Here is a 114274-nt window from a genome sequence, read left to right as displayed (position 1 = left end):
GAACGGGGTGCGCGACTCCGCCAACGCCTCGATCACGCCGGGCATCAGCCGGTACCGCCCCTCGGCCCGCTGGTACGGGTCGGTGTTCGTGCCGAGCGCCACCGGGTGGCGGTCCCAGGACGGCTTGCCGAGCTCACGACGCAGCACGTCGGCGACGTTCGTCTTGACCACGATCTGCTGGTCGAAGTCGGCGCCGCCGTCGAACTCCAGGTACGTGTGGGTCGGGCGGGCGAAGCAGTACACGCAGGCGTGGCTGCACCCGCGGTACGGGTTGATCGTCCAGCCGTACGTCCCCGAGCCGTCCGCGCTCGGCACCCGGTTCAGGGCGCTCTTCGCCAGGACCTCGTGGAAGGTCACCCCGGCGAACTCGGGCGTCGTGACGCTCCGGACGAACCCGCTGTTCGATTCCATCCCGGGCAGCGCGTCGCTCTGCTCGGCATCGATCGCCTGTCCACTCCACCGCATGCCGTCATTCGAACACACGTTCGAACGGACCGCAAGCCGGAACGGTCCGGTGTAGGCCTCAGTGGTGCAGGCCGAGCACCTTCGCGGTGCGCTCGAGCGTGGCGTCCGCCAGCTCCGGGTCGTCGCCGAGGTCCTGACCGTAGGTCGGCACCATCGCGCGGACGTCGTCCTGCCAGGCGTCCCACCGGTCCGGGAAGCACCGGCGCAGCATCGTGAGCATGATCGGCACGGCCGTCGAGGCGCCCGGCGACGCTCCGAGCAGCCCCGCGATCGAACCGTCGGCTGCGGTGATGACCTCGGTGCCGAACTGCAGCACACCGCCCTTGTCCTTGTCGGGCTTGATCACCTGGACGCGCTGCCCGGCGGTGATCCGGTGCCAGTGCTCGGGCTCGGCGCTCGGCATGAAGTCGCGGAGCGCCTCGAATTTCGTGTGCTTCGACGCGAGGAGCTGGCCGACCAGGTAGCGGACCAGGTCGAAGTTCGAGAACGCGACGCTCAGCATCGGGCGGAGGTTGTGCGGCCGGATCGAGCGGAACAGGTCGAGGACCGAGCCCTGCTTCAGGAACTTCGGGCTGAACCCGGCGTACGGCCCGAACATCAGCGACGAACCACCGTCGACGATGCGGGTGTCGAGGTGCGGCACCGACATCGGCGGGGCACCGACACTGGCCTTGCCGTAGACCTTGGCGGAGTGCTTCTGCACCACCTCGGGGTCGTCGGTGCGCAGGAACTCGCCCGACACCGGGAAGCCGCCGTAGCCGCGGATCTCCGGGATGCCGGACTTCTGCAGCAGGTGCAGGGCTCCGCCGCCGGCACCGACGAAGACGAACTTCGCGGCGATGCGCTGCGTCGACCGACCGATCTCGTTGCGGACGTTGAGCACCCAGCCCTCGGACACCTTCGAGCGGGTCAGGTTGGTGACCTGGTGCGAGGGCTCGAACTCGACACCGTCGATCTCGAGCTGGTCGAAGAGCTGGCGGGTGAGCGACCCGAAGTCGACGTCCGAGCCGGCCGCCGAGTACGTCGCCGCGATCGGCTGGTCCTTCCTGCGGCCGGGGATCAGCGCCGGCGCCCACTTCCGGATCTGCGCCGGGTCGTCCGAGAACTCGATGCCCGCGAAGAGCGGGTGGTCACGCATGGCCTCGTACCGGGCACGCATGTAGGCGACGTTGGCCTCGCCCCACACGAAGGAGATGTGCGGCGTGGGGTTGATGAAGTTCGACGGCTCCGGCAGCACGCCGGTCTCGACCAGGTGCGCCCAGAACTGCCGCGAGACCTGGAACTGCTCGTTGACCGTGACGGCCTTCGCGATGTCGACACGGCCGTCCGGCAGTTCCGGCGTGTAGTTCAGCTCGCACAGTGCAGAATGCCCGGTACCCGCGTTGTTCCAGGGGTTCGAGGACTCCTGCGCAACCGTGCCGAGCCGCTCGTACACGCGGATCTTCCAGCTGGGCTCGAGCTTGTGGATGATGGCCCCGAGCGTGGCACTCATGATGCCTCCGCCGATCAGGACGACGTCGATGGGATCCACCTGCTGCTCTGCCACCCGTCGATCCTACCGGCGGCATCCGACAGACGGACAGGAGGCCCGTGGCGGTGTCGCCACGGGCCTCCTGTCCGTCTGCTGGTCGCGCTCGGCGCGCTACGCGTCGACGGAGCGGCGCGCGACGATCGTCTCGGCGATCTGCACCGCGTTGAGCGCGGCACCCTTCCGCAGGTTGTCGTTGCTGACGAACAGGACGAGACCGCGTCCCTCGGGCGCGGACTGGTCGGCGCGGATGCGGCCGACGAACGCCGGGTCCTGGCCGGCGGCCTGCAGCGGCGTCGGGACGTCGGAGAGCTCGACTCCGGGTGCGCTCGACAGGATCTCGGTCGCACGCTCGGGCGACAGCGGACGCTCGAACTCGGCGTGCACCGAGATGGAGTGGCCGGTGAACACGGGGACGCGCACGCACGTGCCGGCGACGAGCAGGTCGGGGAGCTCGAGGATCTTCCGGCTCTCGTTCCGGAGCTTCTTCTCCTCGTCGGTCTCGCCCAGGCCGTCCTCGACGAGGCTGCCAGCGAGCGGCACGACGTCGAAGGCGATCGGGCGGACGTACTTGACCGGCTCGGGGAACGTCACGGCGGATCCGTCGTGCGTCAGCGCAGCGGTGTCCTGCTCGAGCGCGGCCTTCGCCTGGCCCAGGAGCTCCTCGACCCCGGCGAGCCCGGAACCCGAGACCGCCTGGTAGGTCGTCGCGACCAGGCGGCGGAGCCCGGACTCGGTGTCGAGCACCTTGAGCACCGGCATGATCGCCATGGTCGTGCAGTTCGGGTTCGCGATGATCCCCTTCGGCGCCTGGTCGATGGCGTGCGGGTTCACCTCGCTCACGACGAGCGGGACGTCGGGGTCCATGCGCCAGGCGCTCGAGTTGTCGACGACGAGCGCTCCGGCAGCGGCGAACTTCGGCGCGAGGGCCCGCGAGGCGGTGGCCCCGGCGGAGAACAGCGCGATGTCGATGCCGGACGGGTCGGCGAGCTCGGAGTCCTCGACCACGATCTGCTCGCCCCGGAACGGCAGCGTCGTGCCGGCGGAACGGGCGCTCGCGAAGAAGCGGACCCGGTCGGCCGGGAACGCGCGCTCTTCGAGCAGGCGACGCATCACGGCGCCGACCTGGCCGGTGGCGCCGACGACGGCGACGGTGAGGGTGCTCATGCGGTGCTCCTGGTGGTTCAGCGGATCAACGGGTCGGCGGGCGTCAGCGGCCGGTGCCGGCGTAGACGACTGCCTCGGCATCGGCATCGAGGCCGAACGCGCTGTGCACGACGCGCATCGCCTCGTTCAGGGTGTCGGCGCGGGTCACGACCGAGATGCGGATCTCGGACGTGGAGATCATCTCGATGTTGATCGACGCGTCGTGCAGGGCGCGGAAGAGCTGCGCCGAGACACCGGCGTTCGTGCGCATCCCGGCTCCGACCAGGGCGAGCTTGCCGATCTGGTCGTCGTACTGGATGCTCTCGTAGCCGATGTCGGCCTTCGCGACCTCGAGCGCCGTGAGCACGGTCTGGCCCTGGTCCTTCGGCAGGGTGAACGAGATGTCCGTCCGCCCGGTCGACGCCGCCGACACGTTCTGGACGATCATGTCGATGTTCGCCCCGGCGCGCGCGACGTTCGTGAAGATCTCGGCGGCCTTGCCCGGCTGGTCCGGGACCCCCACGACGGTGATCTTGCCCTCGGAGAGGTCTCCGGCGATCCCGGTGATGATCGGTTCTTCCACGGTTTCCCCCTCGGCAGGGTTGTAGACGATGGTGCCCTCGTTGTTGTTGAACGAGGACCGGACGTGCAGGGTGACGCCGTGCCGCCGGGCGTACTCGACGGCGCGGATGTACAGGACCTTGGCACCCGAGGCTGCGAGCTCGAGCATCTCTTCGCTGGTGACGCGGTCGACCTTGCGGGCCTTCGGCACGACGCGGGGGTCGGCGGTGAAGATGCCGTCGACGTCGGTGTAGATCTCGCAGACGTCGGCGTCGAGTGCTGCGGCGAGGGCGACGGCCGTGGTGTCCGAACCACCGCGGCCGAGCGTGGTGATCTCGCCCGTGGTGCGGTTGAAGCCCTGGAACCCGGCGACGATCGCGACGTGGCCGGAGTCGAGCGCCTCACGCACGCGCTTCGGGGTGACGTCGACGATGCGGGCCTTGCCGTGCTGGGCGTCGGTGAGCATGCCGGCCTGGCTGCCGGTGTAGGAGGACGCTTCGACCCCGAGGCTCTTGATCGCCATCGCGAGCAGCGCCATCGAGATGCGCTCCCCCGCGGTCAGCAGCATGTCGAGCTCACGGCCGGCGGGGATCGGCGTGACCGAGTGCGCCAGGTCGACGAGTTCGTCGGTGGTGTCGCCCATCGCCGACACCGCCACGACCACGTCGTTGCCGGCCTTCTTCGTCTCGACGATCCGCTTCGCCACGCGCTTGATGCTCTCGGCGTCCGCGACGGATGAACCACCGAACTTCTGCACGATCAAGGCCACTGGCTGGTACTCCCGGGGACGGCGACACCGCGAGGTCACGCGGTCTCACAATGGTAGTCGGTGTTTCGGGGATGTTGCGTGCGAGCGGGCCGCACGCAAGGATCCTGCGTGGGGGTCAGCCCCCGACGACGCGGCGACCCTCGAAGGCACGACCGAGCGTGACCTCGTCGGCGTACTCCAGGTCGCCGCCGACCGGCAACCCCGACGCGAGCCGTGTGGTGCGGATGCCCATCGGGACGAGCAGCCGGCTGAGGTAGGTCGCCGTCGCCTCGCCCTCGAGGTTGGGGTCGGTCGCGATGATGACCTCGGCCACGGTGCCGTCGGCCAGGCGCGTCATGAGCTGCTGGATGCGGAGGTCGTCCGGTCCGATGCCGTCGATCGGGCTGATCGCCCCGCCGAGCACGTGGTACAGCCCACGGAACTCCCGGGTGCGCTCGATCGCCGCGACGTCCTTCGCTTCTTCCACCACGCAGATCGTGGCCGGCGAGCGGCGGGGGTCACGGCAGATGCTGCACTGGACGTTCTCGGTGACGTTGCCGCAGATCTCGCAGAAGCGGACCCGCTCCTTGACGTCGGCGAGCAGCTCGGACAGCCGGCTCGGGTCGAACGACTCGGTCTGCAGGATGTGGAAGGCGATGCGCTGCGCCGACTTCGGGCCGATGCCGGGCAGTCGGCCGAACTCGTCGATGAGGTCCTGGACGATCCCGTCGTACATCAGGCACCGTCCTGGTGGAGAGCGGTCTCCTCGATGAACTGGGCGTTGAGGATCTCACGCACGACGGCCTCGCCGTACCGGCCGGCGACCGGGGCACGGCGCGCGGGCGGTGCGGTGCGCGCGGGAGCGGCGGCGGGCTGGGCCGCGCGCTGCGGTGCGGCCTGCTGCGCCGGGGCCGCCGGCGCCGCGACTGCGGGCGCTGCGGTTGCGGGCGCGGAGCCGCGTCCGATCCCAGGGTCGGGGAACGGTGCTCCGTCGTCGTACGGTTCGTCGTCGAGCGGGTAGTCGTCGACCGGTACGCCCGGCACGACAGGACCGCCGGGAGGCACGACTCCGGCTCCGGACGCCGCCTGCGGACCCGGGGCGGTCGGCTGGTCGGGCTGCCCGGCCGTGGCACCGGCCGGTCGCGCGGGTGCGGCCGACGGTGCCGGCTCGGTCGGCTGGGGCGTGCTCGTCTCGGCGGGGGCGACCGGCGCGGACGCCGGCACGGTGCCGAAGGGTGCTGCCCAGCTGGGCTCGACGGACTCCGGGACGGCGTCGACGGTGGGGTCGCTGGCCGGGATCGTCGCGACCGCCCAGTCCGTCACCGGTGCACCGGAGGGAGCGGGGGTCGGCTCGGCCGGTGCCTGGTCGCGCTGCGGTGCGGACGCGGTCGACGCTGCCTTCGGCTCCGGCGCTGCCTTCGGCGCCGGGTCTGCCGTCGACCGGGGTGTTGCCGACGCGACCTTCGGCTCCGTGGCAGGGGCGGCCGTCGGCGTCGGGACGGCAGCGGACGCCGGCGCCTCCGGTGCTGCAGGTTCCGATGCCGGTGCCGGTGCCGGTGCCGCGGTCGGGGCGGCGGCGGGCACCTGCGCAGCGGGCGCCGGACGCTTCGCAGGCGCGGCCTGCTGTGCCGGAGCCGACTGCTGCTGCTGCTGCTGCTGCTGCTGCTGGGGACGCTGCTGCTGTCCGGGCCCGCGGGCGACGAACTTCACGCGGAGCCCGAGGACGTCCACGATGGCGGCACGGAGCAGTTCGCTGACGCTGGCCGAGGGGTCGGACATCTCCTTGAACGAGGCGACGTCCTGCTGGCTCGGGAACGTCAGCGTCAGCACGTCGTCGCGGAGCGCGGTGACCTGCGCCGTGACGACCACCGACCACGCCGAACGCTTGGCGTGCTGCACGTGCTCGACGATCTGCGGCCAGGAGTCGCGCATCTGCTGGAAGCCGACGGCACCGACGGTCCGGACGGCGGGCTCGTCACCGATCGTCGTGCCCTGACCGGTGGACGACGGACTGACCGGCTCGGCCGCGGGCTTCGCGGGCGAGGGCTCGGGCTTCGCGGGCTCGGGCTTCGCGGGCTCGGTCGAGGTCTGCGCGGGCGCTCCAGGAGTGCTCGGAGCGACCGCTGCCCACGACGCTGCGGCGTCACGAGCCACGGCTCCGGAGCCGGCCTGCGGCGCGACGGGCTGCTCGACGGGACGCTCGGTCGTCGTGCGAGCCGCTGCCGGAGCGGGCGTCGGGGCGAGGGAGGGAGCAGGAGCTGCGGGAGCCGCGGCCGTCGGCTGCTCACGACGGGGTGCAGCGGCGACTGCGGGAGCGGACTGCTCGCCGGCGCCGGCCTGGTGTCCACCGGCGTCGCCCACACCGACACGACGTTCCAGCCGCTCCACCCGGGCGAGGGCCCCGCGCTGGGTGTCGTCGGCCTCGGGCACGAGCATCCGGGCCGTCATGAGTTCGAGGTGCAACCGGGGCGAGGTCGCGCCGGTCATCTCGGTGAGCGCCCGGTTCGCGATGTCGGCGGAACGGGAGAGCCCCGTCGCGCCGAAGACCCCGGCCTGGCGGCTCATGGTGTCGAGCTCTTCCGGTGAGACCCCGCGCAGGACGGCAGCGGCGCTCTCGTTGGTCGCCGCGACGACGATCAGGTCGCGCAGGCGCTCGAGCAGGTCCTCGACGAAGCGGCGGGGGTCCTGTCCGGTCTGCACGACACGGTCGATCGCGGCGAACGCGGACGCCGGGTCGGCGACGGCCAGGGCGTCGACGACGTCGTCGAGCAGGGCGGCGTCGGTGTAACCGAGCAGGGCCACGGCACGCTCGTAGGCGATCGCACCGTCTTCGCTGCCGGCCATCAGCTGGTCGAGCAGCGACAGGGTGTCACGGACGGATCCGCCGCCGGCACGCACCACCAGGGGCAGGACGCCGGGGGCCACCGACACGGACTCCTGCGTGCAGAGCTGCTCGATGTACTCGAGCATGACCGCGGGCGGGACGAGCCGGAACGGGTAGTGGTGGGTGCGCGACCGGATGGTGCCGATGACCTTCTCGGGCTCGGTCGTCGCGAAGATGAACTTGACGTGCTCCGGCGGTTCCTCGACCAGCTTGAGCAGCGCGTTGAACCCCTGCGGCGTCACCATGTGCGCTTCGTCGAGGATGAAGATCTTGTAGCGGTCGCGAGCCGGGGCGAACACGGCCCGGTCGCGCAGGTCACGCGCGTCGTCGACACCGTTGTGGCTCGCGGCGTCGATCTCGATGACGTCGAGCGAGCCGCTGCCGTCGCGGGCGAGTTCCACGCAGCTCGGGCAGACACCGCAGGGGGTGTCGGTCGGGCCCTCGGCGCAGTTCAGGCAGCGCGCGAGGATGCGGGCCGAGGTCGTCTTCCCGCAACCACGCGGGCCGCTGAACAGGTAGGCGTGGTTGACGCGGTTCATGCGGAGCGCCGTGCGGAGCGGGTCGGTGACCTGCGACTGCCCGATCAGCTCGGCGAAGTTCTCGGGCCGGTAACGGCGATACAGGGCGGTGACCACGCGACAAGGGTAGCCGTCACGACCGACAACCCGCGTGCCCGTCCACAGGTCGTCCCACCGGGCCGGATGACCCGCCGGCGGTGGGCCGAGCGCCCGGACGGCACCGCGCCTCCCGTCCGTCTGGTCGACGGGCGGGAGGCGCGGTGTGTGACGCTGGTGCGGACTCAGCCGCGGGTGCGGCGACGGAACCCGCCGGCGAGGCGGGAGAGCCCCAGCAGCAGGAACCCGAGGGCCACCAGGCCCGCCGCGGTGCCGGCGATCGGGACGACGTCCGCGCCGGTCCAGGCGAGGTCACCGTTGCCGTTGCCGGAGCCACCGGTCCCGGTGCCCGAGCCGTTCGCGGAGCCACCGTCGGTGCCGATGCCGGTCCCGGTGCCGGTTCCGGAACCACCGCCGGTCCCCGGCGTGCCGGGCAGACCGGGCGCACCCGGCGTTCCGGGGGTGCCGGGCGTTCCGGGCGTCCCCGGGTTCCCGGGCGTGCCCGGCTCCTCCGGGTCCACCGCGTCGTCCATCACCATGACGCGGAGCATCTGCGCCTGCGAGGTGAACCCGCCGACCGACTGGGTGACTCGCAGCACGTGGCCGCCGACGGGCAGCCCCACCATGACCCACCACGTGCCGTCCTCGTCGGCCGTCGTGGCGACCGCGTCGCGGCCCATCGGCTGCACGGTGACCGTCGCGCCGGGCTCGGCGGTGCCCGTCACCATCAGGTCGTGGTCACCGTCCTCGTCCGCCATGTACTGCGAGCCCGGCGTCGGCGAGGTGACCGCGAGCGGCTCCAGGGTGTCGACCACGACCGGCACCCGGGGCGCCGTCGAGGTCGTGCCGTTCACCGACTGGGTGGCACCGATCGTCCACTCACCCTCGGGCACGCGATCGAACACGACGCTCCACGCGCCCTCGTCGTCGGCGGTGGTGGTGCGGACCTGCCCGGTGGACAGGGTCACCGTCACCGCGGCGCCCGGGGTGGCCTGACCGGTCACCGTGAACGAGCCGGTGTCGCCGAAGCCGTCCGCCGGGATCAGCTGCCCGGGGTCGGGGCTCGTGATGACGATGCCCGTCTCCTGCGCGGCCACGACCGTGACGTCGACCGTCACCGGGTCGGAGGTCCGACCGCCGACCGTCTCCGTCACCGACACCGTGTGGTCCCCGACGGGGACCCCACCGATCGTGACCGTCCACGAGCCGTCGTCGCCGGCGGTCGTCGTGGCGGTCCGGCCGTCGACGTCGACCGTGACGGTCGCACCGGGCTCGGCGGTGCCGCTCACCGGGACCGAGGTCGTCGACCCCGTGGTCGGGAACGCCTGGCCGTCGGTCGGGCTCGAGATGACGACCGGCGTCGCGGCCGTCACGGTGAAGCCGACCTGGGGAGCGTCGGTGGTGGCACCGTCGACCGTCTGGCTGGCGGCGACCGTGTGCGATCCCTCGGCGACGTCCGGCACCGTCACGGACCACGCACCGTCGTCGTCCGCGGTCGTGGTGACCGCGGTGCCGTCGTCGATGCGGACCGAGACGGCGGCGTTCGGTGCGGAGGTACCGGTCACGCGGACGTCGGTCGAACCGCCGAGCACGCGGACGTCGGCGCCGTCGGCCGGGCTGGTCACGACGATCGCGTCCGCAGCGGCGACCACGACGGTCACGTCGCGCTCGATCGCATCGGACGTCGTGCCGTTCACGACCTGGGTGACGACGAGCGTGTGCTCGCCCGCCGGCACGTCGACGAGGGCGGTCTCCCACCGTCCGTCGGTGCCGACACGGACCACGACCGGGTCGGCGTCGTCGAGGACGACGCGGACCGTCGCACCGGGCTGGCCCACGCCGCCGACCGGGACGGTCGCGGTGGGGTCGGTGCTCGGCACGGTGAACGTGGTGTCGTCCGCCGGGGCGGTGACCGTCAGCGCGGCACCGGGTGCCACGGTGAAGGTGCTGCCCACCGCTGCGGACGTCGAGCCGTCCACCGTCTGGGTCGCACGGATCGTGTGCTCACCGACGGCGGTGTCCGGCAGTTCGACGCTCCAGGTGCCGGCGTCGGTCGCGGTCACGGTCCGGGCGTCGCCGCCGTCGATCGTGACGCGGACCTCGGCACCGGGCTCGGCGGCCCCCGCGGCGGTGAGGGTCGCGACCGAGTCGCGCTGGGCGACCCGGATCGTGGTCCCGTCCGCCGGGGTGGCGATCGTGATCGGGTCGGCGACGAGGACGCGGACGTCCACCGTCACCGGCGCGGACTCGGTGTCGCCGATGCGCTGCGTGACACTGACGGTCGTGGTGCCGGCCGGCACCCCGGGGACCGAGACGCTCCACGCGCCCTCGTCGTCCGCGGTGGTCGACTCGGTGCGACCGTCGCCCAGGTCGACCACGATGGTCGCGCCCGGCTCGGCGGTGCCGGCGACGTCGACCGTCGTCGTGCCGTCGCCGTCGGCGACCGTGTACTCCTGGTCGGCCGTCGGCTCCGTGATGACGACGGGTGCGCCAGCCTCGATCTCGAACGTCGTCTCGACCGGGGTGGTCGAGGTCGAGCCGTCCACGGTCTGCGTCACCTCGACGGCGTGCTCGCCGACACCGAGGTCCGGCACGTCGACGCTCCACGAGCCGTCGTCACCGGCGGTGACCTCGACGGGGTCGCGGTCGTCGACGGTGACCGTCACCGTGGCGCCGGGCTGGGCGTCACCGGCGACCGTCACGGTCGTCGTCGCGTCGCCGTCGGCCACCGTGATGGGGTCGTCGCCGGGCTCACGGATGACCAGGGCCGCAGCGGCGACCACGGACACCGGTCGTTCGACCGCCGCGCTCGTGGTGCCGTTCACGGCCTGCGTGACCGAGGCCGTGAACGAGCCGGTCGGCACGTCCTCGACCGTGGTCGCCCAGCGGCCGTCCTCGTCCACGGTCGCCGTGGCGCTCCCGCCGTCGCCGAGGTCGACCGTGACGGTCGCGCCCGGCTCACCGGTGCCGGCGAAGTCGACCCCGGTGGTGGCGTCGTCGTCCGCCACCGTGACGGTGGTGGCACCCCGCGGCGTGGACACGACGAGCGGGGCTCCGGCACGGACCGACACCGCGGCCGTCACCGGCGTCGAGGTCTGCCCGCCGACGACCTGCGTCGCGGTGACGCGGTGGTCGCCGACCGGGACGTCCTGGAAGGTGGTCTCCCACCGGCCGTCCTCGTCCGCGGTCACCGTCTCGGCCTCGCCGGTCGAGAGCCGGACCGTCACCTCGGCGTCGGGCTGCGCCCGACCGGTCACCTCGACGTCGGCGGTGCCGGACGTGTCGGCGACCGTCAGGACGTCGCCGTCCTCCGGGGTCACGATGGCGAGCGCGGTTCCGGCCCGCACCGTGACGGTCTGGTCCGGACTGGAGGCGGTGGTCCCGCCGACCGTCTGGCTGGCGGTGAGCGTCGGGGTGCCGACACCGACCCCACCGAACGTGACCGTCCAGTCGCCGTCCGCGTCCGCGGTGGTGGTCGCCTCGTCGTCGCCGAGTCGCACCGTCACCGGCGCGCCCGGCTCCGCCGAACCCGTGACCACGACGTCGCGCGTGGCGTCGGCGTCCGGCACGAGGAGGACCACGTCGGTCCCCGGTGCGGTGATCGTGACCGCTTCGGCGGCCTCGATCGTGACGGCGCGCTCGACCGGGTCGGAGGTGCGCGGGTCGGAGACGGTGCCGGCCAGGGTCTGGGTGACCGTGACCTGGTGCACGTCGACGCCGAGGTCGGGGAACGTGACCGACCACGTGCCGTCGGCACCGATCGTCGTCTCCCGGTCGTCGGACCCGGCGAGGGTCGCCGTGACCGTGGCGCCGGGCTGGCCGGTGCCGGTGACCGTGACGTCGCGCTCGACACCGGGGCCGGCGACCGTGATCGGGTCCGTGTCCGGACCGGTGATCGTCAGCGCGTTGGCCGTGACGACCTCGAAGGTGATCGGGACGGCGCTCGTCACGACGTCCTCCACCTCCTGGCTGGCCGACGCCGTGTAGACGCCGGTCGGGGCGAGACCGGTCGCGTCGACCGCCCACCGCCCGTCGTCGTCAGCCGTGGTGGTGAACCGGGTGCCGGGTCCGACCGAGACGGTCACCGCGGCACCGGGCTCGGCCGTGCCGGTGATCCGGACGGTCGCGGTGGCGTCGGCGTCGACCACGACGAAGCGTGCGCCGCTCGCCGGGGTGTCGATGACGATGGCGTTGCCGGGGATCACGGTGAAGTCACGCGTGACCACCGGGCCGTCGGTGCCGTTCACGGTCTGCACGGCCTCGACGGTGTGCTCGCCGATGCCGAGCTGCGTGGTCGGGAGCTCCCAGTTGCCGGCCGTGTCCGTGACGACCTTGACGGAGTCGCCCTCGTCGATCGTGACGGCGACGGTCGCGCCGGGCTCCGCGGTGCCGCGGACGACCACGTTGGCCTGCCCGCCGGTGCCGGCGGGGACCTGCTGGGCGTCACCCGGTGCCACGATGACGAGCTCGTCGCCGGCCCCGACCGCGAAGTCACGGTCGACCGGTGCCGAGGTCGCACCGTCGACGGTCTGGGTGACCGTCGCGGTGTGGTCGCCGGTGCCGACGTCGGTGAGGACCACCGACCAGGCACCCTGCGGGTCCGCCGTCGTGGACACCGCGTCGCCGTCGTCCAGGACGACCTCGAGGCGGGCGCCGGGCTGCGCGGTGCCCCGCACGGTGACGTCGACGACGGAGTCGTCGGTGGCGACCGTGACGGTGGCGTCCTGCGCCGGAGCGGTGACGGCGAGCGGGGCGCCCGCCTGCACCGTGACGACCTGGCGGACGGCCGGCGAGGTGGTCCCGCCGACGGTCTGCGTCGCTGAGATCGTGTACCGACCGACCGGGACGTCGGTGACGGTCAGCGTCCACGTGCCGTCGTCGTCGGCCGTCGTGGTGGCGGTCAGCCCGTCGCCGAGCGAGACCCGCACCTCGGCGCCGGCCTCGGCCGTGCCGGCCAGGTCGAGGTCGGTGGTGGTGTCGACGTCGAGGACGGTGACCACGTCGCCGTCCTCGGGCGAGGTGATCGCGAGCGGGTCGCCCGCCTCGACGGTGAAGGTGGTCTCGACCGGGCCGGACGTGGTGCCGTCGACGCTCTGACGCGCCGTGACGGTGCGCTCCCCGACCGGGACGTCGGCGAAGGTCGTCGTCCAGGCGCCGTCCTCGTCGGCGGTGACCGCGGCGGCGAAGGAACCACCGATGCCGACGGTGACCCGGGCGTTCGGGGCGGCCGAGCCGGACACCGTCACCGGGGTGGTCGAGCTCTCGTCGGCGACGGTGATGGTGCTGCCGTCGGCGGGCTCGTCGATGGTGAGCGCGGGGGCCGCCGTCACGGTGAAGTCCCGGGTGACCGGGGCGCTCGTGGTGCCGCCGACGGTCTGGGTGACCTCGGCCGAGTACTCCCCGGCCGGGACGTCCGTGACGCTCGTCGACCAGGTGCCGTCGGCGTTCGCGCGGGTGGTGGCGGTCAGGCCGTCACCGAGGTCGACGTCCACGCGGGCACCGGCCTGTGCGCTGCCGGAGAACGGGACGGACCGGGTGTCGCCGGCGAGCGGGAAGTCCTGGTCCGCCGTGGGGGTGTCGACGGTCAGGCCGGCCGCGGCCACGACCCGGAAGGACCGGGTCACGGGTGCCGAGGTCGTGTCGCCGACCGTCTGCGTGGCGCTCGCCGTCTGCTCGCCGACCGGGACCTCGGGGACGGTGATGCTCCAGGCGCCGGCGTCGTCGGCCGTGCCCGTCGCGGTCACGCCGCCGCCCAGGTCGACGCTGATGCGCGCGTTCGCCGTCGCGGTGCCCGTCAGGGTGACGGGGGCGGTCTCCCCCGTCGTGGTGAAGGTCTGACCGGCCGTGGGCGTGGTGATCGTCAGGGCTCGCTGGGCGACGACGGAGAAGTCCTGCGTCGCGGTGCCGGCCGCGGTGCCGCCGACCGTCTGGGTCGCGGTCGCGGTGTACGAACCGGTGGGGACGTCGGGGATGGTCGTCGTCCAGGTCCCGTCGGCAGCGACGGTCGCGGTGCCGGTCCGGTCCCCGCCGAGGCTGACGGCCACGGAGGCGCCGGGCTCGCCGGCCCCGCTCACGACGACGCTGCGGGTCGAGGTCGCCGATGGCACGGTGAACTGCTGTCCGGCCGTGGGCGCCGTGATGGTCGGGGCCGCGAAGGCCGTGGCACGCACGGTCGAGGTGGCGAGGTCCACGGTGGCGACGTTCACCCCGGGGAGCACGGAGAGCCGCAGGGCGTGCACGCTCCGCGATCCGGTGTCGAACCCGCGGGGGTCGCGGAAGCCCGTGGTGTCCTGCGCGTTCACGGTGAGGTCGACGACCTGACGGAGCAGCAGCACGACGGGGCTCAGCAGGGTGGAGACGGCCGAGGTCGTCGCCGTGAGCGTCGTGCCGAGGTTCGTCAGGGCCGTGCCCGTCACCAGGGGACGCACGATGGTCTGCAGTGCCGGGATGACGACGGTGTTGACCGCCGGGGCGAGCAGGGTGCCGAGCACGTTCAGGCCGAGGGGCCCGCCCGTCGCCGTCACCGTGGCTGTGGCGGGCGACGTGCCGGCGAGGGCGCCGAGCGTGGTGTCCGCCCGGAGGGCCAGTGCGGTGAGCGGGATGCCCGCGAGGTTGACGTTCGCGGTGACGTTCACCCGCACGGCGGTCGAGTTGATCGTGTTGACGACCGCGGTCTGCAGTGCGGTCGGCAGCTGCGTGCCGAGGATCGTCGTGATGCTCCGGTTGATCGAGCTCACGGCAGCCTCGGTCAGCACCGACGTGTTCGCCGGCTGACCGTTCAGCGTGGTGAGCCGGTCGAGGTCGACGGTGATCGCGCCGGTCGACGGGGTGATCGTCACCGCACCGTCCGTGAGCGGCTGCTGCAGCACCCGGGTCAGGGTGTCGTCGAGGTTCAGGTCGACGGTCGCGGTGACGGTCGTGCCGTTGAGGTTCACGAGTCCGAGGCTCGTCGTGCGGAGGAGCCGCTGCAGCTCGCTCGTCAGCGCCGTGGTCGTGCCGGACAGCGCCCCGTCCGCCCCGACCGCGGAGTTCACCGTGCCCGAGAAGGTGCGCAGGTCGTTCCGGAGCGCCGTGCTGAGTCCGGCGACCGCGGGGCTCGTCAGGTTCAGGTCCGCGCCGGCGATCCGGTAGTCCGTCGTCGTCCCGACCGTGGTGCCGCGCGTCGCCTGGATCCGGGACGCCAGCGCCCCGACCCGCAGCTGTGCGTTCGACAGCACCCTGGTGTCGGCGCCGACGCGTGAGAACAGCGGGTTGAGGTCCACCGTCGCAGCGCCGGTGCCGGACCCGGTGCCGACCCCGATGCCGCCGTCGTTCGTCAGGAGCCCCGACGAGGCGGTCGCGCCCGTGGCCGAGGTCGTGGCGTACTGGCCGTCGACACCGAGGGTCAGGATGCCGTTCGGGCCGAGCAGGTCGATGTCGTTGCCGAGGTCGACCCCCACGGCGTTGAGCGCCGTCAGGTTGAGCGGCTGATTCGTGGTGCCGCCGCCGGAGCTCGCCCCACGCGCGGAGTACGCGCCGCCGAGCTGGGCGACCGCGTCGGCGTTGACGATGCCGGAGCCGCTGAGCAGCAGCCCCTCGGCCTCGGCGACGTCGGTCTGGGCGGCCGCAGCGGGTTGGATCGCCACGGTGGCGGCGATGAGCGCCGTCACCGTGGCGACGACGCCGCCGCGCAGGAGGAGCCGCCGACCGTCCGTCGCTCGTCCTCGAGCTCGGCCGTCGGCGCGGGTGATCCGTCGTGTCCGTTCGTCCGCTGCGGAGGGTACGGGGGTACCGGGCAGCGACGCGTGCCTGCGCATGCGTGTCTCTTTTCCTGGCGGGCGCGCCCGCCACCTGATCCTCGGAATCCACCGCTGGTGAGGCGGTGGAGGCTCCTCCGCTGGTGAGGCGGTGGAGGGTCGGAACCCTGGTTGGGGATTCCTGAGGCAGATCTTTACACATGATCAGGTTCGTGTCCGCACGTGCCGCCGAAAAAGTGCGCCGGCCCTCCCGAACGGGGGTGGCGTCGGCCCGGAACAGACCCGGCGGAAACGAAGAAGACTCCTCACGCACCCGCCAGAGCCCGGTTACCCTTGCTGCGTTTCCGCCCTGGGGGAGTTGGCCTGGATGGCGTCACGTGAGGAGCCGCCGAGAAGTCTACCGGACGCGACGGGCAGACTCGAACACATGAAGATCGCCATCGCCGGAGGACACGGCCAGATCGCCCTGCTCCTCGCCCGCCAGATCACCGACGCCGGCCACGACGCCGTCGCGATCGTCCGCAACCCCGCGCACGTGGCCGACGTCGAGCAACAGGGGGCGCGTGCGATCGTCGCCGACCTGGAGCAGCTCGGCGACGACGACCTGGCGCTCCGCCTGCGCGGTGTCGATGCCGTGGTGTTCGCCGCCGGTGCCGGGCCGAACAGCGGCGCCGAACGGAAGCTCACCGTCGACCGTGACGGTGCGATCCTGCTCGCCGACGCCGCCGAGCGTGCCGGCATCGAGCGCTACGTGATGATCTCCGCGATGGCAGCCGACACCTACGACCCCGAGCTCGCCGTCGTGCCCGCGCAGGACGACGCCGCGGTGTTCCAGGTCTACCTGCGGGCGAAGGCCGAGGCGGACGCGAACCTGCGGGCCCGACGCCTCCGCTGGACGATCGTGCGTCCCGGCGGCCTGCTCGACACGCCGCCGCAGGGCACCGTCCACGTCGGCCGGACGGTGCCGCGCGGCTCGATCCCCCGCGCGGACGTCGCGACCGTCGTCCTGCACGCCCTGCTCGACGACGCCGCGGTCGGCGTGCAGTTCGAGGTCACCAGCGGCGACACCCCGATCCCCGCGGCGCTGGACGCCCTCACCTGACCGGTCCGCGCGGCCCGCACGGTGCACTGGACGCGGCCCACGGACGGCCAGGAGGCGCGGTGCCAGCCCGCACCGAGCCTCCCGGCCGCACCGTGCCAGCGCGACGATGCGAGGCGGCACGTGCCCCGCGCGTCAGAGCGCGACCGCAGCCGACTGCCGGGCGATCTCGAGCTCCTCGTTCGTCGGGATGACGAGCACCGCGACCCGTGAACCGTCCGTGGAGATGCGGCGGGCATCCCGCGACGCCAGCTCGTTGCGGTCCGGATCGATCTCGATGCCCAGGTGCTCGAGCCCTGCGAGCACGCGCCGCCGCAGCAGCGCGTTGTTCTCGCCGACCCCCGCGGTGAACACGACCGCGTCGAGCCCGCCGAGCTGTGCCGTGTAGGCGCCCACGTAGCGACGGATGCGGTGGCGGTACACGGCGAGCGCCGCCTCCGCCTGCTCGTCGCCCTTGGTGGCGGCGTCCTGCACGTCCCGCATGTCGCCGCTGCCGGTCAGGCCGAGCAGACCGGACCGCTTGTTGAGCATGGTGTCGAGCTCGTCGAAGGTCATCCCGGCCTCGCGGTGCAGGTGGATGAGCACCGCGGGGTCGAGGTCGCCGGAGCGGGTGCCCATGACGAGCCCCTCGAGCGGGGTCAGCCCCATCGAGGTCTCGATGGACCTGCCGCCGTCGATGGCCGCGACCGAGGCGCCGTTGCCCAGGTGCAGCACGATCGTCTTGAGCTCGGCGAGCGGCCGGTCGAGGAACTCCGCGGCCTGCTCGGAGACGTACTTGTGGCTGGTGCCGTGCATGCCGTAGCGGCGGATCCCGTACTCGGCGGCCAGGTCGGCGGGGATCGCGTACGTGTACGCGTGCGGCGGCATCGTCTGGTGGAACGCGGTGTCGAACACGGCGACGTGCGGGACGTCCGAGAAGACCTGCTTCGCGGCCCGGATCCCCTCGAGGTTCGCGGGGTTGTGCAGCGGCGCGAGGCTGTTGAGGTCCTCGATCTGCTGCTCGACCTGGTCCGTGACGACCGTCGCACGGTCGAAGGTGGTGCCGCCGTGCACGACACGGTGGCCGACGACGGCGGGCGGGTGTTCGTCGAACGACGGCCCGACCTTCGCGAACGCGTCGATCATCGCCTGGAACCCGGCCGCGTGGTCGGGCACCGACGCGGCGTCGTTCGACGACGACTCCCCCGTCAGCGCGTTGGTGTGCTTCCAGGCCCCGGCGGACTCACCGATGCGCTCGACGAGCCCGGAGGCGAGCGTGCGCTCGTCCTCGAGTTCGATGAGCTGGTACTTGAACGAGCTCGAGCCGGAGTTGACGACGAGGGCTGCGGTCACGGGGTGGTCACTTTCTGTCGGGTCTGGAGGCGCGGTGCGGGTCGGGCGGTCAGGCCGCGTCGGTCGCGGTGCCGGCCTGGATCGCGGTGATCGCGACGGTGTTCACGATGTCGCCCACCAGGGCTCCCCGCGACAGGTCGTTGATCGGCTTGCGCAGACCCTGCAGGACCGGGCCGATCGCCACGGCGCCGGCCGAGCGTTGCACGGCCTTGTACGTGTTGTTGCCGGTGTTGAGATCGGGGAAGATGAACACCGTCGCGCGGCCGGCGACCGGGGAGTCCGGCATCTTGGTCGACGCGACCGTGGGGTCGGCTGCGGCGTCGTACTGGATCGGGCCCTCGACGAGCAGGTCGGGCCGGCGTTCCCGCACGAACGCGGTGCCGGCGCGCACCTTGTCGACGTCGGCGCCGGAGCCGCTGTCGCCGGTGGAGTAGCTGAGCATCGCGACGCGGGGGTCGATGCCGAACTGGGTCGCGGTCTCGGCGGACGAGATCGCGATGTCCGCGAGCTGCTCGCTCGTCGGGTCCGGGATCACCGCGCAGTCGCCGTAGACGAGCACGCGGTCGGCGAGCGCCATCAGGAACACGCTCGACACGATCGAGGTGTCCGGACGGGTCTTGATGATCTCGAACGACGGCCGGATGGTGTGCGCCGTGGTGTGCTTCGCGCCGGAGACCATGCCGTCGGCGAGCCCGAGCTGCACCATCATCGTGCCGAAGTACGAGACGTCGGTGACGGTGTCGCGGGCGAGCTCGATCGACATCCCCTTGTGGGCGCGGAGCCGGGTGTACTCCTCGGCGAAGCGTTCCCGCAGCTCGGGGTCGAACGGCGAGACGAGCTGCGCGGCCTCGAGGTCGAGGCCGAGCTCGGTCGCCCGCGTGCGGATGGCGGCGGGGTCGCCGAGGATCGTGAGCTCGCAGACCTGGCGCTGCAGCAGGGTGGAGGCGGCGCGGAGGATGCGGTCGTCCTCGCCCTCGGGCAGGACGATGCGCTTGCCGTAGCTGCGCGCCCGGTCGAGCAGGCCGTGCTCGAACATGAGCGGGGTGACGACCCCGGACGGGGCGAGCTGCAGGCGGTCGCGCAGGGCCTCGGCGTCGACGTGCTGCTCGAACAGGGCGAGCGCCAGGTCGGCCTTCCGGGGCGAGTCGGCGGCCAGGCGGCCACGGGTCTGGGTGATCCGGAGGGCGGTGTCGTACGTGCCGAGGTCGTTCTGCGCGATCGGCAGCGAGCTCGACAGGCCCTCGAGCAGCCGGGACACCTGCGGGGCGATCTCGAACCCGCCGTTCAGGATGACGCCGGCCAGGCTCGGGAACGTCTCGGACTGGTTGGCGAGCAGCGTGGCGATCAGGACGTCGCTCCGGTCACCGGGGACGACGACTATGCCGCCCTCGATGAGCCGGGGCAGGACGTTCTCCATGCTCATGCCCGCGACGACGGTGCCGAGGGCCTCGCGGTCGAGCAGGGCGTCGTCACCGCGGACCAGGGTGGCGCCGGTGGCCTGCAGCAGGGCGCGGACCGTCGGGGCGACGAGGACGCGGTCCTCGGGGATCGCCCACACCGGGACGTCGGGGTGGTCGTCGTGCACGGCCTGCTCGACGCTCGTCACGATGGCGGCCAGGGCGTCCGGGTCGGCGCGGTTCACCACGACGCCGAACAGCTGCGCGTGTGCCGCCCGCAACTCGCTCGTCGTGACGTCCGCCACCTGCGCCATGCCCTCGGGAGTGCGGGCCGCGCGTTCGGCGGCGTCGCGGCCACCCAGCACGAGGAGCACCGGGGCGCCGAGGTTCGCGGCGACCTTCGCGTTGAAGGACAGCTCGGTGGGGCTGCCCACGTCGGTGTAGTCGGACCCGAGCACCACGACGGCGTCGCACTGCCGCTCGACCTGGGCGAACCGGGTGACGATGGTGCCGAGCGCCGCCTCGGGGTCGGCGTGCACGTCGTCGTAGGTGACCCCGACCGCGTCGTCGTACGAGATGCCGACGGCCGTGTGCTGCAGCAGCAGCTCGAGCACGTAGTCGGGTTCGACGACCGAGCGGGCGACGGGCCGGAACACGCCGACGCGACCGACGGACCGGGCAAGGGTCTCGAGGACACCGAGCGCGACGGTGCTCTTGCCCGTGTGCCCTTCTGCTGACGTGATGTAGATGCGGGTCGACACGACGCCCAGGGTAGTCGCCGCACATGTCACGACATCTGGGAGCACCGGCGCCGACGACACGCGGTCGTGAGCACCGCGGAGAACCTGTACCATTGGGTGTCGCCGTCGCGAGACGGTGTCAGGAGAATTCGCCTAGTGGCCTATGGCGCACGCTTGGAAAGCGTGTTGGGTGCAAGCCCTCGGGGGTTCGAATCCCCCATTCTCCGCAGCGAGCAAGGCAGAACCACCCACGAAGGACCCGCACCGATCGGCGCGGGTCCTTCGTCGTTCCGGTTGCGATCGGTCCCCCACCCTGCGGACGAGCGCGTGCCCTGTTCCCCCTCAGTTGACCGGGAAACGCCGACCAGGGGTGGAACGGGCTGTCCCCGGTACCCGTCGGTCGCCTATGCTGGCCGAGCGAACGGCTCCGGGACGAGCCGACCGCGGTGCATCGAGCGGCAGGGGCGTCGCTCGGAGGGCGTGCTGATCAGCGTGCCCGGAACACCCGAGGGGACGAGGAGACGCGCCATGGGGGACACCACCGTGCCCGCGGCAGTACCCGTGCGACCCGCCGTCTTCGACACGGTCCTCCGTCCGCGCCGGTCCCTCGTCCGTTCCACCGCGCTGAGCATCGCCTTCTCGGCCGTGCCGCTCGCCGTCGCCCTGGTCTGGGTCTCGTTCCCGTTCCGAACGTGGGCCGTGTTCGCCGGGGCCGTCGTCGCGATGGCAGCGGCCGTCGGCATCGTGTTCGTCCGACTGCACACCGCGTTCATCGGGATCGATGACGCCGGCCTGACGATCCGTGGCGTCCTCACGGCGCACCGTCGGATCCCCCGCGACCGCGTGCACAGCCTGGTGCTCGCCACGACGTTCGGCTCGTCGGTCGACCGGACCGTGCGGGAGCTCGTCGCCTTCGACCGGACCGGCACCCACCTCTTCCGGCTCCGTGCCGACGTGTGGGGTGACGACGGACTCGACCGGGTGGTCGACGCGCTCGGCGTCCAGGTCGTCGAGGAGGCCCGGCCGGTTTCCGCCCGCACCTTCGCGAAGCGCTACCCGACGAGCCGCGCCTGGTACGAGCAGCGGTCGGCGTTCCTGCTCGTCGGCGGCCTCGTCGTGCTGGTCGTGGGCGGGCTGCTCGCCGTCGAGTTCGCCGGCCTCAACGCCCGCTGACCGACCGGCGAGACCTTCCGCCGTCGCCACCGGGTCCGGGGCGGTCGCCTCGACCGCCCCGGCAGGGGCGGTGGGAGCCGGTGCTGCCGGAGGGGCGGGCTCCGCGTCGGGCGCGAGCCGCGCCTCCAGGCCGGTGGGTGGCGGGGACCCGACGACCGCGGGTTCCGCGTCGGCGGTGCCTCCCGCTGCTCCTCCGCCGCCGGCGCGGCGGCGAGCTCCTCGGCTCGCCGCGCCGCCTCGCCGGCGGCCCGGCGGTCCGGGTCGTCAGTGCGACAGCGCGGGGACCGTCCGGGGGCGGACCACGAACCAGAGCATCAGGATCGCGACGGCGGCGGTCGACGCCATCACCATCGCCATCGGGGTGGCCGTCGTGATGCCGAGCCAGCCGACCACCGGCGAGATGAGCCCGGCGACGCCGAAGTTCAGGGCACCGAGCACCGAGGCCGCGGTCCCCGCTTCCTTCCCGTGGGCAGCGAGACCGATGACCTGGACCAGCGGGAACGAGAACCCGCACGCGGCGATGAAGAACCACAGCGGCACCAGCACGCCGACCAGACCGGCACCGAGCTGGTCGAGGACGATGATCGCGAGGGACGCCAGCAGCAGGGTCGCGGTCGAGCACGCCAGGATCCACTGCGGACCGACCCGCTGGGCGAGCCGCGACGAGATCTGCACGCCGAGGACGACCCCGACCGAGTTGACGGCGAAGAGCAGCCCGTACTGCTGCGCGTCGAGCCCGTAGACCTGCTGGAACAGGAACGGCGACGCGCTGAGGTACGAGAACAGACCGCTGAACACCATGGCGCCGATGAGCGCGACACCGACGAAGATCCGGTCGGAGAACAGCGCCTTGTAGCGCTGGCCGATGGTGGAGTGCCCGGCCTCGTGCCGGCGGGCCGGCGGCAGGGTCTCGACGATGAGCAGGATCGACGCGATCACCACCGCCAGGCCGTAGCAGGCGAGGAAGACGAAGATGCCGCGCCAGCTGGTGAACTGCAGCATCTGCGAACCGATGAGCGGCGCGAGGATCGGCGCCAGGCCGTTCACCATCGCCAGGCGGGACAGCATCCGCACGAGCGGCTTGCCGCCGAACAGGTCGCGCACCGTCGCCATCGCGACGACACCACCGGCTGCGGCGCCCATGCCCTGCAGCACGCGGAACACCGCGAGCAGCTCGATGTCCGGCGCGGTGGCGGCACCGATCGACGCGGCGATGTGCACCGTCGTCGCGATGATCAGCGGTAGTCGGCGGCCCACCTTGTCGCTCCACGGGCCGACCAGGAGCTGCCCGATGGCGAAGCCGAGCGTCGTGGCGGTGAGCGTCAGCTGGACCGCGCCGTCGGTGACGCTGAACTGGTCCTTGATCGCCGGGAACGCCGGCAGGTACAGGTCGATCGTGAACGGACCGAGCGCCGTGAGGGCGCCCAGGACGAAGACGTAGACGAGTCGCTGCCCGCGGGAGAGCGAGTCTCCCGGGTGCAGGACGACCCGGAGCGAACCGGTGGTGGCGGGCGCGGTCACGAGACAGGAGTCCTTCGACGATGAGGGGGCGGGGGTGATCGCGGGTCGATCGAATCGATTCGTCCGCGGAACCATCCTACGGTCGCCGGTGCGTGCTCGGCGCCGCCCGTGCCGGCCGCCCGCGTGAAGCGGCTCGTGCTGCCACTCGGCCGCGCGGGGACCATGCGGTACCGTCGGACTGCTCGGGGGCCTTCCGGGTGAAGCGGATCAGAAGGGGGTGGGCGTCATGGTGGATGCCCGGATCCTGCACACCACTGCAGCGCTGCGCGAGGCGATCCTGCGACTCGCCGCGGACCGACCGGTCTCGGAGATCACCGTCGCCGACGTCACGCGTGCCGCCGGCATCAACCGGGCCACGTTCTACTCGCACGCCGTCTCCCCCGGGTCGCTGCTCGCCGACGTCCTGACGCCGGAACTCGACCGCATCCGGCAGGACGACGCCGACGAGCGCCGAGCCGCGGCCGACCGGGGCGCCGGAGCCGACGAGCTCGCAGCCATCACCCGGCGCGGCATCAACGCCGTGGTCGAGCACGTGACGACACACCGCGACATCTACGGCAAGGCGCTGCCGGACCCGAACGACGCGTCACTGCACCGGCTGCTCGTCGAGCACTTCACGGTGTCGAGCGCCCTGCACATCCGCGAGCTCGACCCCGCACGCCGGCCCGACCTGCTCGACGACGTCGCCGCGGGGTTCGTGGCGCAGGGCTTCGTCGGGGCGATCGAGGCTTGGCTCGCCGGGCCACGTCGGTCGCGGAAGGCGCTGGTGGAGACGATCACGCTGTCGTTCCCGGCGTGGTGGAGCTGAGCGGACCGTTGCACCCGATCGTGTGATCGCCTGCGCGCCCGTGCTCCCGTGGGTGCTGGCTTCCGGCCGTGCTCGTGCTGCGCGTGCCTACTCGGCGTCGGTCGTGTCGCCGTCCGCCGGGTCGGCCTCCGGCTTCTCGCCGCGCTGCAGGGACTGCACGACCTCGACCGCCGTCGCCGCGACGTCCGCGTCGTCGCCCACCGACGGCACGCGGTAGTCGGCGGACACCCCGTCGCCACCGGTGCCGGTCGCGGGCAGCGGATCGCCGAGGGAGACCACGACGACCCCGGCGTCGTGGGCCGTCTGGATCACACCGGTCAGCGCGGACGGTCGAGCGGCGTGCACGAGCAGGGCCTTGGCCCCCTTGCGCACGAGCTGAGCCACCGCGGTCTGCTGTGACGCCGCCGCGCCCGATGCCGGAGCGACCCGGACGTCGGGTCGGAACCCGGCGTCGGTCAGGTCGGTACGGAGTCGGGCGGCGAGGGCCGCGTCGTCGTGGAGCAGGACGACGCCGATCACGGCCTGCTTGTCGAAACCGCCGTCGGAGCTCGTCAGGTCGGTGCTCTGCACCGGCGTGGGGGCAGCCGACGTCGTGCCTTGGCACCCTGCCAGGGTCAGGGCCGCCGCCAGGGCGACGGTCACGGCGACGATGCGCAGCACGGTGGTCTCCTCTTCGGTCCGGTCTGCCACGCTACCCGGCAGCCGGCCCGTGCGACGACGGATTCGGCGACGGGACGGATCCGCCCGAGCCTGCCGCGACCGTCGTCGCCGGCGCGGGCACGGGGCCGAGCCGTCGGACGGCCGCGATCGCCAGAGCAGCGAAACCGATCATCGCCGCGAAGACCAGGGGGAACGACACCGTGCCGTCGGCGCCACCGGTCGCGGTGAAGAGCAGGCCGGTCACCGCGAGACCGATCACGCTGCCCGCGGCGTCCGCGATCGTCAGGGCCGAACTCGCGAAGCCGTCGTCGCCCTCGCGGGAGAACCGCAGGGTCAGCATCGAGGCGCGCGGGTAGATCGCGCCCATGCCCGCGCCACCGACGAACCAGCCGGCGACCAGCACCCACCACGACAGGTCGAACGTCGCGACCGCGAGCGCGGTCACCAGGCTGACGAGCACCAGCGTGAGCCCGACCCCGAAGGTGCGACGGGCGGTGAGCCGCTGCTCCCCCAGACGACCGTGCGCCCAACTCGACGCTGCCCAGCTGAGTGCCGCCACCGTCAGGGCCAGCCCCGCAGCCGACGGCGACAACCCGTGTTCGGCCTGCAGCAGGAACGGCACGTACGCCTCGCTGCCGAAGAACGACGCCGCGACGAGCCCGCGCAGCAGCACGACCGACGGCAGCCCGGCCGCGGCCCGGAACGTCCCGGTCGGCAGCAGCGGCCGCAGGGCGAACCAGGTGCCGACCAGCCCGACGAGCACCGCCGCGACCATGCCCCACGGGGTCAGGTCGGGCGCGACGTTGAGCAGCAGGATCGACACGGCAGCGGCCACCGACCAGCCGATCCTGACCCGCTGCCACGGCGGGCGGAGCGACGCGACCGGGGCGTGCACCCGGCCGAGGGTCGGCACGAGCAGGGCGAAGGCGACCAGCGCGATCGCCAGCGCCCCGGCGAACACCCAGTGCCAGTCCCAGGTGTCGGTGACGATGCCGGCCAGGGCGGGGCCGATCAACGCCGGCACGACCCAGGCGGCGGCGAACCCGGCGAACACCGGCCCGTGCAGCTCGGCGGGGAAGATCCGGGCGACCAGCACGTACAGCACCACGTCGATGGCCCCGGCACCGAACCCCTCGATGAGCCGACCGGCCAGGAACACCTCCATGGTCGGCGCGAGCATGACCACGGCGGTCCCCACCGCGAAGAACGCCGCCGACACCCACGCCACGATCCGGCCACCGGCGCGATCGGTCCAGTTGCCCGCGAGCACCATCCCCGGCACCCCGGCGGCGAGCGGGGCGGCGAAGGCGAGCGCGTACAGGGTCTCGCCGTCGAGGTCACGGCTGATCACCGGCATGATCGTCGTCATCGCCAGGTTCTGGAACGCCGCGACGCCGACGATCGCGACCATGCCGATCGTCGCGAGGGCGTACGGCCCGCTCAGCAGACTGGTCCGCGACGCCGTTGTGCTCACCTGGGACATCGTAGGGGCGAGGGGTGACGCTGTGGCAGCGTCAGCAGGTCACGCGTCAGCGCGCCAGCGCCTGCTCCAGGTCCGCCACCAGGTCGCCGGCGTCCTCGATCCCCACCGACAGCCGGACGACGTTCTCCGGCACGGCCAGCTCGGTGCCCTTCACCGACGCGTGGGTCATCTCGCTCGGGTACCCGATGAGCGACTCCACGCCACCGAGCGACTCGGCCAGGGCGAACAGCTCCGTCGACTCCGCGAACCGCTTCGCCGCCTCCGCGCCGCCGGACAGCGCGACCGAGAGCATCCCGCCGAAGCCGCGCATCTGGCGGGCGGCGACGTCGTGCCCCGGGTGGTCGGGCAGGCCCGGGTAGTAGACCCGCTCGACGCCGGGCGCGACGACGAGCGCCTCCGCGACGGCCTGCGCGTTCCGCGAGTGCCGCTCCATCCGCACCGCGAGCGTCTTGATGCCACGGGTGGTCAGGTAGGCGTCGAACGGCGACGAGATCGCCCCCGCGCCGAACTGCAGGAACTGCACCTTCGCCGCGAGTTCCTCGTCCGCCAGCACGACGGCTCCGCCGACGACGTCGGAGTGTCCGCCGAGGTACTTCGTGGTCGAGTACACGACGACGTCGGCACCGAGCGACAGCGGCTGCTGCAGGTACGGCGACGCGAACGTGTTGTCGACGACCACCAGGGCGCCCGACTCGTGCCCGAGGGTCGCGAGCGCGGCGATGTCGGCGATCTTCATGAGCGGGTTCGTCGGCGTCTCGACCCACAGCACCGTGGTGGCCGGCGCGCCCTGCAGCGCCGCGCGGACCTGGTCGAGGTCGCTCATGTCGACGACGACGAGCTCGACGCCCCACGGCACGTGCAGCCGACTCACCAGGCGGTGGGTGCCGCCGTACACGTCGTTGCCCATCACGACACGGCCACCCGGGACCAGCGCGGCGCGGAGCAGGGCGTCCTCGGCGGCGAGCCCGGACGCGAACGACGACGCCGCGACGCCACCGTCGAGGTCGGCGAGGAGCACCTGCAGCGAGTCGCGCGTCGGGTTGCCGGCGCGCGAGTACTCGTAGCCGTTGCGCATGCCGCCGACGCCGTCCTGCACGTACGTCGACGTCAGGTGGATCGGCGGGATGACGGCGCCGGTGATCTCGTCGGGCTCCTGGCCGGCGTGGACGGCCCGGGTGCTGAACTCGGTCATGCTCGGTGGTTCCTTACTCGGAGAGGTAGGTGAGGAGGTCGTGCCGGGTCAGCACGGTGACGGGCTTGCCGTCCTCGACGACGAGGAGCGCGTCGGCCGACTCGAGCGCACGACGCGCCGCGGAGACCGACTCGCCGACGCCGATGAGCGGCAGCGGGTCGCCGACGAAACCGGTGAGCGCGTCCGACATCTTCGCGGCGCCGGTGAAGACCTGCTCGAGCAGCGCCTTCTCCTCGACGGCGCCGACGACCTCGCCGATGACGACGGGCGGTTCCGCGCTGAGCACGGGCATCTGCGAGACGCCGTACTTGGTCATGATGTCGACGACGTCGCGCACCGTGTCCGCCGGGTGCGCGTGCACCAGGTCGGGCAGGCGGCCGTCCTTGCCGGCGATGAGCGAGCCGACGGTGCGCTCGTCATCGGTCTCGGCGAAGCCGTAGGAGCGCATCCACCGGTCGTTGAAGATCTTGCCGAGGTAGCCGCGGCCGCCGTCCGGCAGCAGCACGACGACGACGTCGTCCTCGGTCAGGTCCCCGGCCGCGCGGAGCGCCGCGACGACGGCCATGCCGCTCGAACCGCCGACGAGCAGTCCTTCTTCGCGCGCCAGGCGCCGGGTCATCGCGAAGGAGTCGGCGTCGGACACGGCGATGATCTCGTCCGGCACGCCGGCGTCGTACGCACTCGGCCAGAAGTCTTCGCCGACGCCCTCGACCAGGTACGGGCGACCGGTGCCGCCGGAGTACACGGAGCCCTCGGGGTCGGCCCCGACGATGCGGACGCCGCCGTCGGACGCCTCCTTCAGGTACCGTCCGGTGCCCGAGATCGTGCCGCCGGTGCCGACGCCCGCGACGAAGTGGGTGATCTTCCCATCGGTGTCGCGCCAGATCTCCGGACCGGTGGTCTCGTAGTGGCTGCGGGGACCGTTCGGGTTCGCGTACTGGTTCGGCTTGTAGGCGCCGGGGATCTCCTGCACGAGCCGGTCCGACACCGAGTAGTAGGACTCGGGGTGCTCCGGCGCGACCGCGGTCGGGGTCACGACGATCTCGGCGCCGTACGCCGTGAGCACGTTGCGCTTGTCCTCGCCGACCTTGTCGGGCAGCACGAAGACGCACCGGTAGCCGCGCTGCTGTGCGACCAGGGCCAGACCGACGCCGGTGTTGCCGGAGGTCGGCTCGACGATGGTGCCGCCGGGGCGCAGGTCGCCGGAGGCCTCGGCCGCGTCGATGATCCGGGTGGCGATGCGGTCCTTGGACGACCCACCGGGGTTCAGGTACTCGACCTTCACCAGGATGGTCGCCCGCACCCCCTCGGTCACCCGGTTGAGCTTGACGAGCGGGGTGTCGCCGACGAGGTCGACGACGGAGTTCGCGTAACGCACGCCGTCGAGTCTAGGACGCGGTCACCGCGTCCCGCTGGGATGTGTCGTGTGCGGACAACGCACCGGGATCCCGCGGCGGGCGACGTGCCCTGGTCGCGCTGCGCGCCGGACGGGAGGCCCGTGCGGGCGCCGCCACGGGCCTCCTGTCCGGCGCCCGGTCGCGACCACGACCGTCAGGGGCGGACGACGTCCGCCGACGTGTTCTGCTGCCGGTGCAGCTGCGCGTACGTGCCGTCGAGGGCGAGGAGTTCGTCGTGCGTGCCCTGCTCGACGATCTGGCCGTGGTCGAGGACGAAGATGACGTCGGCGTCGCGGATCGTCGAGAGCCGGTGCGCGATCGAGATGGTGGTCCGGCCGGCCGCCGCCGTGTCGAGCGCCGTCTGCACGACGTGCTCCGAGATGGAGTCGAGCGCGCTGGTCGCCTCGTCGAGGACGAGCACCGGCGGGTCCTTCAGCATGACCCGGGCGATGGCGATGCGCTGCTTCTCACCACCGGACAAGCGGTAGCCGCGCTCCCCCACGACGGTGTCGTAGCCGTCCGGGAACGACGCGATCGTGTCGTGGATGTTCGCCGCACGGGCCGCACGCTCGAGCTCGTCGTCGGTGGCGTCGGGCTTGGCGTACCGCAGGTTCTCGCCGATCGTGGCGTGGAACAGGTACGTCTCCTGGCTGACGATGCCGACGTGCCGCATCAGGTCCTCGTGCACCAGGTCGCGGACGTCCTGCCCGGCGAACCGCACCGATCCCTCGGTCGCCTCGTACAGCCGGGGCACCAGGTAGGACACCGTCGTCTTGCCCGCGCCGGAGGGACCGACGAAGGCCGCGAACTGCCCGGGGCGGAGCTCGAACGACACCCCGCGCAGGGTCGGCTTGTCGGCTTCGCCGTCGGGGTAGGTGAAGACGACGTTGTCGAAGGCGACGTGGCCGACCTTCGACTCGTCCACGGGCCGGGCGGTCGGCGAGTCCGTGATGGCCGGCTCGAGGTCGAAGTACTCGAAGATGCGGGCGAAGAGCGCACCGGAGGTCTGCAGGTCGAGGACCACGCGCAGCAGCCCGACCGTCGGGAACAGCAGCCGGGACTGCACCGTCGTGAACGCGACGATCGTTCCGGCCGTGATCGGGACGTCACCGATGATCAGGTACGCGGCGACGACGTAGATGATCGCCGGGATGATCGACAGGAAGATCTGCACGATCGCGAAGAACCACTGCCCGGACATCTGCTGGCGCACCTGCAGGGTGATCTGGTTGCGGTTCTCGTCCCCGTAGCGGCGGGTCTCGCTGGCCTGCTGGTTGAAGCTCTTCGCGAGCAGGATGCCCGAGACGCTCAGCGCCTCCTGCGTGATGGCCGTCATGTCGGACAGCGACTCCTGCGTCTGCGCGGCGATGCGGGCCCGGACCTGGCCGACGCGGCGCTGCGCGATCACGAGCAGCGGCAGCAGGACCACGGCGACCAGCGTCATCTGCCAGCTCAGCAGGAGCATCGCGACCACGGCGGCGATCACGGTCACGGTGTTGCCGAGCACCGACGAGATCGTGTTGTTCAGCACGCTCGCCACGCCGCCGACGTCGTTCTGCAGGCGTGACTGGATGACGCCGGTCTTGGTGCGGGTGAAGAACGCGAGCTCCATCCGCTGCAGGTGCGCGAACAGGCGCATCCGCATCGCCCCCATGACCTTGTTGCCGACCGTCGCGGTCAGGTACGTCTGCCAGACGCCGACCCCGGCGCTCGCGATCCAGAGCAGGACCATCGCGGACACGAGCTCGACCAGCACCGGGACGTCGGGGCGACCCGACGGCGGGAACAGCCCCCGGTCGAACGCCTGCTGGGTGAGCAGTGGCGGCACGACCGAGATGGCCGCACCGACCAGCACGAGGACGACCGTGAGCATGATCGCCCGGCGGTGCGGCTCGAACAGCGCGGCGATGCGCCGGACCAGGTGCGGGATCTTCGGCGCCTCGGCGTTGGCGGCCTTCTGCGCGCGGAAGTCGCCGCTCGAGATGCGCCCACCCCCGCGCGGACCGCCGCCTCGCCCGCCGTGTCCCATGCTCATGGAGCCACCGTAGCCCCGCGCTCGGACATCGACCGCCACTCCACAGCACCGCAGTATTTGACCCCGTTCAGGGGGCGTGCGAGCATGTGCCGTCCCCGTCCCCGCACCACCGAGGTCCCATGTCGTCCGCGCCGTCACGTCCCACGTCCCTGGGGGCGCAGCTCGCCCGCCGCAAGCCGATCGAGCAGCTGCAGGCCGAAGCCTCCCGTGGTGTGAACGGTGAACCGCTCCGTCGGTCGCTCGGCGTCTGGCAGCTGACGATGATCAGCGTCGGGGCCACGCTCGGAACCGGCATCCTGGTCGTCCTCGGCACCGCGGTCCCGCTCGCCGGTCCCGCCGTCTGGATCTCGTTCGTCGTCGCGGGGATCGCCGCGCTGCTGTCCGCGCTGTCCTACGCCGAGATGGCGGGCGCCGTCCCGACGTCGGGGTCCAGCTACTCGTACACGTACGCCACGATGGGCGAGGGCATCGCCTGGATCTGCGGCTGGTGCCTCGTGCTCGAGTACGCCGTCTCGGTGGCCGCGGTCGCGGTGGGTGCGAGCGAGTACGTCGACGAGACCCTCCGCGTGTTCGGCCTGCACCTGCCCACCGCACTCTCCGCTCCCCCGATCGACGGCGGCGTGGTCAACCTGCCCGCGGCGGTCCTGGTCCTGCTCGCCACCGTCGTGCTGCTGCCCGGTGCCCGCGAGAGCGCCTGGGTGAACACGGTCATGGTCATCGTCAAGATCGCCCTGCTGGTCTTCTTCGTCGTCGTGGCGTTCACGGCGTTCCGGGCGCAGAACTTCGAGCCGCTGGCCCCGATGGGCGCCGCCGGGGTCACCGCCGCCGCGTCACGGCTGTTCTTCTCGTACATCGGCTTCGACGCCGCCTCGACCGCCGGTGAAGAAGCCAAGAACCCCCGCCGTGACCTGCCCCGGGCGATCATCGGCTCGATCGCGCTCATCACGGCGCTGTACATCCTCGTCGCGATCGCCGCCGTCGGGGCCCGCTCGTGGACGGCGTTCTCGTCGTCCGAAGCGTCACTCGTCCGCATCGTCGTCGACGTCACGGGGCAGCCGCTCGTCGCCCTGGTGTTCTCGATCGGCGCCGTCGTCGCGATCGCGAGCGTCGTCCTCACCGTCCTGTACGGCCAGACCCGCATCCTGCTCACGATGTCCCGCGACGGCCTGGTACCGAAGGTCTTCGGGCGGGTCTCCCGTCGCACCGGCACCCCGATCGCGAACACGCTCATCACCGGGATCGCCGTGACGATCGTCGCCGCACTCGTGCCCCTCGGTGAGCTCGCCGACGCGACGAGCATCGGCACCCTCGTCGCCTTCGCCCTGGTGAACGTGTCCGTCATCGTGCTCCGCCGCTCGCAGCCCGACCTGGAGCGCTCGTACCGGGTGCCGCTGTTCCCCGTCGTGCCGATCCTCGGCACCCTGAGCTGCGTGCTGCTCGCGGTGTTCCTCGGCGCCACCACCTGGATCGCCTTCGGCATCTGGATGGCCGCCGGCGCCCTGCTCTACCTGGCCTACGGCCGCCGCCACAGCACGCTGCGCTGACGCGCCCGCCGCGCCGCGCCCACCCGCGCCGCGCCGCGCCGCGCCGCGCCGCGCCGAGTCTCGGCCAGGCGGACTCTTCACTGCACACGAAGGCGCGAAAGTGTCTGCCCAGGCGAGACTCGGCACCTTTTTCGAGACAGTCGTGCACTCCCGCTCTCCACAGATCCCACCGGAGGGCACACGGCACAGATCCGAGTCTGCACACTCGCATCATGCAACTGCACCGGACACGGCCCGATCTCCTCCGCGCCGAGCCGTCGGATCCATCGCGAGCACGACAACTCCGACGGCTCCATGCCGCTGGGCGAGTCGTCCGGCTCCGTGCGGGTGTCTACCTGGACAAGCGGGTGTGGGATTCACTCGACACGTCGGACAAGCACCTCGCCATGGCTTGGGCTGTCGCTCCCGACCTGAGTCCGACCAGCGCGTTCTCCCACGTCACGGCTGCACTCATCCATGGCTGGCCGTTGATCGGGCCGGCTCCCGAGCGGATTCACGTCGTCGACTGGGAGCTGGTCGGTGTCGAACACCGGGTCGGGCTCATTCGACACGGCATCGACCCCGCTGGCCTGCGCCTCGGCCCCAGCCGATTCGACGGCGTCCCCGTGGTCGATGCGCTCGGAACGGCGATGGCCGTCGCGCGAACGTGCGACCCGGCGGTAGCCTCCGTGGCCATCGACCACGCGGTACGCATGAAGGCGATCGACAGGAAGGTGTTCGAGGAGCACCTGCCTCCGCCCGCATCGCGTGGTGGCCGGAGGGCTCGGCTCGTCGCCGCTGCGCTCGATCCGGCACACGAGTCACCCGGTGAGTCCTACTCTTCGATCCGACTCGTGCAACTGGGAGTGACGAACATCCACCCGCAGCATGAGTTCGTCACGAACGGGTTCCGCGACCGCGTCGACTTCTGGTTGCCCGACGCCGGAGTCGTCGTCGAGTTCGATGGCAAGCAGAAGTACGTCGACCGCGAGATGCTCGCAGGTCGGGATCCCGGCGACGTCCTATGGCAGGAGAAGCGCCGCGAGGACCGCATCCGTACCCGCCGAGAAGTTCGGTCCGTCATCCGAGTGACCTGGTGGCACCTCGAGAGCCTCGACCGGCTTCGTGCGCTGCTTCGATCGCACGCGGTGTTGATCACTCCGTGAGCGGCTCCTGCGCCGGGTCGAGTCTCGGCCCAACGGACAACTTCCCGCTTCAGAGGCCGGCAAGATGCCCGCTCAGCCGAGTCTCGGCGAAAGGCAAAGCGCCCCGCACACGACGAAGGCCGCCGCCCCGAGGGGCAGCGGCCTTCGTGACCGGAACGGTCGAGACTACGCGAGCTCGATCGTGGCGCCAGCGGCCTCGAGGGTCGCCTTCGCCTTGTCGGCGGTCTCCTTGTTCGCACCCTCGAGGATCTTGGCGTCGGCGGTCTCGACGAGCGCCTTGGCCTCACCGAGGCCGAGCGACGTCAGGCCACGGACCTCCTTGATGACCTGGATCTTCTTGTCACCAGCGGACTTGAGGATGACGTCGAACTCGGTCTTCTCCTCAGCGGCCTCGGCCGGAGCAGCTGCGCCGGCGGGGGCGGCAGCGGCGACCGGGGCGGCCGCGGTGACCTCGAAGACCTCTTCGAACTTCTTCACGAAGTCCGAGAGCTCGATGAGCGTGAGCTCCTTGAAGGCCTCGATGAGCTCGTCCTGCGAAAGCTTCGCCATGATTTTCTCCTACTACTAGCTAGTACGTGTGGTTGATGAACGCGAGCCTGATCAGGCCGCGGACTCCTGCTTCTCGCGAAGGGCGTCCACGGTGCGGACGGCCTGCGAGAGGGGTGCCTGGAACAGGTACGCAGCACCGAACAGCGAGGCCTTGAGTGCGCCGGCGAGCTTGCCGAGCAGCACTTCACGGGACTCGAGGTCGGCGAGCTTGTCCACCTCGGTCGCGGTGAGCGGGTTACCGTCGAAGTAACCGCCCTTCACCACGAGCTCGGGGTTCGCCTTGGCGAATGCACGCAGCGACTTCGCGACGGCGACGGTGTCACCGTGGACGAAGGCGAGAGCGGACGGACCGGCGAGCTCGTCGTCGAACGACGAGATGCCGGCGTTGTTCGCCGCGATCTTGGTCAGCGTGTTCTTCACCACGGCGTACGTGGCGTGCTCACGGATCGAGTTGCGGAGCTCCTTGAGCTGCGCGACCGTGAGACCGCGGTACTCGGTGAGCAGAACGGCGTTCGAGCTACGGAAGGACTCCGTGAGCTCGGCGACCGCAGCTTCCTTGTTCGCCATGGTTCTCCTTGGGGGTCTTGCCGGCAGCCCCAGGTCCACAAACGAAAAAAGCTCCGGCGCAGAGGCTCGGAGCTGCTCCCCCGAGAACGGGAGGAGTGGTTCGGAACACCTGCGCGGGATGCCTCACGAGTGAGGACCTTCGGTCACGATGTTCACAAACACGTTGCGAGCAGCACGACATCCGGCGGTCTTTGGCTTCGAGAACTGTACCAGACGCCGTGGGCGTCACCAAACACCCCCACTGGAGGCGCGGGGCGGCCCCGCCCCGCGCCTCCCGACCGTCAGTGGGTGCCGTCCACCGCAGCGGGTGTCGCCGACCAGTCCGCGGACCCGGCCGGGTCAGCCGACGACGACGCGACAGCCCCTGCCGCGGCGGCAGCCGCAGCCGGGTCGCGGGGCAGGTGCACCGTGAACACGGTGTCCCCCGGCTCGCTCGTGACCTCGACCCGGCCGCCGTGCGCCTGCACGACCGCGTCCACGATGGCGAGCCCCAGGCCGGTCGACCCGACCGTGCGGGACCGCGAGCTGTCTGCCCGGGCGAAGCGCTCGAACAGCTTCGGCAGGAACTCCGGGTCGATCCCCTGGCCGGTGTCGCGCACGGTGAGGTCCACGCCGCCGTCGACCGGGGCGAGGCCCACCGTGATGCGGGTGCCCTCGGGCGTGTGGGTCCGGGCGTTGGTGACGAGGTTCACGATGACCTGGTGCAGGCGTGCGGCGTCGCCCGTGATGGTCACCGGCTCCGGCGGGACGTCGACCTCGATGGGGTGTTCCGGTGAGGCGGCGTGTGCGTCGTTCACGGCGTCGAGCACCAGCCCGGTCAGGTCGACCTCGGCGAACTGGATCTCGCGGCCTTCGTCGAGCCGGGCCAGGAGCAGCAGGTCCTCCACCATCGAGGTCATCCGGATGGACTCGGACTCGATGCGGCTCATCGCGTAGACCACGTCCTTCGGCAGGTCGCCGCCCATGCGCCGGGTGAGCTCGGCGTACCCGCGCACCGAGGCGAGCGGGGTCCGGAGCTCGTGCGAGGCGTCGGCGACGAACTGCCGCACCTTCTGCTCCGAGCGTTCCCGCGCCTGCATCGCACTGCCGATGTGCCCCAGCATGCGGTTGAACGCGCTGCCGACCCGGCCGACCTCGGTCCGGGGGTCGGTGTCGGGCACGCGGACGCCGTCGAGGGCGTCGCTGCGGTCGAGCGGCATGCGGGCGACGGTGGACGCGGTCTCCGCGACGCGCTCGAGCGGTCGGAGCGACTGCCGGACCACGAACGCGGCGACGACCGAACCGGCGACCAGTGCGGTCGCCACGACGGAGAGGACGACCCCGAAGAGCTTCCAGACGCTGTCGTAGACGGGGGCCATCGGGAGCCCCACGACCAGGACGGCCGGGCCGACGTTGACGGCGGCGAGGCGGTACCGCCCGACGTCCGACCCGAGGTCGATCGTCTCCGGGTCGGCGTCCACCCGGACGGACCCCAGTGCCTCGGCGCTCGTCTGCGGGACCCCGCTCGGGCGGCCGTAGTCGTCGAGCACGTTCGCGATGACGACCTGCCCGTCGACGAAGTACGCGGTCAGGGTACCGGCGGCCTGGCCGGACGGTCGGGACAGGTCGATGCTCGGCTGCCCCGACTGGTTCTGCTGCAGGTACCGCTGCGCCCGGTGGGTGGCGCCGGTGATCTGCTTGTCGATCGCGCTGGTCTGGATCGAGGCGAGCGCGATGATGCTGGCCGCCCCGATCACCGCGCTGACGGCGACGACGAGGGCGACGATGCTCAGGACGAGCCGACGCCGCAGGGTCACGAGGTCGGCTTGATGACGTACCCGACGCCGCGCACCGTGTGGATCATCGGGGTCTCACCGGCGTCGATCTTCTTGCGCAGGTAGGAGATGTAGATCTCGACGACCGACGACTTGCCACCGAAGTCGTAGGACCACACGCGGTCCAGGATCTGCGCCTTCGAGAGCACCCGACGGGGGTTGCGCATCAGGAACCGGAGCAGCTCGAACTCGGTGGCGGTCAGTTCGATCGGCCGGCCGGCGCGGGAGACCTCGTACGACTCCTCGTCGAGCACCAGGTCGCCGACGACGATGCGGGAGTCGCCGGCCTCGGAGATCGAGATCTGCGAGCGGCGGATGAGCCCGCGCAGGCGCGCCACGACCTCCTCGAGGGAGAACGGCTTGGTGACGTAGTCGTCGCCGCCAGCGGTGAGCCCGGTCACGCGGTCCTCGACGGAGTCCTTCGCGGTGAGGAACAGCACCGGGGTGTCGTCGTTGTTCTGCCGCAGCCGGCTGAGCACCTGCAGGCCGTCGAGGTCCGGCATCATCACGTCGAGCACCATCGCGTCGGGCTTGAACTCCCGCGCGGTCGTCAGGGCGTCCTGCCCGCCGTTCGCGCTCTTGACGTCCCAGCCCTCGTAGCGGAGCGCCATGGACAACAGGTCGGTGAGGCTGGCTTCGTCGTCGACGACCAGGATGCGCAACGGGGTTCCGTCGGCACGCGTGAGGCGCGGGGCTGCTGCGGGCTGGGAGATGGTCACGTCTTCGAGTATCGAGAAGTTCCTATGAGTCGTCTGTGGCACGGCCCAGTGCGTTCTGTGGATCGAGGACACGTCCCCATCTACCGCTCCGTACGTTGGGAGCATGTTGCGATCTGCAGCCTGGCCCCCGTCGGCCCGGCACCTGGACACCGAGCGGATCGAACGGACGACCGGGAGGCCCGGCTCGTCACCGACGGAGCGCCTCGCGGTCGCGCGGGCGGTCGCCGTCACCACCCCACCCCTGTCCGCCGGTGCGGCCGGCGGGTTCTTCGGCACGCTCGCCGCGGTCGCCGCGGCGGACGTCGCCACCGCCCGCACCGTCGAACCGCACCTGGACGCGCTCGGGATCCTGGCACAGGCCGGGGTCGACGCCCCGGACGGCTCGACCTGGGGCGTCTTCGCCGCCGAGGGGCCGGGCCTCCGGCTCGACGCAGCGCCGCAGCACGACGGCACGGTCCTGCTGCACGGCACGAAGCCGTGGTGCTCGCTCGCCTCGACGCTCTCGCACGCCCTGGTCACCGCACACCTGGGCGACGAGCGGGTCCTCGTCGCCGTGGACCTGCGACAGCCCGGGGTCACCGTGCACGACGACGCCTGGGTCGCACGCGGCATGCCGGACGTGCCGAGCGGACCGGTCGACTTCGACGGCGTCCTGGCACGACCCGTCGGCACTCCCGGTTGGTACCTGCGCCGTCCGGGCTTCGCCTGGGGTGGCATCGGCGTCGCGGCCTGCTGGTGGGGCGGTGCGGTCGGGCTCGCCCGGGTGCTGCGTGACACCGCGTCGGCGCACCCGGAGTCCGAGCTGCTGCAGGCCGCCCTCGGAGCCACCGTGGCCGACCTCGCCGACGCCGAGGACGCCCTCGCCGACGCCGCCGCCCGGATCGACGGGTCCGACCCGGGTTCCGACGACACCGACTGGCGGCTGCTCGCCCAGACCGTCCGGTCGCGGGTGCGCCGTTCGGTCGACGCCGTGCGCGAGCGGGTGGTCGCCACGATCGGCCCGGCTCCGCTGACCGCCGACCCCGCCGTCGCCGCGCGGGTCGCCGACCTCGAGCTCTACGTCCTGCAGGACCACGGCGCCCGCGACCTCGCCCGCATCGGCCGGATGGTGCTCGAGCGCGGCGGCGTGGCGTGGTGAGCTTCGACCACCGCGAGCCGGGCACCGACCCGGCGGCGTGGACGGGGTTCCTCGACGGCCTGGACGCACCGGCGATCGACCTCGCCGGTACCGGATCGGTGGTGGTCGTCGCACCCCACCCCGACGACGAGACACTCGGCGCCGGTGGGCTGATCGCGGCCGCTGCAGAGGCCGGCGTCCCCGTGCACGTACTGCTCCTCACCCGCGGCGAGCGCTCCCACCCGGACTCCCCCACGACGACCCCGGAAGCACTCGCCGCCGCCCGTGACGACGAGTTCGTGGCGGCCCTGAGCGCCCTGCGCCCCGACGTGACGTCGGCCTCGGTGGGGATCCCGGACGGCGCGACCCGCGAACACCGAGACCGTGTCGTCGACGCCCTCGACACCGTGCTCGCAGGCGCCGCCCGCCCCGTGCTGCTCGTCGCGCCGTGGCGAGGGGACGGGCACCGCGACCACCGCATCGCCGGCGAGGTCGCCGAGGCCGCCGCGGCGAGCGCCCCCGACGTCGACCTGCTCGCGTACCCGATCTGGGCCTGGCACTGGGACGACCCGGACCACTCGGTCGCCCCGTGGGACGACGTTCGGGCACTGTCGCTGCCCGACGACCTCGTCGCCCGGAAGCGTGCCGCCCTCGTCGCCTACCCGTCGCAGACCCGGCCCCTCTCGCCCGCGCCGGGAGACGAGGCGATCGTCGACGACCGGCACGCCGCCCACCACCTCCGGACGACGGAGTGGTTCTTCGCGCCGGGTCCGGCCCCGTCGCGGTCTCGCGAGTCGTTCGACGCCCACTACGACCGGAAGCCCGAGGGGTGGGACTTCGACGGGTCCTGGTACGAGCAGCGCAAGCGGGCCGTGACGCTGGCGGCGCTCCCCCGCCCGCGCTACCGGTCGGCGCTCGAGCTCGGCTGTGCGACCGGCGTCCTGACCGCCGCCCTCGCCGAACGCGCGGACGACGTGCTCGGCACCGACATCTCGGCGGCGCCGCTGGAGCGTGCCGCCCGCCGCGCCCCGGCCGCGCGGTTCGTGCAGGCGGCCCTGCCGTCGGAGTGGCCGGACGGGCGCTGGGACCTGGTGGTGATGTCCGAGGTCGGGTACTACCTGTCGCCCGCCGACCTCGACGCGACGATCGACCGTGTGCTCGGATCGCTCGACGACGACGGCGTGCTCGTGGCCTGCCACTGGCGGCACCCCGACGACGAGGCCGTGTCGAGCGGTGACGCGGTGGACGCGCGGCTGACCGAACGGTGGCCGCGTCCCGCCCTGCTCCGACACGTGGAGGAGGACTTCGTCCTGAGCGTCCTGCCCGGCCCGGCGGTCACCTCGGTGGCCCGGGCCGAGGGGATCATCCGGTGACCCGACCGGAACCGCGTGCACGCGTCGACGTCGTCGTCCCCGCGCACGACGAGGCGGACCGGATCGCCGCGTGCCTCGACGCGCTCCTGGTGGCCGTCGACCGGCTCGCCGCGGAGCGACCCGGAGTCGACGCCGCCGTCACGGTGGTGCTCGACGGCTGCACGGACGGCACCGCTTCGGTGGTCGAGCGGTACCCGGTCGACGTCCTGACCACGGACCGTGTCGGGGTCGGTCGGGCACGGACCATCGGGGCGACGCACGCGCTCCGGACGCACGACGGCGACCCGGCGGCCCGGTGGCTCGCCCACACCGACGCCGATTCCCGGGTGCACGAACGGTGGCTCGTCCAGCAGTCCGACGCCTTGGCGTCCGGTGCGCAGGTGCTCGTCGGCGCCGTCGTCCCCGACCCGGACGACCTGGCGCCCGCGGTGCTCGACCGGTGGACGCAGGCGCACCCGCCCGGTGCTGCCCTCGGCCACGTGCACGGCGCGAACCTCGGCGTGCTCGCCGCGGCGTACGTCAGCCTCGGCGGGTTCGACCCCGTACCCGAGCACGAGGACGCACGGCTGGTGGCCCGGGCGCGGGCGCTGGGCCTCCGGGTGGACGCCACCGTCGACCTGCCGGTGGTGACGAGCGGGCGTTTCGCCGGCCGGACCCCCGGCGGGTACGCGGAGCACCTACGCCAGCGGTACGGCGACGTCGGCTGATGCGGCCTTGGTCGCTTCATAGGTGAGCGATGGGTCGGTCATCGACAGCGTGCCTAGGTTCTCCTCCGTCGGCCCCGCCGCGTGCTCTGCGCGGCCGGTGACCCCAGCCGGCCACCACCGAGGAGAACCATGTTCCTGACCTACCTCAGGCGCGAACTCACGAACCGCAAGAAGCAGACGGTCATCATCGCGATCGGGATGGCCCTGGCCATCGCCCTCGTGGTGATCGTGTCGTCGATCTCGGGTGGCGTGCAGGCAGCGCAGTCGAGCGTCCTGCAGTCCGTCTACGGCGTCGGCACCGACATCACCGTCACCAAGACCGCGACGGCGTCGACGAACGGCGGGCGTCCGAGCTTCGACTTCGGCAGCCAGGGCGACAGCGACGACGACGGCGGTTCGACCGACCTGTCGCAGTCGCGGCTCGCGGTCGCGCGCGGCACGAGCACCCTGGACGCCGCGAACGTGTCCACGATCACGAGCACCGACGGCGTCAAGGCCGCGACGGGTGTGCTGACCCTCGAGAACAGCACGTTCTCCGGCCAGGTCCAGCAGCAGTCGACCGACGACAGCAGCACGGACAGCAGCAGCGACTCCGGCGGCGACAGCACGACCCAGCAGGGCCCGCCGAGCGGGGACACCGGCGGTGGCGGCGGGTTCGGCGGTGGGTCGTTCAGCGTCGACTCGTTCACGGTGACCGGCATCCCGGTGTCCGGCGCGGCGGTCGGTCCGCTCACGAGCACCGAACTCACGAAGGGGCGCACCTTCGCCGCGAAGGACGCGGGCAAGGACGTCGTCGTGCTCGATGCGTCGTACGCGAAGAGCGAGTCCGAGGCGGTCGGCGACACCGTCGACATCGGCGGCACCGACTTCACCGTCATCGGCATCGTCAGCTCCACCGGCTCGGCCTCGACCACGGGCTCGAACACCTACATCCCGCTCGACACCGCGCAGGCGCTGGCCGACCTCGATGGCAAGGTCACGTCGATCTACGTCTCCGCGGAGTCCTCCTCCGACGTCAGCACGATCAAGTCCGCACTGCAGGCGAAGCTGACGAGCGCCACCGTCTCCACCGAGGCCGACCTGGCCTCGAGCGTGTCCGGGTCGCTCAGCACCGCGTCGAGCCTGGTCTCGAACCTCGGCAAGTGGCTGTCGATCGTCGTGCTCGCCGCGGCGTTCCTCATCGCGATCCTCTTCACGATCTCCGGCGTGACCCGCCGCACCCGCGAGTTCGGGACCCTCAAGGCGATCGGCTGGTCGAACGGCCGCATCACCCGACAGGTGGCCGGTGAGTCCCTGGTGCAGGGCCTGATCGGCGGCGTGCTCGGCGCCGCGGCCGGCCTGATCGGCATCCTCGTCGTGAACGTCATCAGTCCGACGATCTCGGCGAGCGCCTCGAGCACGACCGGCGGGGGCGCCGGTGGCGGTGGTGGCATGCCCGGAGGCGCAGCGACCGCGGCCGCGGGCAGCGGCACGACGGGTGGCGCACCGGCCGGAGGCTTCGGCGGTGGCGCGAGCACCGCGTCGACGACCGACGTGGTCCTGCACGCCCCGGTGACCGTCGAGATCATCCTGCTGGCCATCGGCCTGGCGATCCTCGGCGGCCTCATCGCCGGCGCGCTCGGCGGCTGGCGCGCGAGCCGGCTCCGTCCGGCCGAGGCGCTCCGGAGCGTCGCCTGATGCCCGGCCGCACCGACACGACCGAACCGACGACAGGAGCAACCGTGACCAGCACCGACACCGCGACCGGCGAGGCGGAGGCGAGCCGCGCCTCCAGTCCGATGTACCGGCTGACGAACGTGAGCAAGACCTACGAGCAGAAGAACCGGACCGTCACCGCCCTGACGAACGTCCACCTGGCGATCCCGCAGGGGCAACTCGTGGCCGTCCAGGGGCCGACCGGCGGCGGGAAGTCGACGCTGCTGCAGATGCTCGGAGCACTCGACCGGCCGAGTGCCGGCTCGATCCACCTCGGTGGCGACCGCGACGTGGCGAAGCTCGGCGACGGCGCGCTGACCGACCTGCGGGCGACCGAGATCGGCTTCGTGTTCCAGAGCTTCAACCTGATCCCGACGCTGACCGCTCTCGAGAACGTCGAGACGGCGTTCGCGGGGTCGCTCGCGAACCGGCCCCGGAGTGAGGTCCGCGAGCGTGCGGTCGCTGCCCTCCGCGAGGTCGGACTGGGCGAGCGGATGGAGCACCTGCCGGCCGAGCTGTCCGGCGGACAGCAGCAGCGCGTGGCGATCGCCCGGGCGCTGGTGAAGAACCCGAGCGTGCTGCTCGCCGACGAGCCGACGGGTGCGCTCGACGAGTCGACCCGCGACGAGATCATGGCGCTCATCGAGAAGCAGTGGCGGGAGCGCGGACTGACCGTCGTCATCGTCACGCACGACTCGTGGGTCGCGAAGCGTGCCGAGCGGCGCCTGCACATCAAGCAGGGGCAGGTCCGCGAGGTCTAGCTGAGGCGGGCGGCGGGCGGGGCGTCCTCCCGCGTTTCGCGCTCAGCGACAGTCCACGCGTCCGGCGGCGCGTGGACTGTCGCTCAGCGCGTGAGGACGCCGCAGGCCCCGGCGCTGGCGCCGGCCGCTACCGGGCCACCGGGTAGTCGCAGTACGCGAACCACGACGAGTCGGGGGCCCACGGCGGCACGTTGACCGTCCCCTGCCCGCCGTCGAGTGCCACCAGGGTCTCGGGCTGGACCGCGATCCGTGCGCCGCGGACGAGCGAACCCGGCAGCAGCCGGAGCTCGACGCGGTGGTCGGCCGGGTGGCCCTGCACGCCGGGTTCGTACGACAGGTAGAGCAGGTGTGCGCCGTCCGGCGACAGGTGCGGGAACCAGTTCACCCGGTCGTCGTTCGTCAGGCGGACCGGGCCGTCGTGCCCGGGCCAGCGCACGGCCAGCTGCGCGGTGCCGGGGGTGAACCGCTCCGTGTTCCAGAGCAGGATCCCGCCGGCCGGACTGATGGTGCAGCCGTCGTCGGGGTGCTCGTCCCGCGTGACGAACGTCGGCTCGCCGGTCTCCGGGTCGACCATCGCGACGTCGGTCGTCCAGACGCCGTCCTCGGACAGCTCCCCCACGATCGCGGCGAGGGCGCTGCCGTCGGGGGCGATGCCGTGCAGGTAGAACTTCCGCTTGGTGGGCAGGACGGACGCGACGTCGGTGATCCGGGTCGCGGCGCCGCCCTCGGGCAGCGGGACGCGGTAGAGCTCGCCGTCACGGGCGCTCACCACGACGGAGCTGCCGGACGGGTCGAGCACGTGGTCGTTGTTGATCTCGTCGACGCCGTCCATCGGCACCGGCACGAGCGCGGTCTCGTCGAGGACGGTGCCGCTGTCGGCCGACGGCAGCCGCAGCAGCCACAGGTCGCCGTCGCCGTTGAGCACCAGGGTCTCGGCGTCCAGCACGTTCGGCGCCTCCACGAGCACCGTGGCCGACTCGAACACGAGCCGCGAGGTGCGGGATTCGACGTCGTACACGTGCACACGGCTGGTCTGTCCGGGCAGCAGCTGCCGCCCTCGGGTCTCGTCGCTCATGCTTCCATCCTGTCGGTCGTCGGTTCGTCGGGTGGGGAACGGCAAGACACCGGTGTTCACGCTGCGCACCACGTCATGCGGGGCGTCGAGCGCGAACACCGGTGTCTTGCGGAAGGGGGCCGTGCGGAAGGGGGCGACCTCCTACTTCACGGCACCCGCGGTCAGGCCGGCGACGAACTGGCGCTGGACCACGAGGAACGCGGCCACGACCGGGATCGACACGACGAGCGACGCCGCCATGACCTGGTTCCAGTACACGTTCGTCTGCGTCGAGTACTGCTGCAGACCGACCGCCAGGGTCGAACCGAGGCCGTTCGTCATGACCGAGGCGAAGAGGACCTCACCCCAGGCCGTCATGAACGAGTAGATCCCGACCGCCACCAGACCCGGGCGGGCCGACGGCAGGATGACCCGGAACAGGGCCCCCATCGGACCCGAACCGTCGACCATCGCGGCCTCGTCGAGCTCGCGCGGGATGGTCTCGAAGTACCCGGCCAGCATCCAGATCGAGAACGGCAGCGTGAACGTCAGGTAGGTGATGATCAGGCCGAGCCACGACCCGACGAGCTGGATGCCCAGGGTGTTGCCGAGGTTCGTGAAGATCAGGAACAGCGGCAGCAGGAACAGCACGCCGGGGAACATCTGCGTGGAGAGCACCGCGGTGGTGAAGGTGCTCTTGCCCTTGAAGTTCCAGCGCGAGACACCGTAGGCGGCGAACGTCGCGATGATCAGCGAGAACACCGTCGCCACCGTGCAGACGACGAGCGAGTTGATGAAGTACCGGCCGAGCGGCACCGTCGACCACATGTCGATGAACGGCTGGAAGGTGATCCTCGACGGGATCCACGTGAAGTTGTCCTGCACGTCGCCGAGGGGCTTGATGGCCGTGGTGATCATCACGTAGAGCGGCACGACCGTGAACAGCGTCAGGACGACCAGGGTGATGATCTTGAAGGACTTGGCGCCAGTTGTCTCACGCACGGACGGACCTCCGGTTGGTCACGGCGAGGTAGATGCCGGTGACGACGAGCAGGAAGAGCAGGAGCAGGACGCTCATCGCGGCACCGGAACCGAAGTTCCAGGTGATGAACGACGCGTTGTAGATGTGGAAGCTCAGCAGGTCAGCGGCGGGCGGCTGGGCGGTCGAGCCGAACAGCACGAACGGCGTGTTGAAGTCGTTGAACGTCCACAGGAACATCACGAGCACGAGCGTCACGTTGACCGGGCGGACCATCGGCAGCGTGATCGAGCGCCACTGGCGGAACGGCTTGGCGCCGTCGACCGAGGCGGCCTCGTACACGTCGTTCGGGACGGACTGCAGACCGGCCATGAGCATCAGGAACGCGAACGGCCAGGTCTTCCAGATCGCCACGACGACGACGGCGACGAAGGCGTTGTTGCCGATGAGCCAGAACGGAGCGTCCCCGCCGAACAGCCCGAGTTGGTCGACGAGCAGGTGGTTCAGGGCCCCCGAGTCACGCTGGAACATGAACTTCCAGGTGATGACGCCGGCGTACATCGGCAGCGCGTAGGGCACGAGGAACAGGGTGCGGAAGAGCCCGCGTCCGGCGAACGGCTTCTGCAGCGCGACGGCTGCCGCCATGCCGAAGGTCCAGGAGAGCCCGACCACGAGGACCGTGAAGGCGCACGTGATGAGGAACGAGTTGAGGACCCCGCGGCCGATCGCCTGGTCGAAGTCGACGACGACCTGGTAGTTCCGGAACCCGGCGAAGGGCGCGGCACCCCAGTTCGCGATGAAGTACTTGGTGAGCTGGATGAACGAGATCCAGATGCCGGTGAGCATCGGGACGATGTGGATGAGCAGCTCGAACAGGATGGCCGGCGCGACGAGCGCGTAGGGCAGCCAGTGGGTCTTGCGCTTGCGACCTGGCGGACGGCCCGACATCGTCGGGCCCTTCGTGTGCGTCAGGTCGATGCGCTCCGAGTCGGGCAGGACCGTCGTGGACATCTGGTGGGGCCTTTCGGCAGGAGGGGCGTGCAGGTGCGGTCCGCGCGGGCCGTGGCAGCGGCCGGGAGGCGCGGGGTGCGTGGGGCGTGCGCCTCACGGCCGACGGGTGGTCGGCCCTGGGGCGTGCGCCTCACGGCCGACGGGTGGTCGGCCCTGGAACGTCAGGGGCGGAGGCCCGGGCGCGTCCGGCGGACGCGACCCGGGCCTCCGGGGTGGATCAACCGGCGGCCTGGGACACCTGGTCCTGGGCGGTCTGCAGCGCCGACTTGATGTCGGCCTCGGAGACCTTGGAACCGGTCGCGATCTTGGCGAACATGTCGTTCATCGCCTTGCCGACCGTGGACTCGAACTGGTCCTCGGCGGGCACCAGCGGGAGCGGCTTCGCCTTGTTGTTGTAGATGTCGAGGAACGTCTTCGTCTGCTCGTCCGTGACGGAGTCAGCAGCCTCGGCGAGCACCGGCAGAGCCGAGTACGGCTTGTCCAGCGTCGTCTGCGTGTCCATGCTCGTCATGTACTTGACGAACTTGAGCGCGCCGTCCTTGTTCTTCGTGTTCTTGAAGACCGACAGGTTGATGCCAGCCGGGAACGAGGCGATCTGCTCGCCACCGCTCGGGGCGGGCAGCGCCACGACGCCGTACTCGTCCGACTTCATGCCGAGGGACTCGATGGTCGCGTTCGCGTTGTTCTGGTTGAGGATGAACGCGGCCTTCTTCTTCGCGAAGTCCGTGGTGGACTGCGTCGCGTTGTCGTACTGCGCGTTCGACAGGTTGGCGACCTTCGAGTCCTGCATCAGGTCGAGGTAGCGCTTGATGCCGTCGACGTTGGCCTTCGAGGTGAAGGTCGGCTTGCCGTCCTTATCGAACCACTCGCCACCGTTCTGCGCCGAGTTGATGAACGCGAAGTGCGAGTTCTCGGTGTACGAACCACCCGCGAGGCTGAAGCCGTAGGTGTCGCCCTTGGTCAGCTTCTCGGCGTCGGAGACCATCTCCTCCCACGTGGTGGGCGGGGTGATGCCGGCGTCCGACAGCATCTGCTTGTTGTAGTACAGGCCGTAGGCGAGGCCGTAGAGCGGGACGCTCGTGACCGTCTTGTCGGGCGCGCCACCGGTGGACAGGGCGACCTTGCCGAACTTGTCCTCGCCGCCGATCGCCTTCATCTCGGCGTCACCGAACTCCTGGAAGGCGCCGGTGGCCTGGAGCGAGGTCGCCCAGGTGTTGCCGATGTTGACGACGTCCGGGCCCTGGCCCGAGGTGACGGCGGTCTGGATCTTGTTCTGCAGGTCGTTCCAGCCGATGACCTGGAGGTCGACCTTGATCCCGGTCTCCTTGGTGAACTTCTTGAGGACGGGGGTCAGCACCTCCTTGTCGTTCTGCAGGGACGTGCCCTGGTTGGACGCCCAGTAGGTGAGCGTCTTGGAGTCGCCGGAGTCGCCGGACGATCCGGAGGAGCAGGCTGCGAGGCCGGACACGGTGAGTGCGGCGGCCGCGGTGATGGCCAGTGCGCGGATGGCAGTGCGCATGACTCTCTACTTTCTCGTCGTTGAGATGGTGCAGGGGATGGTGCAGAGGTGGAGCTGGTGCTGCGGATGGTGCTGGTCGGGTGCTGCTGTGTGTTGCGGGCAGCCCCCTGGCGGTCAGGCCAGGGTGCGTTCCGCGGGGTCCCAACCCTCGGGGAGGGTCGGGGAGGGCGACACGGTGCTCTCGACGAGCACCGCCTCGCCACGTTCTGCCGCCTCGGCGATGGAGACCATCACGTCGAGGACGTGGAAGGCGAGCGCACCGGGGACGCGGTTCTCGTCGCCGGCCCGCAGCGAGCGGGCCAGGTCGACCACGCCGGTGCCGCGCGAGTAGGTGGAGCCGACCGCGGGGATCGTCTCGGGCTCTTCCGAACCGAGGGCGTACAGCTCGGTGTCGCCGTCGAAGTTGTTCGGATCGGGGAACACGACGGTGCCGGTCTCCCCCGCGATCTCGACGAAGCCGGTGCGGCCACGGTCGGACTCGAACGAGAAGACACTCTGCGCGCTCCCGCCGTTCTCGAACTCGATCAGCGCGGAGTGGTTCGTCGGGACGTCCACCGGGAACTCGGTGCCGGCCTTCGGCCCGGAGCCGATGGTGCGGGTGGCGCGGGACTTCGATGCCGTCGCCGTGACCTTCTTCACCGGTCCGAACGTCTGGACGAGGGTGGTGATGTAGTACGGGCCGATGTCGAACAGCGGACCGGCGCCGTATGCGAAAAGGAACTCCGGGCTCGGGTGCCACGACTCGGGGCCGGGGCTCTGGAAGAGCGTCAGGCCGTTCAGGGGCGTGCCGATGCGGCCGTCGCGGATGGTGCGGAGCGCGGTCTGCAGGCCGGCGCCGAGGAACGTGTCCGGGGCGACGCTGACGGTCTTGCCGGCGGTGGCCGCGGCGTCGCGGAGCTCCGCGGCGCTGGCACGGTCGAGGGCGTAGGGCTTCTCGCCCCAGACGTGCTTGCCCGCGGCCAGGGCCTGCAGCGCGACCTCGACGTGAGCGGCCGGGATCGTCAGGTTCACGACGATCTCGATGTCGTCGTCGGCCAGGAGCTCCTCGACGGTGCCCGATCCGGGGACGCCCCACTTCTCGGCCTGGGCGGCGGCGCGTGGCAGGTCGATGTCGGCGATGAAGCGGACCGTCACGTCGGGGAAGACGGTGAGGTTCGACAGGTACTGGTCCGAGATGACCCCGGCGCCGATGACGCCGACGCCGACGGGGCCGGTGCGCGTGGCGCTGTCGGTTGCCGTTGCAGCAGCGGTCGTGGTGTCGGTCATGCGCGGGCCCCCTCGAGGAACGTGTAGGAGTCGGCGACGGCCTGGAAGACGTCACCCTCGTGGTCGTCGAGCTCGACGACGTGCAGTGCGTCGGGCGCGGCGGCGATGATGTCGCGGATCGGCATGATGCCGTTGCCGACGGCGACCTGCTGCTTGTCGTCGTGCGAGCCGTCGCCGTCCTTGACGTGCAGGAACTGGACCTTGTCGCCGTACTTGCCGATGACCGCGACCGGGTCGTCCCCGCCGACCTGCACCCAGTAGGTGTCGAGCTCGAGCACGACGTCGTCGGACAGGGCGTCGGCGAAGACCTCGTAGGCGCTGACGCCGTCGATGCGGTTCGAGAACTCGAACGCGTGGTTGTGGTAGCCGAGCACCAGCCCGTGGTCGGCGGCGCGGGGGGCGAGGGCGCTGAGTTCGCGGGCGATCGCCTCGACGTCCTCGCGGGTGGTCCAGCGGGACTCGTCGATGTGCGGGTCGATGAGGGTCCCGAAGCCGAGGGTGGTGGAGGCGTGGAAGATGCGCTCGAGGTCCTGCTCGCCGGCGTCCAGCAGACGGGCGTGGCCGCTCGGGGCGGCGAGGCCGGCGTCGCGGAGGGCGGCGGCGAGTTCGTCGGCGTTGTCGACGAAGCCGAAGGCCTCGACGTTCGTGTAGCCGATGTCGGCGATGCGCTGCAGGGTACCGGGCAGATCGGCACTGAGGGCATCGCGGACCGTGTAGAGCTGGACCGAGAGCGGTTGGGTCACCAGGGGTTCTCCTCGTCGAGATGGTGCGGTCGTCACTGACCGATCGTCACACTACGAGCACTTTTGTCGGCGGTCAAGCAGAAGTCCGAGGAATGTCGACGGACTTCATTGCGTGGCGCGAACGATGTGTGCTTCACTCCCCACATGGTCGACTTGAACCGGACGGCAGCGTCGCCTCCGGTCGGGACGAGCGAGCTCTTCCAGATCCTCCGCGACGGCGTGCCGCGCACCAGGGCCGAGCTCGCCGCACTGACAGGACTCGCACGCTCCACCATCGGCGTGCGCCTCGACTCCCTGATCGACATCGGGCTGGTCGGCGCCGTGGACACCGCCGTCTCCACCGGCGGCCGTCCGCCCGCCCAGGTGGCGCTGAAGCCCCGTGCCCGGCTCGTGATCGCCGCCGACCTCGGCGCGTCGCACGGTCGCGTCGCCGTCACCGACCTGGTCGCGGCACCGCTCGCCACCCGCGAGGCCCGGATCGACATCGCCGCCGGTCCGGTGCCGACGCTGTCCTGGCTCGTCGAGACGATCGACGACCTGCTCGCCGAGGTCGGGCGCAGCCGGCAGGACGTCATCGCGATCGGGATCGGCGTCCCCGGGCCGGTCGAGTTCTCCACCGGCCGCCCGGCCAACCCGCCGATCATGCCCGGCTGGGACGGCTTCGACGTGCCCTCGTGGCTCCGTCAGCACATCGCCGCCCACGTGCTCCTCGACAACGACGTCAACATCGCGGCCCTCGGTGAGCGGGAGCACGGCTGGCCGGACGTCGACCACCTGCTGTTCGTGAAGGTCGCCACCGGCATCGGATCCGGCATCGTCTCCGAGGGCCGGCTGCAGCGCGGCGCCCAGGGCACCGCGGGTGACATCGGACACGTGCGGGTCTCCCGCGCCGGGGACGTCCCCTGCCACTGTGGCAACACCGGCTGCCTCGAGGCCGTGGCCTCCGGTCCGGCCATCGCCCGCGCGCTCCGCGCGAAGGGGCACGACGTGCACACCGGCGCGGACGTGATCGACCTGGTGAACCGGTCGGACCTCGACGCGATCTACGCCGTCCGACAGGCCGGTCGGGACATCGGCGAGGTCCTGGCGACCTGCATCTCGCTCATCAACCCGTCCGTCATCGCACTCGGCGGATCGATCACGCAGGCCGGTGAGCACCTGCTCGCCGGCGTCCGCGAGGTCGTCTACTCCCGTTCGATGCCCCTGGCCAGTGAGCACCTCGTCATCGTGCAGTCCCGCGCCGGGTCCCTCGCCGCGCTGCAGGGAGCTGCGGCCCTCGCCATCGGCTACGCCCTCTCCCCCGTCGGGGTCGACGAGCTGGTCGCCTTCGCCGAGGGTCGCGAACTGGTCTCCTGACGCACACCGCCGGCCGTGTGAGCGCGTCGGTTTCGGTCTTGCCGGTGGTCGGGGGGACAATCGTCGGGTGACGATCGTGCAGCCCACCCTGTGGGGCGACCTGGACCCCGGTCTGGAGGCCCTTCCCGGGTCGTCCGCGCCGGTCCCGGCTGCGCGTGATGCGTTCACCGCCCTGCGCGGCCACACCGAGCGCATCGTCGCGCACTCCTCGGACCGCGTCGCCTGGCTCCGCGCCCGCGCCATGGGCATCACCGCCACCGACGTCGCCCGGCTCGCCTCGCTGCGCGCCGTCGAGGCCGTCGTCACCGAGAAACGCTACGGCTCCCGGTTCTCCGGCAACGCGTTCACCGAGCACGGCAAGGACCGCGAACCGGTCATCGCCGCCTGGGTGGCCGCCACCCACGGCATCCAGCCCTCGGCGCACCTGTTCCACGCCGCCGCGAACCGCGCCCACCTCGCCACCCCGGACGGCGTCGGGGTCGACGAGTCGTCCCGCGTGGTGCTCGCCGAGATCAAGACCACCGGCAAGGCCTGGCGGAGCATCCCCCGGCACTACCTCCGGCAGATCTGGTGGCAGCAGTACGTGCTCGGTGCCGACCGCACCCTGTTCGTCTGGGAACGCCACGACGGGTTCGTGCCGGTCGCGGACGAGCCCGAGTGCCGCTGGGTCGACCGAGACGACGACCAGATCCGCGGGCTCGTCCAGCTCGCCGATCTGGTGCTCGACAAGCTCCGCGGCTTCCGCTCCTAGCCCGTCTCCTAGACCTTCACCAGTCGCAGCCGGCTCATCCCCACGACGAGGATGCCGAGCAGCGTGATCGAGACCGCGATGCCGACGACGTAGATCGCGACGACGCCGTAGCCCTGCGCCGGGTCGAGGAACGGGTACGGCACCCACCCGTCGGTCGCACCGCGGACGAGCACCACGGTGGTCCAGACCGCCGGGTAGAGCAGGAACCACCACACGTGGCGGAGCAGCAGCCGTGCGCGATCCGAGAACAGCAGCCAGTCGAGCACCGCGTACACCGGGATGATCTTGTGCACGATGTCGTTCGACCACGGCACCGAGGCCGACACGTTCGCGCCCGTGAGCAGTGTGTTGTAGACGATGCCGGTCGTCGCGATGTACACCGTCGCGGCACCACGGAGCACCGAGACGGCGAGGTCCGCCCGCTTGCGACGGGCCGCGGCCACGAGCGTCACCGCGAGCGCCACGGCGACGATCAGGTTCGACTGGATCGTGAAGTAGCCGAAGAAGTTCCAGAACGAGTAGGTCGGGGTCTGCGAGCTCTCGAGCCACTGCGCCACGACCGCGACGACGATGGCGATGACGGCGATCAGTCGGAGCGAGTTCACGAGGGTGCGCACGGTTCCACGCTATCGGGACACGACCCCGACGTGCAGGAAGGGCCCGCACCGTTGCCGGTGCGGGCCCTTCCACGAGTCAGGGGACTCAGATGCTGTTGACGTCCAGCGGGATGGCACTGGGAGAACGCAGTGCCGAAGGTCGTCAGATGCTGTTGACGTCCAGCGGGATGCCGGGGCCGAAGGTCGTCGAGACGGCGCCCTTCATGACGTAACGGCCCTTCGAGGACGACGGCTTGAGGCGGTTGATCTCCTCGAGCGCGGTCGAGATGTTCTCGTCGAGCTGCTCCGGCGTGAACGAGGCCTTGCCGACGACGAAGTGCACGTTGGCGTGCTTGTCGACGCGGAACTCGATCTTGCCGCCCTTGATGTCGTTGACGGCCTGCGCCACGTTCGGGGTCACGGTGCCGGTCTTCGGGTTCGGCATGAGGCCACGCGGGCCGAGCACCTTACCGAGACGACCGACCTTGCCCATGAGCTCCGGGGTCGAGACGGCGGAGTCGAAGGAGGTGTAACCCTCGGCGACCTTCGCGATGAGCTCGTCGCCACCGACCTCGTCGGCGCCGGCGGCGATGGCGGCCTCAGCAGCCGCACCCGTCGCGAAGACGATGACGCGGGCGGTCTTGCCCGTGCCGTGCGGCAGGATGACCGTGCCGCGGACCATCTGGTCGGCCTTGCGGGGGTCGACGCCGAGCTTCAGCGCGACCTCGACCGTGGAGTCGGTCTTCGAGGAACCGGTCTCCTTGGCCAGGGCGACGGCCTCGGTCGGGGTGTAGAACTTGTCGGCCTCGATCTTCGCGGCCGCGGCCTGGTAGGCCTTGGACTTCTTCGCCATGGTGGTCTCCTTGCGAGATACGTGGTTGGCGAGCCGGCGAGGCTCTCCCACGGAAAGGTGTCTGGTGGTGGGCCGGAGCCCGATCGGTGCTTAGGCCTCGACCGTGATGCCCATCGAGCGTGCGGTGCCGGCGATGATCTTCGCGGCCTGCTCGATGTCGTTGGCGTTCAGGTCGGCCTGCTTGGTCTCGGCGATCTGACGGACCTGGTCCATCGAGATCTTCGCGACCTTGACCGTGTGCGGGGTCGAGGACCCCTTCTGCACACCAGCAGCCTTCTTGATGAGCTCGGCGGCCGGCGGGGTCTTGAGGACGAACGTGAACGAACGGTCCTCGTAGACGGTGATCTCGACCGGCACGACGTTGCCACGCTGCGACTCGGTCGCCGCGTTGTACGCCTTGCAGAACTCCATGATGTTGACGCCGTGCTGACCGAGCGCCGGACCGATCGGGGGGGCCGGGTTGGCGGCTCCCGCGTTGATCTGCAGCTTGATCAGGCCCGTGACCTTCTTCTTCGGTGCCATGACTTGTCTTCCTCCTGGAATCGAACACACGGGGATCCGTGCACTCTCCCGCTGGTCCGGCCGTTCCGGACAGCGGTGAAGGCCCGCTCGCACGAGGCGCGCGGGCCCAAACCCGTTCAGTGTAGTCGATCTCGGTGATCGCTACAGCTTGGTGGTCGCTAGAGCTTCGTGACCTGGTCGAAGCTGAGCTCGACCGGGGTCTCGCGCTCGAACAGCGAGACGAGGACGGTGAGCTTGCCGCTCTCCGGCTTGATCTCGGAGATCGAACCCGGCAGGCCCGCGAACGAGCCTTCCTTGATGGTGATCGTCTCGCCGATCTCGAAGTCGACCTCGGCTGCGGGCTGTGCCTGCAAGCCGCTGCCCTTCGCGCCACCCTTGGTCGGGGCGGCCTCGGCGACCTGCACGAGGGACTTGAGCATGCCGAACGCCTCGTCGAAACGGAGCGGGGTCGGGTTGTGCGCGTTGCCGACGAAGCCGGTGACGCCCGGGGTGTGCCGGACGACGGACCACGAGTCCTCGTTGAGGTCCATGCGGACGAGCACGTACGAGGGGATCCGGACGCGGGTGACCAGCTTGCGCTGCCCGTTCTTGATCTCGACGACGTCCTCCATCGGGACCTCGACCTGGTAGATGTAGTCCTCCATCGACATCGAGACCATGCGGTTCTCGATGTTCGACTTCACGCGGCGCTCGAAGCCCGCGTAGGAGTGGATGACGTACCACTTGCCCGGCTTCATCCGCAGCTCGGCCTTGAAGGCCTCGTACGGGTCGACCTCGGCGGGCTCGTCGTCCTCGTCCTCGGCGTCGAGTGCCTCGTCGGCGGCGAGGGTCTCGTTCGCCTCGGCGGCGGTCTCGGACTCGAGCTCGACTTCTTCCTCGTCCTCGACGGCCTCGACGGCGGCCTCGGCCTCGTCGGCGGAGTCGATCTCGAGGGCGTCGTCCACGACGGCGTCGGCCTCGGGGTCGCGGGCTTCCTGCAGGGCCGTCAGTGCTTCGTCGAGGCCGGCGTCGACGGTGCCGTCGTCGGGCTCGGAGCTGAGGCCGAGGGACTCGTCGTCGTCGCCCTCGATCGAGATCGCACGCTCTTCAGCGGACTCGACGGAGCGTCCTTCGCCGGTCTCGACGTCGCCTTCCTGGTTCTCCTCGACCTCGGAGGACTGCTCGGCAGCCGTCGCGAGGTCGATGTCATCGCGGGAGTTGTCAGACACAGTCGATTCTTTCCGTTCGGTGGTTCGGGTCGGGGTGGCGTTCGTTCATGGTCACGAGCGACGCCGTCACGATCGACGCCGTCTCGGGCGACCGTACTCCTCGAAAACGACCGCACACGGCAGTCGACGTCGGGGTCAGGCCGTGGGCCCGTTGCCGAAGACGTACCCGACGCCGAGACCGAACACGAAGTCGAGGATCGACACCAGGATCATCATGACGACGACGAACACGAGCACGACGCCCGTGTAGCTGAAGAGTTCCTTGCGGGTCGGCGTCACGACCTTGCGCAGTTCGCCGATCACCTGGCGGATGAAGAGCACGATGGCAGCGATGGGCCCGCGGCGCTCGGCCCGGTCCTGCTTCGCCTTGGCGACGACGTCGTCCGCCGTCGTCTCCATGTCTTTGCTCGCCAACTTCTACCCTTCCAGAGTTGCAGGGCGGACAGGACTCGAACCTGCAACCTGCGGTTTTGGAGACCGCTGCTCTACCAATTGAGCCACCGCCCTTCGCAACACGGTTCGTCACCGATCCGCGTTCCGGTGGACGAGTCTACGGGAGTCCGTCACACGGTGTCCACTTGGCCCCTTCCACGGCGTGCCGCGCCGGTAGGCTGAGCCCCGTGAGCACCGCAGCCCCAGGCCCCGAGTCCACCGCCCACGTGTCCGTCGACACCCTCGCCACCGCGCCGGCCGATCGCCCGCGCATCGCGTCCCGCATCGCGGCCATCGCCGAGTCCGCGACGCTCAAGGTCGACGCGAAGGCCAAGGCGCTCAAGGCCGCCGGGCGTCCGGTGATCTCGTTCGCCGCCGGCGAGCCCGACTTCGCGACCCCGCAGCACGTGGTCGACGCGGCCGTCGCTGCCGCGCAGGACCCGAAGAACCACCGCTACACGCCCGCGACCGGCCTGCCCGAACTCAAGCAGGCCATCGCCGACAAGACCGCCAGGGTGTCCGGCGTCACCGTCGAGCCGTCGCAGGTCATCGTCACGAACGGTGGCAAGCAGGCGGTCTACCAGGCGTTCCAGACCATCGTCGACGCCGGCGACGAGGTCCTGCTGCCCGCGCCGTACTGGACCACCTACCCCGAGGCCATCCGGCTGGCTGGCGGCGAGCCCGTCGAGGTCTTCGCCGGCAGCGACCAGGACTACCTGGTGACGGTCGACCAGCTCGAGGCCGCCCGCACCCCGGCGACCAAGGCGCTGCTGTTCTGCTCGCCGTCGAACCCCACGGGTGCCGTGTACTCCGCCGAGCAGACCCGGGCCATCGGCGAGTGGGCGCTCGAGCACGGCATCTGGGTGATCAGCGACGAGATCTACCAGGACCTGGTGTACGACGGGGTCCGCTTCGCCGGCATCCTGGCCGAAGTCCCCGCCCTCGCCGACACCACGATCCTGGTGAACGGCGTCGCGAAGACCTACGCGATGACCGGCTGGCGCGTCGGGTGGTTCATCGGCCCGACCGACGCCGTCAAGGCCGCGTCGAACCTGCAGTCGCACCTGTCGTCGAACGTCTCCAACGTGTCGCAGCGCGCCGCGATCGCCGCCCTCACCGGTCCGCAGGAGCCCGTCGCCGCCATGCGCGAGGCCTTCGACCGCCGACGGAAGGCCATCGTGGACGGCCTCAACGCGATCCCGGGCTTCCGCACGCCGACCCCGCAGGGCGCCTTCTACGTCTACCCGGACGTCACCGCACTGCTCGGTCGCGAGTGGGCCGGCACCACACCGACGACCACGCTCGAGCTGGCCGACCTGATCCTCGAGCACGCCGAGGTCGCGGTCGTGCCGGGTGAGGCCTTCGGCCCCTCCGGCTACCTGCGCCTGTCGTACGCGCTGGGCGACGACGACATCGCCGAGGGCGTCGCCCGGCTGGCGGAGTTCTTCGCGTAGCCCCTTTGGATCCGCAGAACGGGTCACCTCGCCGAGGTGGCCCGTTCGCACGTTCCGGGAGGCCCGTGGTGCGCGGTGCGCGTCCGTCCCGTCGCGCGGACGATCAGCCGAGCAGGTCCCCCACCACGACGGGTTCCGGGACGAGCGAGACACCGAACCGGTTCAGGACGGTCACCTGCACGAACCGTGCGAGCTCGGCCACCTGCGCGGCCGTCGCCCCGCCGCGGTTCGTCAGCGCGAGGGTGTGCTTCGACGAGATCGCCGCACGGGAGCCCGGCACCGCGTAGCCACGGTGGACGCCGGCGTGCTCGATGAGCCACGCGGCACTCAGCTTGACGTCGTCGCCCGCGGGCCAACGGGGCGCATCCGCCGGCAGGGTCTCGGCGAACGCCGGCGAGACGATCGGGTTGGTGAAGAACGACCCGGCGCTCCAGGTGTCGTGGTCGTCCCCGTCGAGCACCATGCCCTTCGAGCCGCGCAGCCGCAGCACCTCGTCGCGGACGGTCGTGGGCGGCACGAGCGCACCGAGCTCGACCCCGAGCGAACCGGCGAGCTGCGCGTACCGCACGGGCACACCGTGCTCCCCCGCGAGCCCCAGCCGGAACTCGACCGTCAGCACGACACCGCGCCGACCGTGCTTGAGGGTCGACGTGCGGTAGCCGAGCGCCAGCTCGGCTGCCGGGACCCACGTGCGCTCCCCCGTGACCGCATCGAGGAACTCGACGCGGGTGAGCACGTCGGCGAGTTCGACCCCGTAGGCGCCGATGTTCTGCACCGGGGACGCACCGACCGTGCCCGGGATGCCGCTGAGGGCCTCCAGGCCGGTCCAGCCGTTCGCGACGGTCGTGGCGACGAACGGGTCCCACGGTTCCCCCGCGGCGACGCGCACGGTGACGCCCTCGGCGTCGCGGTCGGCGTCGACGCCCGTCGTCCGGACCAGCACGACGGTGCCGTCGAAGCCCTGGTCGGCGACCAGCAGGTTGCTGCCGCCCCCGAGGACGAGCCACTCGTCGTCGTCGAAGGCGTCGAGCGCGTGGGCGACGAGCTCGTCGGTCGTCGTGGCCGTGAGCAGCCGGGTGGCGGCCCCGCCGACGCGGAGCGTCGTCAGGTCGGCCAGCACCGGCTCGGACACGGTCAGCGGAACACCACCGTGACCTGCGCCTTGCCGAGCACGGTCTGCCCGGCGGCGGTCACGGTGAGGTCGATGCGCTTCGGCCGGCCGTCCTCGTCGACGGTGCCGACCTTCGCGACGATGCCGACGGTGGCACCCTGCTCCGGGTCGACGACGACGGGGCGCGTGAAGCGGACGCCGTAGCCCGTGACCCAGCCGCTGTCGCCGAGCCACTCGGCGACCGGCTGCACGGCGATGCCCATCGTGAGCATGCCGTGGGCGAGGACACCGGGCAGGCCGACCGAGGCGGCGACGTCGTCGCGGTAGTGGATCGGGTTGAAGTCGCCCGAGGCGCCGGCGTACCGGACGAGCGAGTCGCGCGTGATGTGCACGTCACGCTCGGCGACGACGGTGCCGATCTCGAGCGCGGTGGCGGGTGCGGCGGTCATGCGTCGTCTCCTCGGACCACGAGGGTGGAGGTCGCCGTGACGACGTGCTCTCCCTCGGCGTCGTTCATGGTGCTCTGGGCGGTGACCATCGCGTTGCCGCCGAGGGTCTTCACGCTGGTGACCGTCAGGGTCGCGGTGAGCTCGTCACCGGCGACGATCGGCCGGTCGTAGGTGAAGGACTGCTCGCCGTGGACGACGCGGGAGAAGTCGATGCCGGCGTCGGGCTCGTTCAGGAGCTGCGCGAGCGTGGCCTCCTGCACGACGACGGCGAACGTCGGGGGTGCGACCACGTCGGCGTACCCGGCGGCACGTGCGGCGCCCGGATCGTGGTGGACGGGGTTGGTCGCGAAGACCGCACGCGAGAACTCGCGCACCTTCTCGCGGCCGACCAGGTAGGGCTGGGCCGGCGGGAACGTCCTGCCGACGAGCTCGGGGTTCACTGACACCACGGCAGTCTACCGAGGCCCGTCCGGGGGTCTGCGATCCATGAGAATGCATCAGCTAGACTGTCTGAGACCGGTTCGGGGGAATCGGGGCGTGCCGTGCGGCACGGGTTCGTTCGGGACGGGGAGGGCCGATGGACACCACGACGGAGTTCGCCGTGCACACGGGAGACCGGTGCACCGCCATGGAGGTCGCGGCCGCTGCGCTGCGCCGCACGGGCCACCACGTCGAGTCGACGGGTGGCACGATGACCGCGACGGCGGGCAGCCGGACCCTCACCATCCTGCTCGGTGCGCTCGTGCAGCCGGCCCGGGAGTACCGCCGGTACGAGCTGTCGACCGTCGTGGACGGTGCCACCACCACGATCACCCTGCGCCGGGCCGGGCACGGCACGGCCGTGTCCGGCGGCAGCATCGGGGCGAACCGTCGACGGGCCGCCTGGCAGCAGGTCACCGCCGCGGTCGAGGACGCGTTCCGTGCGGCCGGGGTGCTCGCGACGCGCACGGACACCGGCTCCCACCGCACGCAGTAGGCGGGCCCGACGGCCTCCGGCGGGTGGCCGCGCGGCGCACCGTCCCGGGAGCGGTCACCGAGCACCCGGCCAGCCATCTAGGTTGGGCCAGGGACCCCGGAAAGGAACCGCCATGAGCATGGAGAGCGCAGCCTGGAGCTCGCTGTACAAGATCTCGTCCGCGCAGGGCGGCAAGCACGGGTTCTCCCGCGCGTCCGTCCGGCGGATCCTGACGTTCGCGGTGCCGTACCGGGCGAAACTGCTGGTCTTCATCGGTCTCTCCGTCGTCGGCGCCTTCCTCGCGGTCGCGACGCCGGTCCTCGCCGGTCAGGTGGTCGACGTCATCGTCGCCCGCGGTGAGGTCGCGACGATCGTCCGGCTGGCCGTGGTCATCGCCCTGGTGGCCGTGGCCGACGCCGCCGTGTCGCTGACGACGCGGTGGTACTCGGCGCGGATCGGCGAGGGCGTGATCCTGGACCTCCGCACCGCCGTCTTCGACCACGTGCAGAAGATGCCCATCGCGTTCTTCACCCGCACCCGGACCGGTGCGCTCGTGAGCCGCCTCAACAACGACGTGATCGGCGCCCAGCAGGCCTTCAGCGGCACGCTGTCCGGCGTGGTCACGAACCTCGTGGCGCTGATCCTCACCCTGATCGTCATGCTCAGCACCTCGTGGCTCGTGACGGTCCTCGCCGTCGTCATGCTCCCGGTCTTCCTGGTCCCCGCGCGCCGGATGGGCAGCCGCCTCGCCGCCCTGCGCCGCGAGGCCGCCGACCACAACTCCGCGATGAGCACCCAGATGACCGAGCGGTTCTCGGCACCCGGCGCCACCCTCGTCAAGCTGTTCGGCCGGCCCGACGAGGAAGCCGAGGAGTTCCGTGTGCGCGCTGCCCGGGTCCGCGACATCGGCGTCCGGACCGCGATGCTGCAGTTCGTCTTCTTCACCGCGCTGATGCTCGTCTCCGCGCTCGCCCTCGCGCTGGTCTACGGGCTCGGCGGTTTCCTCGCGCTCGCCGGCCGGCTGGACACCGGCGAGGTCGTCACCCTGGCGCTCCTCCTCACCCGGCTGTACGCCCCGCTGACGAGCCTGGCGAACGCGCGGGTGGAGATCATGAGCGCCGTGGTCAGCTTCGAGCGCGTCTTCGAGGTGCTCGACCTCGAACCGCTCATCCGGGAGCAGCCGGACGCGGTCACCATCGCCGACGGCCCCGTCTCCGTCGAGTTCGACGACGTCCGCTTCGCCTACCCGTCCGCCGACAAGGTGTCCCTCGCCTCGCTCGAGGAGGTCGCCACGCTGGACACCCGCGGCGGCGAGGAGGTGCTGCACGGCCTGTCGTTCCGGATCGAGCCGGGGCAGACCGTCGCCCTGGTCGGCTCGTCCGGGGCCGGCAAGTCCACGGTCGCGCAGCTGCTCGCACGCCTGTACGACGTCGACAGCGGCGCGGTGCGCCTGGCCGGGACCGACGTCCGGGACGTCACCTTCGCCTCGATGCGGCACACCCTCGGCATGGTGACGCAGGACGGCCACCTGTTCCACGAGACCATCCGCTCCAACCTGCGGTTCGCCCGGCCCGAGGCGTCCGACGACGAGGTGTGGGACGCGGTCCGCCGTGCGCGGCTCGAGCCGCTCATCCGGTCCCTCCCCGACCAGCTGGACACCATGGTGGGCGAACGCGGCTACCGGCTGTCCGGGGGCGAGCGCCAGCGGATGACGATCGCCCGGCTCCTGCTCGCCCAGCCACGCGTCGTCATCCTCGACGAGGCGACGGCGGCACTCGACTCGACGTCCGAGGCAGCGGTGCAGGCAGCGCTCGGCGAGGCACTCGAGGGGCGGACGGCGATGGTGATCGCGCACCGGCTCTCCACGATCCGCAGCGCGGACATGATCCTGGTGGTCGAGGACGGCTCGATCGTGGAGCGGGGCACACACGACGAGCTGCTGGCCGCGGGTGGCCGGTACGAGGAGCTGCACCGCACCCAGTTCGCCGCGCAGCAGAACGTCGCGGCCGATGTGCCGGCGGCAGACTGAGCGCGCGGTGGGCGGAACCAGCAACCGAGGTGGAACCGGCAACCGAGGTGGAGCCGGCGACAGAGAAGGCCCCCTGACCCAGGGGATCCTGGACGAGAGGGCCTTGCGTGTAGCGAGGGCGGGACTTGAACCCGCGACCCCACGATTATGAGTCGTGTGCTCTAACCAACTGAGCTACCCCGCCAGAGATCCGGAGCGGCACGCGCACCGGGTCGGAGCCCCGAGTCAGGATTGAACTGACGACCCCCTCCTTACCATGGAGGTGCTCTACCACTGAGCTATCGGGGCGATGTGCCGCGAGCGGCACCACACGAGGATAGCAGACCTCCGACGCTGCTCCGGAACCGGGCGAGACGCCCGGGCGTGCCGCGCCGTCGGCCGCTAGTTCGCGTTGGTCTGGAGCCACGCCAGCGGGTCCACCGGGACCCCGTCGACGTGCACCTCGAGGTGCAGGTGCGGACCCGTGGAGTTGCCCGTGCTGCCGACGAGACCGAGGATGTCCCCGACCTCGACGTGCTGGCCGGTGACGACCTTGAAGGAGTTGTCCTCCATGTGGCCGTAGACGCTGACGAACTGCTTGCCGTCCACGTCGTGCTCGACCCAGACGTCGTTGCCGAAACCGCCGTCGTTCGCCTGCACCTTGATCACGGTGCCAGCGGCGATGACGCCGATCGGGGTGCCCTCGCCCGGGGCGAAGTCGATGCCCATGTGGTTCGTCGAGCAGAACGAGCACCCGGCGACCTGGCGTCCACCGAACCCCGAGGTGATCGGGACACCGGTCAGGAACGGCCACTGGATCGTGCCGGTCGGGTCGTTCGTGAAGGTCGAGGAGTCGACGTTCGCGTACTGCGTGGCGTCGGACACGGTGTACTGGTCGCGGGCGGTCGAACCGTCGGCCGAGGCACCGACCTGCATCGACTGGGTGGCGCCGTCGACGGTGGCACGGGCCGCCGTCGAGCCGGAGGCCGGGACCCAGAGCGCCTGGGCCGGCAGTGAGGTCGAGACGACCAGGCCTGCTGCGAACAGCAGTGCGCCGACCGCGGTCACACGGGATGCAGCACGGCGGAACGACGCGCCCTGCTTCGGGGACCGCGCTGCTGCAGGGGTCGTGGTGGCGGTGGACCGGATGTGACGGGTCGCGCGGTCAACCGGGGTCTTCGTGGTCGGACGGCCGCGGCGGCGCGATGCGGGGACCTGCCCCACGACAGGACGCGGCTGCGACGCCGAGGCGGCGGAGGCAACGGGAGCGACCCGCTGGGCGTGCACGACGGGCGAGGTGGGTGCGGGCGGCGTCGCGATGCGGGAGGCCGGGCGTACGGGCGATGCCGGTGCGAGGTCGATCGGCGACACGGGGGCGGCCGGGGTCCCCGGGGTGGCCGCGCCGATCACGTCGTCGAAGCCCGCACGCGTCGAGCCGTGTCCCTCTTGCACCACGACCGCGCCCTTCGCCGCTGCTCGCTCCGCCTCGATCCGAGCGCGTCGGGTCAGGTGGACGACCGGGGTGGCGGCGTCGACGGAACCGTCGGTGGGTTCGGGGGACAGAGGAGTTCGGGGCATGCGTGCGGTGGCGATCCTGATCGGGGAAGGGCTCGCTCGATGGTAACGAGCAGATAACGGGACCAGAGCACGCTAGCAAACGTCGTCGCACGTCGCCAGTCGTGGTCATGTCCACCCGGCACCCCCAGACCTGGGGACCGGCGCGTCGTCAGGCCCCCACGGCTCCGAGCACACCCGCCTCGAGCCCGCGCACCAGGGCCTCGAGCTCGTCGACGACCGCCGGGCTCGCGAACAGGAAGGAGCGGGTCCCTCCGGCCTCCCAGATGCGGATCGCCGCGCCGGCCTCCTGCGCGACGAGGGCACCACCGGCCATGTCCCACGGGTTGATCCCGCGCTCGTAGTACGCGTCCACCACTCCCGCCCCGACGGCGCAGCAGTCGAGCGACGCCGCTCCCCCACGGCGGATGTCCCGCACCTCGCCGATGAGTCCGGCGAGCACCGCGACCTGCTCACGGCGACGGTCGGCCGTGTACCCGAACCCGGTGGCGACGAGCGTCTCGGCGAGCGAACGGGGCGCGGCGACGGACAACGGTTCCCCGTCGCGGTTCGCACCCTGGCCGACGGCCGCGCGGAAGACGGTGCCCGTCGCCGGAGCCACGACGACGCCCGCGATCGGTTCCCAGGTCATCGGGTCGGGCGCGCCGCGCACGACGCCGATGCTCACGCCGTACTCGGCGCTGCCGTACAGGTAGTTGACCGTGCCGTCGATCGGGTCCACCACCCAGGTGATGCCCGAGGCACCCGAGGCCGACCCGGACTCCTCGCCGTGGAAGGCGTCGTCGGGGCGGGCCTCGGCGATGCGGGCGCGGATGAGTGCCTCGACCTCCCGGTCGGCGGCCGTGACCACGTCGACGATGCTCGACTTCCGGTCCGCGACCTCGACCCCCTCGGCGCGGCGGCGTGCAGCCAGCGCCGCTGCGTCACGGGCGATCGACTCGGCGAGGTCGGCGAACTGGGACGGTATGGGGTCGGATGCCATGCACCCATCCTCCCGGAAACACCATCGGCCCCGTCCGCAGTGGACGGGGCCGATCAGATGGTGGCAAGTGAGGGATTCGAACCCCCGAAGGCTACGCCGGCTGATTTACAGTCAGATCCCTTTGGCCGCTTGGGTAACTTGCCATGCGCACCCAGCCGGTGTGATCACCAACCGAAGGCGCGCACAAAAGCATAGCGGATGGCTGACGGTGGTCGTGACCATCGGCCCTGGACGCGACCACGCACCCACCAGGGCCCGCGCACGGGGGCCGAACCGGGCCTCCCGTCCGCCGTTAGGCTGTCGGCATGGCAGACAGTTCCTTCGACGTGGTCAGCAAGGTCGACAAGATGGAGGCGGAGAACGCCCTCAACCAGGCGGCCAAGGAGATCGAGCAGCGGTACGACTTCAAGGGCGCCGACGCCTCGGTCGCGTTCAGCGGCGAGGACGTCCTGATCAAGGCGAACTCGGAAGAGCGCGCCAAGGCGGTGCTCGACGTACTGCAGAGCAAGGCGATCAAGCGGAACATCAGCCTGAAGAGCCTCGACGCCGGCGACCCGTACCCCTCGGGCAAGGAGTACCGCATCGAGGTGAAGTTCAAGAACGGCATCGAGCAGGACGTGGCGAAGAAGATCGGCGCGTTCCTGCGGGCCAACGCCCCGAAGTCGGTGAAGAGCCAGATCCAGGGCGACGAGCTCCGCGTCTCGTCGAAGAGCCGTGACGACCTGCAGAACACGATCCAGCTCCTCAAGGGTGAAGAGTTCGACGTCCCGTTGCAGTTCATCAACTTCCGCTGACCCGCGGCCCCTGCGAACGACACCCGACACCCCGTGGAGCACTGGCTCAGCGTCGTCATCACCGTCCTGCTCGTCCTGCTGGACCTGGCGATCCGCGTCTTCTCGATCATCTACGTCCCGATCAACCGGAAGCCGCAGACCGCGACGGCGTGGCTGCTCGCGATCTTCCTCATCCCCTACATCGGCTTCATCGTCTTCCTGGTCATCGGGTCGACGAAGCTCCCCCGCGCCCGTCGCGAGAAGCAGACCGAGATCAACGCGTACATCCTCGAGCAGACCGAGGGCATCGAGCGGGTCCGCCGTGACCACCCGTGGCCCGCGTGGCTCGAGAGCGTCACGCGGCTGAACCGCGAACTCGGCGCGATGCCGTTGGTCGGCGGCAACTCCGCGGAGCTCTACCCCGACTCCGAGGAGTCCATCGCCGAGATGACCCGCGCGATCGACCAGTCCCGACGGTTCGTGCACGTCGAGTTCTACATCGCGACGCTCGACGACACGACGCGCCCGTTCTTCGAGGCGCTCGCGCGGGCGCAGGGCCGTGGCGTCACCGTGCGGTTCCTGCTCGACCACTGGGCGAGCCGCGGCTACCCGGGCTACAAGGACACCCTGGCGTTCATGGACCAGGCGGGCATCGAGTGGCACCTGATGCTGCCGCTCCTGCCGCTGCAGGGGAAGTTCCAGCGGCCCGATCTCCGCAACCACCGGAAGATCATGGTGATCGACGGCTCGGTCGCGTTCACCGGCTCGCAGAACCTGATCGACGCGTCGTACGACATCAAGTCCCACGTCGAGAAGGGCATGGTCTACAAGGACCTGTTCGCCCGGTTCGAGGGGCCGGTCGTCGCCGGGCTCAACGCCCTGTTCGTCACCGACTGGTACAGCGAGACCGATGAACTGCTGCTGCGCGAGAGCGACCCCGTCCAGCGGGCAGACCGCGGCGATGCGCTCGACTGCCAGGTGGTGCCGTCCGGCCCGGGCTTCGACGGCGAGAACAACCTGCGCCTGTTCAACGCGCTGCTCTACTCGGCGCAGCAGAAGGTCTCGATCACGTCGCCGTACTTCGTGCCGGACGACTCGATGCTCTACGCCATCACCACGACGGCGCAGCGCGGGGTCGACGTGGAGCTGTTCGTCGGTGAGATGGGCGACCACGCGATGACCTGGCACGCGCAGCGCTCGTACTACGAGGAACTCCTGCGGGCCGGCGTCCGGATCTGGCTGTACCGCGCGCCGACGATCCTGCACGCGAAGCACTTCACGATCGACGACGAGGTGTCGGTGATCGGGTCGAGCAACATGGACATGCGCTCGTTCAGCCTGAACCTCGAGGTCTCCGTGATGGTGCGCGGTCACCGCTTCGTCGACGCCCTGCGCGAGGTGCAGGACTCCTACAAGGAGCACAGCTTCGAGCTCACGCTCGACGAGTGGGTCGACCGTCCGCGCCGGTCCAAGGTGCTCGACAACGTCGCGCGGCTCACGGCGGCGCTGCAGTAGCCGCCTGGAGGCCCGGTGCGGCTCCGCCAGGTGCGCTCAGCGCATCGGGACGAGGGACGCCAGGGCCCCCACCACCCGCTCGAGCGGGCCGCGGCCGAGGAACCGCCGCCACAGCATCGCGAAGACCACCGAGCCGAGGGCGAACCAGCCCCAGGCCTCGGCCGACTCGGGGGAGGTCGGCAGCATCGCGATGACCACGAGGTGCCCCGAGTACACCGTCAGCGGCATCGAGCCGACCGCGGCCAGGGGGAACGCGATCCGCTCGGCGACACGCCCGCGGCCGTCGAACACGAGCAGGCAGAGAGCGATGACGGCGACCGCCACCCCGGCCGTCCCCACCACGTCGACGACCGACGACGAGTGGTCACGCGGGGACAGGAACAGCTGCGCGAGGGCCTGGCCGGGGGTCGAGGCCCCGCCCGCGTACGGGACCCCGGGGAACGCCAGGGCCGCGTCGTGGGGCAGCGGGGCGAGGACCGACCCGGCGACGTACGCGGTGGCGGCGACCAGTGCGCCGGACGCCAGGAGCACGACCTGCTCGCCACGGTCCTCTCCCCACCGGCACGGCCCGTACGCCGCTGGCGCGTCGTCCGGGAACCGGCGGCGTGGGCCCAGGCCGGCCCGGGCGACCGCGAGCCCCACCAGGACGTACGCCAGGAAGGTGACCACGGGGTAGACCAGGCCGAGCTGGACGCCGATCATGCCGGCGTCCGCGTAGACCGGCGCGATCGTCAGCGCGGCGAGCGGCGACAGCACCGCGCAGAGCGCGGCGATGCCGAGCAGCGCCGCCGGTCGGAGGCGGAGCACCGGGACCACCAGCAGGAACAGCACCCCGTAGGTCGGCAGGATCACGTACACGGGGGTGTCGAGCGCCATGAGGGCGAACCCGATGACGACGACCACCACGGCGCGGATGGCGAGCCGGGCACGGATGCGGCCGATGGCGGGCGGGCCGGGCGGGTCGGTGCGGCCGCTCGTCAGGCCGATCGAGACCCCGGCGAGGACCGCGAACAGCGTGGACGGGCGGCCGTGGGCGACGGCGGTCCAGGTGGCGGGATCGGTCCAGTCGAGCTGCTCCGCGATGCCACCGATGTGTGCGGCCATCATGCCGAGCAGCGCGAGGGCACGGGCCACGTCGACGCCCTGCAGCCGTGTCCCCGACGCGGACGCGCCCCGCACCGCTGTGGGCGGGACGGGGCGCGTGTCGTTCATGTTCGTCAGCTCGTCGGGGTGTCGACGCGTCCGAGCGAGACGTCGATCATCTCGTCGCGCGGCACCACCTTGATGCGCTCGCGCCCGTCGGCCGCCCCGAGCGCCTGCTCGTGGGTGTCGAGGTGGTGCCAGCCCTCGAGGTCGGTGTACTCGACACCGCGCTCGCGGAGCAGCGCCGGGATCGCCTCGTCGGACGGGTCCTCCGGGGTCCACCAGCTCGCCTGGTCGTTGACGATGTGCTGCACGGTCTCCATCGCGTCGGACTTCGTGTGCCCGATGAGACCGACCGGACCGCGCTTGATCCAGCCGGTGGCGTACACCCCGGGGATCTGCTGGTTGTCGTCGTCGAGGACCTGGCCCTCGTGGTTCGGGATGACACCGTGCCGCTCGTCGAACGGCAGACCGGGCAGCGGGGAACCGAAGTACCCGACCGCGCGGTACGCCGCCTGGATCGGGATCTCGCGGATCTCGCCGGTGCCCTCGACACCGCCCTCGCCGTTCGGACGGGTGCGCTCGTAGCGGATGGCGGTCAGCTTGCCCTGCTCGTCGCCGACGAACTCGATCGGCTTCGCGTAGAAGTGCAGGTGGAGCCGGCGGCTGGCCTGGCCGACCTCGCGCGTGCGCCACTGCTCGAGGACACGGTTGATCACCATGACCTGCTTGTTCGTCGCGATCGCGGTCTTCGAGGCCTCGTCGTGGTCGAAGTCCTCGTCGTAGACCACCATGTCGACGTCACGGACCTCGCCGAGCTCGCGGAGCTCGAGCGGCGTGAACTTCACCTGTGCCGGACCGCGGCGACCGAAGACGTGCACGTCCGTGACCGGCGATGCCTGCAAGCCCTCGTACACGTTCGCGGGGATCTCGGTCGGCAGCAGGTCGTCGGCGTGCTTCGCCAGGATGCGCGAGACGTCGAGGGCGACGTTGCCGACGCCGATGACCGCGACGCTCTCGGCGTTCAGCGGCCAGGTGCGCGGGACGTCCGGGTGGCCGTCGAACCAGCTCACGAACTCGGCTGCGCCGTACGAGCCGTCGAGGTCGACGCCGGGGATGTCGAGGTCGGCGTCCTTGATCGCGCCGGTCGAGAACACGACCGCGTTGTAGTGCTTCTTGAGGTCCTCGAGGGTGATGTCCTCGCCGTAGCGGACGTTGCCGAACAGCCGGACGACACCGCGGTCGAGGACGTCGCGCAGGGCGTTGATGATGCCCTTGATGCGCGGGTGGTCGGGGGCGACGCCGTACCGGACCAGACCGTAGGGCGCGGGGAGCTGCTCGAACAGGTCGATCGACACGTCGTAGCCGTGCGCCTCGCGCAGCAGGATGTCCGCGGCGTAGATGCCGGCCGGGCCGGCGCCGACGATGGCGAGTCGGAGGGTGGGCACTGATCGTCTCCAGTTCGTTCGGGTGGGGGTTCCCGGGGCCTCCCGACCAGGCCGCCGTGGCGTGCCGTGTCGGGAGGGGTGTTCAGCGGCTTCGGTCGACGACGGAGTCCGCGAAGCGGGTGAGTGCCCGTTTCACGGTGCCGTCGGGGAGCGGGGCGAGGGCGGCGACGGCTTCGCGGGCCCAGGCGACGGCGACGGCGCGGGTCGCCGCGGTGGCCTCGTGCTCGCGGAGCGCGGCGACGGCCGACTGGTACGGCGCGGAGTCGACCACGTCGTCGGGCGCACCGTTGACGTCGCGCTCGATGCGCTCGACCAGGTGCTGCGCGGATGGATCGGTCGCGGCCATCCGGCGCAGCTGCAGGACCGGCAGGGTGTCCACGCCGGCGCGCAGGTCGTTGCCGGCGATCTTGCCGGTCTTGTCCGTCGCGGGGGCGAGGTCGATGACGTCGTCGACGAGCTGGAAGGCCACGCCGACCTTCTCGCCGAAGGTACCGACGGCGTCGAGGTAGGCGCGGTCGGCACCGGAGAACATCACGCCGGCGCGGGCGGCGGTGGCGATGAGCGAACCGGTCTTGTCGCTGAGCACCTGGATGTAGTGCTCGAGCGGGTCGTCGTCCGGCTGCGGCCCCGTGGTCTCGTGCAGCTGCCCCATGCAGAGGCGCTGGAAGGTCTCGGCCTGCATCCGGATGCCCTCGGTGCCGAGGTCGGCCGTGATCAGGCTGGCGCGGGCGAAGAGCAGGTCACCGGTCAGGATCGCCACGTTGTTGCCGTAGGTGATCTGCGCGGCGGGGACCCCGCGGCGGACGGGCGCCTCGTCCATGACGTCGTCGTGGTACAGCGACGCCAGGTGCGTGGTCTCGATGCTCACCGCGGCCTTGACCACGGCGTCGGTCACGCCGTCACCGAGCTGGGCGATGAGGAGCGTCAGGGTCGGACGGATGCGCTTGCCGCCGGCGGACAGCAGGTACCGGCTGGTGGTGTCGGCGAGGGTGTCGGTGGAGCGCATGGCGTCCTCGAGCCCCTGCTCGACGAGTTCGAGCCCGTCGTCGACCGCGGAGATGAAGCGTCGGTCGGCGGGCGTGGCGAACAACCGTTCGCCGATGCCCAGCGATGCGCGCAGGCTCGGCGCGCGACGTGCGACCGGGACGCTCGGATTCAAGTGCTGCTCCGTCTTCGGGGGTGGTACCGGTCAGTCGGCGGCCGGGTCGACGCGCGGCTGCTCGCCGGTGTTCTGGTGGTCACGGCGGGCCTTCGCACGCCGTGCCGCGGACTCGCGCACCGTGTCGGCGACGGGCTTGCGGCCACGGTGCAGTGCGACGATACCGGCCGTCAGGTTGCGGTAGGCGACCACCGAGAAGCCGACACCGCGGAGCCACTGGGTGAGCACCTGCTGGTCGGGCCACGCGTCGATCGACTCGGCGAGGTAGCGGTAGGCAGCCGGATTGCTGCTCGAGAGCCGCGCGATGCCCGGGAGCACGCGCTTCAGGTAGGTGCCGTAGCCGAAGCGCAGCAGGGCGCGGGGCGGCGTCGAGAACTCACAGATGACGACGCGGCCACCGGGCTTCAGGACGCGCAGCATCTCGGCGAGCGCCTGCTTCGGGTCGTTCACGTTGCGCAGCCCGAACGAGATCGTGACGGCGTCGAACGTGTCGTCGTCGAAGGGCAGCTGCTCGGCGTCGCCCTCGACGAAGGTGATCTCGGGGTGGCGTTCACGGCCGACGGCGATCATGCCGGCGGACAGGTCGAGCGCGGTGACCTCGGCGCCCTTCTTGGCGAAGGCCGCTGCGCTGGTCCCGGTGCCCGCGGCGATGTCGAGGACCTTCTCGCCGGGCTGCGGGTCGACCGCGCGGACCGTGGCGACACGCCACAGCGGGGCGTTGCCCGCCGACAGGATGTCGTTCGTGAGGTCGTACTTGGCCGCGACGTCGTCGAACATCGCCGCCACCTCGTCCGGGCGCTTGTTCAGGTCCGCTCTGCTCACAGCGTCAATCCTAGAGGTCCCGACCGAGGGTTCACCGGACTCGCAGCCACCCGGGCGGTGCGGGATCGGCGCGTAGCATCGGAGCCGTGACCCGAACCACCACGGCGGCGCCCCCGCTGACGGTCTCGACCCGGATCCTCGACGACCCGGGCGCCGTCCTCCGCCACACGCTCCGCGACCGTCCCCTCGCCTTCGTCCGCAACGGCGACGGCATCGTCGGCATCGGTGAGGCGCTCCGGTTCACGTTCACCGGCCCGGACCGGATGCGTGACGCCGCGGCCCTCTGGCGCAGCGTCGTCGAGACCGCCGTCGTCGACGACCCGGTGCAGCTGCGCGGTTCGGGGCTCGTCGCGTTCGGGTCGTTCGCCTTCGCCGACGACTCCGCCGACGAGAGCGTGCTCATCGTGCCCCGGGTGGTCCTCGGTCGGCGGCGCGGCAAGGCCTGGCTGACCGCGATCGACACGACGCTCGGCGCGGAGCCCCTGGCCTTCACCCGGACCTCGGTCCCGGTCCCCCACGTCGGGCCGCACGTCTCCGTGGCGCTGCGTCCCGGGCACATCGACGAGGACACCTACGCCGCCAACGTGTCCGAGGCCGTCCGCCGCATCGTGGACGGGAGCGCCCGCAAGGTCGTGCTCGCCCGGGACCTCGTCGGCACGCTGCCGCCGGGAGCCGATCGACGGGCGGTCCTGCTCGACCTCGCGGCCGCCTACCCGCAGTGCGTGACCTTCGCGGTGGACGGCCTGATCGGCGCCACCCCCGAGACCCTCGCCCGCACCGACGGCACGCGGTTGACCGCACGGGTGCTCGCCGGCAGCGCCGCCCGGGGTGCCGACGAGGTGTCCGACCGGGCCGCCGCCGAGGCCCTGGCCAGCAGTGGCAAGGACGTCGAGGAGCACACCTTCGCGATCGACAGCCTGCTCGCGGCCCTCGCCCCGCTCGCGACGGACCTGCGCGCCGACGCCGAACCGTTCCGGCTGCAGCTACCGAACCTGTGGCACCTGGCGACCGACGTGCAGGCCACGCTGCCGCCCGACACCACGTCCCTGGACGTCGCCGACGCCCTGCACCCGACGGCCGCGGTCGCCGGCACCCCGACGGACGTGGCCGTGCGGTTGGTCGCCGAGCTCGAGGGCGTCGACCGCGGCCGCTACGCCGGGCCGGTCGGCTGGATGAGCGCGACGGGTGACGGCGAGTGGATGCTCGCGCTCCGCAGCGCCCGGATCGACGACGACGGCACCGTCCGGGCCTGGGCGGGGGCCGGGATCGTCGCCGGTTCGGAGCCGGCGCGCGAGGTCGCCGAGACTGCCCTGAAGTTCCGGCCGATCACCGACGCGCTGGCCTGAGGCAGCCGCCGCGACGGCGGTCCGCGCAGTCGCGCAGTCGCGCAGTCGCGCAGCCGCGCAGCCGCGCGTTCGCCGGTCGCCGCTCGCCGCTCGCCGGTCAGTCCGCCAGCGGGACCTCGATCACGACCCGCTCGGCGGGGTCGGTGAGCACCCGCTCGAGGTCACCCCACGTCGCCGCCCGGCGGTACTCCCACCCGAGGCCCGTGACGACCCGCTCGACGTCGACGTGCTGCGGGGTCGACATCATCCGCCGCATGTCGGCTTCCGGCGTGGTCTTCGCCACCTCGAGCCCGCGGAAGATCGCGCCGCCGTGGTCGTTGCCGACGACGACCTGCACCCGGTGGGTGCGTTCCTCGGTGCCGGTGACGAACGCTCCGAGATCGTGCAGCAGCGTCAGGTCGCCGAGGAGCACGCGTGTGGTGCCCACCGAGGCGGAGGACTGCTCGAGCGCCGCGGCGATGCCGAGTGCGGTCGAGACGGTGCCGTCGATGCCGGCGAGCCCACGGTTCGCGTGCACCCGGATCTTCTTGCCGAGCACCCGGGCGTCGGCTTCACGGATGAGCTGCGACGCCCCGAGGACGAGCCGGTCGTGCGGCCAGGTCACCCCCCAGACGGCGTCGGCGAGCATGGCCCGGTCGACGGGTCGGCGACGGAGCGCGACCTCGTCACGCAGGAACTTGTTCCGCTCGGCGCGGTCGGCGGAGCGCTTGGCGTCGAGGTCCGGACCGGCGTCGCCGTCCCCCAGGATCCGCCGGCTGGAGCCGACCCAGCGGCCGACCCACGCGCGGTGCTCCGGCCGGGTGCGGCCCGTCACGCGGACGTCGGACACGAAGGTGGTGGCGGCGTCCGGTCGGGAGGCGCGGGCCGGGTCGAACGGGTCGGCCGCCGGTCCGCGGACCACGATCGTCTCGACCCCGTCGCGCTGCAGGAGCGCGGGGATCTCCCTGCTGAGGGTCGGGTGGCCGAGCACGACGGCCCGGCGGACCGCGCCGCCGTGGTCCGGGTCGCGCAGCAGTTCGCGGTAGGCCACGACCAGGTTGCGGCCGAAGCGCGCGCCGCTCGAGACCTCGGCGAGGAGCGGCGCCCCGAGTTCCCAGGCGATCCGCTCGGCGTCCTCGCCGGCGTCGTGCCCGGCGATGACGACGGTGCCCGGTTCGTCGTCCGGGGTGAGTTCGGCGACCGGCAGACCGGTGTGCTCCCGGCGGGTGGCGAACGCCAGGTCGACCTCGTCGTCCGGGACGGGAGTGACGTGCTCCGGGGCGAGCCCGGCGGACAGCGGCTCACGGAACGCGACGTTGAGCTGCGCGGGACCGGGCTGCCCGGTGTGCCCCGCTGCGGCGGCGACGGCCTGTCGGGCGAGGGTGCGCAGGGTGTCGCGGACCGAGGCGTCGACGCCGTGCGCCGACGGGGCCTCGACGTCGCGGACGAAGGTGACGGCCTGGCCGAAGATCCCCGGCTGGACGGTGGTCTGGTTGCTGCCGATGCCGCGCAGTTCGTCGGGGCGGTCGGCGCTCAGCACGATCATCGGCACGCCGGAGTGGTGCGCCTCGAGCACGGCGGGGTGCAGGTTCGCCACCGCGGTGCCCGACGTCGTCACCACCGCTGCGGGTCGGTGCGTCTCGACCGCGAGCCCGAGTGCGAAGAACCCTGCGGTCCGTTCGTCCAACCGCACGTGCACGGTCAGCCCACCGGCGCGTTCCAGGGCGACCGCCGCGAGTGCGAGCGCCTGGGAACGCGAACCGGGGCTCACCACGACGTCGGTGACGCCGGCACGCACGAGTTCCTGCAGGAGGGCGAGCGCGGTGTCCGTCGCCGGGCTGCCCGAACCGACGGGGCCGTCAGCGATCGGTGCGGCCGTCGTCGTCGCGCTCGTGGAACTGGTCTTCGAGGTCTCGGAGGGTCGCGTCGTCCTGGTCCTTGTCCGTGAGGGTGGCGCCCGGCTCCGGCGTGGTGCCGAGGAAGTCCGGGTCGTCTTCGGGTCCACGGTACCGGGCCGAGGCACCGGGGTCGGCCGCCGGGGTGCGACCGAGCAGGAACCAGAGGACGCCGCCGACGACGGGCAGGATGATGACGAGCAGGAGCCACACGCCGCGACGCAGGGAACGGACGCGTTGACGGGGCATCGTGCCGCAGTCGATGGCCGCGTACACCGTGAAGGCGACGGCGGCCACGGCGACGATCAACCACAAGCGGACCATGCGGTGAAGTCTAGGTCGCGACCCTGTGATGCCCCTGCCGGTCGGCGCTCCGTAGACTCACCGTGTGAAAGCGTGGCTCCTGTACACCCTGGCTCGGCTCGGCATCTTCGTGGTGGCGCTCGTGCTCCTCCTGCTCCTGACGCCGATGCCGTGGTACTGGGCGACGATCGTGGCCGCCCTGGTGGGCCTGCTCATCTCGTACATCGCCCTGTCCGGACTGCGCACGCAGGTGGCCCTGAGCCTGGCGAACCGCCGCGGCACCCCGGAGCGCGACGCCGACTCGGACTTCGAGGACGACTTCGTCGACGCCGCCGACTCCGACGCCGCGGCCACCCCGACCGACCGACCGGTGTCTGACGCCGACCGGCACGGAGCGCGCCGGGACACCGACGCCGACTGACCCCGGACGCGGGGCCGTCCGGTCGAGCAGCAGGAACGGCTACGGCTGGACGGCCAGGGTGATCCCGAGCACCACGCCGAAGGCGAGCGAGGCGAACGACGACAGCTGCAGGGCCGTGATGAGCTCGCGGGGCTTCCGTGACGACACCCCGATCGCCAGTGCCGGCAGGGCCAGCAGCAGCGAGAAGTACGTGAAGCCCGTGCGGAAGTACAGCAGCACGAACCAGAGCAGCACGACGTACGGCAGCATCAGGAACAGGCCGTAGAGGACGCGGGCCACCGGACGACCGACGACCACGGCGAGCGTGCGCTTGCCCGCCAGCTGGTCCTCGTCGATGTCGCGGATGTTGTTGACCATCAGGACCGCGCAGGCGAAGAACCCGGCGGCCACCGCGGCTGCCCAGCCGCTGACCGTGACCTCGCGGATCTGCACGAACTGGGTGCCGAGCACGGCGACCAATCCGAAGAAGACGAAGACGAAGACCTCGCCGAGGGCGTTGTACCCGTACGGCTTCTTGCCGCCGGTGTAGAACCAGGCGGCGACGATGGCGGCAGCGCCCACGAGCAGCAGCCACCACAGCTGGGTGAGCAGCACGATGACCAGGCCGGCGACCGCGGCCAGGCCGAAGAACGTCAGGGCGACGGTGAGCACGGTCCGGGGCTTGGCCAGGCCGGCTCCGGTGAGTCGTGCCGGGCCGACGCGGTACTCGTCGGTGCCGCGGACGCCGTCGGAGTAGTCGTTGCTGTAGTTCACGCCGATCTGCAGGAACAGCGCCACGGCCAGGGCGAGCAGCGCGACCGCGAGGTGGCCGTCCTTCGCCAGGTAGTCGCCGAAGTCGCCGGACTCCCCGCTGTCGACGAACGCGACGGCGGTGCCGAGCACGACCGGGACGACACCGAGGGTCAGGGTGCGCAGGCGTGCGCCGCCGATCCAGTCGCGCGCGGTCGCCTTCCGCTTGGTGCGGGCGGGGGCAGCGGCCTTCGCCGGGTTGCCGGACCGGCCCTGCTTCTGCGTCGAGTTCTTCGTTCGTGCCACGAGCACCGATCTTATTGCCGATGCGAACGCCCGGCCGCTCGCGGTCCTACGAGCGGACCGGGTCGACGAGCGCCTGCACGGCCCGACGGTCGGGTTTGCCCGACGGCAGCATCGGGATCCGGTCCACCAGGACCACGTCGGCCGGGCGGGCGGCACGCCCCAGGGTGGCTCCGACGTGGGTACGCACGGTGTCGAGGTCGAGCGGCTGCTCGGTGACGACGACCGGGACCTCGCCCCACTCCCCCGCCGAGCGCCGCACGACGACGGCGCTCTCCTGCCCGGGGAGTCCGCGGACGAGCCGTTCGACCGCACCGAGTTGGACCTTCTCGCCGCCGGAGATCACCACGTCGTCGAGGCGTCCGAGCACGCGGACCACCCCGTCGGACAGGGTCGCGGTGTCCCCGGTCCGGTACCAGCGCAGCCCGTCCCGTTCGACGAAGGCCGACGCCGTGCGGGCGTCGTCGTCGAGGTACCCCTCGGCGAGCATCGGCCCGGCCAGGTGCAGCTCGCCGTCGACCAGCGCGGTGCGCACCGTGCCGAACGGGACGCCGTCGTACACGCATCCACCGCTCGTCTCGCTCGCACCGTACGTCGTCACGATCCGGACCCCGGCGTCGAGCGCCCGCTGCCGGAGCGGCGCCGGGGTGGCCTGCCCGCCGACCAGGACCGCGTCGAACCGGGCGAGCGCACGCGTGGCGTCCGGGTCGTCGAGGACACGGGCGAGCTGCACCGGCACCAGCGAGGTGTAGCGACGCGGCGCAGCCGGACCGGCTACGAGCCGTTCGGCCGCCTCGGAGAACGCGGCGGCCGCGAAGTGCCCGGGTGGCACGACGACGGGTTCGGTGCCCGCGGTGATCGAGCGGGTCAGGACGTTGATGCCGGCGATGTAGTGCGTCGGCAGTGCGAGCACCCAGCGCCCGGGCCCACCGAGTGCCGCGTCCGCCGCGGCGGCACCGGCGAGGAGCGCCTCGGACGAGAGCGCCACGCGCTTGCCGGTGCCGGTGGACCCGCTCGTCTCGACCACCAGGGCGACCGCCTGACGGACCTCCGCCGGCGGTGGCGTCGGCAGTGCCGGAGCCCCCTCGGCGACGGGGAGCAGTGCGGGGCCGCCGGCGAGTGCTGCCTCCAGAGCGCGCAGCACGGCCGTCGGGTCCGACGTGCCGGTCGCGACCAGCGGACGGGGCATCAGTAGTGCCAGGGGAACGCGGTCCACTCGGGAGCGCGCTTCTCGAGGAACGAGTCGCGACCCTCGACCGCCTCGTCGGTGCCGTAGGCCAGCCGCGTCGCCTCGCCCGCGAACACCTGCTGGCCGACCATGCCGTCGTCCACGGCGTTGAACGCGTACTTGAGCATCCGGATCGCCGTCGGGGACTTGCCGAGCACGATCTCGCCCCAGCGGATCGCCTCACGCTCCAGGTCGGCGTGCGGGACCACGGCGTTCACCGCACCCATCTCGTACGCGCGCTGGGCGGAGTACTCCTGGGCGAGGAAGAAGACCTCGCGGGCGAACTTCTGCCCGATCTGCTTGGCGTAGTAGGCGCTGCCGTAGCCGCCGTCGAACGAGCCGACGTCGGCATCGGTCTGCTTGAACTTCCCGTGCTCGGCGCTCGCGATGGTGAGGTCGCAGATCGCGTGGAGGGAGTGCCCACCGCCCGCAGCCCAGCCGGGGACGACCGCGATGACGACCTTGGGCATCATCCGGATCAGGCGCTGGACCTCGAGGATGTGCAGCCGCCCCATCGACGCCTGCGCGGCCGCGGGGTCGACGCCCTCCGGCGGTGCGCCCTCGTCGCCGACGTACTGGTAGCCGCTCCGCCCGCGGATGCGCTGGTCGCCGCCGGAGCAGAACGCCCACCCGCCGTCCTTCGGGCTCGGGCCGTTGCCGGTGAGCAGCACGACGCCGACACGGGGGTCCTGCCGGGCGTCGTCGAGAGCGCGGTAGAGCTCGTCGACCGTGCGCGGGCGGAAGGCGTTGCGGACCTCGGGACGGTCGAAGGCGACCCGGACGATGCCCTTGGAGACGTGCTTGTGGTACGTGATGTCGGTGAACTGCTCCGCGATCGGAGCGGTGGTCCAGACGTCGGGGTCGAACAGGTCGGAGACGGGAGCAGCCATGCTCCCAACGTACCGCCGGGCGTCTGGCGGGTCAGGCGCCCATGTCGGTCAGGATCTCCGGCGCGACGAACACCATGATCACGATGAGGATCACGGGGTTCGCGAAGAACGCCAGGACGACCCCGACGGCGCCGTACCAGCGTCCGAACGAGCCGACGGCGGCGACGAACCCGAGCACGGCGGCGATGAGCGTCAGGAACACGACGACGAAGCAGATCCCGAAGGCGAAGTTCGTGTCACCGCCCATGAAGACGGCGAAGGCACTGGCGTCGACCGCGGCGGAGACGACGGCGAGGCCGAGTGCGATCTTGCCGACGACGGGGTTGCGGCGCTTCGTGGCAGCCGTCTGCCGCACGTCGACGGTGTTGCGCTGCATGAGGCGGGCGAAGTCGTCGGGATCGCGCCCGGGGGCTGCCGCGGGTCGAGCGCCCGCTGCCGGACGGCCTGCGGTTGCCGCTGCCGGTCGGGCTCCGGCCGCCGGACGAGCTCCGGCCACCGGTCGGGCTGCGGCGCTCGACGGGTCGGACGGGCGCTGCGATGCGCGCTGCTGTGCTGCGCGCTGCCGCGGATCCACCGCCACCGAGCCTCCATCGTTCCGGGTCGTTCCCCTCGCCGACCGAGGCCGACCGATGCATGCTAGTGCCCCGCCCTGGCGGTCCCCTCCGAGGAACCGGCAGGCCCCCTGGGTGCGGTGGGAGGATGGCGGACGTGCTCCCCGACCTCGCCGAACTCCTCGCCGACGCCCACGTGGTGGCCCTGCCGATGCGGGTGCGGTTCCGCGGCATCACCACGCGCGAGGCGGTCGTGCTGCGCGGCCCCGCAGGCTGGACCGAGTTCTCGCCGTTCGTCGAGTACGACGACGCCGAGGCCGCCGCCTGGCTGCGGGCCACCGTCGACTTCGGGTGGACGGACCACGAACCGGCCGCCGACTCCGTGCCGGTCAACGCCACCGTCCCGGCGATCGCCGCCGACGACGTCGCCGACCTGCTCGCTCGGTACCCCGGCTGCACCACCGCCAAGGTCAAGGTCGCGGAGCCCGGCACGACCGTCGACGACGACGTCGCCCGTGTCGCCGCAGTCCGCCGGGTGATGGGGCCCGAGGCCGCGGTCCGGGTGGACGCGAACGGGCTGTGGAGCGTCGAGCAGGCCGCCGCGGCACTGGAGCGGCTCGCACCGTTCGACCTGCAGTACGCCGAGCAGCCCTGTGCGACGGTGCCCGAACTCGCCGAGCTCCGGTCGCGCGTCAGCGGCCTCGGGGTCCGGGTCGCCGCGGACGAGAGCGTCCGGAAGGCGAGCGACCCCCTCGCCGTCGCACGGGCCGGTGCCGCCGACGTCCTGGTCGTGAAGGCCCAGCCGCTCGGCGGGATCACCGCGGCCCGTGGCGTCATCGCCGACGCCGGGTTGCCGTGTGTCGTCTCCAGCGCGCTCGACACCTCGGTCGGGCTCGGGATGGGCGCGTTCCTGGCCGCCGCGGCGATGACCCCCGGGTACGCCGCAGGGCTCGGGACTGCTGCGATGTTCGCCGGGGACGTCACGGCCGCTCCGCTGCTGCCGGTCGGCGGTCGGGTGCCGGTGCGCCGGGTCGACGTCGCGCGGGAGCTGGTGGACCGGCACGCCGCGTCGCCGGAGCGCACGGCGTGGTGGCGTGAGCGGGTGGCGCGCGTGCACGCCCTGCTCGCCGCCGCCGGGTAGCGCAGGCGCCGCGTCCTCACGAGACGCCGTCGTCTCCGCAAGACGCCGTCGTCTCCGCAAGACGCCGGCGTCTCCGCAAGACGCCGCCGAGTCATCGAGACGCCGCCGAGATCAGCGGCGTGTCGTCGACAACGCGGCGTCCCACCAACACGACGGCGTCTTCCTGGCCTTGCACGCGGCCGCGCGACGGACGGGAGGCACGGTGCCAGCTGGCACCGTGCCTCCCGTCCGGTCGTGATCGCGACCAGGGCCGCGTCAGCGACCCGTGGTGCTCACAGACCCGAGTAGCTGTGCAGGCCCTTGAAGAAGACGTTCACGACCGAGAAGTTGAACATCACCGCGGCGAAGCCGATGAGGGCCAGCCAGGACGACCGCGCACCGCGCCATCCGCGGGTCGCACGGGCGTGGATGTAGCCCGCGTAGACGACCCAGATGATGAAGGTCCAGACCTCTTTCGTGTCCCAGCCCCAGTACCGACCCCAGGCGCGTTCGGCCCAGATCGCACCGGCGATGAGGGTGAAGGTCCAGAGGACGAAACCGACGAGCAGGACGCGGTAGGTCAGGACCTCGAGCCGGTCGGCGTCGGGCAGCGTCGCCATGAAGCGGAGCTTGCCGGAGGCCGTGCGGCCCTGGCGGTACGTCTGCACGAGCTGTGCCACCGCGAGCCCCGCGCCGAGCGCGAAGAACCCGGTGCCGGCGATCGCCACGAAGACGTGGATGACGAGCCAGTACGACTGCAGGGCCGGCTGCAGCGGGACGACGGGGACCCAGTAGTTCACCGTCGCGATGCCGAGCAGGATGATCGTCAGGCCGGTGATGAAGACACCGAGGAACTTCAGGTTCTGCCAGAACTGCACGAGCAGGAAGATCAGGGTGATCAGCGCCGTGCCGGTCAGCGAGAACTCGAACATGTTGCCCCACGGCACACGGTCGGCCGCGATGCCGCGCAGGACGACCGAGGCCACGTGCAGGACGAGCGCGAGGATCGTCATCGCCATGCCGACGCGCTCGAACTTCGTGCCGCGGCCGGCCGAGCCACCCGACGGCGGTGCGGCGACCCGCTCGAGCACGACGGTGCCGCCGCGGACGGTCGCGACCGTCTTCGCTCCGCGTGCCGACGCGGCGCTGGCCGCGTCGGCCGAGCTGTCGTCGGCGCCCGCGTCCTTCGCGGCGGCCGTGACCTCGCCGGAGCGTTTGGCCATGTCGAGGGCGAACGAGATGAACGCGACCACGTACACCGCCATCGCGGAGTACGTGAGCACGACCGAGTAGGTCGCGAGGTTCGTGGTCATGTCGTTCACTGGGGCATCCTAACTCCGAGGTCCGACGTGTGGCGCTGTGCGATGTCCGCGACGGCCCGTTCGAGGTTCGGGTCCTCGCCGCGCGCGAGTCCGGCGTACTCGAGGTCGTACTCGCCGTCCTGCGCGTCGCGACGCGGGACGACCTTCACCCAGACGCGGCGGCGCGGGACGAACAGCGAGGTGAGCAGACCGAGGGTGGAGAGCAGGGCGAACCCGCCCACCCAGAGCTGCGAGGGGTCGTGGTGGACGTCGAGGGAGACGTACCGCTTGACGCCGTCGAAGGTGATCGACCCGGCGCCCTCAGGCAGCTTCTTCGTCTGGCCGGGCTCGAGCGCGATGCTCGCGGTGTCCGACTGCCGTCCGGCGATCTGGTCGAGACCCTTGGTGCTGAGCGTGTACACGCTCTGCGGCACACCGCTGTCGAGCCCGAGGTCGCCCGTGTAGACCTGCAGCGTCAACAGCGGGTTCTGGGTGTCCGGGTAGGCACTCGAGTACGCGCCGCTCGCGAGCTTCGACGCGGTGGGGTAGAAGAACCCGACCATGCCGAGCTGGTCCGGCTTCGCGTCCGGCACCTTGATGACGCCGGTGGAGGTGTAGTTCGCGTCCTCCGGCAGGAACGGCACGACGTCCTTGAACGCCACGTCGCCGTCGCCGTCGCGCACCGTGACCTGCATCGCGTAGCCGTTGCCGAGCAGGTAGACGTTCGTACCCCCGACGTGCAGCGGTTCGTTCACACCGAGGCGGCTCGTCTTCGGCTCGCCGCCCTTCTCGGTGCTCGTGACGGTGGCCGAGTAGTCGAGCGCCTGGCCGAGGGCGTCGAGGTTGCGCTCCTCGTACTTCGTCACGAACTTGTCGAGCCGGAGGTTGTAGCCCTTCAGGTCGGTCTGCTGGAACCAGCGGCCGGGGTTGAACGAGTCGTACGAGCCGAGCACGTTCGAGAACGTCTGACCCTCGACCAGCAGGCGCTGTCCGGTGAAGCCGAAACCGCCGCCGACGCCGACCGCCAGGAGCACGCCGACGAGGGCGGCGTGGAACACCAGGTTGCCGGTCTCGCGCAGGTAGCCGCGCTCCGCGCTCACCGAGTCGCCGAACCGCTCGACGCGGTACCCGGACCGCTTCAGGATCGCCATCGCGCGCGTCACCGCGTGCTCGGCGGACGGGAGGCCCGTGGTCGCGTCGATCCCGGTCGTCCCGTCGATCATCGCGTCCGGCTGCACCGTCACGGTGCGGAAGCCCGCCAGTCGCGCCAGGCGCGCCGGGGTCCTCGGCGGACGTGTCCGCAGTGCCTGCCAGTGGTGCTTCGTGCGGGGCACGATGCAGCCGATGAGCGAGATGAAGAGCAGCAGGTAGATCGCGGAGAACCACACCGAGGTGTAGGTGTCGAAGACCTGGAGCTTGTCGAGGACCGGGTAGAGCTGCGGGTGGTCCGCCTTGTACTGCACGACGCCGTTCGGGTCGGCGGTGCGCTGCGGGACGAGCGAGCCCGGGATCGCCGCGAGGGCGAGCAGCATGAGCAGGAACAGCGCCGTGCGCATGCTCGTCAGCTGCCGCCAGAAGAACCGGAGGTACCCGACGAAACCCAGCCTCGGCTGGTTGACGCCGCCGTCGGTGGGGCCGGAGCCGTCGACGTGGTCGGACGGTCGCTGCGGGTCGGAGGCGCTGTCGGCCCCGTCGCCTGCGCCCGTCGGGATGTGCTCGTTGAGGTCAGACCGCGGGGACAAAGCTCTGGATCACCGCCCCGACGCTCGACATGACGGCCGACCAGATACCGGTGACCATGAGCAGACCGATGACGATCAGGATCGCTCCTCCGATGATGTTGACGGTGCGCATGTGACGCTTCACCGCCGCGATGGCCCCCGTGGCCCAGCCGGCGCCGAGGGCGACGAGGACGAACGGGATGCCGAGCCCGAGGCAGTACGCCACCCCGAGCCACATGCCCTGCCAGGCGCTGCCCGACTGGACACTGAGCAGGTTGATGGCCGCCAGGGTCGGGCCGAGGCACGGGGTCCAGCCGAGGCCGAACACGATGCCGAGCAGGGGGGCGCCGAGGAGCCCGGTGGCCGGGGTCCAACCGGGCTTGATGGTGCGCTGCAGGAACGTGAACCGACCGACGAACACCAGGCCCATCGCGATCACGACGACCCCGAGGACCTGCGTGATGAGGTCGCGCCAGCGGACGAGCCAGAAGCCGAGCGCCCCGAACACGGTGGTGTACGCCACGAACACCGCGGTGAACCCGGCGATGAACAGCAGCACGCCGAGCACCACACGGCCCCGACGCTGCCCGCCCTCGGCGACACCGCCGACGTACCCGAGGTACCCCGGAACGAGCGGCAGCACGCACGGGGACAGGAACGACACGAGCCCGGCGAGCGCCGCCACGGGCAGCGCCACGGCCATCTGGCCGCTCAGGATCGCGTCGGCGAAGGGGTTGGAGGTCACGGGTCAGGAGGCCTTGCCGGCGTCGAGCTCGTCGCTGACCAGGGTCTTCAGGATGCTCGTGCCGTCGATCGCGCCGAGGACCCGGGCAGCGACGCGCCCCTTGGTGTCGAGGACGATCGTGGCGGGCACCGCGTTCGGTGCGATCTGCCCGGACATCGCCAGCTGCATCGTGCCCGTGCGCTGGTCGAGGACGGTCGGGTACTGCACGTCGAAGGTGCGCTCGAAGGCGGCCGCGGTCGCTGCTTCGTCACGCACGTTGACACCGATGAAGGCGACGTCGTCGGCGTCGGCGTAGTCGTCGTGGACCTGGTTGAGGTACTTCGCCTCGGCACGGCACGGCGGGCAGCTGGCGTACCAGAAGTTCAGGACGACGACCTTGCCACGGAGGTCCTTCGACGAGACGGTGTCACCGTTCGAGTCCTCGGCCCGGAAGGTGACCGGGTCGGTGCGGTCCTTCGCGGAGACCTCGGTCACGGCGCCGTCACCGGAGATGTAGTTCTGGGTCGTGCCGTTGCCGTACTGCTTCGCGATGCCGCCGCTGTCCGACGAGCAGCCGGACAGGACGAGGACGGCGGCCACGGCCGTGGCTGCGAGGACCGCGAACCGCTTGCTGATGACGCGCGCACTGCTCGTGCTGTTCACACTGCTCCTTCGTCGACGGCGGTCGCGCGCAGTTCCTGCGCGGGGTCCGCGTACCCGACCTCGGTGAACCGACCGGTCGACGTGGCGGGCACACGTTCGACGGTGGTGATGCTCGACAGGTCGCAGCGGCGCTTGCGCGGGTCGTGCCACAGGGGCTCCCCCGCGAGCTTCCGGTGGACCATCCAGATCGGCAGCTGGTGGCTGACCAGGACGACGTCGCCCTCGTCCACGCTCTCCCACGCCGTGGCCATGGCCGCGAGCATGCGGTTGGCGATCGACTCGTACGCCTCGCCCCAGCTGGGACGCAGCGGGTTCGCGATCCACGGCCACTCCGCCGGGCGGCCGAGTGAGCGCTTCGTGAACCCGGGGGGCTGCCCCTCGTAGCGGTTCGTCGGTTCGATCAGGCGCTCGTCGAGCGTCACGTCGAGCCCGTAGGCGGCCGACCAGGGTGCGGCGGACTCCTGCGTGCGCTGCAGCGGGGACGCGACGATCCGACGCACGTCGACGCCGGCGTCCTTCCATGCCGTGGCGGAGGCCTGGGCCATCCGGGTGCCGAGTTCGCTCAGCCCGAAGCCCGGGAGCCGGCCGTAGAGGACGCGGCCCGGGTTGTGCACCTCTCCGTGCCGGACGAGGTGGAGACGGGTCGCGGGCATGGGTTCCAGTGTAGGTCGCCCCGTGGTTCCCACCGCCCCCTCAGGGGATTCACCGGATGCGGAAGCGCTCAGCCGCCGAGCTCGCCGGAGAGCCGTCCGTGCAGCGCGATCGACCCCGTGTCGAGGTTCACCACCTCGACGGTCGACCCGTGCTTCGCGAACCGTTGTTCGACCCCGTCGAGCGCTGCGACCGTGGACGCGTCGAACACGTGCGCGTCGGCCAGGTCGATGATCACGTGCTCGGGGTCCTCGGCGTAGGAGAACCGTGTGACGAGGTCGTTCGACGAGGCGAAGAACAGCGCCCCGCGGACCCGGTACCGCACGGTGCGGTCGTCGACCGGCTCGCGGACCACGGTCACCACGTGCGCCACCCGTCGGGCGAAGACCAGGGCCGCCACGACGACGCCGACGAGCACCCCGGTGGCGAGGTTCTCGGTCACGACGACCACGACGACGGTGACGAGCATGACCGCGGTCTCGCCGAGCGGCATGCGTCGGAGGGTGCGCGGTCGGATGCTGTGCCAGTCGAAGGTCGCGACGCAGACCATGAGCATGACCGCCGTCAGTGCCGCCATCGGGATCTGGGCCACGAGGTCGTGGAGCACGATCGTCAGGACCAGCGCCGAGACCCCGGCCGCGAAGGTCGAGACGCGGGTCCGGGCACCCGCGGTCTTCACGTTGATCACCGTCTGGCCGATCATCGCGCAGCCGCCGGTCCCACCGAAGAAGGCGGACGCGATGTTCGCGACGCCCTGACCCCACGACTCGCGCCACTTGCTCGAGCCCGTCTCCGTGATGGAGTCGACGAGCTGCGCGGTGAGCAAAGTCTCGATCAGGCCGACGATCGCGACGCCGAACGCGTACGGGGCGATGATCTGCAGCGTCTCGAAGGTGAACGGCGTCGTGATGCCGCCGAAGCCCGGGAGCGCCGTCGGCAGGGCGCCCTCGTCGCCGACCGTCGGCACGGCGATGCTGAACACCATCGTGAGGCCGGTGACGACGACGACCGCGATGAGCGGTGCGGGGATCGCCTTCGTCAGGAACGGGAAGCCGACGATGATCGCGATGCCGAGAACGGTCAGCGGCCAGACGACGAACGGGACGTCGTCGCCGAGCAGGTTCGGCAGCTGGGCGGTGAAGATGAGGATGGCCAGGGCGTTCACGAACGCGACGTTGACGCTGCGCGGGATGAAGCGCATCAGCCGTGCCACCCCGAGGAACCCGAGCACGAGCTGGAACACGCCACCCAGCACGATCGCGGGCACCAGGTACTCGATCCCGTGCTCCCGGACGAGCGGGGCGATGACGAGGGCCACCGAGCCGGCTGCGGCCGAGATCATCGCCGGGCGACCACCGACGATCGAGATCACGATCGCGATGACGACGCTCGAGAACAGACCGACCGCCGGATCGACGCCGGCGACGACGGAGAACGAGATCGCCTCGGGGATGAGGGCCAGCGCGGTGACGATGCCGGCCAGTACCTCTCGGGTGAGCATGCGGGGCGAGCGGAGGGCGGCGAGGACGCTCGGGGCCGTCGGCGCGTGTGTGATCACGGACATCGATCGGAACTCTACCCTCACGTGAGGGTAGAGTCGTACGCCGTGAACACCAGCGACGTCCCCGACACGATGCACATCGGCGAACTCGCCGACCGCGCCGGCATGTCCCTGCGCACCATCCGGCACTACGACGAGGTCGGGCTGCTCGTACCGAGCGGCCGCACCACCGGCGGGTTCCGGGTCTACACGGCGCAGGACCTCGAACGGTTGCTCGTGATCCGCCGGATGAAGCCGCTCGGGTTCACGCTCGACGAGATGGCCGAGCTGCTCCGCGTGGTCGACGCCCTCGCGACGAAGGACCCCGAGGACGAACCGGCGCTGGCGGCCCGCCTCGACGCGTACCTCGAGGACGCCCGAGCCCGTCACGCCAAGCTCGTCGAGCGGGCCGGCATGGCCGAGGAGTTCATCGGCACGCTCGGGTCACTCCGCGCTTCGCTCCCCTGAACGCTCGTACCGCGCAAGCCATCGCCGTTCGGCCTCGGCGGCTGCTTCCGGGGTGTACTCCAGACGGGCTTCCACCCGCTCGAACATGGCGATCATCTTCCGCGCCTTCCGTTTCGGGTACGCGTCGAGGATCACCTGGTTGAGCCGGGCCTGAGCACGTTGACGTTCTTCACCCGTCATGTGCATGAACATCCGTTGCATCGCGCTCCTCTTGTCCGAGTGTTCGTACCAGGACACTCACACCCGGATCATCGACCCGTCCATGAATCTGCATGTCGTACATCGCGCCGGCCACCATCCGACCGATCTCGGCCTTGCCGACGTCGTCAGACGAGACCATCTCGGCTGCCCAGACGACCTGTTGCCACACGTACGCTCGCTCGATCGCGCGCTGCTCTCACCGCCACCGCATGAACGACCAGATCGTCGCCGTCGTGGTGCCGCCGAGCGCCAACAACGACGCGACCACCGTCGCGACCGCCGCAGGCGGCCAGGTCGCGAGTTCCCCTGTCCCCGTCCCCACCCGGTCCCCCTCTCGTCCCGCGACCCGGCCACGTCGGGAACGCTACGGAGTCCACGCGCGCCGCCACGGGCCTCCCGGCATTCGGTGGAGAACACCGGACGCAGGCGGCCCTGTGGAGGGAGGAACCCTGCCGCCCACGCCCCCGGACGCAGGCGGTTAGACTCGACCACCGTGATCGAACGCACCCGCATCGCCGACCTGGCAGCCCTCCCCGACGGTCCCGTCTCCGTGGCCGGATGGGTCGAGACCGTCCGAGACCAGAAGAAGGTGCAGTTCGTCGTGCTGCGCGACGAGACCGGCGCCGTCCAGCTCGTGAACCCGGCGACGCGCGAGGCCGAGGACGGCGACGACGCCGCACAGTCCGCCCTCGCGACCACCAACGAGATCTCCGGCCTGGCGCACGGCACCTTCGTGCACGTCACCGGCACGCTGAAGCACGACGAGCGCGTGAAGCTCGGCGGGCTCGAGGTCAAGATCGGTGCGCTGCAGGTGGTGAGCGCCGCGATCCCGGAGACCCCGATCGCCGACGACTCGTCGCTCGACAAGCGTCTCGACTGGCGCTTCCTCGACCTGCGCAACCGCAAGCAGAACCTGATCTTCCGCATCCAGACGACCCTGGAGCACGCGTTCCGCACGTACTGGGTCGACCGCGACTACATCGAGATCCACACGCCGAAGCTGATGGCGTCGGCGTCCGAGTCGCGCGCCGAGCTGTTCCAGCTCGAGTACTTCGAGACGACCGCCTACCTGGCGCAGTCCCCGCAGAACTTCAAGCAGATGGCGCAGCCGGCCGGCTTCGGCGCCGTGTTCGAGATCGCCGACGCCTTCCGCGCCGACCCCTCGTTCACGAGTCGCCACGCCACCGAGTTCACCAGCGTCGACGCCGAGTTCTCGTGGATCGAGTCCCACGAGGACGTCATGGCGATGCACGAAGAGGTCCTGGTCGCCGGCATCACCGCCGTCAAGGAGAAGTACGGCAAGGACATCGAAGAGGTCTTCGGCTTCGAGCTGCAGGTCCCCGCGACGCCGTTCCCCCGCGTGACCCTGGCCGAGGCGCGCAAGATCGTCGCCGACAGCGGCTACGACGTCGTCCGCGCCGACGGTGACCTGGACCCCGAGGGCGAGCGCCGCGTCGCCGCCTGGGCGAAGGAGCACCACGGCTCCGAGTTCGTGTTCGTCACCGAGTACGACGCCTCGATCCGGCCGTACTACCACATGCGCAAGCCCGGCGACCCGTCGGTCACGAACAGCTACGACCTCATCTTCAACGGTGCCGAGATCTCCACGGGCGCCCAGCGTGAGCACCGCGTCGAAGTGCTCGAGGCGCAGGCCGTCGAGAAGGGCCTCGACCCGGAGGAGCTCGGCTGGTACCTCGACTTCTTCCGCTACGGCGTCCCGCCGCACGGCGGCTTCGGCATGGGCCTCGCCCGCGTGCTGATGCTCATGCTCGGTGAGCCGTCGATCCGCGAGGTCACGTACCTGTTCCGTGGCCCGACGCGCCTGACCCCGTAGTCCCGGCGCGCGGCGACGCAGCGCGCACATGATGAGCAGGAATGGTCGCCTCCCGATGCGGGAGGCGACCATTCCTGCTCACGGATCGACGAGCGAGCGGACGGGAGGCCCGGCTCAGCTCTGCCAGTCGATGGCGGCCCGTGCCGTGACCAGTTCGCGGATCGCCGCCGCCGCGGCCTGGTGCTCCGGGTGCACCTGGTACGCGTCGAGCCCGGCGAGGTCGTCGAAGGTGGCGACCACCGCGACGTCGTGGTTCTTGTCCGGGTACGCGACGTTCTCGACGACCTCGAGCGAGCGGATCGACTCGACGGTGCCGACCAGACCGGTCAGGAGTTCGCGGATGCGGGCGATCGACGCGGTGCGGTCGAGGTCCGCACGCAGGGACCAGGAGACGACGTGGGAGATCATGCGCGGGCCTCGGCCTTCTCGAGCGCACGTGCGAGCCGGTCGGCGTCGACGTGCCAGTTGCTGTGGACGCGCCCGTCGATCAGCACGACCGGGATGTCCTCCGCGTACTCCTCGCGGAGGGCATCGTCGTCGAGGATCGAGCGTTCCTGCAGGGTGACCCCCGGGTGGTCGGCGACGACGCGTTCGACCACGGGTCGGGCGTCATCGCAGAGGTGGCATCCGGGCTTCGTCAGGAACGTCACTGCGGGCATGGTCCCAGCGTAGTCCGGGAACGCGAAAGCCCCGGCGAACCGGGGCTTCTCGTGCAGGTCCTCCGACCTGCGCAGACCTGTGAGGGTCTACTTCTTGTTGCGGCGCTGGTGACGCGTCTTGCGAAGGAGCTTGCGGTGCTTCTTCTTCGCCATGCGCTTACGACGCTTCTTGATGACAGAACCCATGTGGACCTCGCTCGGACTGATGCTGATGTACGGACACCGGGCCGAAGAGACCGCGGAAAATCAACCTGCCCGAGTCTACCGGCTGCCCGCTGTGATGTCGAACGCGTGCTCAGCCGACGTCCGCCACGCCACCGCGCAACACGTCGGCGACGGCCGACTCGGGGACGCGGAAGGAGCGGCCGAAGCGGATGGCGGGGAGCTCCCCGGCGTGCACCATCCGGTACACGGTCATCTTCGAGACGCGCATCATCTCGGCGACCTCAGCGACGGTGAGGAAGCGCACGTCGTCGAAACTGCCGGTCATGGTCCGCCTTCGGGGCTCGCACGCGCGCTGCGCACGGGAGTGGTGTGACCTGTGTGGTCAGTGGCAACTGTAGAGGCGCGTGCGACCCGGTGTCCAGGATCAGTCGCGCCGCGTGCGCCCGGCCTGTGCTGCGTCCTCGCCAGGCCACGTGCGCAGACTCAGTCCTCGTCGCCCCGGCGGGTGAAGCGCTTGCGGCTGCGGTCGACGACGCGCTCCCAGCCCTGCTGTGCCCCGGAGATCGCCGCGGTGGCCCGGTACGACGCCTCGGCCATCACACGGCCGAGTTCGGTGCCCACCTCGACGGTCGCCTTGCCGGCCGCGCCGTTCCGGCGGATCGACACCGGTTGGCCGTCCGGCGTCCACGCCGTGGTGGCCGGGGTGCCGTCGGCGTCGACCGCGCCCGTGAACGGCAGGACCCAGTCCTCCAGGCGCACGAGCGGCTCCGGGTCGAGCCGGTAGTAGCGGTGCTGCCCTTCTTCGCGACTGGTGACGAGACCGATGTCGCGCAGGACACGCAGGTGCTTCGACACCGTGGGCTGGCTGACCCCGAGGCGTTCGACGAGCTGGCCGACGCTGAGCTCCCCGCCGGTGACGTCCGAACCGTAGGCGGACAACAGCGTGCCGAGCAGCTCGCGCCGGGTCGGGTCCGCCACGACGGAGAAGATGTCGGCCATGGGGCAAGGCTAGCCGGGGCACCACGGATGTACCATGACGAACCGTCCCGGCCCATGTCCTCGGAGGCATACGCATGCTCGACCGAACCGAGCCGATCCCGCACCACGTGAGTGTCGGCCGACGGCGAGCGAGCCGGATCGCGACGGTGCTGCGCTCGTCGCCGTCCCGACTGGCGATCGTCGTGTTCATCGCGCTGATCTTCCTGTTCACGGTGCTCTTCATGACGCCGTGGGCCACGGCGGACCGCAGCAGCACCCACTTCGCGGACGCCCTCTTCACCGCGGCCTCGGTGGTCTGCGTCACCGGCTTGTCCACGGTCGACATGGCGACGCACTGGTCGGTGTTCGGCAAGGTCCTGGTGGTCATCGGCACGCAGATCGGCGCGGTCGGTGTGCTGACCTTCGCGTCGATCCTCGGCCTGTTCGTCACCCGGAAGCTCGGCCTGCGCGCGAAGCTCATGGCGGCGGGCGACTCGAACCCGCTCCGCACCCACCACGGCGCCGTGCCCGAGGGACAGGCCGTCCGGCTCGGCGAGGTCGGCACCCTGCTCGCGACCGTGGCGGTGAGCACGCTGTCGATCGAGATCGTCCTCGGCCTGCTGCTCCTGCCGTCGGTGCTCATCGCCGGCATCCCGTTCTGGACCGCGGTCGGCGACTCCTTCTACTACGCGGCGATGGCCTTCACGAACACCGGGTTCGCCCCGAACGCCGACGGCCTCGACCCGTTCGCCCACGACTACTGGTTCCTGTCACTCCTGATGGTCGGCGTCGTGGCCGGGTCCATCGGGTTCCCGGTGATCCGTGCCCTGACGAAGCAGCTGCGCACCCCGCGGCGCTGGCCGATCCACGTCAAGCTCACCCTGGCGACGAGCGCGGTCCTGCTCCTCGGCGGCGCGGCCGTCTACATCGCGCTCGAGGCGTCGAACCCGACGACCTTCGGCGAAGAGGGCGCCGGGCGCACCGCGTTCCAGGCGCTCTTCCTGTCGACGATGACCCGCTCGGGAGGCTTCTCGCTCGTCGACTTCGACCAGCTCAACGGCTCGAGCCTGCTCGTGACCGACATGCTCATGTTCATCGGTGGTGGATCCGCCTCGACGGCCGGCGGCATCAAGGTGACGACCCTCGCGGTGCTGTTCCTGGCCGCGGTCGCCGAGGCCCGCGGTCGCCAGAGCATGGAGGCCTTCGGTCGCCGGATCCCGAGCGACGTGCTCCGCGTCGCGGTGGCGGTCGTGCTCTGGGGCGCCACGATCGTGGCCGTCGCGACCGTGGTGCTCCTGCAGATCACCGACGACTCGCTCGACCGGGTGCTGTTCGAGGTGATCTCGGCGTTCGCGACGTGCGGCCTGTCATCCGGGGTGTCCGCGGACCTGCCGGAATCGGGCAAGTACGTGCTCGCCGCCACCATGTTCCTCGGCCGGGTCGGTACAGTGACCATCGCCGCTGCCCTGGCCGCCAGCCAGAGCCGGCAACTGTTCCGCCGTCCCGAGGAGAGGCCGATCGTTGGCTGACCGCACCCGTTCGTCGCACCAGCACGGTGCCATCAGCCACGACGCTCCCGTCCTCGTCATCGGGCTCGGTCGCTTCGGGGCCGCCACCGCCGGGCAGCTCGAACGCCAGGACCGCGAGGTGCTCGTCGTCGACACCGACGCCGGACTGGTGCAGAAGTGGTCCGACCGGGTCACCCACGCGGTGCAGGCGGACGCGACCGACATCGACGCGCTCCGGCAGATCGGCGCGCAGGACTTCGCCATCGCCGTCGTCGGCACGGGCAGCGACCTGGAGTCGAGCGTGCTCATCACGGCGAACCTGGTCGACCTCGGCGTCCCGCAGATCTGGGCGAAGGCGATCAGCCGCTCGCACGGCACGATCCTGTCCCGCATCGGCGCGAACCACGTCGTCTACCCGGAGCGCGAGGCCGGCGAGCGCACGGCGCACCTGGTCTCCGGCCGGATGCTCGACTTCATCGAGTTCGACGACGACTTCGCCGTGGTCAAGATGTTCCCGCCGCGCGCCGTCCGTGGCAAGGACCTCGCCACCACCGTGATCCGCACCCGGTTCGGCCTGACCGTGCTCGGCATCAAGCCGCCCGGCAACCCGTTCGTACCGGCGACGCCGGACAGCGTCATCGGTGAGGACGACGTCATCATCGTCTCGGGTTCCGAGACCGACCTCGAGCGCTTCGCCGCGTACGAGTAGCGACCCCCGGACGGACTGGAGGCCCGTGGCGGTGTCGCCACGGGCCTCCCGTCCGCACTGCGGCTGCGTCTACGACGCGGCGATCTCCTCGGCACGCGCGATCGCGGCACGCGACGCGCGCAGCAGCGTGTCAGCCAGGTCGGCGTCCTGCAGCACCGCCACGGCACGCTCCGTCGTGCCCTTCGGGCTCGTCACCGCACGGCGCAGGTCGGCGGGCTCGCGGCCCGACCGCTCGAGCAGCTCGACCGCGCCTCGGACGGTGCCCTGCACCATCGTCGCCGCCTGCTCGTGGGTGAACCCGAGCTCCTCGGCGGCGCGCTGCCACTGCTCGACCAGCAGGAAGACGTAGGCGGGGCCGGAACCGGACACGGCGGACAGCGCGTCGAGCTGCGACTCCGGCACCTCGATGACCTCACCCGAGGCGGTGAACACCGACGACGCCAGCGCGACGGCCCCGGCGTCGGCGGAGGTGCCCGCGCTGATGCCGGTGACGCCCTGGCCGACGCCGATCGGGGTGTTCGGCAGGGCACGGACGACGCGGACGCCGGCGGGCACCTGCGCCTCCATGCTCGCGGTGGTGGTGCCGACGGCGACGCTGACCAGGACGGCACCGGGCTCCAGGTCGTCGGCGACCTCGTCGAGCAGGTCCGCGATCATGTACGGCTTCACACCGACCACGACGAGGGCCGCACCGCGGACGGCCGCCCGGTTGGCGTCGGGGTCGGTGTCGCTCGCGGTGGCGTCGAGGCCGCGCTCCCGGTGGGCAGCAGCGGACGCCTCCGACTTCGTGGTGAGGGTCACGGTGGCCGGGTCGAGTCCCGCGGCGAGCAGGCCGTCGAGGACCGCGCCGGACATGGAGCCGACGCCGAGCAGGGCGGCGCGGGGCAGGTCGATCGTCATGCTCCCGACCCTACCGACGCGACCCGCCTAGGATCGTGTCGCAGACCACGAGAAGGGGACAGCTGTGAGCGCTTCCGGAGGCACGAAGGCGATCTTCGCCGCACTCGGTGCCAACATCGGCATCGCGATCGTGAAGTTCATCGCGGCGGCGATCAGCGGATCAGCGTCGATGCTGGCCGAGGGCGTGCACTCCCTGGCCGACTCCGCGAACCAGCTCCTGCTGCTGCTCGGTGGCCGCAGGGCCCGGCGAGCGGCGGACCAGGAGCACCCCTTCGGCTACGGGCGTGAACGCTACGTGTACGCGTTCGTCGTCTCCATCATCCTGTTCTCGGTCGGCGGTGTCTTCTCGCTCTACGAGGGCATCGAGAAGCTCGCCCACCCGCACCCGCTCGAGAACTGGTGGCTCCCCCTCGTCGTGCTCGTCATCGCCATCGGTCTCGAGGGGTTCTCGCTCCGCACCGCACTGAAGGAGGCCCGGCCGCAGAAGGGTTCGCAGAGCTGGGTGCAGTTCGTCCGCCGCGCGAAGGCCCCCGAGCTGCCCGTCGTCATGCTCGAGGACACGGCGGCCCTGCTCGGCCTGGTCTTCGCGCTGTTCGGCGTGGGCCTGACGGCGATCACCGGCAACGGGGTGTTCGACGCGATCGGCACCATGCTCATCGCGGCGCTGCTCATCGCGGTCGCTGTGGTGCTCGGCATCGAGACGAAGAGCCTGCTCGTCGGCGAGGGCGCGACCGCCGCCGACGTCGAGCGCATCAAGCAGGCGGTGCTCGACGGCCCCGAGGTCGACGCGATCATCCACCTGAAGACCCTGTACCTCGGGCCGGACGAACTGATGGTCGGCGTGAAGGTCGCCGTGGACGGGGACCGCCGGCTCGGCGACGTCGCCGCCGGCATCGACACCGTCGAACAGCGTGTCCGGAGCGCCGTGCCGATCGCCCGGGTGATCTACGTCGAACCGGACGTCCTGCGCACCGGGCCGCAGCCGCCGACCGAGGCGATCGTCATCCTCGCCGCGGACTGAAGAAGTCGTCGAGCAGCTCGGCGCACGCTGCCTCGAGCACGCCCCCGATGACCTCGGAGCGGTGCGGCAGCCGGCGGTCCCTGGCGATGTCGTAGACGCTGCCGCTGGCGCCCGCCTTCGGGTCCCACGCGCCGAACACGACCCGGGGCACCCGTGCGGCCATGACGGCGCCGGCGCACATCGGGCAGGGCTCGAGCGTCACCACGAGCGTGTGCTCCTCGAGGTGCCAGTCACCCGTCACCGCCGCTGCAGCACGCAGAGCCAGGACCTCGGCGTGGGCCGTCGGGTCCTGTCGCGCCTCGCGCTCGTTCCGGCCGGTGGCGACCACGACGCCGTCACGGTCGAGCACCACGGCGCCGACCGGGACGTCGTCGGTCTCCAGGCAGCGTCGGGCCTCGTCGAGCGCACGCTCCATCGCCGGGACGAACGGGCGGGCTGCGGGCTCCTCCACGGGACCTCCTGACGGTCGGCGGCACGCTAGGCTCGACCCTATGCGAGTCCACGTCGCCGACCACCCGCTCATCACCCACAAGCTCTCGGTGCTCCGCGACCGTACGACGCCCTCCCCCACGTTCCGTGCCCTGACCGAGGAGCTCGTCACGCTCCTCGCGTACGAGGCCACGCGGGGCGTCCGGGTCACGGCGACGCCGATCGACACGCCGGTGGCGCACACCATGGGCGTCGCGATCGCCAAGCCGCGGCCGCTCGTCGTCCCGATCCTCCGTGCCGGGCTCGGCATGCTCGAGGGCATGGTCAAGCTCGTCCCGACGGCCGAGGTCGGCTTCCTCGGCATGGCCCGCAACGAGGAGACGCTCGAGCCGCAGACCTACGCCGAGCGCCTGCCCGACGACCTGTCCGGTCGGCAGTGCTTCGTGCTCGACCCGATGCTCGCCACCGGTGGCACCCTCGCCGCCGCGATCGACTTCCTGTTCGCCCGCGGTGCGCAGGAGGTCACGTGCGTGTGCATCCTCGGTGCCCCCGAGGGGCTCGCCATGGTCGAGCAGGCCGTCGGCGACCGCAACGTCTCGATCGTCCTCGGTGCGCTCGACGAGAAGCTCGACGAGAACGGGTACATCGTCCCGGGCCTCGGCGACGCCGGCGACCGGCTCTACGGCCTGGCCGAGTAGCGACCACCCACGGACAGGAGGCGCGGTGCCGGTCGGCACCGCGCCTCCTGTCGTCCGTGCGGTCACGCCCACCGCACCGTCCGTTCCGGGCGTACCAGGTCGATTCGGGCGTACCTGCCCGTTCCGGTCGTACCCGGTCGTTCCGGGCGTACCTGGTCGATTCGGGCGTACCAGGTCGGTTCTTTCCACCCGGTACGCCCGATTCCACTTCCCATCGCGTGCGCAATGGGAAAGAACGGGCGTGGCGCTCGACGCCCGTGCGGTCGCGCCCACCGCACCGTCCGCGCGGACGGTTGACACCGCGTTGGTATACCGCAGATACTCGTCACATGACTGCAACCGTGTCCACCCGCGTCCTCTCCGAGGCGTGCTCCTCCGCAGGGGCAGTGGGGACCGTCGGCGCGATGATGCCGACCATGCCGGTCATGCGTTGTCGAATGTGTGCCTGATCGGCACCCGTTCCAGCCGGATCCCCCGCGACACCACCCCCGTCGCGAGCGAGTGATCCCCCGGGCGACGGACACCGTCGGCGACGCGCACCACGTCACGAGGTCTGTCTCCCGTTCCCCCGGGTCGGCCCCGGTCCGCAGCAGGACCGCAGGGCACATCGGCGTACCGCCGTACCCGGGATGACGCATTCGACACCGGCCGCCGCGCCACCCGCGCACCGGCCACACCGCCCGGAGAACCACCATGTCGCTCACCATCGCCCAGCCCCGCACCTCGCTCCGCACCGCACCGGCCCCGACCGACCTCGGCACCGTGACGCCGATCCGCCCGCGCCCGGCCTCCCCGGCAGCCACCGGACCGGCCGCCGTGCCGACGAGCCCCGTGGTCGCGCCGCAGCGGAACCGCGCGCTCCCCGAGGGCACCGAGGCCCGCGGCTTCGCCCTGTACGTCGGCATCGACGAAGCGAAGGCCGCCGCCGCCGGCACGACCCTGGCCGCGGTGGTCGAGCAGCTGAAGGCCCTCACCGCGCAGCTCGTCCCGTCGTCCGAGACGTACGCGGCCGTCGCCGTCGCCGCCGAGCACTCCGGTGGCCGTGACGTCGACGTCGTCCGCCTCGCCCTGCAGGACCGCTCCGCGGTGGCCGCCCGCAAGCAGGCCGAGAAGCCCGAGCCCGAGGAGACCGGTGTCGTCATCGACATCTCGCGGAAGCGCGTGACCCTCGACGGCGAAGCAGCACCCCTGACCTACAAGGAGTTCGAGCTCCTGCAGTTCCTGGTCCTCCGCGAGGGCCAGACCGTCGACCGCTCCGCGATCATCGAAGGCCTTTGGTCGGACGGCGAGGACGAGACCCCGAACGAGCGCACCATCGACGTGCACGTGCGTCGGCTCCGCTCGAAGCTCGGCGCGTTCGAGGAGATCGTCCGCACCGTGCGGGGCGTCGGCTACCGCTTCGACCGGCACGCGGACGTCGCCGTGCGGTACGCGTCGACCCCGTCGCCCGACCTCTTCTGAGCCTCATCGACTGCTCTTGGTGAACTCGCAGCGAACCGGCCACGGAGAGGCTGGCGCGCCGTTACCGCTTCGTTATACAGTCGGTGGTGCAGACGGTGTTTGCTGTGGCACCGCCTGCGGAATGTGATTGCAGGAAACTCTTGGTGCAAGGGAGAGGGCCGGTCGCCGACAGGCGGCCGGCCCTCGTGCATGTCGCCCGGCTCCTGTCCGGCTCCGTCGGTAGTGTGGTCAGACCGTACGACCGGAGGGAACGCGAACGTGAGCGAGACACGCCGCAGTGAGAAGGCGACCGCCGTCGCCGCCTGGGAAGCGCTCTTCCGCGCCCAGGTCGCCGTGATGCGGAGTCTCAACGCGGACTTCCCCGGCGACGAGATCTCCTTCAACGAGTACGACGTCTGCTTCAACCTGTCGACCCAGCCCGGACGCCGCTGCCGGATGCGCGACCTCACCGGGCACCTGCTCCTCACCCAGCCGAGCGTCAGCCGCCTGGTCGACCGACTCCTCGCCCGCGGCATCGTCGAGAAGCAGCCGGACCCCACCGACGCCCGCGGCGTGATCGTGGCGCTGACCCCGCACGGCTTCGACGTCTACCGCCAGGTCGCCGTGCAGCACGCGGCGAGCATCGCGCAGCAGGTCGGTGCGGGACTGTCCGACCCCGAACTTCGCACCCTCACCGAACTCTGCACGAAGCTCCGGCTGGCGGTCGGCACCGCACCGGGCCGGCGGTCGACGGCTCGCCCGGTGGCCGCTCCGGATACGGCGACGGTGTGACCGGCGCGATCGTCTGGCTCCGTGACGACCTGCGGCTGTCGGACAACCCCGCACTCCGTGCGGCGATCGACCACGGTGGTGCCGTCACGGTGGTGGTCGTCCTCGACGAGCAGTCCCCCGGGCTCCGTCCGATCGGTGCCGCGAGCCGCTGGTGGCTGCACCACTCCCTGAGCGCCCTCGACGCCGACCTGCGCGAGCGGGGTTCCCGGCTGGTCCTCCGGCGCGGTGCCGCGGCGACGGTCATCGACCAGCTCGTCGCCGACACCGGGGCGGAGGCCGTGTACTGGAACCGCCGGTACGGCGCCGTCGAGCGGGACATCGACGCCGGCATCAAAGCGGCCCTGCACGACCGTGGTGTCGAGGCACACAGCTTCGCGGCGAACCTGCTCTGGGAACCGTGGACCGTGCTCACCGGGCAGGGCGAGCCGTACAAGGTCTTCACCCCGTTCTGGAACGCCGTCCAGGCACTGCCCGAACCGCGCCACCCCCTGCCCGACCCCGACGACCTGCCGGCTGCGGCCGACGTCACCGGTGATGCTCTGGCCGACTGGGCACTGCTGCCGACGAAGCCCGACTGGGCCGGCGGGCTCCGTGACGCCTGGACCCCGGGTGAGCAGGGCGCCCGGCAGCAGCTCGAGCACTTCGTCGAGCACGCGCTCGAGGACTACGACCAGCGCGACGAGCCCGCGATGGAAGCCACCAGCAGCCTCTCCCCGTTCCTGCGGTGGGGCGAGATCAGCCCGTACCAGGTGTGGCACCGCCTGCACGAGCGGCTCGAGCCCGCGCAGCGCCAGAACGCCGCCGCGTTCCTCCGCCAGCTGGCCTGGCGGGAGTTCAACTGGAACGAGTACTTCCACTGCGACGACATCGCCACCGTCAACGTCCGTCGGAACTTCGACGCGTTCCCGTGGCGCGACCCGGAAGCGGCCGAGCTCGACCGCTGGCGGCAGGGTCTGACCGGCTTCGACCTGGTGGACGCGGGCATGCGCGAGCTCTGGCACAGCGGCGCCATGCACAACCGGGTGCGGCTGGCCGCCGGGAGCTTCCTCGTGAAGAACCTGCTCGTCGACTGGCGTGTCGGGGAGCAGTGGTTCTGGGACACCCTGGTCGACGCCGACCCCGCCAACAACGCGGCGAACTGGCAGTGGGTCGCGGGCTCCGGCTTCGACGCCGCCCCCTACTTCCGGGTCTTCAACCCCGACCGGCAACTCGAGCGCTTCGACCCGCACCGCGAGTATGTCCACCGCTGGGTCCCCGCGGACGAGCTCCGGCCTGAGCCGATGGTCGACCTGAAGGCGTCGCGGCAGCGGGCGCTCGACGCCTACGAACGGATGCGGCGATCGTGACCGGGGCGCACCCCGCGGTCGCCGCCGTCGTCGACCAGGTCGACGAGTTGTTCCGTGCTCGTGTCGAAGAGGGCATCGCACCGAGCAGCGTGTGGGGCGTGTTCGACCGCTCCGGGCTCGTCGCGTCCGGTGGGCACGGCGACCGCGGGGACGGCCGGCGGCCGGACGCCGACACCGTCTACCGCATCGCCTCCTGCACCAAGAGCGTCACCGCCGCGACCCTGCTGACCCTCGTCGCACGGGGTGCGCTCGACCTCGACGCGCCCATCACCGACTTCGTGCCGGCGTTCGGCGCCGTCACCCTGCCGACCCCGGACTCCCCCGTCCCCACGCTGCGGATGCTGCTGACGATGTCGGCGGGGTTCCCCACCGACGATCCCTGGGCCGACCGGCAGGAGTCGATCTCGGACGCCGAGCTGGACGAGGTCCTGCGCGGCGGCCTGCTGTTCGACTCGCTGCCCGGCACCCGCTTCGCCTACTCGAACCTCGGCTACGCGCTGCTCGGCCGGGTCGTCGCCGTCGTGACGGGGCAGCCCTTCACCGCGGCCGCCGGCGAGACCGTCCTCCGTCCCCTCAGGCTCGCCGACACGGTGTTCAGCGCCGACGAGTCCACCGGGTTCGTCGTCACCGGTGCCCGAGGCCACCAGGGTGGTTGGGAACCCCTGCCCATGACGGGCCCTGGCGCGTTCTCGTCGATCGGCGGGCTCTTCTCGACCGTCCGCGACCTGGCGCGCTGGGCGACGCACCTCGGTTCGGCGTTCTCCGCAGCGCCGGAACCCGGCCCGGTCTCCCCCGCCGACCGCCGGCTCATGCAGCAGGCGATGCGGGTCGTCCCGTCGTCCGTCGTCCCGGGTTCGGCTCGCGCGACGGCCTACGGCTTCGGACTGTTCGTCGAGCAGGACGACCGCTTCGGCGAGCTCGTCTCGCACTCCGGCGGCTACCCGGGCTTCTCCGCACACATGCGGTGGTCCATGCGCGACGGCCTCGGGGTCGTCGCGTTCGAGAACGCCACCCAGGCCAAGGTCTCAGCGGCCGCGCAGCAGGCGCACGACCTCGTGCTCGACGCGGCGCTGACGGCTCGGACACCCAGCCCATCGGAAGCCGGCACCGACGTGGCCGGAGCGACCAGCGGGGTGGCGGCGACCACCCGCGCGACGCGAGTCGCCCAGGCCGCCGTGACGCGCCTCCTGGCCGACTGGCGCGACGACCTGGCCGACGCGATCTGCACGCCGAACGTCGCCATGGACGTGCCCTACGACCGACGACGGCGCGCGGTGGCACAGGCCGTCGCGGACGTCGGCGCCGACCTCGGTGCAGCACCGGTGTCCGAGTACTCGGCGGCGCCGTCGCACCTGCGCTGGTGGCTCCCCGGCACCTGTGGGCGCCTGCGCGTCGAGATCCGGCTCGCGCCCGCCGCCGCGGGGCGTGTGCAGACCCTGAACGTCGTCGCCGAACCGTCGGAGCGCTGACCCAGCGCTGACCCGACGGAGCGCCGACCCGGGAGTGCCGACCGAGAACCCGTCGGCTCAGACCGGCGGTCGACCGCCCACGAAGCCGAGTGCCCGCGCGGCGACCCGCGTGCCCTCGCGGGCTGCCGCACCGACGCGGACCGGATCCGTCGCCCACGCACGGACGAACCCGGCGACGAACGCGTCCCCGGCCCCGATGGTGTCGACGACGGTCGCCGGTGTCGCGGGGACCCGGTGGACGCTACGGCCCCGGCGTCCGATGAGCGCGCCGTCGGCGCCGGCCGTGACGACGACCAGTGGGACGTGCTCCGTCAGCCGCCGCACCGCGGTGTCGAGGTCGTCGCCCCCGGCGAGGGCGAGCGCCTCGTGCTGGTCGGGGAAGAGCACGTCGACGCCCCGCAGGGCCTGGAGGAACCGGTCGGCGCCGATCGTCTCGATCACCGCCACCGACGAGGGGTCCACCGCCACGCGCGCCGGCCCCGTCCGGGCGCACGCCACCAGGTCGGCGAGCCGATCGGCCCCGCCGCCGAGCATGGCGGCCCCGGTCAGGTGCACGATGTCGGCGCGGGCGACCACCGACGGCGGGACGTCGGCGGCGCTGATCTTCCCGCTCGCGGCGGGGTCGGACATCGCGGTGCGACCGTGGTCGTTGCGGACCGAGACGACGACCCCGGTGGACGTCATCGCGTCGTACCGCAGGTGGGCACGGACCCCGGCGTCCTCGAGCGCGCGCTCGTGGCGGTACACGTCGTCGACCCCCACCCGGGCGACGACGTCGACCTCGGCCCCGAGCCAGCCGAGCCAGGTGGCCGTGTTGCCACCGGCGCCGGTCGGCCGGTGGCGGATCTCCGCGGCGGGGTCGTGCACCCCGATCCGGTGTGCGGTGGTGTGCACGAGGACACCGTCCAGGACGTCGCCGACGACCAGGAAGCGTTTTCCGGCGCCACGACGGCGGCCCGTGACCACCCGTCCGGCGCGGGTCCCCTCGGGCCGGGACGGCGGCGGAGCGCCCTCGTACGGCATGGACATCCGCAACAGTGTACCGGTAGCCGAGTTTTTCTCCGTTTCTATCGGTGAAAACGGAGGGTTCGCGGAGAGATCACACACGACGGCCCATGGTGCCACTGATATACCGGCTGCTAGTATGTGGGCGGTCGCGCGACCACGCCCCGACGACGGAGATGCCATGCCCAGGAAGCCCGACCCCACCCGCAAACCCGCGATCCTCGAGAAGGTCGTCGACCACTTCGTCGAGACCAAGATCGAGGACGTCACGGTCCGGGGCCTCGGCCGCGTGCTCGGGACGAGCGCCTACCCGGTCGTCTACCACTTCGGCTCGCGCGAAGCCCTGATCGACTCCGTCGTCGAACACCTGGCGGCCTCACGGCCGGTGGCGACGCTCGACCCCGGCGCCGACGCCGACGCCCTCGCCGATCACCTGGTCGCGGCCTTCGGCGGGCTCGATGATCCGCACCGCGCGTTGGCCGCGCGACTCACCTTCGAACTCGGGTCGGTCGAGTCCCTCGACGGGCGCGACCGCCAGCGCCGCGCGCACCGCTGCCACCTGGCGGCCATCCGGGCGTGGTGCCGGGCGCACGGCGCCGACCCCGTCCTCGCCGAACGCGCGGCCCAGAACACGGTGATGGCCGCCCGCGGAGCCCAGTGGAGCGCGCTCGTCGACCGCGCGCACACCGAGGCCGACGCCGCACTGCGTCGCATCGCCCACGACCTCGCTTCGAGCACGACCGACCCCGACCGCGCGCTGAGCGCGAACGCGAGCGCGACCGAGGACCGGTCGCGAACCCGGTGACGGCGTGCGGTCCGGAACGGCACCCGGACCACGAACGGGAGGCACGGTGCCAGCCGGCACCGTGCCTCCCGTTCGTCAGGTGGTCACCGTGGTGACCCGCCGACGCTGATCAGAGCGTGACGAACCGCTGCGACTTCGCGTTCTCGAAACGAGCGGCGACGTTCTCCCAGTCGACGATGTTCCAGACGGCCTTGACGTAGTCCGCCTTGACGTTCAGGTAGTCGAGGTAGAAGGCGTGCTCCCACATGTCGAGCATGAAGATCGGGACGAGACCGAACGGGATGTTGCCCTGCTGGTCGAAGAGCTGGAACGTGGTGAGCTTCTGGCCCACGGTGTCCCAGGCCAGCACGGACCAGCCGGAGCCCTGGATGCCGTTCGCGACGGCGGCGAACTGCGCCTGGAACTTCTCGAACGAACCGAAGAACTCGTCGATCGCCGCGGCGAGCTCGCCCTCGGGGACCTTCGTGTCCGGGCCGAGGTTGGTCCAGAAGATCGAGTGGTTCACGTGGCCACCGAGGTGGAACGCGAGGTCCTTCTCGAGCTTGTTGATCGCACCGAAGTTGCCGGACTCGCGGGCCTCACCGAGCTGCTGCAGCGCGGTGTTGGCACCGGTCACGTAGGCCTGGTGGTGCTTGTCGTGGTGCAGCTGCATGATCTTGCCGCTGATGTGCGGCTCGAGCGCGGCGTAGTCGTACGGCAGTTCCGGCAGGGTGTACTCAGCCATGTGAGGTCCTTTCGATCAGTGGGTTGTGGACGCGGCTCCGCGGCTCACGAGAGCCGGGAACGATCGGTGAGGGAGTGGAATTCCCGGTTGTGGTAGACCAGCGGCTCGCCGCGATCGGCGCCGACGATGATGTCGAGCACCTCGGCCACGACGACGGTCGAGCTGCCGATGGGCGTCGTCGACAGCGGTCGGCAGCGGAGTGCACTCGCCGCACTCGGCAGGTAGCGGTCGCCGGACGGCAGGGTGCCCCAGATCGGGTCATCGGCGGCCGGGCTGCCGGTCGAGGCGAAGCGCTTGGCGAGTGCGACCCCGAGGGAGTCGACCAGGTGCACGACGAACAGCGGCGCACCGAGCACGACCCCGGCCGAGCCGGAGTTCGTGGAGAGCGAGAAGACCAGCACGGGCGGGTCGACGGCCACGCTCGCGACGCTCGAGGCGGTGAGGCCGGTCGGTCCGTCCGGGCCTTCGGCCGTGATGACGGCGACGCCGGCAGGGTGCCCGCGGAAGGCGGACTTGTACGCGTCGGCGATGGTTGCCGGTGCTTCGTCGGGCATGGTGATCGTGGTCGTTCCTTCGGGAGGGGCTGCCGTCACTCGGCGGCTGCCACCCAACGTATGACCTGAACCCTGGTTGAGGTCAACGATTCACAGGTTCGGGCGCGGCGGGCGCGCCGTGGCGGCACTTCGTGAGCAGGAATGGTCGGGTCACGCACGGCGACCCGACCATGCCTGCTCACGAAGCGCAGCTCGCGCCCGCAGTGCGCCCGCTGAACCGCTCAGCGGCGCTTGAGCATGACGAGCGCACCCGCGGCCGCCACCACCATGAGCACCGCGGCGACGCCCGCCGTGATCGTCACGCCGGAGTCGAAGGCCGCCCGTGCGGACTCGAGCAGCACCTGCCCGGCGCTGCCGCCGAGCTGCCCCGCCGCGGCGACCGCGCCGCCGAGGGTCTCCTGCGCCGCGACGTGCGCGGCCGAGGACAACCCGTCGGGCACCACGACGTGCGCCCGGTAGGTCGTCGCCAGGATCGTCCCGAGCACCGCGGTACCGAGCACGGCGCCGATCTCGTACGCCGTCTCCGACATCGCCGACGCCGCACCCGCCTTGTCCGCCGGAGCCGTCGAGATGATGAGGTCGTTCGTCACGGTCTCGGACGCCCCGATCCCGATGCCGAGCAGCACGAACGCGAACGCCAGCGCGGCGATGGAGGCGTGGTGTCCGAGGACCGCGACCAGGGCGTACGCCGCCGCCGAGAACAGCAGCGCGACCGACACGACCCAGCGCGGAGCGACACGCGCCACGATCGGCACGACCGCGAGCCCGGCGACGATGGTCAGGACCGACCCCGGGATGAGCACGACGCCGGACGCGAACGGGTCGAGTCCGGCCACGAGCTGCAGGTGCTGGGCGATGAAGAACAGGAATCCGGTGAGCGAGAACATCGCCGCCAGGTTCATCAGCACGCTGCCCGTGAAGGCCGTGCTGCGGAACAGCCGCAGGTCGAGCATCGGCGTGCGGGACCGCAGCTGCCGACGGACGAACGCGATGCCGCACACGACACCGACCGCGAGCATGGCGATCGCGAGGCCGCGCTCCTCGGGGTGCACGACCGACTTGATGGCCCAGGCGATCGGTGCGAGGGCGCCGAGGGACAGGAACATGCTCGGCAGGTCGACCGGCCCGGGCATCGGGTCGCGGGACTCCGGCACGCAGAACGGCACACCGACGAGCATGAGCACGAGGATCGGCACCGCGACGAGGAACACGCTGCCCCAGTGGAAGTGTGCGAGCAGCGCGCCGCCGACGAGCGGGCCGAGCGCGTTGCCGGCCGCGAACATCGTCGACCAGACGGCGAGCGCCATCCGCCGCTCCCCCGCGTCCACGAACACGTTGCGGATGATCGAGAGCGTGGCGGGCATGAGCATCGCGCCGAACACGCCCATCGCGATCCGGGCCGCGACGAGCATCCAGGCGTCGGTCGCGAAGGCCGCGGCCACCGAGAACAGGGCGAAGCCGGTCGCGCCGATCACCAGGATCCGCCGTCGGCCGATGCGGTCACCGATGCTGCCCATCACGACGAGCAGGCCGGCGAGCACCAGCGGGTACGCGTCCACGATCCAGAGCTGCGTGATGGCGTCCGGGTTCAGCGCGCGGCTGATCGACGGCAGCGCGAAGCTCAGGATGGTGTTGTCGACCGAGATGAGCAGGACCGGCAGCATGAGCACGGCGAGCGCCAGGAACCGTCGGGCGCGGCTCCCGGTGACGCGGGTGGCGACGGGACTGGTGAGCAGTGCGGACACGGCGGACTCCTGGGACTTCGAGCCGGACCAGGTCGACGGCGGGTGGTACGTGGGGCAGACGAGACGGGACGCGGGATGGACACGCGCCCCGTCAGGACTCCGTTAGTGTACCGTCCGGACGGTTTTGGTTGCAAATGCAACTGATGGCCGGGAGGCCCGTGTCGATCCCGCCACGGGCCTTGCGTCGGTCCACTGGTCGCGTTGTCGGGCCTACGCCGATTCGCGGAGCAGCAACCGGTGTCGCACCGTGCGCTCGACGGCTGCGCCCGAGCGCGGCAGCTCGCCCGCCAGCATGCCGAGCGCCAGGTCGAGGGCCTGGCCGGCGACCTCGTCGAGGTCGACGGCCAGCGTGGTGAGCGTCGGCGCGACGAGCGTCCCGAGCGGCAGGCCGTCGACGCCGACCACGCGGACGTCACCGGGGACGTCGACGCCGGCACGACGGCAGGCCGACAGCACGCCGAGGGCCAGCACGTCGTTGAACGCCAGGACCGCGTCCACCCGGCGGTGCTCGGCGAGGATCCGCTCGGTCTGTCCGGCGCCGGCCTCGGCGGTGGGCGCGGACGCGATGACGAGGTCTGGCAGGTACCCGCGACGCCGGAGTGCCGCGACCATGTGCGCCCCGCGCTGGCTCGGCACACCGTTGGCGGCGGCGTCGAGCACGACGGGGTGCTTCACCCCGACGTCGACGAGGTGGTCGGCGAGGTCCTCGATCGCGGCGGTCGGGTCGATCCGGACCGCGGCGCGGGTCACCGGCCCCGAGGGGTCGAGCTCGACGACCGGGACCGAGCCGAGCCGTTCGATCCACTCCGGCGCTCGGGACCCGAGGTAGCCGATCACGACGTCGGTCTGGGCGCCGAGGGACTCGACCATCCGGTCCGAGTCGCTCGCGAGCCCGACGTCGGCGAGCATGACGTTCCACCCGCGGGCGGCGGCCAGGCCGAGCACCGCGGATGCGAGTGCCGGTGCGTAGGGGTTCCGCAGGTCGTTGACGACGAGCCCGAGCTGGTGGTCGCCACCCGTGACGAGCCCGCGGCCGAACCGTGACGGACGGTAGTCGAGCGCAGCCGCGGCCTGGAGCACGCGGTCCTTGGTCGCCGCGCTGATGCCGGACATGCCGTTCATCGCGCGGGTGACGGTCTGCCGGGACACCCCGGCGGCCGCGGCGACGTCGATGATCGTCGCGCGGCCGCCCGGGGTCAGGCGCGGAGGTCCAGCCATGCCACCTGTTCCGGGGAGAGGTCGACGGAGAGGCCGGTCATGGACGACCGGGCCTCCGCGATCGTACGGGGTCCGAAGAGCGGGAACGTCGGGAACGGCTGGTTGAGCACGTACGCCAGCGCGATCGCCGTCGCGGGGACGCCGAACTGCTCGCCGAGTTCGCGCGCACGCCGGAGCCGCTCGAAGTTGTCGTCCGAGTAGTAGCAGCGGACGAGTTCGGCGTCGCTGGTGTCCTCGGGCGTCGCGCGGCCGGTGAAGAACCCGCGGGCCTGCGACGACCACGGCAGCAGCGGGACCTGGCGTTCCTCGAGCCAGGCCTTCGATGCCGCATCGGTCGCGTGTTCGCAGCCGTCCCACGGCACGTCGTACGCCTCGGCGAGACCGAAGTGGTTGCTGAGCACCTCGAACCCGTGCTTGCCGTTGGCCCGTGCGTAGGCGTTCGCCTCGTCGAACCGTGCGGGGGTCCAGTTCGAGCCGCCGTACACGCGGATGCGCCCGGCTCGGCGGTGCTCGTCGAGCACGTCGACGAACTCCCCCACCGGGATGTCGGGGTTGTCGCGGTGCATCATGTAGATGTCCGCGTAGTCGGTGCCCTGGCGCTCGAGGCTCTCGAGCAGCTGTCGGGTGATCGACTCCGGGTCACAGTACGGGGTGTGGGCGCCCTTCGTGATGACGACCACGTCCTCGCGGATCCCCCGGTTCTGGATCCACCTGCCGAGCCGGCCCTCGAGCACACCGCCGCCGTAGATGTACCCGGTGTCGAACACGTTGCCGCCCTGCTCGACGAACAGGTCGAAGATCGCGCTGGCGTGGGCCAGGTCGGGCTGGTTGTCGACACCCATCACCAGGCGGGACATCCGCTTGCCGACGCCCGGCACCTCGACGAAGCGCATCGGGTTGCCGTCCTGCACGGTGAGCGGTCGGCCGGACACCGTCGGGATGTCGGCGGTCTCGGCCTCGAAGGGGTAGCGCAGGCCGATCGCCGCGCGCCACCTGTCGAGCGTGCGGGCGGTGGCGAGGGTCTCGTCGATGGTCATCTGCGCCGCTTCGACCCCGCCGGCACGCAGGGCGTCGGTGGTGGCGTCGGCTTCTCGGGCGTAGGGGTGCTCACCCGCGAACGACAGCGAGCGAGGGGGTTCGTCGACGGTGTGGATCTCGATGGTGGGGTCGTCGCCGAGGGTCCACGGGTCGGTGAGCGCGATGCGACCGCGCGAGCCGTACACCGACACGGCGTTGTCGTCCTGCACGAAGACGCCGGTCCGGACCGTCGCCGTGATCCCGCCCTTGTAGGCGAGCTGCGCGACCGTCCACTCGTCGACCCCGGTCGGCCCGAGCGTGCCCGTGGCGGTGAGGTCCACCGGTTCGGCGACGGCGACCCCGGTGGCGGCCTGCACGATCGCCGCAGCCATCGTCACCGGGTACCCGCCGACGTCGAGGATCCCGCCGCCGGCGGTGTCGACGTCGAACAGGCGACCGGTGCGCTCGCCCGTCCGGAAGGCGAACGAGGCGTCGACGTGGGTCACGTCGCCGATCACGCCGTCACGGACCAGGTCGAGCAGCGCCGCGGTCTGCGGGTGGAAGCGGTACATGAACGCCTCGACGAGCGGCAGGCCGGACCGGCGTGCGGCGTCGGTGAGCGCCATCGCGGTGCCGTGGTTCACGGCGAGGGGCTTCTCGCAGAGGACTGCCTTGCCGGCTTCGAGTGCGGCGAGCACGAGTCGGGCGTGCCCGGTGTGCACGGTCGACACGTAGACGGCGTCCACCCGCGGGTCGGCGAGGACCTCGTCGTAGGTACCGGCGGTCACGTCGGCGAACCCGAACCCGGCGGCCTCGTCGGCGAAGACCTGCGCCCGCTCGGCGGACGAACTGCCGGCCGCGACCAGGACGCCCCCGCTGGCGGGCAGCTGCGAGAGGAAGCGTCGGGCGATGCCGCCGGGGCCGAGGACGGCCCACCCGGGGCGGTCGGTGGTGGTCGAGCTCGGGGTGGTGGCGGTGTTCGCCGTCTGCGCTGACATGCGGATCCTTGTCGTCTCGTGAACCTTCACGGTCGGCTCGACGCTAGCCGGTGCGGGAGGGATGAGCAATGGTCCTGCGGCGGTTCGTGAGCGTTCACGGCGACCACGGAGGAGCTGGCGTCCGCGCCCCCCGGAACTGCTCCTAGACTCTCGGCATGGCCAGTGCCCGCGACCGTGTCCTCGACAGCTTCGTCGCCATCGTGTGCGAGGAAGGCGAGCGTCCCGCCACGCTCGACGCCGTCGCCGCGCGCGCCGGTGTCTCGAAGGGCGGCCTGCTCTACCACTTCGGCTCCAAGGCCGCCCTGGTCGAGGGGCTCTGCGAACGGCTGTCGGACCTGTCCGCGATCGACGTCGAGCGCATGCAGGAGGCCGAGGACGGCGCCGCGCGCTACTTCGTCCGCAACTGCCTGTTCGTCGGCAGCGAGCTGGACCTCGCCCTGCTCGCCGCGAGCCGCCTGCAGCAGGCCGGCTACGAAGAGGCCGGACGCACCCTCGACGACACCGAGAACGCCTGGCTCGCGACCCTCGTCGACGCCCTCGGTGACGAGCCGACCGCGCAGGCCGTCAAGCTCCTCGGCGACGGGCTGTACCACCAGGCCTCACTCGGTGCCGCGAGCGAGGTGCGACCGAAGCGGGGCAGCGTCGACATGGAGACCCTGCTCACCGTCGTCGACCGTCTGATCGCGACGCGACCGGGAGCGTGAACCGGCACACGCCCGGCTGGGGATAGACTGGGGAACGATCCACTCGTCGACACCCGGAGGTATCCCGTGGGCCGCGTCATCGCCGCTGTTTTCTCGATCCTGCTGCTGCTGGTGTCGATGTACCTGTTCGGGTTCGCCTTCCAGGTCGAGTCGGGCCAGGCCTTCGTCTTCATGGCCGGCGTGCTCCTGATGAGCCTCTCCTTCTTCCTGCCGATCCACGTGTTCGGCAAGCGTTAGGCAGCAAGCACAGCTGCTGGCCAGCGAGCACAGCCGCTCGCCCGTCCGCGCAGACAGAACGGCCCCGCACCTCACCGGTGCGGGGCCGTTCTGCGTGGGGCGTCCGGGGCTCAGACCAGGACGCGCAGGGACCGCAGCGTCACCGCGGTGCTGATCGCCGCGTGCGCGGCCTCGGCGCCCTTGTCCTCCTTGGAGTCGGGCAGCCCGGCGCGGTCGAGCCCCTGCTGCTCGTCGTCCAGCGTGAGCACACCGAACCCGACGGGTTTGCCGGTGTCGATCGCGACCTGCGTCAGGCCACTCGTCGCCGCGCCCGACACGTACTCGAAGTGCGGGGTGCCGCCGCGGATGATGACGCCGAGCGCGACCACCGCGTCGAAACCGGCCTCGAGCGCGGTCTTCGCGACCACGGGGAGCTCGAAGCTGCCGGGGACGGGGATCACGTCGGCCGTCGCACCGAGCCGCTCGACCTCACGCTCCGCCCCGGCCAGCAGGCCCGCGGCGATGGTGTCGTGCCACTGTCCGGCGATGATGGCCACCCGGATCCCGGTGCCGTCGACCTGGTCGCGGTCCGCCGCGCCTGCTCCGCTCATCGTGTCGTTCCTTCCGTGGGCGCTGCGGTCGCTGCCGCCGCCCGGTCTGCCGCGTCCAGCCACTCGGCGAGCGCGGCGATGGTGATGACGGGCACGCCCTCGCGTGCCCCGAGTGCGACGAGCGCCGGCAGCCGCATCATGCTGCCGTCCTCGTCGACGATCTCGCAGATCGCCGCAGCGGGCCGGAGACCGGCCGCGGTGACGAGCTCGATCGCTGCTTCGGTGTGCCCGGCGCGCTCGCGGACCCCGCCCGGTCGTGCCCGCAGGGGCACCACGTGTCCGGGTCGGTGCAGGTCGTCACGCACCGAGGTCGGGTCGGCGAGGACCCGCAGCGTGCGGGCGCGGTCGTGGGCGCTGATGCCCGTGGTCACGCCGACGGCCGCGTCGACCGTGACCGTGTAGGCCGTGCCGCGGACGTCCTCGTTGTGCGCCACCATCGGCGGCAGGTCGAGGGCGTCGGCGATCTCGGTGCTGACCGGCGCGCAGATGAACCCCGACGAGTGCGCGACGGTCCAGGCGATCCACTCCGGCGAGGCGAGCTCGGCGGACAGGATGACGTCGCCCTCGTTCTCACGGTCCTCGTCGTCGACGACGATCACGGGGCGGCCGGCCGCGACCGACGCGACCGCGGTCTCGATGCTCGACAACCCGAGTGCCTGCGGGACGGCACCGACCTCGGCGACCATCACCGGGCCTCCGATCCGACTGTCTCGAGCGACTGCGCCGCGGCGTCGAGCCGCAGCATGCGGCGGACGTGCCGTGCCAGGACGTCGGTCTCGACGTTGACCCGGTCACCCGGCACGCGGAGTCCCAGCGTCGTCGCCTCGAGCGTCTCGGGGATCAGGCTCACCTCGAACCAGGCCGCGTCGGGCGCGGTGCCCTCTGGCGAGACCGCGCTGACCGTGAGCGACACGCCGTCGAGCGCGATCGAGCCCTTGTCGACCACGAGGGGGCTGAGCGCCGGCGCGAGCGAGAACCGCACGCGCCGCCAGCCGTCACCGTCGGCCGTCTCGAGCACGGTGGCGGTGCCGTCGATGTGGCCCTGCACGATGTGCCCGCCGAGGCGGTCGCCCACCGAGGCGGCACGTTCGAGGTTCAGGCGGTCCCCCACCCGGAGCGCGCCGTGGGCGCTCATGTCGAGGGTCTGCTTCATGACGAAGGCGGTGAAGGTCTCGGGGGTCTGCTCGACGACGGTCAGGCAGACACCGCTCGTCGCGATCGAGTCGCCGTGCCGGGCGTCCTGCACGACGACGGGGCCGTGGACGGTGAGCGCGACGGAGTCGCCCTGCTGCTCGACGGCGGTGACGGTGCCGAGTTCCTCGATGATGCCGGTGAACACTGGTGTCCTCTCAACGGGACTCCGGGGGCGTTCGACGATCGTCGGCATCGACGGACGGGTCGCACACCACGGGTCGTGGGGTCGTCCTGTCCGCCCAGCGCGCCTCCCATCCGGACTTTCACCGTCGGTCCCGGAATCCCACCGGGTCAACCTCTGTCGGGTTCGCACCCGTCATCAGTTCGTGGACTGTCACCACCGGCTCGGAATTACACCGACCCCGGAGCGCTTGCGTAGTCGGAACGATACCCCAGGCCGCTGACGGCTGCGTCGTTCTGCTCCCCCGTCCGTCACGGGGCGTCGCACCATCGCCGCTTTGCGCGCATCAGGTGCGCCGGCATGTTCCGACAGAGCACTCGTCGATCGACTGGTGTCCTGTCGAACCATGCACGCACATCCGATGCGTGGGCATCTTCCGACGAAGCACGCGTCGATCGACCCGCGTTCCGTCGCGACATGCACACGCGTGCTTTCCCGGGCGGCGTGACGACGAGGGGCGCCGCGGGTGCGGCGTCCCTCGTCGACCTGTCGGTCAGTGCCGGCGACGGAGCACGAGCGTGCCCGTTCCGGCGAGGAGCAGCAGGAGCGCGAACCCGACGGGCAGGACCGGCGAGCCGGCTCCCGTGTACGCGAGCTCCGGCTGGCCGTCACCGGCCGCGGCGGCGGCCGCGACGGTCCCGGTGCTCGTCCGGACCCCGTTGGTGGCAGCGGTCGTGGTGGTCACCACACCCGCCGTGGAGGCCCGGGTCGGCTCGACGACGCCGACCACGTCCACCGGGGTGGTCGCCGTGCCGGGCGTGGTGCCGGTGCCGGTGCCCGTCCCGTCGGTGGGGACGGTACCGGGCTCCGTGCCGGGGTCCGTGCCCGGGTCGGTGCCCGGGTCCGTACCGGGGTCGGTACCGCTGCCCGTGCCCGGGGTGGTGCTGGTGCCGTCACCGACGATGCCGATCCCGTTGCCGCCGATGGTGATCGGCAGGTTGATCACCGGGGTGACCTGGGTGCCGGAGAGCAGGCCGCCGTCGCCGGAGGTCGAACCGCCGGTCGTCGGGGTCGTGGTGCCGGTGGCCGGAGCCGTCGTGCCGCCGGTGCTCGTCCCGTCACCGAGGACGCCGATGCCGTTGCCACCGATCGTCACCGGGACGTCCACGACCGGGGACACCTGCGTGCCCGAGGCTGTGCCGTCCGAACCCGAGGTCGAACCACCGGCCGCCGGAGCAGTACCGGTACCCGTGCCCGCGGCGGGCGCCGTGCCCGTCGCGCTCCCGTCACCGAGGACGCCGATGCCGTTGCCACCGATCGTGACCGGGATCGAGACCACCGGGGACACCTGCGTGCCCGAGGCCGTGCCGTCCGAACCCGAGGTCGAACCACCGGCCGCCGGAGCAGTACCGGTACCCGTGCCCGCGGCGGGCGCCGTGCCCGTCGCGGTCCCGTCACCGAGGACGCCGATCCCGTTGCCACCGATCGTGACCGGGACGTCGACCAGACCGGTCACCTGGGTGCCGGAGAGCAGTCCGTCGGTGCCCGAGGTGGTGGGCGCCGAGGGGGCTTCGGCAGCCGGCGCCGGGGTCGTCGCCGCCGGGGCGGTCGACGTCGAGGTGCCGTCACCGAGGACGCCGATGCCGTTGCCGGACACCGTCACGGGGACGGTCACGGTCGGGGCGACCTGGGTGCCGGAACCGGTGCCGTCCTCGCCCGAGGTGCTCGGAGCGGGAACCGCAGGAGCGGCAGGCGCCGGAGCCGGAGCCGGAGCAGCAGGCGCCGGAGCCGGAGCTGCAGGCGTCGGAGCTGCCGCGGGTACGGCGGCCGAGACCGCGTCACCGGCGACGGCCACCGCGTTGCCGCCGACCGTCACCGGTGCCGCGACGTCCGGCACGACCTGGGTGCCCGAGAGCGTGCCGTCCTCACCCGAGGTGCTGGGGGCAGGAGCGGTCGTGGCCGGAGCCGGAGCGGCGGGCGTGGACCCGGTCGCCTTCGACACTGCGTCACCGAGCACGGCGACGGCGTTGCCGCCGAGGGACACCGGGGCGTCCACGGAAGGGGCCACCTGGGTGCCCGAGACGGTGCCTTCGGCACCGGATGTCGTGGCTGCGTTCGCCGCAGCCGTGCCGCCGAGCGTGAGCCCGCCGACGAAGAGGGCGAACCAGAGCCCTCTGGAGACGTACTTGTTCATGGTCGTACTCCCTGATCGAGATCGTCACCGACCGCGGACGCAGCCGGGATGTGTGCGTGCCTGCCGTGGCGGACAGGCGCACCGATCTCAGTCAGGGGCGACGTCGTGCTCGCCGACGACGGATGCGGGGACCGCGTCGTCGGAGAGCGTGCCGCGAGACCCCGCGGCGAGGGAGACGATGTCGTCGGTCGAGCCGACGATGCCGACGGCTGCTGCGCCGCCGGAGGCCGAGGAGGCGCTGCCACCGAGCACGCCGGCGTCAGCTCCGTCGAACGGGAGCCCGTGGCCCTCGCCGTCCGCGGGGACGAGCAGCGCGTGCCCGCCGAGGGTCGCGTTCTGCGCCTCGACGGCTGCGACGAACGGGCCGACCGTGGCCGTCGTCGCGGCCGCGGCGATCGTCGCCGACGGGCGGAGCCCGGCTGAGCGGTGGCCGACGGCATCGGCGGCGACGGCGCGTGCGGGCGCCGAGGCCCCCTGCGTGGGGACGGTTCCGGGCCGGACGGGTGCGTTCGCGACCGGTACCGACGGGACTGGCCCGGCGGACGGGTTCGAGCCGCCGCCCACCGGGAGCGCGGGGACGTCGACGACGGGGCTCGTGCCTCCTGGCAGGGTGCCGCCGACGGAGGGGACGACGCCCTCGATCACGTCGGGGACGGTGCCCACGGTCGTGCCGACCGAGCCGAGCGTGTCGTCGACCAGGCCCGTGACCGGGCCGGTGACGGTGCCGAGGGTGTCGTCGCCGAGGACCGTGCCGACCACCGGGACGCTGCCGACCACGTCGTCGACGGTGTCGACGACCGCGGTCACGGGGCGCGCGTCGGTGACGCGTTCCACGGTGCCGGTGACGGGGCGCAGGACGTTCGCGACGGTGTCGGTGACCGGCCGGGAGGCGCTGGTCACCTGGTCGACGACCTGTCGCACCGGGCGCGTGGCCGGGCCGGCCGCGGGGGCGGTCGTGGAGGGCTCGACAGCAGGGGTGGACGCGACCGGAG

Annotated in this window: 105 protein-coding genes, 5 tRNA genes, 1 other RNA gene and 1 riboswitch (1 of these 112 cut by a window edge); of the genes, 34 read left to right on the top strand and 77 right to left on the bottom strand. The window is 71.5% G+C overall.

The annotated features are described in order from the left end of the window. The 8 genes from DEJ35_RS11135 to ffs all read right to left on the bottom strand — a co-directional run. On the bottom strand, positions 1 to 465 hold the beginning of the coding sequence (locus DEJ35_RS11135) for an Rv2578c family radical SAM protein (protein WP_111123285.1). Its footprint begins 690 nt before the window's first position; the window shows 465 of its 1155 coding nt (coding positions 1-465); it begins with the start codon at positions 463 to 465; its stop codon lies beyond the left edge, outside the window. A 58-nt stretch (positions 466 to 523) separates the two neighbouring features. Then, complete coding sequence (locus tag DEJ35_RS11130) at positions 524 to 2011, bottom strand: malate:quinone oxidoreductase (protein ID WP_111123284.1); 1488 nt, start codon at positions 2009 to 2011, stop codon at positions 524 to 526. A gap of 96 nt (positions 2012 to 2107) precedes the next feature. Beyond that, positions 2108 to 3160: an aspartate-semialdehyde dehydrogenase gene (locus DEJ35_RS11125; RefSeq protein ID WP_110861480.1), complete on the bottom strand. Its 1053-nt coding sequence runs from the start codon at positions 3158 to 3160 to the stop codon at positions 2108 to 2110. 43 nt (positions 3161 to 3203) lie between these two features. After that, complete coding sequence (locus tag DEJ35_RS11120; protein ID WP_017888681.1) at positions 3204 to 4469, bottom strand: aspartate kinase; 1266 nt, start codon at positions 4467 to 4469, stop codon at positions 3204 to 3206. 115 nt (positions 4470 to 4584) lie between these two features. Continuing rightward, positions 4585 to 5184: a recombination mediator RecR gene (recR, locus tag DEJ35_RS11115; RefSeq protein WP_017888680.1), complete on the bottom strand. Its 600-nt coding sequence runs from the start codon at positions 5182 to 5184 to the stop codon at positions 4585 to 4587. Then, positions 5184 to 7967, bottom strand: coding sequence for a DNA polymerase III subunit gamma and tau (locus DEJ35_RS11110; RefSeq protein WP_111123283.1), 2784 nt, complete (start codon positions 7965 to 7967; stop codon positions 5184 to 5186). Before DEJ35_RS11110 ends, recR begins: the two co-directional genes overlap by 1 nt. 164 nt (positions 7968 to 8131) lie before the next feature. Then, positions 8132 to 15742: a choice-of-anchor G family protein gene (locus tag DEJ35_RS11105; RefSeq protein ID WP_111192726.1), complete on the bottom strand. Its 7611-nt coding sequence runs from the start codon at positions 15740 to 15742 to the stop codon at positions 8132 to 8134. Between the two features lie 233 nt (positions 15743 to 15975). Then, positions 15976 to 16072, bottom strand: an RNA gene (gene ffs / locus DEJ35_RS11100) — signal recognition particle sRNA small type. A 37-nt stretch (positions 16073 to 16109) separates the two neighbouring features. On the opposite strand from ffs, the gene DEJ35_RS11095 reads away from it, so the two are divergent. After that, positions 16110 to 16784 (top strand): SDR family oxidoreductase, encoded by a 675-nt coding sequence (locus DEJ35_RS11095; RefSeq protein WP_110861486.1) that lies wholly within the window; start codon positions 16110 to 16112, stop codon positions 16782 to 16784. A gap of 132 nt (positions 16785 to 16916) precedes the next feature. Here DEJ35_RS11095 and DEJ35_RS11090 read toward each other — a convergent pair whose 3' ends face one another. After that, positions 16917 to 18113 (bottom strand): acetate/propionate family kinase, encoded by a 1197-nt coding sequence (locus DEJ35_RS11090; RefSeq protein WP_111123281.1) that lies wholly within the window; start codon positions 18111 to 18113, stop codon positions 16917 to 16919. A 49-nt stretch (positions 18114 to 18162) separates the two neighbouring features. Then, positions 18163 to 20271: a phosphate acetyltransferase gene (pta, locus tag DEJ35_RS11085; RefSeq protein ID WP_071405020.1), complete on the bottom strand. Its 2109-nt coding sequence runs from the start codon at positions 20269 to 20271 to the stop codon at positions 18163 to 18165. 121 nt (positions 20272 to 20392) lie between these two features. Between pta and DEJ35_RS11080 the strand changes: the two genes are divergently transcribed. Further along, a tRNA-Ser gene (locus DEJ35_RS11080) sits at positions 20393 to 20477 on the top strand. Positions 20478 to 20778: 301 nt separating this feature from the next. Next, a complete protein-coding gene (locus tag DEJ35_RS11075; protein WP_111123280.1) occupies positions 20779 to 21423 on the top strand; it encodes a hypothetical protein in 645 nt (214 codons plus the stop codon). A 264-nt stretch (positions 21424 to 21687) separates the two neighbouring features. On the opposite strand, the gene DEJ35_RS11065 is transcribed toward DEJ35_RS11075, so the two are convergent. After that, positions 21688 to 22944 carry a multidrug effflux MFS transporter gene (locus DEJ35_RS11065; protein ID WP_111090328.1) on the bottom strand — a complete coding sequence of 419 codons (1257 nt, stop codon included), beginning with the start codon at positions 22942 to 22944 and terminating at the stop codon, positions 21688 to 21690. A gap of 226 nt (positions 22945 to 23170) precedes the next feature. Here DEJ35_RS11065 and DEJ35_RS11060 point away from each other — a divergent pair, with 226 nt between their 5' ends. Further along, on the top strand, positions 23171 to 23752 hold the full coding sequence (locus DEJ35_RS11060; RefSeq protein WP_146238569.1) for a TetR/AcrR family transcriptional regulator: 582 nt from the start codon (positions 23171 to 23173) through the stop codon (positions 23750 to 23752). An 87-nt stretch (positions 23753 to 23839) separates the two neighbouring features. On the opposite strand, the gene DEJ35_RS17310 is transcribed toward DEJ35_RS11060, so the two are convergent. From DEJ35_RS17310 to DEJ35_RS11035, 5 genes are all read right to left on the bottom strand, one after another. Continuing rightward, the gene (locus DEJ35_RS17310) at positions 23840 to 24442 is read right to left on the bottom strand and encodes a substrate-binding domain-containing protein (RefSeq protein ID WP_146238570.1); all 603 of its coding nucleotides are present in this window, start codon (positions 24440 to 24442) and stop codon (positions 23840 to 23842) included. 1 nt (position 24443) lies between these two features. Further along, positions 24444 to 25886 carry an MFS transporter gene (locus DEJ35_RS11050; protein WP_181420111.1) on the bottom strand — a complete coding sequence of 481 codons (1443 nt, stop codon included), beginning with the start codon at positions 25884 to 25886 and terminating at the stop codon, positions 24444 to 24446. Positions 25887 to 25941: 55 nt separating this feature from the next. After that, the gene (locus tag DEJ35_RS11045) at positions 25942 to 27087 is read right to left on the bottom strand and encodes a cystathionine gamma-synthase (RefSeq protein WP_110861500.1); all 1146 of its coding nucleotides are present in this window, start codon (positions 27085 to 27087) and stop codon (positions 25942 to 25944) included. A gap of 13 nt (positions 27088 to 27100) precedes the next feature. Then, complete coding sequence (locus tag DEJ35_RS11040) at positions 27101 to 28465, bottom strand: cystathionine beta-synthase (RefSeq protein WP_110861502.1); 1365 nt, start codon at positions 28463 to 28465, stop codon at positions 27101 to 27103. Positions 28466 to 28638: 173 nt separating this feature from the next. Continuing rightward, positions 28639 to 30513 carry an ABC transporter ATP-binding protein gene (locus tag DEJ35_RS11035; protein WP_111090404.1) on the bottom strand — a complete coding sequence of 625 codons (1875 nt, stop codon included), beginning with the start codon at positions 30511 to 30513 and terminating at the stop codon, positions 28639 to 28641. A gap of 125 nt (positions 30514 to 30638) precedes the next feature. Here DEJ35_RS11035 and DEJ35_RS11030 point away from each other — a divergent pair, with 125 nt between their 5' ends. Together DEJ35_RS11030 and DEJ35_RS17460 are read left to right on the top strand one after the other, a co-directional pair. Further along, a complete protein-coding gene (locus tag DEJ35_RS11030) occupies positions 30639 to 32063 on the top strand; it encodes an amino acid permease (protein WP_111192725.1) in 1425 nt (474 codons plus the stop codon). A 605-nt stretch (positions 32064 to 32668) separates the two neighbouring features. Next, positions 32669 to 33208, top strand: coding sequence for a hypothetical protein (locus tag DEJ35_RS17460; protein WP_146244778.1), 540 nt, complete (start codon positions 32669 to 32671; stop codon positions 33206 to 33208). A 165-nt stretch (positions 33209 to 33373) separates the two neighbouring features. Here DEJ35_RS17460 and rplL read toward each other — a convergent pair whose 3' ends face one another. The 4 genes from rplL to DEJ35_RS11005 all read right to left on the bottom strand — a co-directional run bounded on the left by rplL (position 33374) and on the right by DEJ35_RS11005 (position 36857). Then, complete coding sequence (gene rplL, locus DEJ35_RS11020) at positions 33374 to 33757, bottom strand: 50S ribosomal protein L7/L12 (RefSeq protein ID WP_027466380.1); 384 nt, start codon at positions 33755 to 33757, stop codon at positions 33374 to 33376. Positions 33758 to 33808: 51 nt separating this feature from the next. Beyond that, positions 33809 to 34324: a 50S ribosomal protein L10 gene (gene rplJ, locus DEJ35_RS11015; RefSeq protein WP_017888663.1), complete on the bottom strand. Its 516-nt coding sequence runs from the start codon at positions 34322 to 34324 to the stop codon at positions 33809 to 33811. Between the two features lie 281 nt (positions 34325 to 34605). After that, entirely contained in the window at positions 34606 to 36120 is a 1515-nt protein-coding gene (locus DEJ35_RS11010) for a cell wall metabolism sensor histidine kinase WalK (protein WP_181420112.1), read from the bottom strand. Then, the gene (locus DEJ35_RS11005; RefSeq protein WP_110861513.1) at positions 36117 to 36857 is read right to left on the bottom strand and encodes a response regulator transcription factor; all 741 of its coding nucleotides are present in this window, start codon (positions 36855 to 36857) and stop codon (positions 36117 to 36119) included. Before DEJ35_RS11005 ends, DEJ35_RS11010 begins: the two co-directional genes overlap by 4 nt. Positions 36858 to 36960: 103 nt before the next feature. Here DEJ35_RS11005 and DEJ35_RS11000 point away from each other — a divergent pair, with 103 nt between their 5' ends. From DEJ35_RS11000 to DEJ35_RS10980, 5 genes are all read left to right on the top strand, one after another. After that, a complete protein-coding gene (locus DEJ35_RS11000) occupies positions 36961 to 37995 on the top strand; it encodes an acyl-CoA dehydrogenase family protein (RefSeq protein ID WP_110861515.1) in 1035 nt (344 codons plus the stop codon). Beyond that, positions 37992 to 39347: a PIG-L family deacetylase gene (locus DEJ35_RS10995; protein ID WP_258370288.1), complete on the top strand. Its 1356-nt coding sequence runs from the start codon at positions 37992 to 37994 to the stop codon at positions 39345 to 39347. Before DEJ35_RS11000 ends, DEJ35_RS10995 begins: the two co-directional genes overlap by 4 nt. After that, entirely contained in the window at positions 39344 to 40054 is a 711-nt protein-coding gene (locus DEJ35_RS10990; protein ID WP_110861517.1) for a glycosyltransferase family 2 protein, read from the top strand. Before DEJ35_RS10995 ends, DEJ35_RS10990 begins: the two co-directional genes overlap by 4 nt. A 129-nt stretch (positions 40055 to 40183) precedes the next feature. Beyond that, the gene (locus DEJ35_RS10985) at positions 40184 to 41731 is read left to right on the top strand and encodes an ABC transporter permease (protein WP_110861519.1); all 1548 of its coding nucleotides are present in this window, start codon (positions 40184 to 40186) and stop codon (positions 41729 to 41731) included. Positions 41732 to 41832: 101 nt separating this feature from the next. Then, complete coding sequence (locus DEJ35_RS10980) at positions 41833 to 42510, top strand: ABC transporter ATP-binding protein (RefSeq protein WP_110861620.1); 678 nt, start codon at positions 41833 to 41835, stop codon at positions 42508 to 42510. A gap of 127 nt (positions 42511 to 42637) precedes the next feature. Here the strand turns inward: DEJ35_RS10980 and DEJ35_RS10975 are convergent, their stop codons facing one another. The 6 genes from DEJ35_RS10975 to DEJ35_RS10950 all read right to left on the bottom strand — a co-directional run bounded on the left by DEJ35_RS10975 (position 42638) and on the right by DEJ35_RS10950 (position 49082). Next, entirely contained in the window at positions 42638 to 43585 is a 948-nt protein-coding gene (locus DEJ35_RS10975) for a biopolymer transporter Tol (protein ID WP_111192724.1), read from the bottom strand. A gap of 141 nt (positions 43586 to 43726) precedes the next feature. Beyond that, on the bottom strand, positions 43727 to 44566 hold the full coding sequence (locus tag DEJ35_RS10970; RefSeq protein WP_017888647.1) for a carbohydrate ABC transporter permease: 840 nt from the start codon (positions 44564 to 44566) through the stop codon (positions 43727 to 43729). Next, positions 44559 to 45554 (bottom strand): carbohydrate ABC transporter permease, encoded by a 996-nt coding sequence (locus DEJ35_RS10965; RefSeq protein WP_111090322.1) that lies wholly within the window; start codon positions 45552 to 45554, stop codon positions 44559 to 44561. Before DEJ35_RS10965 ends, DEJ35_RS10970 begins: the two co-directional genes overlap by 8 nt. A gap of 217 nt (positions 45555 to 45771) precedes the next feature. After that, positions 45772 to 47073, bottom strand: coding sequence for a sugar ABC transporter substrate-binding protein (locus DEJ35_RS10960; RefSeq protein ID WP_111192723.1), 1302 nt, complete (start codon positions 47071 to 47073; stop codon positions 45772 to 45774). 114 nt (positions 47074 to 47187) lie between these two features. Next, on the bottom strand, positions 47188 to 48339 hold the full coding sequence (locus DEJ35_RS10955; RefSeq protein WP_111192722.1) for a Gfo/Idh/MocA family protein: 1152 nt from the start codon (positions 48337 to 48339) through the stop codon (positions 47188 to 47190). Further along, complete coding sequence (locus DEJ35_RS10950; RefSeq protein ID WP_071406322.1) at positions 48336 to 49082, bottom strand: sugar phosphate isomerase/epimerase; 747 nt, start codon at positions 49080 to 49082, stop codon at positions 48336 to 48338. Before DEJ35_RS10950 ends, DEJ35_RS10955 begins: the two co-directional genes overlap by 4 nt. A gap of 144 nt (positions 49083 to 49226) precedes the next feature. Between DEJ35_RS10950 and DEJ35_RS10945 the strand changes: the two genes are divergently transcribed. Next, the gene (locus DEJ35_RS10945) at positions 49227 to 50438 is read left to right on the top strand and encodes an ROK family transcriptional regulator (RefSeq protein WP_110861531.1); all 1212 of its coding nucleotides are present in this window, start codon (positions 49227 to 49229) and stop codon (positions 50436 to 50438) included. 67 nt (positions 50439 to 50505) lie between these two features. Further along, the gene (locus DEJ35_RS10940) at positions 50506 to 51189 is read left to right on the top strand and encodes a YqaJ viral recombinase family protein (RefSeq protein ID WP_110861533.1); all 684 of its coding nucleotides are present in this window, start codon (positions 50506 to 50508) and stop codon (positions 51187 to 51189) included. Between the two features lie 8 nt (positions 51190 to 51197). Here DEJ35_RS10940 and DEJ35_RS10935 read toward each other — a convergent pair whose 3' ends face one another. The 6 genes from DEJ35_RS10935 to DEJ35_RS10910 form a co-directional block, all read right to left on the bottom strand. Further along, positions 51198 to 51806, bottom strand: a complete 609-nt coding sequence (locus DEJ35_RS10935) for a Pr6Pr family membrane protein (protein WP_027466366.1) — start codon at positions 51804 to 51806, stop codon at positions 51198 to 51200. A gap of 142 nt (positions 51807 to 51948) precedes the next feature. Continuing rightward, a complete protein-coding gene (gene rplA, locus DEJ35_RS10930; protein ID WP_017888639.1) occupies positions 51949 to 52638 on the bottom strand; it encodes a 50S ribosomal protein L1 in 690 nt (229 codons plus the stop codon). Positions 52639 to 52728: 90 nt separating this feature from the next. Beyond that, complete coding sequence (gene rplK / locus DEJ35_RS10925) at positions 52729 to 53160, bottom strand: 50S ribosomal protein L11 (protein WP_017888638.1); 432 nt, start codon at positions 53158 to 53160, stop codon at positions 52729 to 52731. Between the two features lie 158 nt (positions 53161 to 53318). After that, positions 53319 to 54368: a transcription termination/antitermination protein NusG gene (gene nusG, locus DEJ35_RS10920; RefSeq protein ID WP_110861538.1), complete on the bottom strand. Its 1050-nt coding sequence runs from the start codon at positions 54366 to 54368 to the stop codon at positions 53319 to 53321. A gap of 135 nt (positions 54369 to 54503) precedes the next feature. Further along, complete coding sequence (secE, locus tag DEJ35_RS10915) at positions 54504 to 54767, bottom strand: preprotein translocase subunit SecE (RefSeq protein WP_371830607.1); 264 nt, start codon at positions 54765 to 54767, stop codon at positions 54504 to 54506. Between the two features lie 35 nt (positions 54768 to 54802). Then, positions 54803 to 54875 (bottom strand) — tRNA-Trp (locus tag DEJ35_RS10910). Positions 54876 to 55027: 152 nt separating this feature from the next. On the opposite strand from DEJ35_RS10910, the gene DEJ35_RS10905 reads away from it, so the two are divergent. Then, positions 55028 to 56254: a pyridoxal phosphate-dependent aminotransferase gene (locus tag DEJ35_RS10905; protein ID WP_110861540.1), complete on the top strand. Its 1227-nt coding sequence runs from the start codon at positions 55028 to 55030 to the stop codon at positions 56252 to 56254. Between the two features lie 103 nt (positions 56255 to 56357). On the opposite strand, the gene DEJ35_RS10900 is transcribed toward DEJ35_RS10905, so the two are convergent. The 3 genes from DEJ35_RS10900 to DEJ35_RS10890 are packed head-to-tail and all read right to left on the bottom strand — an operon-like array spanning position 56358 to position 58260. Then, positions 56358 to 57386: a UDP-N-acetylmuramate dehydrogenase gene (locus tag DEJ35_RS10900; RefSeq protein WP_110861542.1), complete on the bottom strand. Its 1029-nt coding sequence runs from the start codon at positions 57384 to 57386 to the stop codon at positions 56358 to 56360. A gap of 2 nt (positions 57387 to 57388) precedes the next feature. Next, positions 57389 to 57814, bottom strand: coding sequence for a MaoC/PaaZ C-terminal domain-containing protein (locus DEJ35_RS10895; protein ID WP_111192721.1), 426 nt, complete (start codon positions 57812 to 57814; stop codon positions 57389 to 57391). After that, a complete protein-coding gene (locus DEJ35_RS10890) occupies positions 57811 to 58260 on the bottom strand; it encodes a MaoC family dehydratase N-terminal domain-containing protein (protein ID WP_083404408.1) in 450 nt (149 codons plus the stop codon). The genes DEJ35_RS10895 and DEJ35_RS10890 overlap by 4 nt, the downstream gene beginning before the upstream one ends. Positions 58261 to 58391: 131 nt before the next feature. Between DEJ35_RS10890 and DEJ35_RS10885 the strand changes: the two genes are divergently transcribed. Then, positions 58392 to 58790 carry a hypothetical protein gene (locus DEJ35_RS10885; protein WP_071406316.1) on the top strand — a complete coding sequence of 133 codons (399 nt, stop codon included), beginning with the start codon at positions 58392 to 58394 and terminating at the stop codon, positions 58788 to 58790. Between the two features lie 112 nt (positions 58791 to 58902). Beyond that, positions 58903 to 60798 (top strand): ABC transporter ATP-binding protein, encoded by a 1896-nt coding sequence (locus tag DEJ35_RS10880; protein WP_111192720.1) that lies wholly within the window; start codon positions 58903 to 58905, stop codon positions 60796 to 60798. A gap of 110 nt (positions 60799 to 60908) precedes the next feature. Here the strand turns inward: DEJ35_RS10880 and DEJ35_RS10875 are convergent. The 5 genes from DEJ35_RS10875 to DEJ35_RS10855 form a co-directional block, all read right to left on the bottom strand. Beyond that, positions 60909 to 60982 (bottom strand) — tRNA-Met (locus tag DEJ35_RS10875). Positions 60983 to 61014: 32 nt separating this feature from the next. Continuing rightward, positions 61015 to 61086 (bottom strand) — tRNA-Thr (locus tag DEJ35_RS10870). Between the two features lie 93 nt (positions 61087 to 61179). Next, complete coding sequence (locus tag DEJ35_RS10865) at positions 61180 to 62355, bottom strand: M23 family metallopeptidase (protein WP_111192719.1); 1176 nt, start codon at positions 62353 to 62355, stop codon at positions 61180 to 61182. Positions 62356 to 62503: 148 nt separating this feature from the next. Further along, positions 62504 to 63334 (bottom strand): inositol monophosphatase family protein, encoded by an 831-nt coding sequence (locus tag DEJ35_RS10860; RefSeq protein ID WP_111090314.1) that lies wholly within the window; start codon positions 63332 to 63334, stop codon positions 62504 to 62506. A gap of 58 nt (positions 63335 to 63392) precedes the next feature. Further along, positions 63393 to 63477 (bottom strand) — tRNA-Tyr (locus tag DEJ35_RS10855). A gap of 162 nt (positions 63478 to 63639) precedes the next feature. Between DEJ35_RS10855 and DEJ35_RS10850 the strand changes: the two genes are divergently transcribed. Both DEJ35_RS10850 and cls read left to right on the top strand, forming a co-directional pair. Next, positions 63640 to 64128, top strand: a complete 489-nt coding sequence (locus tag DEJ35_RS10850; protein ID WP_111090313.1) for a YajQ family cyclic di-GMP-binding protein — start codon at positions 63640 to 63642, stop codon at positions 64126 to 64128. 33 nt (positions 64129 to 64161) lie between these two features. Further along, positions 64162 to 65622 carry a cardiolipin synthase gene (gene cls, locus DEJ35_RS10845; RefSeq protein WP_110861552.1) on the top strand — a complete coding sequence of 487 codons (1461 nt, stop codon included), beginning with the start codon at positions 64162 to 64164 and terminating at the stop codon, positions 65620 to 65622. A gap of 36 nt (positions 65623 to 65658) precedes the next feature. On the opposite strand, the gene DEJ35_RS10840 is transcribed toward cls, so the two are convergent. The 4 genes from DEJ35_RS10840 to DEJ35_RS10825 form a co-directional block, all read right to left on the bottom strand. Then, complete coding sequence (locus DEJ35_RS10840; protein WP_111192718.1) at positions 65659 to 66834, bottom strand: heparan-alpha-glucosaminide N-acetyltransferase domain-containing protein; 1176 nt, start codon at positions 66832 to 66834, stop codon at positions 65659 to 65661. 5 nt (positions 66835 to 66839) lie between these two features. Further along, on the bottom strand, positions 66840 to 68213 hold the full coding sequence (locus DEJ35_RS10835; RefSeq protein WP_111192717.1) for an FAD-dependent oxidoreductase: 1374 nt from the start codon (positions 68211 to 68213) through the stop codon (positions 66840 to 66842). Positions 68214 to 68295: 82 nt separating this feature from the next. Next, positions 68296 to 69372 (bottom strand): polyprenyl synthetase family protein, encoded by a 1077-nt coding sequence (locus DEJ35_RS10830; protein ID WP_027466355.1) that lies wholly within the window; start codon positions 69370 to 69372, stop codon positions 68296 to 68298. Positions 69373 to 69402: 30 nt separating this feature from the next. Further along, positions 69403 to 70194 (bottom strand): demethylmenaquinone methyltransferase, encoded by a 792-nt coding sequence (locus DEJ35_RS10825; RefSeq protein WP_017888622.1) that lies wholly within the window; start codon positions 70192 to 70194, stop codon positions 69403 to 69405. Between the two features lie 86 nt (positions 70195 to 70280). Between DEJ35_RS10825 and DEJ35_RS10820 the strand changes: the two genes are divergently transcribed. After that, positions 70281 to 71540 carry an isochorismate synthase MenF gene (locus DEJ35_RS10820; RefSeq protein WP_111123263.1) on the top strand — a complete coding sequence of 420 codons (1260 nt, stop codon included), beginning with the start codon at positions 70281 to 70283 and terminating at the stop codon, positions 71538 to 71540. 97 nt (positions 71541 to 71637) lie between these two features. Here the strand turns inward: DEJ35_RS10820 and menD are convergent, their stop codons facing one another. Both menD and DEJ35_RS10810 read right to left on the bottom strand, forming a co-directional pair. After that, positions 71638 to 73329 carry a 2-succinyl-5-enolpyruvyl-6-hydroxy-3-cyclohexene-1-carboxylic-acid synthase gene (menD, locus tag DEJ35_RS10815; RefSeq protein WP_309147150.1) on the bottom strand — a complete coding sequence of 564 codons (1692 nt, stop codon included), beginning with the start codon at positions 73327 to 73329 and terminating at the stop codon, positions 71638 to 71640. A 49-nt stretch (positions 73330 to 73378) separates the two neighbouring features. Then, on the bottom strand, positions 73379 to 73738 hold the full coding sequence (locus DEJ35_RS10810; protein WP_110861556.1) for a PLD nuclease N-terminal domain-containing protein: 360 nt from the start codon (positions 73736 to 73738) through the stop codon (positions 73379 to 73381). Between the two features lie 64 nt (positions 73739 to 73802). Here DEJ35_RS10810 and DEJ35_RS10805 point away from each other — a divergent pair, with 64 nt between their 5' ends. Beyond that, positions 73803 to 74138 (top strand): DUF4229 domain-containing protein, encoded by a 336-nt coding sequence (locus tag DEJ35_RS10805; protein WP_111192716.1) that lies wholly within the window; start codon positions 73803 to 73805, stop codon positions 74136 to 74138. A gap of 39 nt (positions 74139 to 74177) precedes the next feature. Here the strand turns inward: DEJ35_RS10805 and DEJ35_RS10800 are convergent, their stop codons facing one another. Genes DEJ35_RS10800 through DEJ35_RS17455 form a run of 4 tightly spaced genes read right to left on the bottom strand, consistent with a single transcriptional unit; the run spans position 74178 to position 77862 of the window. Further along, positions 74178 to 75179, bottom strand: coding sequence for a 1,4-dihydroxy-2-naphthoate polyprenyltransferase (locus tag DEJ35_RS10800; protein WP_110861560.1), 1002 nt, complete (start codon positions 75177 to 75179; stop codon positions 74178 to 74180). Positions 75180 to 75219: 40 nt separating this feature from the next. Then, positions 75220 to 76359, bottom strand: a complete 1140-nt coding sequence (locus DEJ35_RS10795; RefSeq protein ID WP_111090307.1) for an AMP-binding protein — start codon at positions 76357 to 76359, stop codon at positions 75220 to 75222. After that, positions 76359 to 77288 carry a 1,4-dihydroxy-2-naphthoyl-CoA synthase gene (locus tag DEJ35_RS10790; protein ID WP_071406303.1) on the bottom strand — a complete coding sequence of 310 codons (930 nt, stop codon included), beginning with the start codon at positions 77286 to 77288 and terminating at the stop codon, positions 76359 to 76361. Before DEJ35_RS10790 ends, DEJ35_RS10795 begins: the two co-directional genes overlap by 1 nt. Before the next feature lie 31 nt (positions 77289 to 77319). Beyond that, the gene (locus DEJ35_RS17455) at positions 77320 to 77862 is read right to left on the bottom strand and encodes a hypothetical protein (protein ID WP_220036889.1); all 543 of its coding nucleotides are present in this window, start codon (positions 77860 to 77862) and stop codon (positions 77320 to 77322) included. Between the two features lie 125 nt (positions 77863 to 77987). Between DEJ35_RS17455 and DEJ35_RS10780 the strand changes: the two genes are divergently transcribed. Next, positions 77988 to 78980, top strand: coding sequence for an o-succinylbenzoate synthase (locus DEJ35_RS10780; RefSeq protein ID WP_111123259.1), 993 nt, complete (start codon positions 77988 to 77990; stop codon positions 78978 to 78980). A 272-nt stretch (positions 78981 to 79252) separates the two neighbouring features. On the opposite strand, the gene ccsB is transcribed toward DEJ35_RS10780, so the two are convergent. The 6 genes from ccsB to DEJ35_RS10750 all read right to left on the bottom strand — a co-directional run bounded on the left by ccsB (position 79253) and on the right by DEJ35_RS10750 (position 85583). After that, entirely contained in the window at positions 79253 to 80272 is a 1020-nt protein-coding gene (gene ccsB, locus DEJ35_RS10775; protein ID WP_111192743.1) for a c-type cytochrome biogenesis protein CcsB, read from the bottom strand. A gap of 5 nt (positions 80273 to 80277) precedes the next feature. Beyond that, positions 80278 to 82002: a cytochrome c biogenesis protein ResB gene (locus tag DEJ35_RS10770; RefSeq protein WP_258378467.1), complete on the bottom strand. Its 1725-nt coding sequence runs from the start codon at positions 82000 to 82002 to the stop codon at positions 80278 to 80280. Next, on the bottom strand, positions 81986 to 82684 hold the full coding sequence (locus tag DEJ35_RS10765) for a cytochrome c biogenesis CcdA family protein (RefSeq protein WP_110861628.1): 699 nt from the start codon (positions 82682 to 82684) through the stop codon (positions 81986 to 81988). The genes DEJ35_RS10770 and DEJ35_RS10765 overlap by 17 nt, the downstream gene beginning before the upstream one ends. Before the next feature lie 45 nt (positions 82685 to 82729). Then, on the bottom strand, positions 82730 to 83368 hold the full coding sequence (locus tag DEJ35_RS10760) for a TlpA disulfide reductase family protein (protein WP_110861570.1): 639 nt from the start codon (positions 83366 to 83368) through the stop codon (positions 82730 to 82732). Beyond that, the gene (locus DEJ35_RS10755; protein ID WP_111192714.1) at positions 83365 to 84021 is read right to left on the bottom strand and encodes a histidine phosphatase family protein; all 657 of its coding nucleotides are present in this window, start codon (positions 84019 to 84021) and stop codon (positions 83365 to 83367) included. The genes DEJ35_RS10760 and DEJ35_RS10755 overlap by 4 nt, the downstream gene beginning before the upstream one ends. Before the next feature lie 68 nt (positions 84022 to 84089). Continuing rightward, the gene (locus tag DEJ35_RS10750; RefSeq protein ID WP_111192713.1) at positions 84090 to 85583 is read right to left on the bottom strand and encodes a SulP family inorganic anion transporter; all 1494 of its coding nucleotides are present in this window, start codon (positions 85581 to 85583) and stop codon (positions 84090 to 84092) included. A 42-nt stretch (positions 85584 to 85625) separates the two neighbouring features. On the opposite strand from DEJ35_RS10750, the gene DEJ35_RS10745 reads away from it, so the two are divergent. Next, a complete protein-coding gene (locus DEJ35_RS10745) occupies positions 85626 to 86027 on the top strand; it encodes a MerR family transcriptional regulator (RefSeq protein ID WP_372440230.1) in 402 nt (133 codons plus the stop codon). Here DEJ35_RS10745 and DEJ35_RS10740 read toward each other — a convergent pair. The 3 genes from DEJ35_RS10740 to DEJ35_RS17585 are packed head-to-tail and all read right to left on the bottom strand — an operon-like array spanning position 86004 to position 86550. After that, the gene (locus tag DEJ35_RS10740; protein WP_146238573.1) at positions 86004 to 86228 is read right to left on the bottom strand and encodes a hypothetical protein; all 225 of its coding nucleotides are present in this window, start codon (positions 86226 to 86228) and stop codon (positions 86004 to 86006) included. The genes DEJ35_RS10745 and DEJ35_RS10740 overlap by 24 nt on opposite strands. Beyond that, a complete protein-coding gene (locus DEJ35_RS17295) occupies positions 86197 to 86397 on the bottom strand; it encodes a hypothetical protein (RefSeq protein WP_181435567.1) in 201 nt (66 codons plus the stop codon). The genes DEJ35_RS10740 and DEJ35_RS17295 overlap by 32 nt, the downstream gene beginning before the upstream one ends. 27 nt (positions 86398 to 86424) lie before the next feature. Further along, complete coding sequence (locus DEJ35_RS17585) at positions 86425 to 86550, bottom strand: hypothetical protein (protein ID WP_258378466.1); 126 nt, start codon at positions 86548 to 86550, stop codon at positions 86425 to 86427. 171 nt (positions 86551 to 86721) lie between these two features. Here DEJ35_RS17585 and aspS point away from each other — a divergent pair, with 171 nt between their 5' ends. After that, positions 86722 to 88062, top strand: a complete 1341-nt coding sequence (aspS, locus tag DEJ35_RS10735; protein ID WP_111192711.1) for an aspartate--tRNA(Asn) ligase — start codon at positions 86722 to 86724, stop codon at positions 88060 to 88062. A gap of 114 nt (positions 88063 to 88176) precedes the next feature. Here the strand turns inward: aspS and DEJ35_RS10730 are convergent, their stop codons facing one another. The 5 genes from DEJ35_RS10730 to DEJ35_RS10710 form a co-directional block, all read right to left on the bottom strand. Next, positions 88177 to 88470: a Dabb family protein gene (locus DEJ35_RS10730; RefSeq protein ID WP_111192710.1), complete on the bottom strand. Its 294-nt coding sequence runs from the start codon at positions 88468 to 88470 to the stop codon at positions 88177 to 88179. Next, positions 88467 to 88721, bottom strand: a complete 255-nt coding sequence (locus DEJ35_RS10725) for a glutaredoxin family protein (RefSeq protein ID WP_111192709.1) — start codon at positions 88719 to 88721, stop codon at positions 88467 to 88469. The genes DEJ35_RS10730 and DEJ35_RS10725 overlap by 4 nt, the downstream gene beginning before the upstream one ends. An 87-nt stretch (positions 88722 to 88808) precedes the next feature. Next, entirely contained in the window at positions 88809 to 88907 is a 99-nt protein-coding gene (locus DEJ35_RS10720; protein WP_003792170.1) for a 30S ribosomal protein bS22, read from the bottom strand. Positions 88908 to 89016: 109 nt separating this feature from the next. Next, positions 89017 to 89211 (bottom strand): helix-turn-helix domain-containing protein, encoded by a 195-nt coding sequence (locus DEJ35_RS10715; protein WP_017888579.1) that lies wholly within the window; start codon positions 89209 to 89211, stop codon positions 89017 to 89019. Between the two features lie 158 nt (positions 89212 to 89369). Continuing rightward, entirely contained in the window at positions 89370 to 89885 is a 516-nt protein-coding gene (locus DEJ35_RS10710) for a helix-turn-helix transcriptional regulator (RefSeq protein WP_110861584.1), read from the bottom strand. 74 nt (positions 89886 to 89959) lie between these two features. Between DEJ35_RS10710 and DEJ35_RS10705 the strand changes: the two genes are divergently transcribed. Together DEJ35_RS10705 and DEJ35_RS10700 are read left to right on the top strand one after the other, a co-directional pair. Then, positions 89960 to 91393, top strand: coding sequence for a TrkH family potassium uptake protein (locus tag DEJ35_RS10705; RefSeq protein WP_111192708.1), 1434 nt, complete (start codon positions 89960 to 89962; stop codon positions 91391 to 91393). Beyond that, entirely contained in the window at positions 91386 to 92081 is a 696-nt protein-coding gene (locus DEJ35_RS10700) for a TrkA family potassium uptake protein (RefSeq protein ID WP_216852501.1), read from the top strand. Before DEJ35_RS10705 ends, DEJ35_RS10700 begins: the two co-directional genes overlap by 8 nt. Before the next feature lie 69 nt (positions 92082 to 92150). Here DEJ35_RS10700 and proC read toward each other — a convergent pair whose 3' ends face one another. Then, a complete protein-coding gene (gene proC / locus DEJ35_RS10695) occupies positions 92151 to 92981 on the bottom strand; it encodes a pyrroline-5-carboxylate reductase (protein ID WP_111192707.1) in 831 nt (276 codons plus the stop codon). Between the two features lie 64 nt (positions 92982 to 93045). Between proC and DEJ35_RS10690 the strand changes: the two genes are divergently transcribed. Further along, the gene (locus tag DEJ35_RS10690) at positions 93046 to 94002 is read left to right on the top strand and encodes a cation diffusion facilitator family transporter (protein ID WP_111192706.1); all 957 of its coding nucleotides are present in this window, start codon (positions 93046 to 93048) and stop codon (positions 94000 to 94002) included. Here DEJ35_RS10690 and DEJ35_RS10685 read toward each other — a convergent pair. Next, complete coding sequence (locus DEJ35_RS10685; RefSeq protein WP_110861637.1) at positions 93983 to 94417, bottom strand: nucleoside deaminase; 435 nt, start codon at positions 94415 to 94417, stop codon at positions 93983 to 93985. The genes DEJ35_RS10690 and DEJ35_RS10685 overlap by 20 nt on opposite strands. Positions 94418 to 94493: 76 nt before the next feature. Here DEJ35_RS10685 and upp point away from each other — a divergent pair, with 76 nt between their 5' ends. The 5 genes from upp to DEJ35_RS10660 all read left to right on the top strand — a co-directional run bounded on the left by upp (position 94494) and on the right by DEJ35_RS10660 (position 100176). Continuing rightward, positions 94494 to 95129, top strand: coding sequence for a uracil phosphoribosyltransferase (upp, locus tag DEJ35_RS10680; RefSeq protein WP_110861591.1), 636 nt, complete (start codon positions 94494 to 94496; stop codon positions 95127 to 95129). A 693-nt stretch (positions 95130 to 95822) separates the two neighbouring features. Then, positions 95823 to 96590: a winged helix-turn-helix domain-containing protein gene (locus tag DEJ35_RS10675; RefSeq protein ID WP_111090273.1), complete on the top strand. Its 768-nt coding sequence runs from the start codon at positions 95823 to 95825 to the stop codon at positions 96588 to 96590. Between the two features lie 258 nt (positions 96591 to 96848). After that, a complete protein-coding gene (locus DEJ35_RS10670; protein WP_181430073.1) occupies positions 96849 to 97361 on the top strand; it encodes a MarR family winged helix-turn-helix transcriptional regulator in 513 nt (170 codons plus the stop codon). Then, a complete protein-coding gene (locus DEJ35_RS10665; RefSeq protein WP_111090271.1) occupies positions 97358 to 98707 on the top strand; it encodes a deoxyribodipyrimidine photo-lyase in 1350 nt (449 codons plus the stop codon). The genes DEJ35_RS10670 and DEJ35_RS10665 overlap by 4 nt, the downstream gene beginning before the upstream one ends. Then, entirely contained in the window at positions 98704 to 100176 is a 1473-nt protein-coding gene (locus DEJ35_RS10660; RefSeq protein WP_111192705.1) for a serine hydrolase, read from the top strand. The genes DEJ35_RS10665 and DEJ35_RS10660 overlap by 4 nt, the downstream gene beginning before the upstream one ends. Before the next feature lie 57 nt (positions 100177 to 100233). Here the strand turns inward: DEJ35_RS10660 and DEJ35_RS10655 are convergent, their stop codons facing one another. Further along, positions 100234 to 101205 carry a carbohydrate kinase family protein gene (locus DEJ35_RS10655; RefSeq protein ID WP_181420115.1) on the bottom strand — a complete coding sequence of 324 codons (972 nt, stop codon included), beginning with the start codon at positions 101203 to 101205 and terminating at the stop codon, positions 100234 to 100236. A gap of 157 nt (positions 101206 to 101362) precedes the next feature. Here DEJ35_RS10655 and DEJ35_RS10650 point away from each other — a divergent pair, with 157 nt between their 5' ends. Next, entirely contained in the window at positions 101363 to 101986 is a 624-nt protein-coding gene (locus DEJ35_RS10650; protein ID WP_111192703.1) for a TetR/AcrR family transcriptional regulator, read from the top strand. Positions 101987 to 102095: 109 nt separating this feature from the next. On the opposite strand, the gene DEJ35_RS10645 is transcribed toward DEJ35_RS10650, so the two are convergent. From DEJ35_RS10645 to DEJ35_RS10625, 5 genes are all read right to left on the bottom strand, one after another. Continuing rightward, positions 102096 to 102710 (bottom strand): superoxide dismutase, encoded by a 615-nt coding sequence (locus DEJ35_RS10645; protein ID WP_027466323.1) that lies wholly within the window; start codon positions 102708 to 102710, stop codon positions 102096 to 102098. Positions 102711 to 102754: 44 nt separating this feature from the next. Further along, entirely contained in the window at positions 102755 to 103264 is a 510-nt protein-coding gene (locus tag DEJ35_RS10640; RefSeq protein WP_027466322.1) for a flavin reductase family protein, read from the bottom strand. A gap of 221 nt (positions 103265 to 103485) precedes the next feature. Beyond that, positions 103486 to 105009 carry an MFS transporter gene (locus DEJ35_RS10635; protein WP_111192702.1) on the bottom strand — a complete coding sequence of 508 codons (1524 nt, stop codon included), beginning with the start codon at positions 105007 to 105009 and terminating at the stop codon, positions 103486 to 103488. A gap of 210 nt (positions 105010 to 105219) precedes the next feature. Continuing rightward, positions 105220 to 106227 (bottom strand): LacI family DNA-binding transcriptional regulator, encoded by a 1008-nt coding sequence (locus tag DEJ35_RS10630; RefSeq protein WP_111192701.1) that lies wholly within the window; start codon positions 106225 to 106227, stop codon positions 105220 to 105222. After that, the gene (locus DEJ35_RS10625) at positions 106206 to 108242 is read right to left on the bottom strand and encodes an aldo/keto reductase (protein WP_111192700.1); all 2037 of its coding nucleotides are present in this window, start codon (positions 108240 to 108242) and stop codon (positions 106206 to 106208) included. Before DEJ35_RS10625 ends, DEJ35_RS10630 begins: the two co-directional genes overlap by 22 nt. Positions 108243 to 108397: 155 nt before the next feature. On the opposite strand from DEJ35_RS10625, the gene DEJ35_RS10620 reads away from it, so the two are divergent. Both DEJ35_RS10620 and DEJ35_RS17290 read left to right on the top strand, forming a co-directional pair. Then, positions 108398 to 108946, top strand: coding sequence for a TetR/AcrR family transcriptional regulator (locus tag DEJ35_RS10620; protein WP_027466318.1), 549 nt, complete (start codon positions 108398 to 108400; stop codon positions 108944 to 108946). A gap of 66 nt (positions 108947 to 109012) precedes the next feature. Beyond that, the gene (locus DEJ35_RS17290) at positions 109013 to 109183 is read left to right on the top strand and encodes a hypothetical protein (RefSeq protein ID WP_017888559.1); all 171 of its coding nucleotides are present in this window, start codon (positions 109013 to 109015) and stop codon (positions 109181 to 109183) included. Between the two features lie 110 nt (positions 109184 to 109293). Here the strand turns inward: DEJ35_RS17290 and ribH are convergent, their stop codons facing one another. From ribH to DEJ35_RS17285, 5 genes are all read right to left on the bottom strand, one after another. Beyond that, positions 109294 to 109773: a 6,7-dimethyl-8-ribityllumazine synthase gene (ribH, locus tag DEJ35_RS10615; protein WP_110861610.1), complete on the bottom strand. Its 480-nt coding sequence runs from the start codon at positions 109771 to 109773 to the stop codon at positions 109294 to 109296. Next, complete coding sequence (gene ribB / locus DEJ35_RS10610; RefSeq protein ID WP_110861612.1) at positions 109770 to 110459, bottom strand: 3,4-dihydroxy-2-butanone-4-phosphate synthase; 690 nt, start codon at positions 110457 to 110459, stop codon at positions 109770 to 109772. Before ribB ends, ribH begins: the two co-directional genes overlap by 4 nt. Next, entirely contained in the window at positions 110459 to 111112 is a 654-nt protein-coding gene (locus tag DEJ35_RS10605) for a riboflavin synthase (RefSeq protein ID WP_027466316.1), read from the bottom strand. The genes ribB and DEJ35_RS10605 overlap by 1 nt, the downstream gene beginning before the upstream one ends. 94 nt (positions 111113 to 111206) lie before the next feature. Continuing rightward, a riboswitch (FMN riboswitch) is annotated at positions 111207 to 111341 on the bottom strand. 300 nt (positions 111342 to 111641) lie between these two features. Next, on the bottom strand, positions 111642 to 113282 hold the full coding sequence (locus tag DEJ35_RS10600; RefSeq protein WP_258378465.1) for a hypothetical protein: 1641 nt from the start codon (positions 113280 to 113282) through the stop codon (positions 111642 to 111644). A gap of 87 nt (positions 113283 to 113369) precedes the next feature. Continuing rightward, positions 113370 to 114274, bottom strand: a 905-nt coding sequence (locus DEJ35_RS17285) for a hypothetical protein (protein ID WP_111192699.1), incomplete at its 5' end; no start/stop codon positions are given.

The sequence above is a fragment of the Curtobacterium sp. MCPF17_051 genome, from assembly GCF_003234595.1.
Classification (GTDB): domain Bacteria; phylum Actinomycetota; class Actinomycetes; order Actinomycetales; family Microbacteriaceae; genus Curtobacterium; species Curtobacterium flaccumfaciens.
Note: the sequence above shows the minus strand (reverse complement) of the source record. Positions and strands in the feature narration are given on the sequence as shown.

What these genes read in the sequence shown, in the direction of transcription:
- proC (WP_111192707.1), bottom strand. Translation starts at nt 92,981, where the DNA reads ATGACGATCGACCTGCCCCGCGCCGCCCTGCTCGGCGTCGGCTCCATG.
- DEJ35_RS10685 (WP_110861637.1), bottom strand. Translation starts at nt 94,417, where the DNA reads ATGGAGCGTGCGCTCGACGAGGCCCGACGCTGCCTGGAGACCGACGAC.
- DEJ35_RS10945 (WP_110861531.1), top strand. Translation starts at nt 49,227, where the DNA reads ATGGTCGACTTGAACCGGACGGCAGCGTCGCCTCCGGTCGGGACGAGC.
- DEJ35_RS10630 (WP_111192701.1), bottom strand. Translation starts at nt 106,227, where the DNA reads ATGGCTGGACCTCCGCGCCTGACCCCGGGCGGCCGCGCGACGATCATC.
- secE (WP_371830607.1), bottom strand. Translation starts at nt 54,767, where the DNA reads ATGGAGACGACGGCGGACGACGTCGTCGCCAAGGCGAAGCAGGACCGG.
- DEJ35_RS10640 (WP_027466322.1), bottom strand. Translation starts at nt 103,264, where the DNA reads ATGCCCGACGAAGCACCGGCAACCATCGCCGACGCGTACAAGTCCGCC.
- DEJ35_RS10755 (WP_111192714.1), bottom strand. Translation starts at nt 84,021, where the DNA reads ATGCCCGCGACCCGTCTCCACCTCGTCCGGCACGGAGAGGTGCACAAC.
- DEJ35_RS11030 (WP_111192725.1), top strand. Translation starts at nt 30,639, where the DNA reads ATGTCGTCCGCGCCGTCACGTCCCACGTCCCTGGGGGCGCAGCTCGCC.
- DEJ35_RS10705 (WP_111192708.1), top strand. Translation starts at nt 89,960, where the DNA reads ATGCTCGACCGAACCGAGCCGATCCCGCACCACGTGAGTGTCGGCCGA.
- DEJ35_RS10810 (WP_110861556.1), bottom strand. Translation starts at nt 73,738, where the DNA reads ATGGTCCGCTTGTGGTTGATCGTCGCCGTGGCCGCCGTCGCCTTCACG.
- upp (WP_110861591.1), top strand. Translation starts at nt 94,494, where the DNA reads ATGCGAGTCCACGTCGCCGACCACCCGCTCATCACCCACAAGCTCTCG.
- DEJ35_RS11075 (WP_111123280.1), top strand. Translation starts at nt 20,779, where the DNA reads ATGGGGGACACCACCGTGCCCGCGGCAGTACCCGTGCGACCCGCCGTC.
- DEJ35_RS11105 (WP_111192726.1), bottom strand. Translation starts at nt 15,742, where the DNA reads ATGCGCAGGCACGCGTCGCTGCCCGGTACCCCCGTACCCTCCGCAGCG.
- DEJ35_RS10710 (WP_110861584.1), bottom strand. Translation starts at nt 89,885, where the DNA reads ATGGCCGACATCTTCTCCGTCGTGGCGGACCCGACCCGGCGCGAGCTG.
- DEJ35_RS10980 (WP_110861620.1), top strand. Translation starts at nt 41,833, where the DNA reads ATGTACCGGCTGACGAACGTGAGCAAGACCTACGAGCAGAAGAACCGG.
- DEJ35_RS10600 (WP_258378465.1), bottom strand. Translation starts at nt 113,282, where the DNA reads ATGAACAAGTACGTCTCCAGAGGGCTCTGGTTCGCCCTCTTCGTCGGC.
- ribB (WP_110861612.1), bottom strand. Translation starts at nt 110,459, where the DNA reads ATGGTCGCCGAGGTCGGTGCCGTCCCGCAGGCACTCGGGTTGTCGAGC.
- DEJ35_RS11035 (WP_111090404.1), bottom strand. Translation starts at nt 30,513, where the DNA reads ATGGGACACGGCGGGCGAGGCGGCGGTCCGCGCGGGGGTGGGCGCATC.
- DEJ35_RS10880 (WP_111192720.1), top strand. Translation starts at nt 58,903, where the DNA reads ATGAGCATGGAGAGCGCAGCCTGGAGCTCGCTGTACAAGATCTCGTCC.
- DEJ35_RS10675 (WP_111090273.1), top strand. Translation starts at nt 95,823, where the DNA reads ATGTCGCTCACCATCGCCCAGCCCCGCACCTCGCTCCGCACCGCACCG.
- DEJ35_RS10975 (WP_111192724.1), bottom strand. Translation starts at nt 43,585, where the DNA reads ATGAGCGACGAGACCCGAGGGCGGCAGCTGCTGCCCGGACAGACCAGC.
- DEJ35_RS11125 (WP_110861480.1), bottom strand. Translation starts at nt 3,160, where the DNA reads ATGAGCACCCTCACCGTCGCCGTCGTCGGCGCCACCGGCCAGGTCGGC.
- DEJ35_RS10650 (WP_111192703.1), top strand. Translation starts at nt 101,363, where the DNA reads ATGCCCAGGAAGCCCGACCCCACCCGCAAACCCGCGATCCTCGAGAAG.
- DEJ35_RS10780 (WP_111123259.1), top strand. Translation starts at nt 77,988, where the DNA reads ATGGCGGACGTGCTCCCCGACCTCGCCGAACTCCTCGCCGACGCCCAC.
- ribH (WP_110861610.1), bottom strand. Translation starts at nt 109,773, where the DNA reads ATGAGCGGAGCAGGCGCGGCGGACCGCGACCAGGTCGACGGCACCGGG.
- DEJ35_RS11095 (WP_110861486.1), top strand. Translation starts at nt 16,110, where the DNA reads ATGAAGATCGCCATCGCCGGAGGACACGGCCAGATCGCCCTGCTCCTC.
- DEJ35_RS10850 (WP_111090313.1), top strand. Translation starts at nt 63,640, where the DNA reads ATGGCAGACAGTTCCTTCGACGTGGTCAGCAAGGTCGACAAGATGGAG.
- DEJ35_RS10860 (WP_111090314.1), bottom strand. Translation starts at nt 63,334, where the DNA reads ATGGCATCCGACCCCATACCGTCCCAGTTCGCCGACCTCGCCGAGTCG.
- DEJ35_RS10715 (WP_017888579.1), bottom strand. Translation starts at nt 89,211, where the DNA reads ATGACCGGCAGTTTCGACGACGTGCGCTTCCTCACCGTCGCTGAGGTC.
- rplA (WP_017888639.1), bottom strand. Translation starts at nt 52,638, where the DNA reads ATGGCGAAGAAGTCCAAGGCCTACCAGGCCGCGGCCGCGAAGATCGAG.
- DEJ35_RS10985 (WP_110861519.1), top strand. Translation starts at nt 40,184, where the DNA reads ATGTTCCTGACCTACCTCAGGCGCGAACTCACGAACCGCAAGAAGCAG.
- DEJ35_RS10955 (WP_111192722.1), bottom strand. Translation starts at nt 48,339, where the DNA reads ATGACCGACACCACGACCGCTGCTGCAACGGCAACCGACAGCGCCACG.
- DEJ35_RS10885 (WP_071406316.1), top strand. Translation starts at nt 58,392, where the DNA reads ATGGACACCACGACGGAGTTCGCCGTGCACACGGGAGACCGGTGCACC.
- DEJ35_RS10865 (WP_111192719.1), bottom strand. Translation starts at nt 62,355, where the DNA reads ATGCCCCGAACTCCTCTGTCCCCCGAACCCACCGACGGTTCCGTCGAC.
- DEJ35_RS10655 (WP_181420115.1), bottom strand. Translation starts at nt 101,205, where the DNA reads ATGTCCATGCCGTACGAGGGCGCTCCGCCGCCGTCCCGGCCCGAGGGG.
- DEJ35_RS10620 (WP_027466318.1), top strand. Translation starts at nt 108,398, where the DNA reads ATGGCCAGTGCCCGCGACCGTGTCCTCGACAGCTTCGTCGCCATCGTG.
- DEJ35_RS10725 (WP_111192709.1), bottom strand. Translation starts at nt 88,721, where the DNA reads ATGCCCGCAGTGACGTTCCTGACGAAGCCCGGATGCCACCTCTGCGAT.
- DEJ35_RS10960 (WP_111192723.1), bottom strand. Translation starts at nt 47,073, where the DNA reads ATGCGCACTGCCATCCGCGCACTGGCCATCACCGCGGCCGCCGCACTC.
- DEJ35_RS10720 (WP_003792170.1), bottom strand. Translation starts at nt 88,907, where the DNA reads ATGGGTTCTGTCATCAAGAAGCGTCGTAAGCGCATGGCGAAGAAGAAG.
- DEJ35_RS10795 (WP_111090307.1), bottom strand. Translation starts at nt 76,359, where the DNA reads ATGCCCCGTCCGCTGGTCGCGACCGGCACGTCGGACCCGACGGCCGTG.
- DEJ35_RS10965 (WP_111090322.1), bottom strand. Translation starts at nt 45,554, where the DNA reads ATGTCCACGACGGTCCTGCCCGACTCGGAGCGCATCGACCTGACGCAC.
- DEJ35_RS11000 (WP_110861515.1), top strand. Translation starts at nt 36,961, where the DNA reads ATGTTGCGATCTGCAGCCTGGCCCCCGTCGGCCCGGCACCTGGACACC.
- recR (WP_017888680.1), bottom strand. Translation starts at nt 5,184, where the DNA reads ATGTACGACGGGATCGTCCAGGACCTCATCGACGAGTTCGGCCGACTG.
- ccsB (WP_111192743.1), bottom strand. Translation starts at nt 80,272, where the DNA reads ATGACCACGAACCTCGCGACCTACTCGGTCGTGCTCACGTACTCCGCG.
- DEJ35_RS10895 (WP_111192721.1), bottom strand. Translation starts at nt 57,814, where the DNA reads ATGACCGCCGCACCCGCCACCGCGCTCGAGATCGGCACCGTCGTCGCC.
- rplL (WP_027466380.1), bottom strand. Translation starts at nt 33,757, where the DNA reads ATGGCGAAGCTTTCGCAGGACGAGCTCATCGAGGCCTTCAAGGAGCTC.
- DEJ35_RS10730 (WP_111192710.1), bottom strand. Translation starts at nt 88,470, where the DNA reads ATGATCTCCCACGTCGTCTCCTGGTCCCTGCGTGCGGACCTCGACCGC.
- DEJ35_RS11060 (WP_146238569.1), top strand. Translation starts at nt 23,171, where the DNA reads ATGGTGGATGCCCGGATCCTGCACACCACTGCAGCGCTGCGCGAGGCG.
- DEJ35_RS10790 (WP_071406303.1), bottom strand. Translation starts at nt 77,288, where the DNA reads ATGGCTGCTCCCGTCTCCGACCTGTTCGACCCCGACGTCTGGACCACC.
- rplJ (WP_017888663.1), bottom strand. Translation starts at nt 34,324, where the DNA reads ATGGCGAACAAGGAAGCTGCGGTCGCCGAGCTCACGGAGTCCTTCCGT.
- DEJ35_RS11045 (WP_110861500.1), bottom strand. Translation starts at nt 27,087, where the DNA reads ATGACCGAGTTCAGCACCCGGGCCGTCCACGCCGGCCAGGAGCCCGAC.
- DEJ35_RS10750 (WP_111192713.1), bottom strand. Translation starts at nt 85,583, where the DNA reads ATGTCCGTGATCACACACGCGCCGACGGCCCCGAGCGTCCTCGCCGCC.
- DEJ35_RS10740 (WP_146238573.1), bottom strand. Translation starts at nt 86,228, where the DNA reads ATGCAACGGATGTTCATGCACATGACGGGTGAAGAACGTCAACGTGCT.
- DEJ35_RS10765 (WP_110861628.1), bottom strand. Translation starts at nt 82,684, where the DNA reads ATGGCCGTGGCGCTGCCCGTGGCGGCGCTCGCCGGGCTCGTGTCGTTC.
- DEJ35_RS10645 (WP_027466323.1), bottom strand. Translation starts at nt 102,710, where the DNA reads ATGGCTGAGTACACCCTGCCGGAACTGCCGTACGACTACGCCGCGCTC.
- rplK (WP_017888638.1), bottom strand. Translation starts at nt 53,160, where the DNA reads ATGGCACCGAAGAAGAAGGTCACGGGCCTGATCAAGCTGCAGATCAAC.
- DEJ35_RS10625 (WP_111192700.1), bottom strand. Translation starts at nt 108,242, where the DNA reads ATGTCAGCGCAGACGGCGAACACCGCCACCACCCCGAGCTCGACCACC.
- DEJ35_RS10840 (WP_111192718.1), bottom strand. Translation starts at nt 66,834, where the DNA reads ATGAACGACACGCGCCCCGTCCCGCCCACAGCGGTGCGGGGCGCGTCC.